General features: G+C 37.7%; 114 protein-coding genes, 22 tRNA genes, 3 rRNA genes and 2 pseudogenes (2 of these 141 cut by a window edge). 32 read left to right on the forward strand and 109 right to left on the reverse strand.

Going from position 1 to position 115,343, the window contains the following annotated elements; genetic code table 11:
• Positions 1-741: the 3' portion of a helix-turn-helix domain-containing protein gene (locus tag MHH73_RS17360; protein ID WP_341068342.1), read on the forward strand. It extends 66 nt beyond the left edge of the window; the window shows 741 of its 807 coding nt (coding positions 67-807); the start codon falls outside the window, past its left edge; it ends in the stop codon at positions 739-741.
• Between the two features lie 222 nt (positions 742-963).
• Complete coding sequence (locus MHH73_RS17365) at positions 964-1,548, forward strand: DUF4352 domain-containing protein (RefSeq protein ID WP_341068344.1); 585 nt, start codon at positions 964-966, stop codon at positions 1,546-1,548.
• Positions 1,549-1,594: 46 nt separating this feature from the next.
• On the opposite strand, the gene MHH73_RS17370 is transcribed toward MHH73_RS17365, so the two are convergent.
• The 39 genes from MHH73_RS17370 to MHH73_RS17560 all read right to left on the reverse strand — a co-directional run bounded on the left by MHH73_RS17370 (position 1,595) and on the right by MHH73_RS17560 (position 30,738).
• The gene (locus tag MHH73_RS17370; protein ID WP_341068346.1) at positions 1,595-2,443 is read right to left on the reverse strand and encodes an N-acetylmuramoyl-L-alanine amidase; all 849 of its coding nucleotides are present in this window, start codon (positions 2,441-2,443) and stop codon (positions 1,595-1,597) included.
• 60 nt (positions 2,444-2,503) lie between these two features.
• The gene (locus MHH73_RS17375) at positions 2,504-2,743 is read right to left on the reverse strand and encodes a PTS mannose transporter subunit IID (RefSeq protein WP_341068348.1); all 240 of its coding nucleotides are present in this window, start codon (positions 2,741-2,743) and stop codon (positions 2,504-2,506) included.
• Positions 2,736-3,008 (reverse strand): hypothetical protein, encoded by a 273-nt coding sequence (locus MHH73_RS17380; protein ID WP_341068351.1) that lies wholly within the window; start codon positions 3,006-3,008, stop codon positions 2,736-2,738. The genes MHH73_RS17375 and MHH73_RS17380 overlap by 8 nt, the downstream gene beginning before the upstream one ends.
• A 42-nt stretch (positions 3,009-3,050) precedes the next feature.
• On the reverse strand, positions 3,051-3,179 hold the full coding sequence (locus MHH73_RS17385; RefSeq protein ID WP_340976038.1) for a hypothetical protein: 129 nt from the start codon (positions 3,177-3,179) through the stop codon (positions 3,051-3,053).
• On the reverse strand, positions 3,180-3,476 hold the full coding sequence (locus tag MHH73_RS17390; protein ID WP_340976039.1) for a hypothetical protein: 297 nt from the start codon (positions 3,474-3,476) through the stop codon (positions 3,180-3,182).
• A gap of 10 nt (positions 3,477-3,486) precedes the next feature.
• Positions 3,487-6,990: a Gp37-like protein gene (locus MHH73_RS17395; protein WP_341068352.1), complete on the reverse strand. Its 3,504-nt coding sequence runs from the start codon at positions 6,988-6,990 to the stop codon at positions 3,487-3,489.
• A 12-nt stretch (positions 6,991-7,002) separates the two neighbouring features.
• On the reverse strand, positions 7,003-7,956 hold the full coding sequence (locus MHH73_RS17400) for a hypothetical protein (RefSeq protein ID WP_341068354.1): 954 nt from the start codon (positions 7,954-7,956) through the stop codon (positions 7,003-7,005).
• Positions 7,957-8,003: 47 nt separating this feature from the next.
• The gene (locus MHH73_RS17405) at positions 8,004-8,855 is read right to left on the reverse strand and encodes a phage distal tail protein (protein ID WP_341068357.1); all 852 of its coding nucleotides are present in this window, start codon (positions 8,853-8,855) and stop codon (positions 8,004-8,006) included.
• Position 8,856: 1 nt separating this feature from the next.
• On the reverse strand, positions 8,857-11,472 hold the full coding sequence (locus MHH73_RS17410) for a phage tail protein (RefSeq protein WP_341068360.1): 2,616 nt from the start codon (positions 11,470-11,472) through the stop codon (positions 8,857-8,859).
• 223 nt (positions 11,473-11,695) lie between these two features.
• Complete coding sequence (locus tag MHH73_RS17415) at positions 11,696-12,091, reverse strand: hypothetical protein (RefSeq protein ID WP_341057008.1); 396 nt, start codon at positions 12,089-12,091, stop codon at positions 11,696-11,698.
• 72 nt (positions 12,092-12,163) lie between these two features.
• Positions 12,164-12,790, reverse strand: a complete 627-nt coding sequence (locus MHH73_RS17420; protein WP_341068362.1) for a phage tail protein — start codon at positions 12,788-12,790, stop codon at positions 12,164-12,166.
• A 12-nt stretch (positions 12,791-12,802) separates the two neighbouring features.
• Positions 12,803-13,168 (reverse strand): HK97-gp10 family putative phage morphogenesis protein, encoded by a 366-nt coding sequence (locus MHH73_RS17425; RefSeq protein WP_341068365.1) that lies wholly within the window; start codon positions 13,166-13,168, stop codon positions 12,803-12,805.
• Entirely contained in the window at positions 13,158-13,493 is a 336-nt protein-coding gene (locus tag MHH73_RS17430; protein WP_341068367.1) for a hypothetical protein, read from the reverse strand. Before MHH73_RS17430 ends, MHH73_RS17425 begins: the two co-directional genes overlap by 11 nt.
• A complete protein-coding gene (locus tag MHH73_RS17435) occupies positions 13,483-13,815 on the reverse strand; it encodes a hypothetical protein (RefSeq protein ID WP_340976050.1) in 333 nt (110 codons plus the stop codon). Before MHH73_RS17435 ends, MHH73_RS17430 begins: the two co-directional genes overlap by 11 nt.
• Positions 13,793-14,056 carry a head-tail connector protein gene (locus MHH73_RS17440; RefSeq protein WP_340976052.1) on the reverse strand — a complete coding sequence of 88 codons (264 nt, stop codon included), beginning with the start codon at positions 14,054-14,056 and terminating at the stop codon, positions 13,793-13,795. The genes MHH73_RS17435 and MHH73_RS17440 overlap by 23 nt, the downstream gene beginning before the upstream one ends.
• A gap of 6 nt (positions 14,057-14,062) precedes the next feature.
• Complete coding sequence (locus MHH73_RS17445) at positions 14,063-14,332, reverse strand: collagen-like protein (RefSeq protein WP_341068370.1); 270 nt, start codon at positions 14,330-14,332, stop codon at positions 14,063-14,065.
• Between the two features lie 77 nt (positions 14,333-14,409).
• Positions 14,410-15,789 (reverse strand): phage major capsid protein, encoded by a 1,380-nt coding sequence (locus MHH73_RS17450; protein WP_341068372.1) that lies wholly within the window; start codon positions 15,787-15,789, stop codon positions 14,410-14,412.
• Positions 15,779-16,357 (reverse strand): HK97 family phage prohead protease, encoded by a 579-nt coding sequence (locus MHH73_RS17455; protein ID WP_341068374.1) that lies wholly within the window; start codon positions 16,355-16,357, stop codon positions 15,779-15,781. Before MHH73_RS17455 ends, MHH73_RS17450 begins: the two co-directional genes overlap by 11 nt.
• On the reverse strand, positions 16,326-17,531 hold the full coding sequence (locus tag MHH73_RS17460) for a phage portal protein (RefSeq protein WP_341068377.1): 1,206 nt from the start codon (positions 17,529-17,531) through the stop codon (positions 16,326-16,328). The genes MHH73_RS17455 and MHH73_RS17460 overlap by 32 nt, the downstream gene beginning before the upstream one ends.
• 53 nt (positions 17,532-17,584) lie before the next feature.
• Positions 17,585-18,076: a hypothetical protein gene (locus MHH73_RS17465; protein ID WP_341068380.1), complete on the reverse strand. Its 492-nt coding sequence runs from the start codon at positions 18,074-18,076 to the stop codon at positions 17,585-17,587.
• A gap of 69 nt (positions 18,077-18,145) precedes the next feature.
• Positions 18,146-19,867, reverse strand: a complete 1,722-nt coding sequence (locus MHH73_RS17470; protein WP_341068382.1) for a terminase large subunit — start codon at positions 19,865-19,867, stop codon at positions 18,146-18,148.
• A gap of 21 nt (positions 19,868-19,888) precedes the next feature.
• Positions 19,889-20,326, reverse strand: a complete 438-nt coding sequence (locus MHH73_RS17475; RefSeq protein WP_289434117.1) for a P27 family phage terminase small subunit — start codon at positions 20,324-20,326, stop codon at positions 19,889-19,891.
• A gap of 106 nt (positions 20,327-20,432) precedes the next feature.
• Positions 20,433-20,819, reverse strand: a complete 387-nt coding sequence (locus MHH73_RS17480) for an HNH endonuclease (protein WP_289434118.1) — start codon at positions 20,817-20,819, stop codon at positions 20,433-20,435.
• Positions 20,806-21,099: a hypothetical protein gene (locus MHH73_RS17485; RefSeq protein ID WP_289434119.1), complete on the reverse strand. Its 294-nt coding sequence runs from the start codon at positions 21,097-21,099 to the stop codon at positions 20,806-20,808. Before MHH73_RS17485 ends, MHH73_RS17480 begins: the two co-directional genes overlap by 14 nt.
• Before the next feature lie 545 nt (positions 21,100-21,644).
• Entirely contained in the window at positions 21,645-22,025 is a 381-nt protein-coding gene (locus MHH73_RS17490; protein ID WP_289434120.1) for an ArpU family phage packaging/lysis transcriptional regulator, read from the reverse strand.
• A 97-nt stretch (positions 22,026-22,122) separates the two neighbouring features.
• A complete protein-coding gene (locus MHH73_RS17495; RefSeq protein ID WP_289434121.1) occupies positions 22,123-22,566 on the reverse strand; it encodes a hypothetical protein in 444 nt (147 codons plus the stop codon).
• Between the two features lie 169 nt (positions 22,567-22,735).
• On the reverse strand, positions 22,736-23,302 hold the full coding sequence (locus tag MHH73_RS17500) for a hypothetical protein (protein WP_289434122.1): 567 nt from the start codon (positions 23,300-23,302) through the stop codon (positions 22,736-22,738).
• Complete coding sequence (locus tag MHH73_RS17505) at positions 23,302-23,460, reverse strand: hypothetical protein (protein WP_289434123.1); 159 nt, start codon at positions 23,458-23,460, stop codon at positions 23,302-23,304. Before MHH73_RS17505 ends, MHH73_RS17500 begins: the two co-directional genes overlap by 1 nt.
• Positions 23,461-23,513: 53 nt before the next feature.
• Positions 23,514-24,293, reverse strand: coding sequence for a DNA-methyltransferase (locus tag MHH73_RS17510; RefSeq protein WP_289434124.1), 780 nt, complete (start codon positions 24,291-24,293; stop codon positions 23,514-23,516).
• Positions 24,294-24,395: 102 nt separating this feature from the next.
• Positions 24,396-25,685, reverse strand: a complete 1,290-nt coding sequence (locus MHH73_RS17515; protein WP_289434125.1) for a replicative DNA helicase — start codon at positions 25,683-25,685, stop codon at positions 24,396-24,398.
• Positions 25,663-26,442, reverse strand: a complete 780-nt coding sequence (locus MHH73_RS17520) for a replication protein (RefSeq protein ID WP_289434126.1) — start codon at positions 26,440-26,442, stop codon at positions 25,663-25,665. Before MHH73_RS17520 ends, MHH73_RS17515 begins: the two co-directional genes overlap by 23 nt.
• Before the next feature lie 15 nt (positions 26,443-26,457).
• Positions 26,458-26,673, reverse strand: a complete 216-nt coding sequence (locus MHH73_RS17525) for a hypothetical protein (protein ID WP_289434127.1) — start codon at positions 26,671-26,673, stop codon at positions 26,458-26,460.
• Positions 26,670-27,416, reverse strand: coding sequence for an MBL fold metallo-hydrolase (locus MHH73_RS17530; protein WP_289434128.1), 747 nt, complete (start codon positions 27,414-27,416; stop codon positions 26,670-26,672). The genes MHH73_RS17525 and MHH73_RS17530 overlap by 4 nt, the downstream gene beginning before the upstream one ends.
• Complete coding sequence (locus MHH73_RS17535; protein ID WP_289434129.1) at positions 27,413-28,297, reverse strand: RecT family recombinase; 885 nt, start codon at positions 28,295-28,297, stop codon at positions 27,413-27,415. The genes MHH73_RS17530 and MHH73_RS17535 overlap by 4 nt, the downstream gene beginning before the upstream one ends.
• Before the next feature lie 24 nt (positions 28,298-28,321).
• Positions 28,322-28,474 (reverse strand): DUF6906 family protein, encoded by a 153-nt coding sequence (locus MHH73_RS17540; protein ID WP_289434130.1) that lies wholly within the window; start codon positions 28,472-28,474, stop codon positions 28,322-28,324.
• A complete protein-coding gene (locus MHH73_RS17545) occupies positions 28,471-29,985 on the reverse strand; it encodes an AAA family ATPase (RefSeq protein WP_289434131.1) in 1,515 nt (504 codons plus the stop codon). Before MHH73_RS17545 ends, MHH73_RS17540 begins: the two co-directional genes overlap by 4 nt.
• Positions 29,986-29,987: 2 nt before the next feature.
• Positions 29,988-30,128 (reverse strand): hypothetical protein, encoded by a 141-nt coding sequence (locus MHH73_RS17550; RefSeq protein ID WP_341068389.1) that lies wholly within the window; start codon positions 30,126-30,128, stop codon positions 29,988-29,990.
• A 184-nt stretch (positions 30,129-30,312) separates the two neighbouring features.
• Entirely contained in the window at positions 30,313-30,495 is a 183-nt protein-coding gene (locus tag MHH73_RS17555) for a hypothetical protein (RefSeq protein WP_341068391.1), read from the reverse strand.
• A gap of 12 nt (positions 30,496-30,507) precedes the next feature.
• Positions 30,508-30,738 carry a helix-turn-helix domain-containing protein gene (locus tag MHH73_RS17560; protein ID WP_340976093.1) on the reverse strand — a complete coding sequence of 77 codons (231 nt, stop codon included), beginning with the start codon at positions 30,736-30,738 and terminating at the stop codon, positions 30,508-30,510.
• Positions 30,739-30,929: 191 nt separating this feature from the next.
• Between MHH73_RS17560 and MHH73_RS17565 the strand changes: the two genes are divergently transcribed.
• The 5 genes and pseudogenes from MHH73_RS17565 to MHH73_RS17585 all read left to right on the forward strand — a co-directional run bounded on the left by MHH73_RS17565 (position 30,930) and on the right by MHH73_RS17585 (position 35,434).
• The gene (locus tag MHH73_RS17565) at positions 30,930-31,628 is read left to right on the forward strand and encodes an XRE family transcriptional regulator (RefSeq protein WP_340976096.1); all 699 of its coding nucleotides are present in this window, start codon (positions 30,930-30,932) and stop codon (positions 31,626-31,628) included.
• Positions 31,629-31,702: 74 nt separating this feature from the next.
• Complete coding sequence (locus MHH73_RS17570; protein WP_341068394.1) at positions 31,703-33,085, forward strand: recombinase family protein; 1,383 nt, start codon at positions 31,703-31,705, stop codon at positions 33,083-33,085.
• A gap of 37 nt (positions 33,086-33,122) precedes the next feature.
• Positions 33,123-33,800: pseudogene (locus tag MHH73_RS17575) on the forward strand (ABC transporter substrate-binding protein); the annotation flags it as partial.
• Positions 33,801-33,870: 70 nt separating this feature from the next.
• Positions 33,871-34,662: an ABC transporter ATP-binding protein gene (locus tag MHH73_RS17580; protein ID WP_341068396.1), complete on the forward strand. Its 792-nt coding sequence runs from the start codon at positions 33,871-33,873 to the stop codon at positions 34,660-34,662.
• A complete protein-coding gene (locus MHH73_RS17585) occupies positions 34,628-35,434 on the forward strand; it encodes an ABC transporter permease (protein ID WP_341068398.1) in 807 nt (268 codons plus the stop codon). The genes MHH73_RS17580 and MHH73_RS17585 overlap by 35 nt, the downstream gene beginning before the upstream one ends.
• A 24-nt stretch (positions 35,435-35,458) precedes the next feature.
• On the opposite strand, the gene ytkD is transcribed toward MHH73_RS17585, so the two are convergent.
• Positions 35,459-35,932, reverse strand: coding sequence for an RNA deprotection pyrophosphohydrolase (gene ytkD, locus MHH73_RS17590; RefSeq protein WP_341068400.1), 474 nt, complete (start codon positions 35,930-35,932; stop codon positions 35,459-35,461).
• Positions 35,933-36,046: 114 nt separating this feature from the next.
• Positions 36,047-36,370, reverse strand: coding sequence for a hydrolase (locus MHH73_RS17595; protein ID WP_318245428.1), 324 nt, complete (start codon positions 36,368-36,370; stop codon positions 36,047-36,049).
• Between the two features lie 129 nt (positions 36,371-36,499).
• On the opposite strand from MHH73_RS17595, the gene MHH73_RS17600 reads away from it, so the two are divergent.
• On the forward strand, positions 36,500-36,736 hold the full coding sequence (locus tag MHH73_RS17600) for a DUF6154 family protein (protein ID WP_191809755.1): 237 nt from the start codon (positions 36,500-36,502) through the stop codon (positions 36,734-36,736).
• A 357-nt stretch (positions 36,737-37,093) separates the two neighbouring features.
• Here MHH73_RS17600 and MHH73_RS17605 read toward each other — a convergent pair whose 3' ends face one another.
• Entirely contained in the window at positions 37,094-37,531 is a 438-nt protein-coding gene (locus MHH73_RS17605) for a Dps family protein (protein ID WP_191809753.1), read from the reverse strand.
• 135 nt (positions 37,532-37,666) lie between these two features.
• Between MHH73_RS17605 and ytzI the strand changes: the two genes are divergently transcribed.
• From ytzI to MHH73_RS17620, 3 genes are all read left to right on the forward strand, one after another.
• Positions 37,667-37,840, forward strand: coding sequence for a YtzI protein (gene ytzI / locus MHH73_RS17610; RefSeq protein WP_191809751.1), 174 nt, complete (start codon positions 37,667-37,669; stop codon positions 37,838-37,840).
• 33 nt (positions 37,841-37,873) lie between these two features.
• On the forward strand, positions 37,874-39,325 hold the full coding sequence (gene cls / locus MHH73_RS17615; protein WP_191809749.1) for a cardiolipin synthase: 1,452 nt from the start codon (positions 37,874-37,876) through the stop codon (positions 39,323-39,325).
• A gap of 77 nt (positions 39,326-39,402) precedes the next feature.
• Positions 39,403-39,744, forward strand: coding sequence for a hypothetical protein (locus MHH73_RS17620; RefSeq protein ID WP_191809747.1), 342 nt, complete (start codon positions 39,403-39,405; stop codon positions 39,742-39,744).
• Between the two features lie 275 nt (positions 39,745-40,019).
• Here the strand turns inward: MHH73_RS17620 and MHH73_RS17625 are convergent, their stop codons facing one another.
• Entirely contained in the window at positions 40,020-40,493 is a 474-nt protein-coding gene (locus tag MHH73_RS17625; protein ID WP_095372153.1) for an S-ribosylhomocysteine lyase, read from the reverse strand.
• Positions 40,494-40,646: 153 nt separating this feature from the next.
• On the opposite strand from MHH73_RS17625, the gene yidD reads away from it, so the two are divergent.
• A complete protein-coding gene (gene yidD / locus MHH73_RS17630; protein WP_191809744.1) occupies positions 40,647-40,889 on the forward strand; it encodes a membrane protein insertion efficiency factor YidD in 243 nt (80 codons plus the stop codon).
• A 1-nt stretch (position 40,890) separates the two neighbouring features.
• Here yidD and MHH73_RS17635 read toward each other — a convergent pair whose 3' ends face one another.
• Positions 40,891-41,454 (reverse strand): beta-class carbonic anhydrase, encoded by a 564-nt coding sequence (locus MHH73_RS17635; protein WP_191809742.1) that lies wholly within the window; start codon positions 41,452-41,454, stop codon positions 40,891-40,893.
• A gap of 211 nt (positions 41,455-41,665) precedes the next feature.
• Between MHH73_RS17635 and MHH73_RS17640 the strand changes: the two genes are divergently transcribed.
• The 5 genes from MHH73_RS17640 to MHH73_RS17660 all read left to right on the forward strand — a co-directional run bounded on the left by MHH73_RS17640 (position 41,666) and on the right by MHH73_RS17660 (position 44,993).
• Positions 41,666-42,643, forward strand: coding sequence for a metal ABC transporter solute-binding protein, Zn/Mn family (locus MHH73_RS17640; RefSeq protein ID WP_341068407.1), 978 nt, complete (start codon positions 41,666-41,668; stop codon positions 42,641-42,643).
• 236 nt (positions 42,644-42,879) lie between these two features.
• Complete coding sequence (locus tag MHH73_RS17645) at positions 42,880-43,029, forward strand: DUF1540 domain-containing protein (protein WP_095372149.1); 150 nt, start codon at positions 42,880-42,882, stop codon at positions 43,027-43,029.
• Between the two features lie 327 nt (positions 43,030-43,356).
• The gene (rsgA, locus tag MHH73_RS17650; RefSeq protein WP_341069819.1) at positions 43,357-44,340 is read left to right on the forward strand and encodes a ribosome small subunit-dependent GTPase A; all 984 of its coding nucleotides are present in this window, start codon (positions 43,357-43,359) and stop codon (positions 44,338-44,340) included.
• A complete protein-coding gene (locus tag MHH73_RS17655; RefSeq protein ID WP_341068408.1) occupies positions 44,333-44,524 on the forward strand; it encodes a hypothetical protein in 192 nt (63 codons plus the stop codon). The genes rsgA and MHH73_RS17655 overlap by 8 nt, the downstream gene beginning before the upstream one ends.
• On the forward strand, positions 44,517-44,993 hold the full coding sequence (locus MHH73_RS17660) for a DinB family protein (RefSeq protein WP_341068409.1): 477 nt from the start codon (positions 44,517-44,519) through the stop codon (positions 44,991-44,993). Before MHH73_RS17655 ends, MHH73_RS17660 begins: the two co-directional genes overlap by 8 nt.
• Before the next feature lie 32 nt (positions 44,994-45,025).
• Here MHH73_RS17660 and MHH73_RS17665 read toward each other — a convergent pair whose 3' ends face one another.
• The 5 genes from MHH73_RS17665 to MHH73_RS17685 all read right to left on the reverse strand — a co-directional run bounded on the left by MHH73_RS17665 (position 45,026) and on the right by MHH73_RS17685 (position 51,506).
• Positions 45,026-46,513, reverse strand: a complete 1,488-nt coding sequence (locus MHH73_RS17665) for an o-succinylbenzoate--CoA ligase (protein WP_341068411.1) — start codon at positions 46,511-46,513, stop codon at positions 45,026-45,028.
• A 98-nt stretch (positions 46,514-46,611) separates the two neighbouring features.
• Positions 46,612-47,433 (reverse strand): 1,4-dihydroxy-2-naphthoyl-CoA synthase, encoded by an 822-nt coding sequence (menB, locus tag MHH73_RS17670; protein WP_095372144.1) that lies wholly within the window; start codon positions 47,431-47,433, stop codon positions 46,612-46,614.
• Positions 47,434-47,542: 109 nt separating this feature from the next.
• Positions 47,543-48,358 (reverse strand): 2-succinyl-6-hydroxy-2,4-cyclohexadiene-1-carboxylate synthase, encoded by an 816-nt coding sequence (gene menH / locus MHH73_RS17675; protein WP_191809726.1) that lies wholly within the window; start codon positions 48,356-48,358, stop codon positions 47,543-47,545.
• On the reverse strand, positions 48,358-50,103 hold the full coding sequence (gene menD / locus MHH73_RS17680) for a 2-succinyl-5-enolpyruvyl-6-hydroxy-3-cyclohexene-1-carboxylic-acid synthase (protein ID WP_191809724.1): 1,746 nt from the start codon (positions 50,101-50,103) through the stop codon (positions 48,358-48,360). The genes menH and menD overlap by 1 nt, the downstream gene beginning before the upstream one ends.
• Positions 50,100-51,506, reverse strand: coding sequence for an isochorismate synthase (locus MHH73_RS17685; RefSeq protein ID WP_341068415.1), 1,407 nt, complete (start codon positions 51,504-51,506; stop codon positions 50,100-50,102). Before MHH73_RS17685 ends, menD begins: the two co-directional genes overlap by 4 nt.
• A 259-nt stretch (positions 51,507-51,765) precedes the next feature.
• Here MHH73_RS17685 and MHH73_RS17690 point away from each other — a divergent pair, with 259 nt between their 5' ends.
• Both MHH73_RS17690 and MHH73_RS17695 read left to right on the forward strand, forming a co-directional pair.
• Positions 51,766-52,695 (forward strand): 1,4-dihydroxy-2-naphthoate polyprenyltransferase, encoded by a 930-nt coding sequence (locus MHH73_RS17690; protein ID WP_341068418.1) that lies wholly within the window; start codon positions 51,766-51,768, stop codon positions 52,693-52,695.
• 334 nt (positions 52,696-53,029) lie between these two features.
• Positions 53,030-53,896, forward strand: a complete 867-nt coding sequence (locus tag MHH73_RS17695) for a dimethylarginine dimethylaminohydrolase family protein (protein ID WP_341068421.1) — start codon at positions 53,030-53,032, stop codon at positions 53,894-53,896.
• A gap of 132 nt (positions 53,897-54,028) precedes the next feature.
• On the opposite strand, the gene MHH73_RS17700 is transcribed toward MHH73_RS17695, so the two are convergent.
• From MHH73_RS17700 to MHH73_RS17845, 30 genes are all read right to left on the reverse strand, one after another.
• Positions 54,029-56,416 (reverse strand): glycogen/starch/alpha-glucan phosphorylase, encoded by a 2,388-nt coding sequence (locus tag MHH73_RS17700; RefSeq protein WP_341068424.1) that lies wholly within the window; start codon positions 56,414-56,416, stop codon positions 54,029-54,031.
• Entirely contained in the window at positions 56,406-57,857 is a 1,452-nt protein-coding gene (gene glgA, locus MHH73_RS17705; RefSeq protein ID WP_341068425.1) for a glycogen synthase GlgA, read from the reverse strand. The genes MHH73_RS17700 and glgA overlap by 11 nt, the downstream gene beginning before the upstream one ends.
• The gene (locus tag MHH73_RS17710) at positions 57,854-58,882 is read right to left on the reverse strand and encodes a sugar phosphate nucleotidyltransferase (protein ID WP_191809711.1); all 1,029 of its coding nucleotides are present in this window, start codon (positions 58,880-58,882) and stop codon (positions 57,854-57,856) included. Before MHH73_RS17710 ends, glgA begins: the two co-directional genes overlap by 4 nt.
• Positions 58,883-58,918: 36 nt before the next feature.
• Positions 58,919-60,061 carry a glucose-1-phosphate adenylyltransferase gene (locus tag MHH73_RS17715; protein WP_341068428.1) on the reverse strand — a complete coding sequence of 381 codons (1,143 nt, stop codon included), beginning with the start codon at positions 60,059-60,061 and terminating at the stop codon, positions 58,919-58,921.
• The gene (gene glgB, locus MHH73_RS17720; protein ID WP_341068430.1) at positions 60,054-61,943 is read right to left on the reverse strand and encodes a 1,4-alpha-glucan branching enzyme; all 1,890 of its coding nucleotides are present in this window, start codon (positions 61,941-61,943) and stop codon (positions 60,054-60,056) included. Before glgB ends, MHH73_RS17715 begins: the two co-directional genes overlap by 8 nt.
• Before the next feature lie 179 nt (positions 61,944-62,122).
• Positions 62,123-62,194, reverse strand: a tRNA-Glu gene (locus MHH73_RS17725).
• Between the two features lie 3 nt (positions 62,195-62,197).
• Positions 62,198-62,288 (reverse strand) — tRNA-Ser (locus MHH73_RS17730).
• A gap of 3 nt (positions 62,289-62,291) precedes the next feature.
• Positions 62,292-62,366, reverse strand: a tRNA-Asn gene (locus MHH73_RS17735).
• A gap of 10 nt (positions 62,367-62,376) precedes the next feature.
• Positions 62,377-62,453, reverse strand: a tRNA-Ile gene (locus MHH73_RS17740).
• 7 nt (positions 62,454-62,460) lie between these two features.
• Positions 62,461-62,531 (reverse strand) — tRNA-Gly (locus tag MHH73_RS17745).
• Between the two features lie 2 nt (positions 62,532-62,533).
• A tRNA-His gene (locus MHH73_RS17750) sits at positions 62,534-62,609 on the reverse strand.
• 9 nt (positions 62,610-62,618) lie between these two features.
• Positions 62,619-62,691 (reverse strand) — tRNA-Phe (locus tag MHH73_RS17755).
• Positions 62,692-62,710: 19 nt separating this feature from the next.
• A tRNA-Asp gene (locus tag MHH73_RS17760) sits at positions 62,711-62,787 on the reverse strand.
• A gap of 3 nt (positions 62,788-62,790) precedes the next feature.
• Positions 62,791-62,864 (reverse strand) — tRNA-Met (locus MHH73_RS17765).
• A gap of 13 nt (positions 62,865-62,877) precedes the next feature.
• Positions 62,878-62,970, reverse strand: a tRNA-Ser gene (locus MHH73_RS17770).
• A 6-nt stretch (positions 62,971-62,976) separates the two neighbouring features.
• Positions 62,977-63,053: transfer RNA gene (locus MHH73_RS17775), tRNA-Ile, on the reverse strand.
• A 13-nt stretch (positions 63,054-63,066) separates the two neighbouring features.
• Positions 63,067-63,143, reverse strand: a tRNA-Met gene (locus tag MHH73_RS17780).
• Between the two features lie 26 nt (positions 63,144-63,169).
• Positions 63,170-63,245 (reverse strand) — tRNA-Ala (locus MHH73_RS17785).
• Positions 63,246-63,264: 19 nt separating this feature from the next.
• Positions 63,265-63,341: transfer RNA gene (locus MHH73_RS17790), tRNA-Pro, on the reverse strand.
• Between the two features lie 8 nt (positions 63,342-63,349).
• Positions 63,350-63,423 (reverse strand) — tRNA-Arg (locus MHH73_RS17795).
• Positions 63,424-63,438: 15 nt separating this feature from the next.
• Positions 63,439-63,527, reverse strand: a tRNA-Leu gene (locus MHH73_RS17800).
• A gap of 6 nt (positions 63,528-63,533) precedes the next feature.
• Positions 63,534-63,608: transfer RNA gene (locus MHH73_RS17805), tRNA-Gly, on the reverse strand.
• Between the two features lie 19 nt (positions 63,609-63,627).
• Positions 63,628-63,712: transfer RNA gene (locus tag MHH73_RS17810), tRNA-Leu, on the reverse strand.
• Between the two features lie 17 nt (positions 63,713-63,729).
• Positions 63,730-63,805 (reverse strand) — tRNA-Lys (locus tag MHH73_RS17815).
• Positions 63,806-63,819: 14 nt separating this feature from the next.
• Positions 63,820-63,895 (reverse strand) — tRNA-Thr (locus tag MHH73_RS17820).
• A 15-nt stretch (positions 63,896-63,910) separates the two neighbouring features.
• Positions 63,911-63,986, reverse strand: a tRNA-Val gene (locus MHH73_RS17825).
• A 9-nt stretch (positions 63,987-63,995) separates the two neighbouring features.
• Positions 63,996-64,112 (reverse strand): 5S ribosomal RNA (gene rrf, locus MHH73_RS17830).
• A gap of 273 nt (positions 64,113-64,385) precedes the next feature.
• A 23S ribosomal RNA gene (locus MHH73_RS17835) occupies positions 64,386-67,319 on the reverse strand.
• A gap of 322 nt (positions 67,320-67,641) precedes the next feature.
• Positions 67,642-69,190, reverse strand: a 16S ribosomal RNA gene (locus tag MHH73_RS17840).
• The 16S, 23S and 5S rRNA genes sit together here with 21 tRNA genes alongside, the layout of an rRNA operon.
• A 786-nt stretch (positions 69,191-69,976) precedes the next feature.
• Complete coding sequence (locus MHH73_RS17845) at positions 69,977-70,852, reverse strand: DMT family transporter (protein ID WP_341068432.1); 876 nt, start codon at positions 70,850-70,852, stop codon at positions 69,977-69,979.
• Between the two features lie 126 nt (positions 70,853-70,978).
• Here MHH73_RS17845 and MHH73_RS17850 point away from each other — a divergent pair, with 126 nt between their 5' ends.
• The 3 genes from MHH73_RS17850 (at position 70,979) to MHH73_RS17860 (ending at position 72,757) form a co-directional block, all read left to right on the forward strand.
• Entirely contained in the window at positions 70,979-71,674 is a 696-nt protein-coding gene (locus MHH73_RS17850; RefSeq protein ID WP_191816765.1) for an MgtC/SapB family protein, read from the forward strand.
• A 62-nt stretch (positions 71,675-71,736) separates the two neighbouring features.
• Positions 71,737-71,809 (forward strand) — tRNA-Ala (locus MHH73_RS17855).
• Between the two features lie 447 nt (positions 71,810-72,256).
• Positions 72,257-72,757 carry an SRPBCC family protein gene (locus MHH73_RS17860; RefSeq protein WP_191816766.1) on the forward strand — a complete coding sequence of 167 codons (501 nt, stop codon included), beginning with the start codon at positions 72,257-72,259 and terminating at the stop codon, positions 72,755-72,757.
• 120 nt (positions 72,758-72,877) lie between these two features.
• Here MHH73_RS17860 and MHH73_RS17865 read toward each other — a convergent pair.
• Positions 72,878-73,378: pseudogene (locus tag MHH73_RS17865) on the reverse strand (FMN-dependent NADH-azoreductase); the annotation flags it as partial.
• Positions 73,379-73,493: 115 nt separating this feature from the next.
• Between MHH73_RS17865 and MHH73_RS17870 the strand changes: the two are divergent.
• The 6 genes from MHH73_RS17870 to yidC all read left to right on the forward strand — a co-directional run bounded on the left by MHH73_RS17870 (position 73,494) and on the right by yidC (position 78,076).
• Positions 73,494-74,018, forward strand: coding sequence for a GNAT family N-acetyltransferase (locus MHH73_RS17870; protein ID WP_341068436.1), 525 nt, complete (start codon positions 73,494-73,496; stop codon positions 74,016-74,018).
• A 178-nt stretch (positions 74,019-74,196) separates the two neighbouring features.
• Positions 74,197-74,421 carry a hypothetical protein gene (locus MHH73_RS17875; RefSeq protein ID WP_191816770.1) on the forward strand — a complete coding sequence of 75 codons (225 nt, stop codon included), beginning with the start codon at positions 74,197-74,199 and terminating at the stop codon, positions 74,419-74,421.
• A 266-nt stretch (positions 74,422-74,687) separates the two neighbouring features.
• Positions 74,688-75,815, forward strand: coding sequence for a Ger(x)C family spore germination protein (locus MHH73_RS17880; protein ID WP_318245522.1), 1,128 nt, complete (start codon positions 74,688-74,690; stop codon positions 75,813-75,815).
• 493 nt (positions 75,816-76,308) lie between these two features.
• Positions 76,309-76,755 carry a YrvL family regulatory protein gene (locus MHH73_RS17885; protein WP_191816772.1) on the forward strand — a complete coding sequence of 149 codons (447 nt, stop codon included), beginning with the start codon at positions 76,309-76,311 and terminating at the stop codon, positions 76,753-76,755.
• Between the two features lie 200 nt (positions 76,756-76,955).
• Positions 76,956-77,288 (forward strand): hypothetical protein, encoded by a 333-nt coding sequence (locus tag MHH73_RS17890; RefSeq protein WP_341068441.1) that lies wholly within the window; start codon positions 76,956-76,958, stop codon positions 77,286-77,288.
• A 26-nt stretch (positions 77,289-77,314) separates the two neighbouring features.
• The gene (gene yidC / locus MHH73_RS17895) at positions 77,315-78,076 is read left to right on the forward strand and encodes a membrane protein insertase YidC (RefSeq protein ID WP_191816774.1); all 762 of its coding nucleotides are present in this window, start codon (positions 77,315-77,317) and stop codon (positions 78,074-78,076) included.
• 52 nt (positions 78,077-78,128) lie between these two features.
• On the opposite strand, the gene MHH73_RS17900 is transcribed toward yidC, so the two are convergent.
• Positions 78,129-78,671, reverse strand: coding sequence for a PepSY domain-containing protein (locus MHH73_RS17900; protein WP_341068443.1), 543 nt, complete (start codon positions 78,669-78,671; stop codon positions 78,129-78,131).
• A 220-nt stretch (positions 78,672-78,891) separates the two neighbouring features.
• Between MHH73_RS17900 and MHH73_RS17905 the strand changes: the two genes are divergently transcribed.
• Positions 78,892-79,467: a DUF6944 family repetitive protein gene (locus tag MHH73_RS17905; RefSeq protein ID WP_191816845.1), complete on the forward strand. Its 576-nt coding sequence runs from the start codon at positions 78,892-78,894 to the stop codon at positions 79,465-79,467.
• 250 nt (positions 79,468-79,717) lie between these two features.
• Here the strand turns inward: MHH73_RS17905 and MHH73_RS17910 are convergent, their stop codons facing one another.
• Positions 79,718-79,861, reverse strand: coding sequence for a hypothetical protein (locus MHH73_RS17910; RefSeq protein WP_191816776.1), 144 nt, complete (start codon positions 79,859-79,861; stop codon positions 79,718-79,720).
• A gap of 142 nt (positions 79,862-80,003) precedes the next feature.
• Between MHH73_RS17910 and MHH73_RS17915 the strand changes: the two genes are divergently transcribed.
• The gene (locus tag MHH73_RS17915; RefSeq protein WP_191816777.1) at positions 80,004-80,294 is read left to right on the forward strand and encodes a transposase; all 291 of its coding nucleotides are present in this window, start codon (positions 80,004-80,006) and stop codon (positions 80,292-80,294) included.
• 65 nt (positions 80,295-80,359) lie between these two features.
• A complete protein-coding gene (locus MHH73_RS17920) occupies positions 80,360-81,445 on the forward strand; it encodes a tetratricopeptide repeat-containing glycosyltransferase family 2 protein (RefSeq protein ID WP_191816778.1) in 1,086 nt (361 codons plus the stop codon).
• A 32-nt stretch (positions 81,446-81,477) separates the two neighbouring features.
• On the opposite strand, the gene MHH73_RS17925 is transcribed toward MHH73_RS17920, so the two are convergent.
• From MHH73_RS17925 to MHH73_RS17945, 5 genes are all read right to left on the reverse strand, one after another.
• A complete protein-coding gene (locus MHH73_RS17925) occupies positions 81,478-85,554 on the reverse strand; it encodes a beta strand repeat-containing protein (RefSeq protein ID WP_341069824.1) in 4,077 nt (1,358 codons plus the stop codon).
• Between the two features lie 630 nt (positions 85,555-86,184).
• The gene (locus tag MHH73_RS17930) at positions 86,185-86,598 is read right to left on the reverse strand and encodes a VanZ family protein (RefSeq protein WP_341068447.1); all 414 of its coding nucleotides are present in this window, start codon (positions 86,596-86,598) and stop codon (positions 86,185-86,187) included.
• 4 nt (positions 86,599-86,602) lie between these two features.
• Positions 86,603-87,223 (reverse strand): hypothetical protein, encoded by a 621-nt coding sequence (locus MHH73_RS17935; protein WP_341068449.1) that lies wholly within the window; start codon positions 87,221-87,223, stop codon positions 86,603-86,605.
• A 103-nt stretch (positions 87,224-87,326) separates the two neighbouring features.
• A complete protein-coding gene (locus MHH73_RS17940) occupies positions 87,327-87,461 on the reverse strand; it encodes a paeninodin family lasso peptide (RefSeq protein ID WP_191816781.1) in 135 nt (44 codons plus the stop codon).
• Between the two features lie 45 nt (positions 87,462-87,506).
• Positions 87,507-89,282 carry an ABC transporter ATP-binding protein gene (locus MHH73_RS17945; protein ID WP_341068451.1) on the reverse strand — a complete coding sequence of 592 codons (1,776 nt, stop codon included), beginning with the start codon at positions 89,280-89,282 and terminating at the stop codon, positions 87,507-87,509.
• A 235-nt stretch (positions 89,283-89,517) separates the two neighbouring features.
• Here MHH73_RS17945 and MHH73_RS17950 point away from each other — a divergent pair, with 235 nt between their 5' ends.
• Entirely contained in the window at positions 89,518-92,910 is a 3,393-nt protein-coding gene (locus tag MHH73_RS17950; protein ID WP_341068452.1) for a chitobiase/beta-hexosaminidase C-terminal domain-containing protein, read from the forward strand.
• Positions 92,911-92,959: 49 nt separating this feature from the next.
• Here the strand turns inward: MHH73_RS17950 and MHH73_RS17955 are convergent, their stop codons facing one another.
• From MHH73_RS17955 to MHH73_RS18060, 22 genes are all read right to left on the reverse strand, one after another.
• Positions 92,960-94,507 carry a lipopolysaccharide biosynthesis protein gene (locus tag MHH73_RS17955; protein ID WP_191816784.1) on the reverse strand — a complete coding sequence of 516 codons (1,548 nt, stop codon included), beginning with the start codon at positions 94,505-94,507 and terminating at the stop codon, positions 92,960-92,962.
• Between the two features lie 35 nt (positions 94,508-94,542).
• The gene (locus MHH73_RS17960; RefSeq protein WP_191816785.1) at positions 94,543-95,730 is read right to left on the reverse strand and encodes a glycoside hydrolase family 88 protein; all 1,188 of its coding nucleotides are present in this window, start codon (positions 95,728-95,730) and stop codon (positions 94,543-94,545) included.
• A gap of 11 nt (positions 95,731-95,741) precedes the next feature.
• Positions 95,742-96,929, reverse strand: coding sequence for a glycosyltransferase (locus MHH73_RS17965; RefSeq protein WP_341068455.1), 1,188 nt, complete (start codon positions 96,927-96,929; stop codon positions 95,742-95,744).
• Positions 96,930-96,941: 12 nt separating this feature from the next.
• Entirely contained in the window at positions 96,942-98,120 is a 1,179-nt protein-coding gene (locus tag MHH73_RS17970; protein ID WP_341068457.1) for a glycosyltransferase, read from the reverse strand.
• A complete protein-coding gene (locus tag MHH73_RS17975; protein ID WP_341068460.1) occupies positions 98,120-99,280 on the reverse strand; it encodes a polysaccharide pyruvyl transferase family protein in 1,161 nt (386 codons plus the stop codon). Before MHH73_RS17975 ends, MHH73_RS17970 begins: the two co-directional genes overlap by 1 nt.
• The gene (locus tag MHH73_RS17980) at positions 99,277-100,326 is read right to left on the reverse strand and encodes a glycosyltransferase family 2 protein (RefSeq protein ID WP_341068462.1); all 1,050 of its coding nucleotides are present in this window, start codon (positions 100,324-100,326) and stop codon (positions 99,277-99,279) included. The genes MHH73_RS17975 and MHH73_RS17980 overlap by 4 nt, the downstream gene beginning before the upstream one ends.
• Positions 100,327-100,344: 18 nt before the next feature.
• Entirely contained in the window at positions 100,345-101,538 is a 1,194-nt protein-coding gene (locus tag MHH73_RS17985; protein WP_341068465.1) for a glycosyltransferase, read from the reverse strand.
• The gene (locus tag MHH73_RS17990; protein ID WP_341068467.1) at positions 101,535-102,275 is read right to left on the reverse strand and encodes a glycosyltransferase family 32 protein; all 741 of its coding nucleotides are present in this window, start codon (positions 102,273-102,275) and stop codon (positions 101,535-101,537) included. The genes MHH73_RS17985 and MHH73_RS17990 overlap by 4 nt, the downstream gene beginning before the upstream one ends.
• Positions 102,272-102,622 (reverse strand): helix-turn-helix domain-containing protein, encoded by a 351-nt coding sequence (locus MHH73_RS17995; RefSeq protein ID WP_191816792.1) that lies wholly within the window; start codon positions 102,620-102,622, stop codon positions 102,272-102,274. Before MHH73_RS17995 ends, MHH73_RS17990 begins: the two co-directional genes overlap by 4 nt.
• 10 nt (positions 102,623-102,632) lie before the next feature.
• Positions 102,633-103,814 carry a DegT/DnrJ/EryC1/StrS family aminotransferase gene (locus tag MHH73_RS18000; RefSeq protein ID WP_341068469.1) on the reverse strand — a complete coding sequence of 394 codons (1,182 nt, stop codon included), beginning with the start codon at positions 103,812-103,814 and terminating at the stop codon, positions 102,633-102,635.
• Positions 103,801-104,448: an acetyltransferase gene (locus MHH73_RS18005; protein ID WP_191816794.1), complete on the reverse strand. Its 648-nt coding sequence runs from the start codon at positions 104,446-104,448 to the stop codon at positions 103,801-103,803. The genes MHH73_RS18000 and MHH73_RS18005 overlap by 14 nt, the downstream gene beginning before the upstream one ends.
• A 5-nt stretch (positions 104,449-104,453) precedes the next feature.
• Entirely contained in the window at positions 104,454-105,056 is a 603-nt protein-coding gene (locus MHH73_RS18010; protein WP_191816795.1) for a sugar transferase, read from the reverse strand.
• Positions 105,057-105,091: 35 nt separating this feature from the next.
• Complete coding sequence (galE, locus tag MHH73_RS18015) at positions 105,092-106,150, reverse strand: UDP-glucose 4-epimerase GalE (RefSeq protein ID WP_191816796.1); 1,059 nt, start codon at positions 106,148-106,150, stop codon at positions 105,092-105,094.
• Between the two features lie 21 nt (positions 106,151-106,171).
• Complete coding sequence (locus tag MHH73_RS18020) at positions 106,172-107,242, reverse strand: EpsG family protein (RefSeq protein WP_341068474.1); 1,071 nt, start codon at positions 107,240-107,242, stop codon at positions 106,172-106,174.
• A gap of 2 nt (positions 107,243-107,244) precedes the next feature.
• Complete coding sequence (locus MHH73_RS18025) at positions 107,245-108,153, reverse strand: glycosyltransferase family 2 protein (RefSeq protein ID WP_191816798.1); 909 nt, start codon at positions 108,151-108,153, stop codon at positions 107,245-107,247.
• Positions 108,150-109,283 (reverse strand): glycosyltransferase family 1 protein, encoded by a 1,134-nt coding sequence (locus tag MHH73_RS18030; protein WP_341068477.1) that lies wholly within the window; start codon positions 109,281-109,283, stop codon positions 108,150-108,152. Before MHH73_RS18030 ends, MHH73_RS18025 begins: the two co-directional genes overlap by 4 nt.
• Positions 109,280-110,359, reverse strand: a complete 1,080-nt coding sequence (locus MHH73_RS18035) for a glycosyltransferase family 2 protein (RefSeq protein WP_341068479.1) — start codon at positions 110,357-110,359, stop codon at positions 109,280-109,282. Before MHH73_RS18035 ends, MHH73_RS18030 begins: the two co-directional genes overlap by 4 nt.
• The gene (locus MHH73_RS18040; protein ID WP_341068481.1) at positions 110,322-111,485 is read right to left on the reverse strand and encodes a glycosyltransferase family 4 protein; all 1,164 of its coding nucleotides are present in this window, start codon (positions 111,483-111,485) and stop codon (positions 110,322-110,324) included. Before MHH73_RS18040 ends, MHH73_RS18035 begins: the two co-directional genes overlap by 38 nt.
• Positions 111,482-112,363, reverse strand: coding sequence for a UTP--glucose-1-phosphate uridylyltransferase GalU (galU, locus tag MHH73_RS18045; protein WP_191816801.1), 882 nt, complete (start codon positions 112,361-112,363; stop codon positions 111,482-111,484). Before galU ends, MHH73_RS18040 begins: the two co-directional genes overlap by 4 nt.
• Positions 112,364-112,383: 20 nt before the next feature.
• Positions 112,384-114,210 (reverse strand): polysaccharide biosynthesis protein, encoded by a 1,827-nt coding sequence (locus MHH73_RS18050; RefSeq protein WP_318245520.1) that lies wholly within the window; start codon positions 114,208-114,210, stop codon positions 112,384-112,386.
• A 226-nt stretch (positions 114,211-114,436) separates the two neighbouring features.
• Positions 114,437-115,102, reverse strand: coding sequence for a CpsD/CapB family tyrosine-protein kinase (locus tag MHH73_RS18055; protein WP_225230758.1), 666 nt, complete (start codon positions 115,100-115,102; stop codon positions 114,437-114,439).
• On the reverse strand, positions 115,062-115,343 hold the final stretch of the coding sequence (locus tag MHH73_RS18060) for a YveK family protein (RefSeq protein WP_191816802.1). 468 nt of this gene lie beyond the right edge of the window; only the last 282 of its 750 coding nucleotides appear in the window; the start codon falls outside the window, past its right edge — the gene reads right to left on this strand; its stop codon occupies positions 115,062-115,064. Before MHH73_RS18060 ends, MHH73_RS18055 begins: the two co-directional genes overlap by 41 nt.

Below are 115,343 nucleotides of genomic sequence, written 5' to 3' on the forward strand. Positions count from 1 at the left end.
ATAGAATTAATGAACAAGACTGTACGTAAATACAGAGACGTCATAACTGCGTCTATTAAGCGTGTTGATGTGAGAAGTAGACTAATTGCATTACTAGAGATTTTAAAGCGTCATAGCTGCAAGCAAATTGGCGTGAGCTATATGTGTAAAAATACTATTGCAGCTAAGTTAGAAGTATCTTATAAAACTGTTCAAAGATTAATGAAGAAGTTAGTTGACTTGGGTATGATCCGTCAAGTAGAAATGAAGCGTAAAAAAGATATGTTGCAAACTGCTAATGCTGTTATTATTTTGCCTATAAAAGAAGAAGTGACCAACAAGCAACCTGCTAAAAAGTCCAAGAAGTGTCCTACCATTAAAACAAATTCTAGTTCTTTAAAACAAAATATTAATAATACTAAACGTAATAAGAGCGTTAAATTGTCATCTGCAAATTTTATTGCTCATTGGGTACCAAAAAGCTTTGCTGAGTTAACAAGCTATTTTTATTCTGAAGCAAAAGCCATTGAAGAATTTTGGAAAGTAGTTAAACAATGTAATAGAGTAGTAGACCATATGAACGGTTTAAGAGCCTTTACTGAAGAGCAAGAGCTTGAAATTGGTGTCCAATCGTTTAAGGAATTTGTGATGAAAATAAAGTCTGGTGCAAAAATGATTAAAGGGGAATTTGCGTATTTTAATGGCATTGTTAACAATCTTATGGACAAGCTTTATTTTGATGACGCATTTATGTCACGTTAAAGATTAATACCTCTACTGGCATCAGTTGAAAACACTTTAACAAATCTCTAATAAAACATATCCACCCATAGAAAAAGCATGGAAATTAGTAGAAATATTAGAGATTGATGAAAGTTAAAAAAATATAAAAATAGTAAAACAATGCAAAAAAAGAAAACAAATGAAAAAAAATGTGATATAATTCCTTGTGTAATTAGTATCACACTTTAGGGGGAAAATGGTTTGAAAAAGTTTTTTAAATTGGGCTGTTTAGGGTTTATTGGGTTAATCGTACTAATTATAGTTATTGCTGCAATTGGTGGAGGCGATGACGAACCAGCTTCAACAAGTACAGATTCCGGCACATCAGAAAACTCGAAATCTGATGACAAACTGAAAGAAGAAAAGAAAGAAGAACCAAAGCTTGCTGCAATTGGTGAGACTTTAAAAGTAGGCGATGTTGAATTTACTGTAAACGAGAAGACAACAAGTGATAATGTCGGTGGTGAATTCGGACAAAACGCTCAAGCTACATACTTAATTCTAGATGTAACCGTTACAAATAAAGGGAATGAAGCAATTACGGTTGATAGTAACTTCTTTAAATTAATGTCAGGTGATAAAACGTTTGAATCAGATGCAACTGCAGGTGTCTTTGCAAATGAACAGGCAGACTTCTTCCTTTCACAAGTAAACCCTGATTTATCATTAACAGGAAAAGTTGTTTTCGATTTAACCGAAGAGGTAATTAATTCAGAAGATTTACACCTGAATGTGCAAACTGGAATTTTTGGTACTGAACAGGGACAAATTAATATTGCTGATTAATAGCTAAGACAAAAAAGCCCTTCTCAAATGAGAGGGGCTTTTATTATTACTTAACTCTTAATTTTTGACCAACATAAATCGTGTAATTTTTATCTAGATCGTTCCAGCTTTTAATTTGCTTAATCGTGCTACCGTATTTTTTAGCTAGTTCAGATACAGTTTCACCTTTTTTCACAGAGTGATAGGTAGCACCAGAAGTAATATTTAACTTGCTTCCTATTTGTAATGCATCCACATTAATACCAGGGTTAAGATTTTTAAGATTATTAACAGTTGTGCCGTATTTTTGGGATAATGACCAAAGAGTATCACCTTTAACTACCGTATGGCGATAACCTTTGCTCGGTTTTGACGTTTCCTTTTTTCTAAGGTTAAATGCTTTAACAAGTCCATTAACATGACCTCTTGCAATATCATCTATAAAAGAATCTTGTTTAAGTTTAGCAGCATCCCCACTATTATCAATAAACCCATTTTCGGTTAAAATTGCAGGCATATGGGATTCTCTAAGAACATGTAGGTTCTTTTGTTTTTGCCCACGGTCATTGAAACCTGTAGCTTTTATCACTTCGTTATGAATAGCATCTTGAATGGCCAATGTGGGTTGTCCTACTCCTGGATAAACAAAATCCTCATAACCTACACCGCCACCAGCATTAATATGTGGTGATACATATACATCGGCACCCCACGCATTTGCATCATCAGTTCGATAAGTTAATGAGCGAGTTTGGTCACCTGTACGGCTCATCTTGATTTGTACGTCTTCATACTCTTCAAGATACTCTTTGATTTTCAACGCAATTTTTAATGTTAATATTTTTTCATACAGGCTATTCCCTACCGCACCTGGATCAGTACCACCATGACCTGGATCAATATAAATTTTAACCATTTAAAATAACACTCCTTTTATTTGTATTGGATTAAAAAAAGACTGTCCGATTGGACAGCCTTATAATTTATCTTCTTTCTCTAGCCAAGCCTTTTGATTTATTGCTTTCCTTGTAAAGCCGTAATGATTTTTATAAATTGTATAAAGATTTACACCAAGGAAAATACCAGCTGATAAAACTACACCAAAGGCATTAATACTCGCATCAGTTAACCACTGAAACTCAATGTTCAATGTACCTAAAAACAGCATAATCGCTGAGAAGAAGCCCACTATTTGCTTAACAACATCATTAATCATGTATATCACCTCCTTTCAATCGAACTTCAAGACCATGCACACGCTTATCTAATCTGTTAATTCTCATGTGGATGGCTTTACGATCATCATCGCTCTCTTTCATTTGCTCGCGAAACTCATCTATAGATTTTTGTAAATTGGCTATTGCATCACTTAATGGCTTGATAATAATTGTCTTAAAAATAAAAGAGATACCCCCAAAGAGAGTACCTACGACAGCTAAAGTTGCCGCCCATTCTTGTATGGTCAATCCGATAAAAGTCAAAATTTCTCCCCCTTATACAAAATAAAAAAGCCTTACTCGTCTTTATTTAATCAAATCTTCTCTTCCTTCTGCTACTAGCAATACTCTTACATCTTCTTTCCAAAGCAAGGGCACTCTTTCATATGTCCAGTTCCCTTGAATAATTTGAGTAGTAAATAAGATAGCCAACATTTACTCACCTCCCTTCATTGAAGTTATAGCCATTTGTGAAATAAGCTCGGCTAACTCTAAAATAGCAACTGCATTTATCTCTTCCTGGTTAGGCACATTACTTTCTTTTTCTGCTTCAGCAATTAATTGATTTTGATATTCTGTATCTTTTATAAACTCATCATTTTCATATTTAAAAATATAAGGGTTACTTAAAACCTCATGATCTTCTGGCACTTCTGCTTCATACATGTTACCTGGACTAGTAGACGACCAACCGTCTAAACGGCCATCTATGAGATTAAAATAAATTTTCATAGTATCACTCCTAAAACTCATAAACTCTCGTTAAAGCTACCATATTACTAGAACCAGTATCATTTTGAGCATGACCACTAATACTTACATCATTAAAATATAGGTATTTAAAAACTGATCCAGTATTGGAATAATCATTTAATGGAACAGAAACAGAATGCGACTTCCCTTCATTCATCTCTGCTGCTTCTTTTGGTATAAATGTATAAGATACCTGTCTTTGATTCACACCAGAACCGACAGTATAGCTTTGCCATTGTAATATCCAACCATTCCTACATTTACTCAAGGGTAATTCTGGTACAATTGTTTGTGACGCCGCATCCGTTGGATATCTCGTACCAGACCAAAGTATTTTACTTGATCGCATAGGTCTGTAATTACCTTGAGTAATCTCCCATATACTATCTTCTGGCTGATAGACTGATGCTATATCTCCCTCTACCATTTGAACCCCATCACATTGAATCCATTTATCATCACCCCCACTGATAATCACTTCTAATGAATCACCAGATTCGAAGGATGAAGGGACAGTGAATGTAGTAGAATGACGAGAAACGGAGTAATCATTACTCACAGGGTCAAAAGTTGAATTGACTATTGTAGAAACTCGGTTTCCTGCTGCATTAACATGCCAAATTTCTATTCTAGGAATTCCCCCACCAACAACTTGCCATTGACGTTTAAAAAATGCACTGACTGTATATATAGACCCCGCACCAACTCCATCATAAACATACTGTCTAACATAGTTAGCATTACGAACGATAATTGCTTTTTCTCCAAACATCGCCAACGCTTCTTTGGAATCTGGCGCAAGTTGAATGGCCACTTTTGGCGAGCCCCTTCTTTCCCATGGCGTATCTTCTAAATAAAATTGGTTTGGTAATATTTCTAACCAATTATATTTTACACTGTCGGAATTCAGCGAATCAGGGTCAGGCCTTATTAATTCAAACGAATGATCTTTAATGAGGTTTCGTTTTGGCGTGGCACTATATTCCATTCCACTTACATCATCCTCTAACTTAAAGTCTCCGCCTTTTACAGATACATCACCGAAAGTTCCTGAAGCACCGACAAGATGACCAGCAAACCTAACATTTCCATCTGCATCAACGACAAACTGCCCTTGACCAACATTTAAACCATTTAGAGATTCAATGTAACTTGCAACTAACCACTTATCACCGAAAGTGGTATCTTTATCAACCCTATTTGGTCCTTGTGGTCCTTCTATTTTGCTCCATTCATAATCTGATGGATTAGTTGATTCATTGGCGGTGGTCTTGTTATAAGCAATACCCAAATATTGTTTCCCAACAGGTGAATCACTCATACCACTGCCAGTTGCACTATTAGCATATTTTATCCATGTATATCTTGGCGTTCCATCTGTACCTTTTGGTCCCTGTGGCCCCTGCTCACCTTCAATTTTTGACCAAGAATAATCACCAGGGCTATTTGATTCAGTAGGCGTTGTTTTGTTGTAAGCTAAACCAATGTATGTCTTACCACTTGGATTATCAGACATCCCATCACCGTTAGCACTCGTGGCGTATTTTATCCAAGTATAGAGAGATTGACCATCTTCTCCTTTTGGCCCCTCCACTCCTTGCGGTCCTCTGTCTCCTCTATCTCCTTTATCACCTTTGATTAATGCCCAGGTATAATCAGATGGATTGTTTGACTCTGTAGGAACGGTCTTGTTATAAGCAAAACCTATATACTTTTTCCCCTCTGGCAAATTGCTAAATCCATTACCGTTTTCATCATCGGCATATCTAATCCATGTGTACCGTGGTGATCCATCTTCACCAGGCGGACCTGGAATACCTTCTGGACCACTCGGACCTTGTGGACCTTCTACTTTTGACCAACTATAGTCTTTGGGGTTAGGTGATTCGTTAGGAGATTGCTTATTATAAGCAATTCCCATATAAGGCTTACCATCTGGACTATCTGACATGCCGTTTCCTTGTGCATCATCAGCATATTTAAGCCATGTGTATAATGGCTCTCCTTTTTCCCCAGGTGGTCCTGGAATACCCTGTGGACCACTTGGACCAGCTACCCACTCAGAACCATTCCACACCTTCCAAATGATATTATTCGGATCAGATGTATCAATCCAAATTACTTCTGTATCAGATGGTGCTGTCTTACTTTCCACACGTTTCTTCTCAGCATATTCATTTGTATAACTAATAGCGATTTCTAAGTTTTCCATCGCCTGTTCAATACGTTTTTTCTCTTCCTCAGAAAGCCTTTCATCACTATATTGAATAGCCTGTTTCATTTGCTCCACGGCAACCTTAACTGGAAACTCTTGCTTTTCTACGCCTTCAATATCATCAAATTTATTCTTGATTTTTGTAATCAGGGTAGGCTGTGCTTCCCCAAAAGTAGCTTCTAATAAAAAACCACTTGCTTCATATATCTCGGTAAACTCAGTAATAGGCGCATCCATTGTAATGTTCCATTTCTTATTAAACACTTCTACTACATCACCAAGACGGAAATCAACTTCATATTCAAAAGGACTTCTTAATGCAAAGCGCCCAGAATGGTCATTGATGGTGGGTGTTAATATCTGCGCTTCAAGATAGAAGTTTGTAAGAAACTCCCTCATCTTCTCTTCCCCACGCTGAATCAATAACTCTTCCATTTCTTCTTCGGTGAGTTCTTCCTCTTCTTCTGGATTCCCTACGTCCCTTGCATCAATAAATGTTTCTTTTCTTTGCAAGCCTACGCCTTGGCCAACTTTTATTACTGTTCTTTCTGCTCCTTCACCTTGACCGCCAACATACCCTACATTTTTTAGATTAAGGTCACTATCAACAAACAATTGATTTTTAATGGTTTGAAAATCAGGGCTAAAAAAAACAGGCGGCAAGCCACCTGGATTATCTTTTGTTAAATTTCTCGGTTCAACCACATCAAAGATCCACTTCTTTAATGTCATGTCTGCATAAATGACAAATCCTAAATTAGCCTGTTTACTTATACTTACGATCTCATCAGCGACATTCTTATATCTCGATTCCCAACTAATTTCAATTCCTCTATTTAAATTAGGGGCAATTTCTATATGATCAATGCGCCTAGTAGAATCAGTTGGATTGACAAAATGATTATAAACATAATGTTTCATGACCGTTTCTGCGTTTCCCTTTTTACGGTCATATCCTGTATCTGAAGGTGGCACAGTTATTCTTTGATCTAATACACCATCTAACGTTACACCTGTTATTTTCCAATTCTCAGATGCCTTACCACTCTCATCTAAGGCAATTTCACGGTGACGAATAAGCATTGCCTTATCCCCACGTTTGTTAGGGATAATCACATTCCCTTTTTGGAAGTATTCTGCTCCCTCGATATACTGACTCACATGTAATTCAAACTCACCAATCTCATAGAATTTTGGTACTATCCTTAGACTGATATATTTGTCAGTTTCATGTAATAGATTCATAAATGAATTATAAATTCTAATAGGTTGTTTCATAAAATCACCTGACTATGCCATTTTTGCAATGCGAATTCTAATAAAGCTTGTTGTAGGTAAATTGGATGCACGAAATGCAAGAGCCTGAATCGTTACTTCATCCCCTGCATTTAATTCATCAAAACCAGATTGAATGACAAAATTATCATTTACATCACTAAGTACATTTGCAGCAAGTGGGAAGGACTCCTGTCCATTTACAAATAAATAAACCTGTATATCTGATCCAGTTAAACCATCCTCTTGTGCCCAAGCAAATTCGACCCAAAATTGATAAATCCCATTCGCTTTTGCTTTAAATGTGGTAGAGTTCTTTATTTCACTTTGCTTATCTCTTTCAATTGTTCCAAATGGAATCACTTGTCGAGTTGAAGTTAATTGTATAGGATTCCGATTTATAGCTTTCATAAATGATTGATTAGGCATGGACACCATACCCACTTCATTAATTTGTAGTCCTCGGTAAATATTGTGCAAAGGTATATATCCGCAAACTGCATCATTCGTTCTTTCATCTGTAATTTGATTCTGATCAATGAATGACTTCCCAGCAGTAATCCTTACCCGTGCCACACTCATTTCAAAAATATATCCATCTCGTATGATAGCTGGTGCAACTGGGTTACTTGCAGGAACACCTTTCTTTACATATGCATATATTCTTCTTTCCGCAGGGTTTCCATCAAAACAAATAACTATCCTATCAATACGATCTTGCGTTGTGTGAGCCACGTCATGAACCAAATCCAACGCAGCAGTATTTTCATACATGTAACCATTCGCAAACATATAACCTGCGCCTAAAGTGACTGTCATGTTCTGTTTTGCTTCTACAGTCAAATCAGGAAGATTAGCTGTATTTGATACACCATTGCCAATAATTTGAGCGTGAAATCTTGCGAAATCTGCCGCCTGGTAAACCCTTTGATCTTCCTGTGTACTATCGAAAAAATAAGAGCGTTCCATATCTTCACCCCTTGTAAAATAGAAAAAAGCACTGTTTTAAAGTGCTTTTAAACGCCTAAATAATAGCTATGCCATGCAATTGCCACAATTCCATTAGCTGTACCAGCATCAGCTATATATTTTATTTCATTTTGACCAGGTTCTAGTTTCCAAAAATCGCTATAGTGATCTAGGTAACCTATTGCCTTTTCTATTGTTGCTCCATTCCTGTATATCTCAACTCTTTTATTTTGATCATCTGTATTAATGTGTAAAACTTCATTATCTGATAAAGAGCGATTCACACGAATATATTGACCAGTTGTGACATTTATAATTTGAGGGTTTGTAATTGGTCCCTGAATATCTATCGTTACAGGTGACTCAACATCACCTTCATTTACAATGATTGTTGAATCACCACTTAAACCTAATTCAAAAGGAAATGTCATTGGTAACTTAAATAACCCTTCATATGCTCTCAATGCCCTTGAAACTTCCTTCGGATCACGCCAATAAGGATTAGGACATTTCCAATTAATCATGAACGTTTGAAAAAGATTTTCCCCTCTTTCGGGGAAAGTAGGCGCACCATCTAATACACCGTATATTTCTTTTGTATCCCCATCAAGGTTTAATGTTAATTTCCCTAATCCTAATTTAGGGTTACAAACACGCAAAATTTGCTTTCTTAATCGTTTCATTCGCAATAAGTCACCCTCAATAATTGTTCCTTCTAATGAGGGGAATCTTGGCTGTAGAATGGTATCTATATAAGTATCTCCATCTTGATACGGTGCTCGCTGACTTTGTATTTCAGCAGATACTTCTCCAATACCTGTTAAAGAATCAATAAAATATGGTTCCGTATCAAATAAAATACTTTCACCTCTACTATTCGTGTAAGTTAATCTTCTCATCTCACCACTCCATTGCCAATTGGCGTGCAGCTTGTTTCATTTTCCTAGCATTTTCTGAAGGTGAAGATGGTTCTGGACTCACTATGGTTATATGTTGAGTCACTCCATTTCCCTTCATTGTGGCAGCTATCCCTCGACCAATTTCCCCTAAGGTTTTCTCATTCAATGGCAACACTGCTTCTGGTCCAGCTTCACCAGCCCCTTGTAAAACGCCATTATTCATACCAAAGATGGTTGGGCGTGTAAAAATACCACCTTTAGCATTCCATTTAATACCGATGCCAGTTGGATAAGTAATTTTCTTATCAAATATTACCTTACTTGATGTTTCCAATGAGAATTCAGGCATTTTTGGCATTTCTGGCTTAGGAATTTTAAGTTTAAGATTTTCAAAGAATCCTTTTATTGTCTCAATAATTTCAGAGACTTTGTCTTTCGCACTCTCGATAGGAGAAATAATTTTTTCCTTTACAGCATCAAATTTTTCTTTGGCATCAGAAACAATATCATCAAAACGAGTTTTGAATTTCCCAGCCATTTCTTTTATGACATCTACTGCTTTACCACCAAAACTTTTAATGACTTTAAAGATTTTACCAAGGAAGCCAAGTTGGAGAATTCCCCATAATAATTCAACTGCCCCCGAAAACATTCGCTCAATCCCACTCCACATTTTGTCAAAATCGCCTGTTAACAAACCAGCAAATGTTTCTACAAGGCCCAAAATAAAATTTAAAGCCCCATCAATGATATTCTGAATAGCATCCCAAACACCTTTTATTAACTCCTTAACGAATGGCATGACAAATTCTATAACTGCTTTAATACCATTAAAAGCATTTTCTACCGCCTGAAGTATTTGATCGCCATTTTCTTGCCAAAACTGCTTGAGGGTTTCTAATTTTTCTTGTAAATACGCAACGACTACCTCCATCACTTGTGTAATCGTTTCTTTTATTGTCGCAAACACTTCATTAACTGTATCTCTGAACGTTTCTGATTTCTGATAAGCAGCAATAAAAGCAGCAACTAATAATCCAATTCCCCCCACTACTAAAGCAACTGGCGCAACAATAGCACCGATTGAAGCTCCCGCCCCTACGAATAGTGGAATTATAGCCCCAATAATAGGAGATAGAACAGCAAAAATTCCCATCAATGCTCCTAATGCGGCTGCGGCAATTCCTATACCTTGTACTAACTTGGGATTTTCATTTGCCCATTCAATAATTTTAGTAGTGAATTCAGTTACTTCGGTAATTAAAGGTGTCAAGGTTACAGATAGATCACTTAATGCGTCTTGCATTTCCTTTTGTTTCTCTGCATTCTCTGTGATTTCTGGATTCATTTCTTTATATTTCTGATACATCCCGTTTAATCCCTGATCGGTGAAAATTTCACTTATATAATTAGCACGCTCTGTTTCACTACCCATTCCAGCTAACTTTTCATTAAATTTCTCAACATTGATTCCCTCTTTTTCAAGAAGATCAGTCAATTGTCCTGTGACTTCGCCAAGTTGCGCAGTAGTATTGATAGACTCAGCTAACCCCTCAGACGTAAATGTCTCGCCATACTTAACAATCGCCCCTGAAATACCTTCAGCAATATCCTCAAGTTCATCCTTCGTTTTATATCCAGCTTGTACAAGGTTACCCATTGCTTCGGTTGTCTGCCCAACATCTTGACCGACTGAAGCAAATGCATCACGAGCACTGTCAAAATCACTCATTGCCAAATTTGCATTTATTGCTTGCATTTCCAACATTGCAAGTTGTTGATTTGTTTCCTCCATTGATGAAACAAAACCACCAATGGCAGCCGCACCCGCTGCGCCTGCAACTCCAGCCAATCCGCTTTTTAATCCATCCAATGATCTACCCGTTTCTTCACTGGTATCTTGAACCCTTTCTAGTGACTGCCTGAATCTTGCCATGGAAGTTCTAGCTTCATTTAAACGTGTTTCCATCTGCATGACTTCGACTGAATTATCTCCATATGCTCGTTTAGCTTCTTCTAATTGCTGTTCAAGATTACGAACTGCCTTTCCTGCAAGCTCCATTTGTTGTGCAACTTGTCTTTGCTTTAGTGCGTTTTTATCTGCTTCACTGGCATTTTCGCCCAATTCCGCTGTTTGGAGGTTAAAGGAAGAGGTTAATTTTTTTTGTTCTGCATCTAATTGCTGCGCTTCCCCTCTGAGTCTATCTAAAGCACCCTCTGCTTCACGTGTAGCTTGTGCCTGTTCAGTAAGATCACTATTCACTCTCTCCATAGCATTTTTCAATGAAAGTTCTGCTCTTTCAGCATCTAACAATTTGCCATACATTTTATTAAGTTGTTCGGAAGTTGTATTTGTATCATTAGCCATTGCTTCATACTCAGCTCTTAACATGCTTGTACGTTTTTTGGCTGCATCCATTTGAATCTCTAACTTTTGTTTTTCAGCTCTTAATTTGTCAGTTGCAGAAGCATCTTTCCCCATTGCAGCAATATGATTTCTATATTCTTTTGCCGCATTATTCATCACCATATTGATTTGTTTAAGTGTTTGGGCATATTGTACTTGCCCATTCATCTTAAAATTAAGAACTACGTCACGCTCTCTATTATTCGCCATGTTCTCACCTCACTTTATAAGAACGGTGTTTGATCTAACGTGTGGATCACTTTTTCTTTTTTGAGCGCATCAGGGTTGGTGTATCGTAAATGCATAATAAATTGTTTGAGGAAATGATTAGGTGTAATATTCCAGAAGTCATCCATACTCAAGCCCAACACCGTATTACCAACATAAAAATAAAAATCCCAATCCAGTTCGGATTGAGACTCATCATTTTTAGTCAGTATGTTTTGGACTTTTTTTCGGATTTGATTTTCTCCGCATCAGCCTTTTGGAAATTTTGGTTATTAAACAAATCAAAAGCGACACCAAAAATGCCAGGTAAATCTGCAATAGGAATAGACCCCTCTAATTCATGCGGTGTGCAATCTGTGCCAGCACTCCTTACCATGCCATATATAAGAGCAATCATTAAGCGTACTTCATTCTTCCCAAGCTTAAATTCCCTTTTCAACATATTGTGTACATCTTTCTCAAAAATGTGATACGGCTTTCCATAAGCTTCTTCGACAAACGGGAAAGATTTAAATGTGAATTTAACAGGTATATCGACACCTTGAATTCTAATGACATCTTTATTGATATTTACGTTTACTAAATCATTTAATCTAGCCAATTAAAATCACGCTCCATTTACTGAACTTTCATAGATTCTCCTAATATAGCTTCCCCAATTCCTTGGGGTTGGTTAGGGAGTAGCAGGGAACAGTTCTTCTAATTGCGATTCATCACATACGACTTGTTTAAGAAAATCATTTGAAGTAATTCCAGCTGCTTCTAATGCCCCTGTATCTAATTCTGCTTTTGTCACATTATTAAAGAGCAATGGATCCGCAGTAATTGTATAGGCACTATCATTTATTGTCATTTCTTCGTTTTGAGTCACCCAAGATTCTTCACTAGGTGTAATAGAACAACGAGGATACCACCTAACAACCTTAGTACCATCATTTAATGGGAAAACAGTTCCTACCGCAAATTTAGGATATTCGATTACATCAGCACGCTCAAAAGAAATGCCCTTTGTCCTTTTTCGCCCAAAAAGCTTGTCTTTCACTTCTCTATTTAATCCAGCCAAATTAAAAGCTAACCCATAGTTTGTGTTCTTAGTAAAATTGATAATCTTTTTATTCGATGCCCACTTAGTTACATTTGTTGCAGTAGTTGAAATGGTTAAATCCGTTATATTAGATTGTTGATAAATGGTTGGTTCATATGTTGGTAATGAATCTTCTGGTTCTGGACCATCCATAAAACAAATAAATAAATCTTCAATTCCGACTGGATACTGAATTTGCTTTCTTTCAATTGTCAATTTAGTTCACTCCTAATCTATTAATTGTCCCATCATAATATCTTTGATTTTCTCAATCTCTTGATCTACTGTATTACGGACAAAGTGCTGTCCTTTTACTCGACCTTTACCATTCGATTTTCGGTGCCCATGCTCGACCATATACCAATAAAACTTATCGCTCTCAAACTGGACAGACACATGATCGTCTTTGATGACCACTTTTAAGCTATCTCTCAAGTGCTTAGTGTTTCTATCAGATTTTTTTATTTTACCTTCAAGCTTACGAACAAAATATTTTGCCGCTTTATCAAGATTCCGTTGGCTAACATTGCTATCCACACGAGCCAAGGTATTTATATCTTCTAAAGCTTGGGCGAAACCATTGTTATTGTTCATTGGCACACCTCACATTTGTAATAAATTGTGTGATGGTAGAATCATTCTCATCATAGGGATAACCTTCAAACTGATCATAAGAAACCCCATATTTATTGAATACCTCTTTTAACGGCTTACAAGCCGTCTCTGTGCCGTTTGTGATAATGGCTATCTGATACAAGGGCAGATCGATTAAAACACGATTTGAGGCACGTATGTGCGTCTCATTGACAAATTCGTAAACTATATACGGATAAGTCGCATTGTTAGGCTCACTATCACGATAGACTGGCAAACCTGACTCTTTCATAATGCTTCGTAATTGTTGAAAATTAATCTGCATAAGATAAACTCAACTCCATAATGCGCTCTTCTTCACGCACATAAAGGCGCTCTATGTCATAAATGCGCTCATTAATTTTGACTCGAAAATCATCCTGGTTGTTTTCTACAGCACGATCAAGACGGGTCTCTATTTTTTTCATAATCTCCTGTGAATCTTTAAAAGTAAATTTATCCGCTGCGGTAATACCAAGATTGTTATACTTTAATTCCCTTACTTTGACATATCCCGTCACTGGTCTATCTGTTTCAGGGTCAATGTATTCCTCTAAACGCATAAGTTCAGCAGTCCACTTTAAATTATTCGTCTGTCTCTTCGGCATCATAAACCTCCTGGACAAAGAAAGGAGTCATGGCATCTAATGCTTCAGATAACTCTTTTTCTGCCACACGGTATTCATACATAATCCCAGCAACCATTATGATTAAATACTCTGTTTGTTTTCCAGTAGCCCTTTTCACATATCGTTTTGCATTATCAATGTAAAAAGAGAGCATGGAATCATCCATCCCCTCTTCCCAATGAATATGCGACTTTAATTTAACGACAAGCTCATCATTCATATTTTATTATCCTCCTTGAGTAGGCCAAGGAATTGTTAAAGTATTATCATCCGATAGTGTAAATACGATATTCGTTCCATCAGATGTTGCACTTACAATACTTACACCATTTGCTCCTGTAGCTCCAGTATCACCTTTTGGTCCTGCTGGACCGATAGCTCCAGTATCACCTTTTGGTCCTGGTGTGCCTGCCAAATCAATTAAATCATGAAAATCTTGTTGCGTTGGCACTGCACCAGTAACAAAAACTTGTTTTAATTCATCTTTTGTCGGCAATTATTTCACTCTCCTATCTTTTTTAACCAACTATGAAACTTTCACCTATGTTTCCTTCCCCTATTGGTAGGGGAGAATCAGGGAGTTTCTGGATTCGCTTGTCCAACTTCGTAACGATATACCGCAGGCTCGAATGGAGAATATACAAGTTGTCCATCTAGTAAGTTATAAATTTGGAAACCTACTTTGTTAGTACCAGAATACTTTTCAACTAATTTTTGAAGCTCCATTGCACCAATAACGTCTTGGATATGAAATGCCTTGAAATCACCAAAATAGAATACTGGTTTAGTTGAATCAGTACCATCAGCTGCATCTGTAAAATCAAGTTTATGACCAAGTAATTTGTAACCTACACCATCTGTTGCATCTTGGTGCAATAGGGGTCGACCTGTTGTGTCAGTCATATCCTCTAAAATTGTTAAAGCTGCACGGTTGACAATCCACATTGATTTTTTAAGAACTTCTGTTACTGGTTGTCCTTTTAATTTTACAAGTTGAGAGTATAGCAATTGAGAATATCCAGCAGCATTTACATCTACAGGTGTAGACTCATAATATTTCACTGCTTTTTTCGCAAGTGCACCAGGGTTTTCATTCCCTGCATCATCACCATTAAACATATAATTTGTTTCTTTACGCACATACGCTTTCTTTAATTCCTCGATTACAATATCTTCAACATTAACACCTGACATTTTAATTAATTTTTTCGTCACTGTGGCTAATGCATCAAATTCAGCTGGATCAAGTAGAATTTCATCAAACTCGATTGCAGTTTCAGCAATTTCATCATTCGCCCCACGCTCTTTTTTACGTACATTTGCATCAGCCTTTTTAACAAGAACAGGATACTTTACATCTCCACCAGTTCTATGACGTGATCCATATTTACGTAATAGGTTTTCTTCTTGTGCATAAGTAATCACTTCTGATGCAATAACTTCTGGAATTGTTACGGATCCATTGCCAGCTTCAATTCCTAAAGAGCGTGCTTCAGCTTCAGTAATGTTACCAACTACAAAATTGGCAAATGCTGAACGAACTTCCTTTTCACGTTGTTTAGTAGATTTTGCATTACGTGTCGATAATGCTGATTGAATTGCATTCATAGCAGCTGAACGTTGCTCGGCAGAAATAGAGGTACGTTCCTCACCTTGACCTTGTCCCTCGCCACCTTCATCAACTTCATCATCTTCCCCTTGATTATCGTCACGGTTTTCACCATCACCCGAATCAGAGCCTTCGCCCTCGCCCTCTTCACCTTCTCCACCGTCACCTAACTCGGCTAATGAGTCGGCAATGTCCTGAGCAGCAGTCGCTAACTCTTGAACCTCTGCTTGTACACTTTCTAAATCCTCAGCACGAACCTCATTTTTCTCTAACTTAGTTCGCAGCTCCGTTAAACGCTGCTTATTTCTTTTTTGCATTTCAAGTAATAGTTTTCTAGTTTTCATTCTCCAAAACTCCCTTAATTTGATTTAATAGTTTTATTCTTTTTTCAACAAATTCATCAATCTCTTTACTTCTAACGAGTGCAGCTTCAGTATTTTCATATGCTGGTATGCTCACTATACTAATTTCAAATAGCTCAGCTTCATTAACTGTCCTAAGTGCTGGTTCTATAGAGTAATCCCAACTTTCTTCAGTGGCATAAAATCCAAAAGAACATTGATTAATGTCACCTCTCTCCATGCTCTCAGCTAAATCTCTTGCATAGGAGGTATTAGGTAAATCAATTTCAAACTTTAAGCCACGTTCATCTTCTGACAAAATCAATGTACCGCTTTTAGTACGACCAATTAACTTGTCCCAATTATGGTTAATTAACGCCCTTATATCTCCATTTTCAGAAAGTGTCCTTGAGAATGCCCCTGGGCTAATCATTTCGTCAAAGTACTCACCAATAGATGTCTTAGAATTAAATACGGCAGCATAGCCACTTACTCTTAGCGATTGGTTTTCACCGTCACGCTTCTGAACGTTGGTGATGTCAAATGTCCTCTCTTCCTTTTTCTTTGTCATTTCCATCACCTCCCTTCAAGCTGTCATCAGTTGCTTTCTTCTCACCAATTTTAGACAGGTCATTTGAAATGTAGATAGCTTGTGCTTCAGGTGTGTTTTGCTTAGGGAAGCCCAGCATATCTGCAACATTATCTGGTGACGTGATACCAGTTCGGACAATGTTATAACCAATATTTGTTTTAGTTGAGTAAGTAACAAAGTCTAAAATATTTATCTTAAATTTTATTTTCTTATTAGAATTTGAGCCAAAAAAAAGAAGAGTCAAATGCTCTTCAAAGATTTTCATTATCGGCTTTGCTGCTTTGTTATGGAGGTACATCATTGCCTTCTCTAAGTCTGTTTTTATTAGAGACGTGTATGTGTCCACATTTATGCCCAAATACTTTCCTAAATCCTTTTTATAGACATTTAGGTATGCCAATGTTTTTTGGTCGTCTATGGGGCTTTCTAGCGTGTCTATCTCGTACCCTTTCCCTAATGGAATCATTTTCACTGATCTAGATTCTTCTATTTGTTCTAATTGGTCCAGGATAGCTTTTATTAATTTTGATTGTGCACCATTCTGCGGGTTAATATGAGCGTCTAGTTTTAAAAGGAATGCTAAGAGTCCACCTTTTTTATATTTGTCTGTAAGGACCTTTTCTGCGCTCATAACACCTTCCAATGTATCCTTGCCTAACTGCATCAAGCCAACACCATGCAAATGGTTAGTGCCGATATTTTTAATATGACGAATCATAAAACCTGGTATCTGCACGCCATTAATGGAAAATTGCTCGATTAACCTATCATCTAGTTCAGTATGAACACTGGACGCCAGGTGTAACTTGTCACCGTCAAGCACGGGGAAAACTTCTCCTTGTAATAAATAAGTATTAGTCATGAGTTTAATAAACTCTGAACCAGTTAAATAATTGTTAGGGTTTTTCAAAACATTAAGAGCAGAATCATTTTTAATCTCATTGCCATTGTCATCCTCAACAACTATCTCAGCCAACATTAATTGATTACTTATGTCTTGCAGCAACTCATATACATCAGACGATTCAAGAATATTATCATCGTTGACGTATCTACCACCATAACGAATGGTATTTGAGAAAATATCCTCTACCCATCCACGCTTCTCAACTTGCTTATAAATAAAATTAGATGCCCAATCTCGTAATCCCAATTGATCACCACCTCCCTAAATACAAAATAAAAAGCCCTCTAAAAAGAGGACAATTATTTATATGAATGTGTTATATTCTGTTTCCTATATTCTTCAGTATGCACCTTTATCAAACGAATAATTTTAAAATAATCATCTGCTAGAAGCTTATGATCCTCCCATGATATTTCCTCATTAAATGCACACTCTTGGTACCTATTATCAATCTTCAATATTAATTCAGCTATATCCCTATTAATTAGATGAAAGTTTTCATAAATTATGGGTCGAATTTCATTTTGATAAGTCTTTATATCAAATTCAACTTGAGAACCCCCAATATACTCAACTAACAACTTTTCACCATCAATATTCATTACATGATTATAAGCTCGCATTCTATCAATAGCATCTCTTCTCTTTTCCTTCATCTCTTCTCTTAAAATTTCTTTATCTAATAAATCCATTTGTCCTTTTCTTGTGAAATATCCACCAATAAAAGCACCACCAAGTCCCGTTACAACAGGTAAAATAATATTTAAAATCGATAATATAAACTCTTTCATGCCAATCTCCAATCATTAATATTTATATATAATCTTGCTGTAGACTGGAAAATTAAGCAAGTGTAAATTTCACCTATAAATCTCACTAATTAAGTCATCCATGCCTTCTTCACTTATGCTGTCCATCACCATCATTGTTTCTTTATGGGCAACTAAAAAAGCCACAAATCCATCAATCTTCTTTTTGGACTGTCGCTTACTAGGTGCCTTCATACCATTTACATTTGTAACAACCACCACATTCAAAGCACAATAAACAAACAATGGGTTATCAGTTATTATTCTATTTTCATAAATCAATAATTCAGCATCATCTACCATAGCATTCATGACATTTGGATACTGATTAACGCTTATGCATTCTATACCTAAGTTTTCAACCTTCTCAATTAATTTTTGAGACATAGCAGGGTCATAATTAATTTGCTGCACATCAAATAAATTAAAACACTCTGTTATATAATCGAAAACTTGATCCTGGTCAATCATCTTACCATCGCAAAATTGAACAAACCCTTTTTCTACTAAGTCAGTATAAGGAACATTGTCCTCTTTTTCTTTATGCTCGATATCCTCATTTGGGATAAAATACATTTGCTTAACTTTTAAAATGGACTTCCCACACTCATCAAAACTAGGAAAATTTAAACTAACGCATGTTAAATCATTTGTTTTAGATAAGTCTAAACCGATATAACAAGTTTCCCCTGTTAAATCTCCGAGATCATCCACAAGCACATGTTCAACTTGTCCTTGCTCAAAAAAGTTAGAAGCACCGTTAACAAATACATTAAGATGCTTTGACAAAAATTCCGCTTTTTTATGAGCCGATCTAGAAGCTGTGATAAATTCTGTTTCCAAGGCGCTCATTGTCACAGATACACCAATGTTTGGATTCACCATTGCCCATACTTTTCTATCTGTCCAATCGTAACCCTTGTTTGGTTCGTATATCATGACAAAGTTTGAATCATTATCATCGTTTTTGAGTACTTCTTTTGCTTCACGGTACACCCTCATACCAACCGAACTGCTACCTTTACCAGCTGTAGAGATATTAAACATGATTGGCTCATCACGAGAGATTTGAGCAGACTTGAAGTTATCATATTGTTCCATGTTTTCTTGTGCATGAAGCTCATCATTAAGGACAAAATGCGGGTTGGAACCCTCAATTGATTTAATGTTTTTACTCATAACAATGAATTGGTTTTGATAAGCCAAATCATCATGAATATATTCATAAGTTACTGATGAAATTGTACCTTTTGCCCCTTTATAAATACGACTGGCATTCATTAATGCATCATGATTTAAAATTGTAGCAGCAAACGGCTTGGCAGCATATTGCGCTTGTTGAAAATCACTAGCACAACAATAACAATCAGCACTCAAAACACCCTCGCCATACATGGCATAACCCAAAGAACCAACAGCAACCAACGTTTTACCGTTTTTCTTTGGAACTTGCACATAACATTCACGGATAACACGAACAGTTTTGCCCTTTTCATTTTTATGAAGCCATCCATAAATATTTGAGTATAGAAATTTCTCCCAATCTTCAAGAATAAAAGGTTGTCCTGCTAAATTCCCTTTTGTGTGTCGGACAAAAGTTTCAACCCAATCCATCATTTCATTGGCACAGTCCACATCGAACCAAATATCCTTACGATTTTTCCACTTAAAGTACCGCTCAACCATCTGCTTAATGGTATCAGGGTACTTTTTGGGAGAGCGTCTTACCTTTTTTGCATAAATATCTGCGTAATTAACCCCACGTTCTATCACATATACCGCCACCTCCAAAATCTATGCCTTACTTCTCCACTTTTTCCTATGAGCTGACAATTCATCTACTTTTGGTGCTTCAGGTTTCTGCATTTCCTCATTACGTACTGAAGAACCGCCAGTAATTTGTTTACCCGCTTTCGCTCGGTTTGTAAGTCCCAATAAATCAAGTGCCTTGGTCTTTTTATCTGCCCACGTTTCTACTTGTTGTGCTAAGGGATGTTTAGAGTTATTAGTCGCACCAGCTTTATTCGTATGTCGTTGTGTTGCTGGATATCCTTTTGCTTTCCATTGGAGAAACATAGTCATGTAAATTTCGTAAATATCCAGATATGATTCAATTAAAGGGTCAAGCGTTAATGTGTAAATTTCAGCGTCACGCATTATTTTTAAAATACGTTGTTTTTCAGCATCCGTTTTTTGAGTGACCTCTTGTTGTATCTGCTTTTTAGTTGCCAAAATTTACACCCCCCTTTATTTTTTAAGAATTTCACCTAACGATACGTTTGCCTCCCCTTCTACCTATCTCCCCGATAGGAGAATATTTTTATTTCGATAGGGGGGCTTACCCAAAGTAACTCGGGAAAACACTTTCTCGTTTTTCTTTGTCTTTGTTCTCTTCCTCTGTATGACACTTAGGACAAAGTAATTGTAAATTATTATCTTCAAGTTTAAGTGTTGGATCGTCTTTAATTGGTATGACATGATGCACATGAGCACGCCTACCAAAGACGAACTTGCCACATCTTTGACAACAACCCTTTTCTCTTTGATATACCTCGGAACGTTTTAGTTTCCACAGTTTAGAATTGTAAAAGGATTTATTCTCATGATGATAGATTTCCTTTTTCTTCTGCTTCTTCCTTACAGATTGCTTAGACCTCTTATGCTCATCACAGTAAGCCCCACGGCTTATCTTATTGCTACAGCAGTTAAAGTCACAGTACTTCATTAAGCACCTTTAATATGTCCTCTTTCTTCTTTGCATCAGGTGGTATTTCGATATTGTTATCAGCAGCATATTTCTTTAACTGAGGTACGTTCATAGAGTCCAAGGAATGCACAGCAGTTAAATCCTTTTCTTTCGCCAGGTCAACGCCTACGATCATACTTTTAGGATTCTCTGTAACTTCAAAGCTTGGTTTAACTCCTACTGGAACAAATACAATCTTCTTCTCCTTAGCGTCCCAATACTCATTACCTTGTGCGGTCTTTCTAATAAATACGTGCATATTAGTCATCTCCTTTAAAATAGAAAAAACAACCTTTGAAGGATGTCTTTTGAATACTATTTAATTCATTTGCAACATATTTTCTTTATATTTTTCTTTAAACTTTTCTTTAGGAATTTTGTATATATGAAGGAAAAATTTCGAATGTATACCAACTGTGGTACATTAATGTATACCACCTGTAGTACATTAATGTATACCAACTGTGGTACATTCCGAATGTATACCAATTGTAGTACACCAGAAAAACTTATGGTGTTTTAATAACAACATTAGAATAACTTATCACCCCATTACGCTAATTGCTTGATAAGATAATTAGAGTGCTTTTACCTCCTTGCCCCTCCCTCAACCTATGCAGACGAGCTGCTAAGGTACATACCATCAGTTGATAGGGTACAATCGTTGATAAGGGATCAGATGCGTCTCCCATCGGTTACCCGATAAGAAAATCTTACCTCCAATGGAAAAATAAAAAGTCCCCTATTTTATCCCTAAAAAACTCCTGATTTTGTCGTGATTTTGTCGGCAAAATAAAACAGCACTCAGATGATCCCAAGTGCTGTTGCTATGAGACGGATTGCTTCTCTCTTGTGTACATAATATTGATCTTTGGTTAAACCCATATCCATATAGATTGATGTATCTTTAACCCTGGTATTAGAAAGGTACTTTCTGGTGATTATCTCCCTTTCAACTTCATCAAGTGCATTTTCTAAAGCACGATCTATCTGCCTTACAATAACAGCTTTCTTGTTTTGCTCTTTATTAAGAATAGGGAAAATATCTTGCATACCTTCTATGATCTGCTCGTTTTTATTTTGGACTGATACTTTAAATGCCTTATATTCTTTTAATTGTCTTGCTACTACTTTCCTTACTTCCTTTTCGTTGATTTCAGGAAAGAAAGACAATTGATTGCTCATCCGTTCTCCCCCTATGGTATAATTTTGTTTGAGTATATTTTGACCATAGTCGGGAAAAGTCCTGGCTTATTTTTTTGTATAGCCAGGACCAATAACTTTAATCTAGTTCATCCTCGTTCGGTTCCTTCACATCGTCCATATTCATTTGATTCGGTGCAACTGATGCTGTGCCATCCTTTTCAATCTTGTACTCTACACCTTCGTGCTCATCTTCATAAAATTCATCCATGCTCATTTGTGATTCGATAATGGATAAAGTCACATCTGAACCAGCACACTTATAAAAGTTGAATGATTGTTCTGCAGATGTATCCCCTTTTACGATAAATTCAAGTGTGGTCTTTTTGCTATCTTTTGTGGTCTTGCTAAACTCACAAGTTAGCTTTTGTTCAACACCTTCAATGCCCAGCTCAACTACTTCACGGGTTAACTGATTAAGCTCTTGCTTCTTTTCTCCCTCGCCCTTCACATGGAATTGAACAAGTTCCTTTTTGCTATCCTTTGTTTGCTTATTAAAATGTGCTTGTATAGTTACTTGCATAATAATCACCTCATAGATTATTTTTTATTACCCCAAACCATTAAAACGCCAAGTCCGTAATGATACTCTTTAATATCGCTAGCTTGTACCCATCCACGCTCTATATGTGCATCAATATTCTGCTGCAGCTTATATTCTGTAAGAGCATATACAACCTTTTTTTAATTGCCTATGCATTTGCTTTGCTCTTCCCTGGATTTAATATTGTTTGAATGACTTCACCTTGATATTTTGTACCATTAAATTGATTTGCTTCTTGAGTAAGAAACAAGGATAAAGCTATCTCCGATAAGATATAGGCATCAACCACGTTATCGCTCTTATGAGTAAATCCAAAATGTGCTTCTACTGCATTCATAACTGCTCGCTTTTTTTGTGCTCCAGTTAATCGCTTTTTACTACCTTTTTCTCCAATCCATCCAGTTACATTTACATATTTCTTAACAGCATTTGGAGCAACCTCATAATATGGTATTTTTCTTTTAAACAGCTCATTGCGTATTCCGTGGTGTATGCCACCAGCAAACATTGCTCTTTGAGTGTTGAACGGAAAGCCCTCTATACATACAAAGTCTCCTGGTTGTATATGGAGCATAATTTCGTGAATTAATGTAACCATCCTTCTTGGATCTACATCACCTATTCCCACAAGCTCCTTGGCACGTAAAATTTCACCATGTTCATTTTTAGCAACAAATCCTGTTATGGTACTTGGGTCTATCCCAATAAATCTCATTAAAACCAACCCTTTTCATTATTTATCAGTGATATATCTTGCTGCTCTTTCTTTCTCCTTTGCAGTTCACTTGCAGCTGCATAACGGTCTTTCATTCGATTTTTTTCACCTTTTGCTATCTCATAGAGTTGTTGATTAGTAGCTTTAGAGAAATCCAATCTGACCAACTCCTACACTTTGCTTAAAGACTTAGGGGAAAATCCCCCTAAGATCAAATTATTTCAGTTCTTATTTCAACAGGTGGGAGAAGTAACTTTTCTCTGTTATCATTAATTCTCTTCATACCTAATTGGCAATAATCGTGTTCCAGTTCAAACCCAATCCAGTTTCTATTACAATTGTCTGCAGCAACAGCAGAAGTAAATCCACCCATACAGTTATCAAGTACCGTTTCACCTTCATTTGTGTACGTTTTAATGATGTATTCAAATAATGCAACTGGCTTCTGCGTTGGATGAAAGGTTTTGCTATCCCTTGGGAAATCTACTACACTCTTAGGAAAGTTTTTATACTTAACATAGTGCGATTTTTCTAACGTATAATTTCTGTCGCCTAAAACTTTCATTCCTGGATTTTTCCTTTTTACTAACCTAGGTTCAATCTTTAATAGTCCTTGTGGATTGTACGTTGGTAATTTTTTATAAAAAACACATACATTTTCATGATTTTTTAAAGGCATCCGATTAGCATTAGGAAAGCCAGTTGTATGATTTCCTTTTTTCCAAATCCACTCATACCTGAACCAATTGATATTTGAATCTATAAGCTTTGTTGTAAAAGGCTGACTTGCTGTAAGTACAATCGCGCCATTATCTTTGATAACTCTCTTATACTGTTCCCATAACTTCTCAAACGAGATAACACTATCCCATTTGCAATGAGTTGTTCCATAAGGTAAATCACACAGAATTAAATCAATTGAGCCTTCAGGAATAGACCTCATCCCTTCTATACAATCCATATTGTAAATCGTGTTTACTTTTGTTGACATTTACATTCCCCTCTCAGTGGTTTATACTAAAACAGGAACAAACGTTCCTTAATCGAAGTAAAAGGGGTCTGCAAAAGTCAGGCTCCTTTTTTGCATAAATCTTTATCTCTCTTTAGGTAACTCGTGAAAATGCTGCTTCCATCCTTGAAATAATAATCTAAACTCGTTTAGCCCTATATCTCTACCTTTTGCAATCGTTTGTTGTATAACCTTCCCACCCATTGCGGTATCATCTGGATCGTGCCATAAAAATTCAACTACATCTGCGTCCTGTTCAATTGATCCTGACTCTTTCAAATGGGATAGCTGCGGCTTCAAAGCTTTTTCAAATTCCCTAGACATTTGAGATAGCATATAAAAGCAGCAATCCATTTCACGAGCAAGCTGTTTCGCCTGCCCAGTTACATTTCCTATAGCCTGTGAGCGCGATTCTCCTTTTTTCTGCGGTATATTCATAATTTGGAGATAATCAACGGCTATTGCTGCTATCTTTCCGTATTTCCGTTTAAATTGCTTTGCGGTCGCTTTTACCTGTTCAATTGTCACACCAGGACTGTCTTGGATAAAAAACGGTAGGTATTCAAACCCTTCATAAGCTAATTGCAAACGGCCTTTCTCTTTTTCATCTAAATTTTTCCCTTTAATTCGACCGTAACTAATGCCAGTGATGCAGGACATCAATCTATCCTTTAATTCGTTCGCTCCCATTTCTTGTGAGAAAATCAGCACTACTCCTTTATGCTCCTTCGCCACACCATACAGCCTTTGTAACATTTTTGCTGTTTTACCTACTGAGGGGCGACCAGCTGATACAAAAAGCCACCCTCTCCATAATCCTTTTGCCCAATTATCAAATTGATCAAATCCAGTTTTAATGTACTCTGCTGGTGTGTCCAAATGCTGAAAATAGCTAGCTTTTGTTTCGGTAAAGCTTTGCATTTTAGACATTGACTGTGGTCTCATTTCCTGGACCAATCTCTCAATAGTAGAGAAATACTCTTCATCGGAATCATAATCATCACGAGAGAGTCCAGCTATTATTTCTCCCATATTCCTCGTTCTTCGTTCAATTGCTTTCGAACGTACAATATGAGCATAATAGGATGCATTTTCAGCAGTAGGGCAAGAACTAGCAACCTCTGTGAGGTATGAGACGCCTCCAATAAGTTCCACTCCACCAAACCTTTGACAAGCGTCCGTCACGGTAATGATATCTACTGGACTACCTTTTTCTTCTAGATATCTCATAACCTTAAAAATTTGTTGATGACGTACGCTTGAAAAATCTCTTTCTTCAAGGAAAGTTAACTCATCTAAAACAGATTGTTCCAGGAATATTGCACCTAATACAGATTGCTCTGCAGAAAGGTCACTTGCTCCAATCAAATGCATCAGGATCATTCCCCTCTGCTACCCAATTACTAAACTCAATCTCTTTATCTCTCGAATCCTTTATAACGGTGCGGAGTGGCTTAACTGGCTTCTTAGTAGCATTCATTTTTATGGCCAACTCTCCAAATTTCTCACGTAACTTTCTAGAAGAAAGGACATTAACTTTCCAGAAGGAATCCTTGGTTACCCAATCCATCACATCTTTTGCTAATCGTTTGTCAACCTTATCTATCTCAATTAATTTGCGAAAATCGTCTGCCCATGTTTGCAAATTTGCTCTTGCAACTAAATGCTCAACTTGCGCCTCTTTTGCAACCTCTTTTACTAAGGAATGAAAGTAAACAGCCATCTTATAATAGGTGTTATCTTCCTCATACTTTTCCTTTTTCTTCGTTGATGGCTTAGCTGTTTTGTTTGAAGGAGACTTCTCTTGTTCAACTTCTTTTTCAAGCCATTCATCATAATTTTTGTTAAAGCTCAATAACCTTCCCCTCCGTTTATCAAATCCAATTGACTTAATAATCTTTCTGTCGATTAGGGATGTTAGTTCTCGATCTACATGCGCTCTTTTACTCTTGATGCCATCAGCAATAAAAGACAAGGAGAAATAATAATCCTTCCTGCTGAATCCATAGGTATAGCGCCAAATGACCATAACAATCCTTAATTGAGTACCATTAAGATTAGTCATTGATATTTGTTCCAATATCTCGTTGGCAATCCTGGTATGGCCTCTTTTTAGTTGTGGGCTTGCCATGAGTAATCATCCGTTCTATTTCTTTAATGAATCTAATGCTTGTGAAGATAAACTGAGTGATAAACTTGCTGCTTCTAGGAAGAACTTTTGGGATTCAATTTCCTTGTTTTTCTTACTAATTTGTAGAGTTAATTCTTTAACTAACTGTTGTGCAAGCTTTCTATCTTCTCGCTCTTTTTTTAACTCTGCTTCATATTGTGCAATGAGCAATTTTAGTAAAATATGATTCACGAAATCACCTCTAACTCGTAATGTTTACCAGGCTTATAACCTTTCTTAGCAAGCATTCTCTTAATCGTCATTTCAGCTAGTGCTGGCATGTTGTTTGATGAGGATAAATGGGTAAGATAAATCTTTTCTCCATTACCGATAATAAGTTTCTGTAAGGTCTCTCCTGTTTGTTCATTACTCAGATGACCTATATGGCTCAATATCCTTGCTTTAACACTGTTCGGATAATCGGATACCTCAAGCATACTGGGTTCGTGATTGGCTTCAATAATGTAACAGTTAGAGTATTCCATGATGTTAATCATGTTCTCGTCAACGTGACCTGTATCAAGGCAAATAGAGGACCTATAACCAAAAGAATCATGTATTGTGTAGCCGACTGGATCATGTGCATCATGATGAGTTTTAAATGATTCAACACAGCAATTAGCTATTTCAAAATGAGTATTGGATTTAAAAGAAAACCGTAAGCTTTCGTCAACACTCTTGATTGATCGCCATTCACCTTCGGCAGCGTATACAGGAATTTTATATTTATTTGCTAACGGTAGCCCTTTGATATGGTCTGCATGTGCATGGGTAATTAGAATAGCTTTGATACTGTCTGGTCTAATACCAACTTCAAGGAGCTTCTTTTCTATTTTCGTTTTGGCAATACCGACATCAACAAGTAAAGTATTGTTTCCAGAACGGAGGGAAATACAATTCCCTCCTGAACCAGATGCCAAAATATCTATTTTCATTCGAGCTCGTCTCCACTGCTATTAAACTCGTTCATTTCAATATGCATTTCTAATAGACGTAACAACCCATTTAAATCAGATAGTGTAGGATTTTCACCATGGAACTGTGGAGCATTATGCTGGATATACTCTGCAGTTGCAGCCTTGCCTGTAATACCTAGTTTTTTAAATGCTTTATTTATAGCTGATCTAAGCTGCTTTTTCTGTTTCTCTTCTTCGCTTTCTACAGGTTTATCAATCACATTTTGTTGCGGTGTAATGTCCTTTCTCTCTGTTGGCTTATATTCTGGAATATCTCCATCACTGTTTGTAATGACTTCATCATCAAATTCAAGGCCATACTGTTTTTTGAGCGCTCTTTGTTGTACATGTTTGCCAAACATATCTGATGTCCATTTATTCCAGTTGTCTTTATTCTGACCAGTAAACATATGGGCAACTTCTTCTATATCCATAATCACAGTGACAGGACGGTATCCCTCACGATAGGCGATAGAATAAGCACCAATTATTTTCCCTCGTGGGAATCCAATTTCATGTGTTGCAACTTCTAACTCTTTCGTTTCCGTATTCTTAGCAATTTTAAAGACGTCATTTTCATGGACCATCTGTGTATCTGGTGGCATAAAACCTTCTTTCTCACGAGCCTTTGAAAGATACGCTTCTGCAGCGAATTGGATTCGTGCAGTGTTCCCGTATTTAATAAAGAAAATCTCATTTTTGAATGGGTCCAGACCATATGAAGCAGCTTTATGAGCAAATAAAAGAAATTCTTGATCTGTTGCAGTCGGAGCAACTGAAGTCCGTATTACTTGAAGTACCTCAGGTTTAAATGCTTCAGTAATTTCTGGTGTATATTGAGTAATTGAATTGTTGGCCATGGTTAGCCCTCCTTAGATTGTTTTTTATTCAGGTATATTTCTGATAGTTCCTGTTTCTCTATGAATAAGATGGAGAAAGCCATCTACCTTTTTAAATACAAGCCAATTTCTTGGATTAAGTCCTACAGATACGAGAGCTTTTACCTGGTTACGTGTGGGCTTTTTACCTTTCTTCATTCCGACTCCACCTCTAACTCCTTACCAGCTACTACTTGAGCCATTATTAATTGGCCAGTTGGTTGAGTAAATTTAGTTATGGACTCAGCATTATCAATACAAACAGGTACAACAACTTCACTCTGTTTTATAAGAACCTCTCTTAGCTCCAAACCAGCCCGTATCCCCTCGGAAAGTGATAAACGCTTATATTCCTTTCCATCAAGCTCAACTTCAAACGTAGGCTTAATTTCACCATTTTTAAGCTCTTCAAATAGTTTGATAGATAACTTGTCAAAAAGAGCTTGTACCTTCTCAACCTGTATTTCAGATTCCTTTGCTCTAAAAGCTTTGATGCTATCTAGAACAAAGATTGAATCATTAAGAGAAGTGAGTATGTCTTGTTCTTCTTGCTCTGCTTGTGCAACTAAGCCTTTTAAGCGTTCATATTGATTAGTAATCCTTAATGCTTCTCTTAGTGGGGCTCCTTTTTTATCGATCTCCAAAATCTCTTCACGAGCTTCACTTAAATCGATAAATTCCATTTCTTCTAATTTGGATTGCAATTCCTTGCGTTCATTGAGTAATCTATTATGATTCTCTTTATAAGACGCCTTTCGACTTTCGTGGTCCGCTCTTACTTCTTCGATTGCTTTCTCATCTAATGACTGCTTGCATGTTTTGCAGTGTTCCTCTATCTCTTCATTTTTTAGAGATGGCCACATTTCCTTAGATAATTCAATTTGATGTGTTACGTTTTGAATTTGACTTTGTATCTTATTAAATGCCTGATTTTTCTCCCATACTTGGTCCATCTGCGACTCTCTTTCTTTGACCTGCTTGTCTATCTGAGCAAGCTCAACTTTGATGGAATCAAGTGGAATAGATACAGCTTGAATTTCGTCTAATTCACTGCGTAAAGTTTTAGTACGGCTTTGTGCGGCTATATGTGTTTTATCTTTGGTATTCTTATTTTCCTTATGGATTTTTTCAATATCATTTAATGAATGCTTCTTTAGTAGCTCACCTAACCTATCAGATTGTAAATCTGACATTCTATTAAGCACTTCTTTGTTTGCTGGTGCCTGAACATATTGCAGCAACAGGGATCGCTGTTTGTCCCATTTAAGAGTGAAAAAGTAGCTTGGATTATACAGAGATAAGAACAACTCTTTTTCAAACAATGAAGCTACATGCTCATTAAACTCAGTGGCGGGAATGGGTACCTCGTTTAAGAAATATTTTGCTTTCCCCTTTTTCAATGAGCGACCTAATAAAATATTTTTCTCATCAATAGAAAGCAATAATGATGCGGTTGTTTCGTCACTTTCGTAAGTAATCGGTGTTGGGTCCAACTTGCTACCTAAAGTGTCTATACCGTACAATAACCATGTAATAGCTTCAGTAATGGAGCTTTTACCTTTGCTATTGTCGCCAGTGATCTTTGTTACCTCGCCAAAGCTAACTTCGAGATCCTGGTGATTTTTAAAGTTTTTTAAAGATAATCCAATCAATCTAATTTTTTTTGCCATTTTTATTCCTCCTCAATACAATTTTCTAGCATGTAACCAACTGTGACGACCTCACGAATGTTTGTTGAATACTCAATTCCATCAACAGTTGTATGGAAATCTCCATCTACAACCGAACCTATTAATGCTTTGTGAATGTTCACTACTTCCAACTCCTTTTAGCTTTTTTCCAAATGGCAATGTAACGATCAACAGGCGTCATTGCTAACCATTGTTTGGGGCAAATTTTCAATATGCTCACCTCCTTTAAGGTAGAATCATTATTTTTCTACAAATTTCGCAAAAAGGGCAAAAGAAAAAGGAAATTTACTGTCGTGATAATTGACCTCATTTATCAACCTTTACTGTGCTCTTTCTCTTTTTGGCAATCTCAAGATAAATTTTGATAAACTTATCAACCGCACCATTTGACGGCTCTTCACAAAGTCCAACATTGATAACTTTATCCATGCCCACCATCTCCTTTAATGAATGTATATGATTGATGGGAGGTAGGACTGCCCTACTCATTTGAAACCTCCTTTACGCAGTTTTTAATTTCCGAAAAAAATCGGATTGCGGACCAAAAAAAATATTTTCAACCGGAACTTTGTAGTACTCTTCAATCTTTACAAAAAAGGAACGGGGGACGTTTGTGGAATCTCTTTCATACTTAGAAAGCGTATCTTTGTTGATTCCAAAAAGTTCAGCTGCTTCAACTAACTTCAATCCCGCATTCACTCTCGCTGCCTTAAGTGTGATTTTGATTTTCATTTTGCATTCACCTCCTGTTATCGCTTGGTTATACAATATCCGATTATTTTCGGAATGTCAACCGATTTTTCTCGGATTAATGATTTTTATTATATATTTTTATGAAATATTATTTCGATTTTTTTCGGAATTATTCTTTACATTCCGTATATTTTCGGATATCATTAAGATATCGAAAGGAGGTGGAACAATTGATAGATAGAGATTTACCTTTAAAAAAAGAAATATCAGAAAGAGTTAAGAAATTGATGAAAGCAAAAAGTTGGACACAATTAAAACTTAGTGAAGAATCTGGGATTTCAAAGAGTACACTTTCGGACTACATAAATTGTAAAACTCTTATTAACCCAGGGAATGTTGAAAAACTTGCTGCAGCATTTAATGTTTCTAAATCTGATATTGACCCTAGCTTTAAAAGAACAGATGTTTTAAAAGAAGAAAAGATAACTTATATTTTTGATGATAGTTTACAACTCCCCCTTTATGGAGACATTGCAGCTGGAGCTCTTGCTACAGTAGAAGGTGTTACTGAGGATAGGGTAGAATATATAAATATTCCTGAAGTTCTTCTTGGTAAACATGCATTTTGCGATGGTCTTTTTGTAATGAAAGTAAATGGAGATAGCATGAATAAGATCATTAAAAATGGTTCTTATGTTGTAGCCAAACCTGTTGATACACACAGCTTTAAAGATGATGATATTGTTATTTTTAGTTACGATCGAGAGTATAGTATGAAAAGAGTTAGAAGAGATGAAGAAGATCAGGTTTTAATTTTCAGTCCCGAATCACATGACAGAAAGTTTCGAGACATAGAAGTACCGTATAATACTAATTCGGAATTAAAAATTTATGCAAAAGTAGTATGGTACTCAACAACATTAGATTAAATTTCTAGCGCTAGCAATTTAAACAGTTAGGGAGGGCGACGGCTCTCCCTATTTTATAAGGTTGGTGAATATTTGTGAGAGTTGCTATTTATGTTCGAGTATCCACCCAAGAACAAGCAAAAGAAGGGTTTTCAATTCCTGCTCAAATAGAAAGTTTACGTGCATTTTGTAAAAGTCAGGGATGGGAAATTGTTGAAGAATACAAAGAAGAAGGAAAATCTGCGAAAGATTTAGACCGTCCTAAAATGCAGGAAATGATGAAGGATCTAAAAAAGCGAAAGTTTGATTTAGTTTTAGTTCATAAATTGGATCGACTAACCAGATCAGTATTAGACTTATACAAACTACTCGAGTACTTTGAAAAATACGATGTTAAATTTAAATCATCTACAGAACAATATGATACATCAACAGCGTTGGGAAAATTATTTATAACTCTTGTAGCCTCCCTTGCACAATGGGAACGAGAGAACCTTGGTGAACGTGTTAAGTTTGGTATTCATCAAATGATTGAGGAAGGTAAACGCCCAGGCGGACATTCTCCTTATGGCTATAAATTTGATTTATCTTTTAATTGCATTGTAATTGAAGATGAATCAAAATGGGTTATAAAAATTTTCGAATGGTACGCTGATGGATACGGATATAGAAAAATATCAGATAGATTAAACGAACTTGGAATTAAACCTCGAATTGCGAAAAAATGGAACCACAATACGATATACGGAATGTTGCGTAATGATATTTACACAGGAGTATACAGATGGGGAAACAAAGTAGTATTCAATAATCACCCTGCAATAATCTCTAACTCATTATTCTTAAAAGTACAACAAAAACTTAAGAATAATCATAAAAATATAGTGAGAAAAGGGAAATTCCCGTTAACTGGCATATTGAAATGCGGTCATTGTGATGAGCCCATGAATGGTTTTTTCGATAAACGTGATAATAAAACATACTATCGTTGTTTTGGCTGTAATCGTTTAACGTACGGCAAAAGAATTACCGACCTACTTTTAGATGAAATTGAAAAACTAATTACTTCAAAGGAATATTTTATAAAGCAAATAGATAAAAACTATCAACTATCAAGTATTAACGTTGATGAAATAAGAAAAAACCTAGATAAAATTGAAAAGCAAAAGGAAAAATGGTACGCCACCTTTTTAGATGCTGACAATCCAATTCCAAAACAAACTCTATACGATAAGATTAATCAATTGAATGAACAAGAAGAAGATTTAAAAACTTTACTTCAGGAAGCAGAAATTGATGAGGAATCTCCAGAAGAAAAATTCAAAAAGCTTTCAAAAGTAAAGGATATCCATCTTATATATAACGAAGCAGACCCTTTCGAACAAAAAGAACTACTCAATAGCATATTTGAAACGTTGTTCATTCTAAGGGATAAAGGCAGAAACAAACCAATAACTTTAAAGTATAAATTAAAGTAATATATCTACATGCAAATTCCCCTGTATTATGTTTTACTTCACGCAACTGACGCAAACAGATGGTACCTTCCTTGTTGCAAGGGAAGATATCCAAGATTTCTCTTGGGATATGGTAAAGAATAGTACTTTCCTCGGACAAAGAAAAGGTGGCATGCCGCAGATGGCTGGTGAGTATACGTTAAAAAAACATGACATTGATCCACATACTGATTTAGAGCTTATTCAAAATATTGATTTTGCCAATATTGCTCCTGCTTTTTCATCCGGTACTGGTGAGTTTGTACAATTATTCGAACCAACTGCGAGTGTCTTTGAAAAAGAAGGCATTGGACATATCGTTGCTTCCTTCGGTGAAGAATCTGGTCAGCTTCCTTATACAGCATATATGACAAAGGATAGCTTCATCAATGAAAACGAAGAAACAGTAGAGAAATTCACACGGGCCATCTATAAAGCGCAACAATGGGTAGATGAACATTCAGCAGAAGAAACAGCGAAAATCATTACAAAATACTTTGATAATACCGATTTAGAAATCTTAACGATGTCAATCGACCGTTATAAAAGTCAAGGCTCCTTTGCAACCGATCCTATTTTAGAAAAAGACGAATGGGAGAACTTGCAAAACATTATGGAAGAAGCAGGTGAACTTCCTGCTCGAGTGGATTATGAAACACTTGTCAACACATCCATTGCTGAAAAAGTAGTTAAATAATCGTGCAAGATGGAGCGGATAGAAGTGAGTCTGTTCGCTCAAACATCCAGAAAAAAAAGGAGACGGCAAGATGACATTCTTAAACGTGCAAGATATTCATCATACTTACTTTACGAAATCAAATGCAGTGACGGCCCTCTCTAATATCTCACTTCAAGTGGAAGAAGGAGAATTCATATCATTTTTAGGACCGAGCGGATGTGGTAAAACGACTTTGTTATCTATCATTGCAGGTCTTTTCCAACCAACAGAGGGCCAAGTAGAATTAGAAGGAAAACAGGTTGCTACATTAAAAAGTGAAATAGGGTATATGTTGCAACAAGATTATCTATTCCCTTGGAAAACCATTGAGGAAAATATTCTATTGGGTTTAAAGATTAATCATCACTTAGATGAAGAAAAAAAAGCTTATGCAAAAGATTTATTACTGCAAATGGGATTATCAGATGTGGAGTCATTGTATCCTAAACAGTTATCAGGCGGCATGCGACAAAGGGTAGCACTTGTTAGGACACTGGCAACAGAACCTAAACTTCTCATGTTAGATGAACCATTTTCTGCTCTCGATTATCAAACAAAATTACATTTAGAAAATCTTGTATCTGACACATTAAAATCATTTGGAAAAACAGCTATTCTTGTGACACATGATATCGGCGAAGCGATTGCGATGAGCGACCGCATCTATTTATTCTCACCAAGCCCTGGTAAGGTTCATAAAGTATTTGAAGTACCTGAGGAATTAAGAGAATGCTCTCCATTTGATACAAGAAACCACCCACTGAATGCGGAAATTTTTCAAACGATTTGGAAGGAGATGGAGTCCCTTGGATCACAAGAGTCACACAAAAGCACTCCATAATGCGTATATCCGCTCCCTTAAGAAAGAAAAGTATTGGGTACGATTTTATCAACTCGTTATTTTTCTCATTTTTTTCGCGGGTTGGGAGATTGCCAGTAGAAACCAGTGGATTGATCCGCTCATTTTCAGTTCGCCTTCGAAAGTATGGGAGCTCTTTTTAATTAAAGTGCAAGATGGTACGCTGTTCTATGACTTAGGTTTCACTTTATCAGAAACCATTCTCGGTTTTATATTAGGGACATTATTGGGAACGATTTTGGCGGCGATTCTATGGTGGTCACCGTTTCTTTCTAAGATTCTAGACCCTTATCTCGTTATTTTAAACAGTATGCCGAAAGTGGCTTTAGGACCGATTTTAATTGTCGCTCTTGGGCCTAGTTTCACCTCGATTGTAGCAATGGGAACGATTATTTCCGTTATTATCACAACCATCGTCGTTTATACTTCTTTTAGAGAGGTAGACCCTAATTATATAAAGGTGCTTCAAACTTTTGGTGGAACCCGTTTCCAAATATTTAAGGAAGCCATTCTTCCATCATCATTTCCCGTAATTATTTCCACATTGAAAGTCAATGTAGGCTTATCTTGGGTCGGGGTAATCGTCGGGGAGTTTCTCGTCGCCTCTAAAGGCTTGGGCTATATGATCATTTACGGTTTCCAAGTATTTAACTTTACTTTAGTTATGCTCTCACTACTGGTCATTGCTGTATTAGCTACTATTATGTATCAAGCAGTAGAATTTTTAGAGAAGAAATTAATAAAAAACAACTAAGGGCTTGCATGAGTGTGCAGCCCTTTATTTTATGCGACTTTGGAGATAAGCTACACTTCTCTTGACTACTTGATCTTTCATGATAAAGCTATAATTAGGTTGATGAATTTCCCTCATGAGCCGATTAATCGCAACCCATTTTGGGCCATCCGTTTCGAAATAATGGTCTACATTTTGCAAATAATCAACCTCTGCAAACATGATAGCCTTCATAAATGAACGATCTTTTTCCATAACTTGATATGTACCAATATGTTCAATAGAAGACAAGACAGCTCCAGTTTCTTCTTTTACTTCTCTCTTTGCAGCAGTATATATATCTTCGCCTTCCTCCGCCTTTCCACCTGGAAACTCCCATCCTCTTTCTTTATGCCTCGTTAATAACCAGTCATCACCTTTTTTACATAACACCAACACATGACGCGGCTCCATTACAAATCCATCTACATTAAATGAGAGTGCTACACGATTCCCGTTCTGATCGATAAAATATTCCATTTAATCCTCTCACTTTACATATACTTATTGGTATATTTTACTTTGAAAGAAACGTAACGTACAGGAAAAGGTGAAAACACCGTCAATATTCATAACGGTGTTTTGAGCACAGCTTTATTGTTGTTCAGGGGGAAGAATCCCCATATTGCCAATATGATTTTTAGCCTCTTCATCTCCTAATCGATAAATGGCACGATATATTTGCGTTAAACCCTCATCATATTTATCATTTTGCCTGTCAAAATGATACTGTAAATAGGGGACATGAGCCCGGTAAAAACCTTCCCATTCTGTTGAGTAATTTTGATCAAACAACTCTCTTAATTCGATAATTTCATCATCTGTCGCCTCTATTTTAAAATTCCATGGTGAAGAAGTAGAACTTTGTGAGATTTCCCCATCATTCACCGTAATATAATAAGTTTTCTTTTGATCCACACTTTCAGCCCCTTTCTTCTTATTATTTGTTTCCCTCAATATGAATGAATTTATACGAAAAAAATGAGCAAAACCACGAACTTAACATATACTAACGTAAAATAAGAAGAAAATGGGCAGGTGCAAACAATGAAAATTATTGATGAACTGTACGACTATTATCGTAATAAGCTTACAGGTGACGAAGAAGATATTGATATGCTCACCTTTGCTTTTTTAGAAGAAATGTCTCGAGAGGATATCCTTACATTAATTGAAGAACTTGATAACCAAGAACTTTATAATCTAATGGGCCTTTATGTGATTGAATCCCTTAAAGGGAAATTTTCAGAAAGTGATTTTACGAAGCCTCAAAATTATCATTGAGTGTACATAGTACCGGTACAAGAAAAATGATGGCGGAGTTGCATGTGCAAAAAAAGACTTGTATTGATGAAAAGGTGACAAGATTAAAAGAGTCAATAAAAGGATAGGCGAATCATGATTTGTGTATAGCTCACGCAACTTCTTGATAGATGACTTAAGATCATTAGACTTATCCTTTTTCTCTTCATGTCTGACGCATTTTCTACTGAGCCTTCTCCCCCTATGTAATACAATTCTAGTTTACTCACTTTTCACTGTATCGTCCTGTACTTCAATCCATCTCTCCTAATATAAAAACACCCCGAAAGTTTTTTAGTCTAACTTTCGGGGTGCACAACAAAAGAGATTTTCTTACATTTATCCAAGAAATGCTTTAAGCATCCAGTTATGTTTTTTTACACTCTGTTTAACGGCAATAAGCATATCACCAGTGGCTTCATCCTTAGCCTCATCAGCTAGTTCAATGCCTTCTTGCAGTTCACCTAACATTTTATCAAAGTCATTCCAAACAGATTGTACCATGTCTCTTGCATCCTCTTTACCTGTTGCTTCTTCAATTGAAGCCGTATCTAAGCATTCCTTCATTGTTGCTACAGGATTTCCACCTAAAGCAAGTATTCTTTCTGCTAATTCATCAATATGGTCATTTGCTTCGTTATATAGTTCTTCAAATTTTTCATGTAATACGAAAAAGTTGCTTCCTTTAACATACCAATGGTAGTTATGTAACTTTACATACATTACTGTCCAGTTTGCTACTTGTTTATTTACTGATTGAATTAATTTTTCGCTCATATTTATCAACCTCCACTTATAAGATACCCGCTTATCCAATTTTCAAACACATAACTATCGGATAAGGAAAGATATTTTAGTTCAGATTAAAAGAGAGAAATGGTAAAATAGCTTTTGTAAAGGGGGAGACTATTTATGACTTATATTATTGTCATTATGATATCAATTCTTATTGTCTTTACAATCCTTATTTTAAGTGTAATGACAACATCCAAAGCTTACACATTTAAACATACCGTTGATCCTCTACCTAAATCTCTTACAGAAGAAGAGAAAGCACCTAACCAAGAGGACAAGGAGACAAAATAATACTAAAACTTTTTGAGAGGAATCTGCACTTCTATGGATATTTACTCCATATTTATTGGACTCATTTACCTTTTAAATATGATCCTTGCCATTGTCGTTATTTTTCTTGAACGGAAAGATGCCGCATCCACTTGGGCATGGTTACTAGTTTTGTTCTTTATCCCATTACTAGGGTTTGCCATTTACTTATTATTCGGACAAAACTTCTCCAAAAAGAAGAAAATGTTTCAATGGGAAGATCGTAAGAAAATAGGCATTGATGAAATGCTTAAAATGCAAATATCTGCTCTTCACAACCGCAGTTTGCCTGCAGAAAATGAGCAAGTTCAAAATCATTATGACCTCATTCATATGCAATTAGTAAATAATGATGCTGTACTCACCCAAGATAATGATATTCAAATGTATACTGATGGCAAAGACAAGTTCGATGCGTTATTTAAAGATATAGAAAGCGCTACCGACCATATCCATCTTCAATACTATATCTTGAGAAGGGACGCATTAAGCAAAAGTTTAATCACACTTCTGAACAAAAAAGCCCGTGAAGGTGTAAAGGTCCGCATTTTATATGATGATCTAGGGTCAAGAAGTTTAACCAAGCGGTTTTTTAAGAGCTTACGTGAAGCTGGGGGAGAGGTTGAGGCGTTCTTTCCGTCTAAATTCCACTTTATTAATTTACGGTTAAATTACCGCAATCATCGTAAGCTAGTGATTATTGATGGCAAAATTGGCTATGTTGGTGGCTTTAATGTTGGAGATGAATACTTAGGTTTAAATAAAAAATTCGGTTATTGGCGAGATACGCATTTAAGAATAGAAGGAAGCGCAGTTTATGCGATACAAACACGCTTTATTCTTGACTGGAATCAAGCTTCTCATCGTCACGACATTCATTATTTACCGGAGTATTATCCCCCTATGACTACAAAGGGACGTATCCCTATGCAAATAGTAGCAAGCGGACCTGATAACGAACTCGAACAAATCAAACTTGGTTATATCAAAATGATTATGTCTGCAAAAGAAACCATTCTTATTCAAACTCCCTATTTTATCCCTGATGCGAGTGTGGTTGATGCACTTAGAATAGCTGTTTTGTCGGGTGTTAATGTGAAAATCATGATTCCTAACAAGCCTGACCATATGTTTGTTTATTGGGCTACCTATTCGTACATTGGTGAATTATTAAAACTCGGGGCAAAAGTGCTGATTTATGATAATGGTTTTATTCATGCGAAAACAATCGTAATTGATGATGAAATTGCATCTGTTGGGACAGCCAATATTGATGTTCGAAGCTTTAAACTCAACTTTGAGGTCAATGCGTTTATTTATGACCGCAAGATAGCTGAGGAAGTGGCAGCTAGTTTCTATAATGATGTAAGAGTATCACGTAACCTTACATTAGATGATTACAATAACCGTTCCTTATATATTAAGTTCAAGGAATCTATATCACGCCTACTATCACCGATTCTGTGAGTCGGTGATTTTTGTATAGATTTATGGTGATCAATAACATAAAATAGGAATATATGGATAAAAAAGGAGTCATGTTGATGAAGAAAAAGTTTTGGACCATTTTCCTCATTACCTTTGCCATCGAAACAGGTATCACATATTTTCTCTCTTCTCAGTTTACTGTGCGCTTTATTGAAGTCATGTTCTTTACGGGCATTGTATTCCTTATTACAAGCATTTATTTTTCTGGAGGGCTTTCTTACATCAAGGAACAACAAGATGCTAGAACTCGGGCTGAAACGGGCTTCACACCCTTTGTAGAACCACCGACTATATTTAGACGAGGACCATTCTTTATCGCTTCCCTCACCTTTTTTCTTATCGGGCTTATTTTTTTCATCTTGCTACTAACTGAAATTATTCCTCCAGTACCTTTATAAATAAAGGTTTGTTTTCAATACATAATTGAGTTTCTTATTAGTTCTGTTATTAATTTTTTTAATAATCAAAAACAAGAGGTAAATGTAAGGAATTGGGTGGACTTTATTTGTAGCGGACAGATTTTACTCAATCTTCGTCCTTTAGATTAAAAATGTTCTTGATTCAGAGAAAGTTTATCTTTCTGTTTGCGTTGTGGTAAAGTAATAATCTTTTCATTTCTTATAACCGTTAAAAATAAAAAACCTTCCATCAAATATGATGGAAGGAGAACCACTTAAGCAAATACTTGCTTTAATTCTTCTTTTGATTGAGAAAGCCAATATTTCATTAACTTCTTTGCACCTTCTAGGTCGTGTAGCTTCGCTTGACCACATTGTTTTTCATTTGCTGCTGGTATTTCTACAATTTCAACAGCATCTTTCATTGTTGCATCTAAAAGGTCGATAATTTCTTCCACTGTTGGCTCACCACTTACGACTAAATAGTAGCCTGTTTGACAACCCATTGGCGAGATATCAATAATATCAAAATGATCATATTTCTCTGCGTGTGTTCGAATGTTAAACGCAAGTAAATGTTCAAGTGTGTGAATAGAATCTGGCTTCATAGCCGCTTTGTTTGGCTGACAGAAACGAATATCATATTTGTTGATCTTTCCGTCTGTTCCTACTTTATGCACGCCACAATGTCTCACATATGGAGCCTTGACAGCGTTATGGTCTAATTCAAAACTTTCAACTGATGGCATAAAATACACTCCTTTATCATCATTGCCTTTATTATACTATAATATCCGACTAATTTCATCAACTTTAAATATATAGTCAATGATTTGGACTTTTCACCCTATTATATGATATCTTGGTGCTAAAAGAGCAACTTTTTTCAAAGGAAGGTCCATATGTTACAAAAAATCATGCTTGGATTTTTTAAATTCTATCAAGTCGCCATTTCACCCATCAAGCCACCTACTTGTCGTTTTTACCCTACTTGCTCTAATTACGGATTAGAGGCCGTTAAACGCTTTGGTGCAATAAAGGGTGGATATTTAACTATTAAAAGAATCTTAAAATGTCACCCATTCCATCCTGGTGGAGTTGATTTCGTGCCGGAAGAATGGCCAAATCGGAAACAAAGCAAATAACTTATTTCTTCTCATATCCATCCACTACTAAGTCCAGTTTGCCCGTACTAGGATCGATGACAAGACCATGTACTGGTACTGCTGGAATCAGCGGGTGGTTCTTAATCATATCGACACTATGCGCGACACTGTCCTCTACTTGATCAAAGCCTTCTAACCAGCTCTCAATATTAATACCAGAATAATTCAAAGTAGAAATCGTTTCTTCTGAAATGCCTCTTTCCTTCATATTTTCAATCATAGCATTGGCATTCATTCCACTCATCCCACAATCATGGTGGCCAATCACTAAGACTTCATCTGCTTTTAATTGATACAGAGCAACAAGAATACTTCTCATAATACTACCGAACGGATGACTCACAAGGGCCCCTGCTGTTTTGACGATTTTTATATCACCATTTTTCACATTCAATGCTTTCGGTAATAGTTCCACTAATCTTGTATCCATACAAGTCAAAATAACCATTCGTTTGTTTGGATATTTCGTTGTGGCATAATCACGATATTGCTCTGTTTCAACAAACTCCTTATTAAATGCTAATACCTCTTGTAAAAGACTCATTATTTTCATCTCCACTACGTATATTGGTAAATATGTGTTAAATCGCTTGCTCTTCTTTTATGATACAAAATAGTATCCATTTTAACAAATTTTATACTTGATTTTTGGATTTAGTTTTTGTATGATTACATATGTGAATCGGAATGATTACGGATTAAAACGAAATATAAATCGTAATAAATACGATTTGATACATTGAGGGGAGAAACATATGAAGAAATTATCTATTTTACTTATTCCTTTTATTTTCATCCTTGCTGCATGTTCAAATTCAACTGCCAGCGACAAAGGAACAGCACAATCATCAGAAGATGTTTTATCTGTTTATACTACAGTCTACCCATTACAATACTTCACAGAAAGAATCGGTGGAGACCTTGTTGATGTAAAAACTGTTTATCCTCCTGGCTCTGATGAACATACTTTCGAACCTTCGCAAAAGGACATGATTAAAATGGCGGATTCTGATTTATTTATCTATATGGGCCTTGGTTTAGAAGGATTTGTTGATCAAGCGAAAGATATCTTAAATAATGAAGGCGTCAAAATGATTGCCGCTGGTGAAAATCTTGCAATAGAAAACACAGAGCAACACAATCACGATGATCATGAACATGAACATGATCACGACCATGATGGTCATAGTCATGATGGACACGACCATGGCGATGTTGACCCACATGTTTGGATTGATCCAGTATACGGACAGCAATTAGCAGAGGAAATTAAAGCACAATTAATTACTGCCCTTCCAGAGCATGAAGAAGAATTCACAGCAAACTTTAATAAACTAAATGAAGAACTAAATGAATTAAATAATACATTTACTTCAATGGTTGAAAATGCAAATAAAAACAAATTCATCGTTTCTCATGCAGCCTATGGTTATTGGGAATCGCGTTATGGGTTAGAACAAATAAGTGTAGCTGGGCTTAGCACATCTAGTGAGCCTTCCCAAAAGCAGTTGCAGAATATTATTCAAACAGCAAATGAAAATGAATTAGATACGATTTATTTCGAGCAAAATGTTAGCTCTAAATTAACTGAGATCGTTCAATCTGAAATCGGGGCCGAGAGCCTACAGCTTCATAACCTTGCTGTCTTAACTGAAGCAGACATTAATGATGGAGAAAACTATTTTACCTTAATGGAAAAAAATATTGAAAACCTGGAAAAAGGTTTAAACTAACTTTTAGTGGGACCAGAGCAAATGAATGCTTTGGTTCTAATTTTTTCAAGAAATCATATATAGGGTAAAAAGCATTTAACTACCCATATCGTAAGAATCAGAGATATTGTTAGTGATAATTAGTTTCCTCTTCCTTTTTTTGAAAAAACTTATGATTATATCATAAGCCAATTATGGTAAGAATAGTGATGATGGCGAAATCCATCTGAAGATTTTTTCTAAAGGAAGTGAAAATGATGGCAAAAGATGTATTGTGTGAAGTCAATAATTGTACTTTCTGGGAAAAAGGCAATCTATGTGGTGCTGATCAAATTTATGTAGTCAGCCATCGAGACCAGGCATCTACGAGCAAGGAAACTGACTGTAAAACGTTTGAACCTCAATAAGAAATAGCCTATAGACGCTTTTATATGTAATTTCCGTACATATAAAGGCGTCTTCCTTTTTCTAAAAAAAATAATTATTGCTATTTTTCAAATAAAATTATATACTGAAGCTACTAAATATTGAAAGTGGGTGAGCATGATGAATCTAATTAACTTTTTCATACCGAAGCAATTAAAGTTTTCATATTTATCATGCTCATTGGAAATAGGTTAATACCCTATTACTCATTTCTTTCATTTATGTGCGGATAAACCTTATGATCCTTTAATTGCGGGTCATAAGGTTTTTTATATATCACAAAAATGGAGGAAATGAATTTGAAAAACATGCATGAAAAACAACTCATCGGGCGAATTGCTATCGCCTATAACCATATGTACAAAATATTGACAAAAGAGCAAAAATTATTACCAGCTACCCTACCTGGCAACTATCACTATCATGTACAACATGAGGCAGACTATCCAACTGTTGGTGATTGGGTGGTCTTTCACCAATTACAAAATGAAGATAAAGCGATTATCCAAGAAATTTTACCACGAACGAGCAAGTTTTCAAGGAAAACTGCCGGTGTTGCAATGAAGGAACAAATCATCGCCACCAACATAGATTATCTATTTATTGTTACAAGCATGAACGAAGATTTTAATATAGCAAGAATCGAGCGCTATTTAGTAGCCGTACAACATTCTGGAGCTTCACCTATTATTGTGTTAACGAAAGCTGATCTTTGTGAAGATAAAGGATGGATTTCAGATCAATTATTACTACTTGGCGTCGATTTCACAATGGTTAGTATGTTTCAACCTGAATCTGTAGAGGTCATCAAAGATTACTTATCCGGAGGCAAAACTGGGGCATTTGTGGGATCATCTGGTGTCGGGAAATCTACACTTATTAACTTACTAACGAATGAGGATCGAATGAAGGTGGGCAATATTCGTGAAGATGATCAAAAAGGTCGCCACACCACAACCCACAGAGAATTAATTCTATTAGGTGATGGTTATATCATCGATACACCAGGTATGCGTGAATTTCAACTTTGGGAAGATGATATAAATATAGGCGAGAGCTTTACAGACATTCAGGCACTAAGTGAGCAATGTAAATTTAGAAACTGCTCTCATCATAAAGAAGTAGGATGTGCCGTACAACAAGCAATCGTTGAAGGTAAAATTACTGAGAAGAGACTTAGTAACTACTTTAAACTAGAACGAGAATTAATCATGCTCGAGAAACGTCGTGTCAAACAAGAAAAGAAACGTATGAAAACAACGAATAAGAAAAAGAGTGCACGTTATGAGTGACATTCATTTAACTGCAATCAAGAAAGAGAATTGGTATAGTGGATATTTTAAAACGGTTGGCTTCATTGATAGCGGAAATTATTTTGGCAGAGAAACCGCTTATCTATTCCCTATAACCGATTACTTGCTTCAATGTGAAATTTGCTTAAAGGGAAAATTCATTAGGAGGAAGGGTAATGGCTGAAGCTAGAGAAGTATTATGCAATCAGTTAGCTGCAAATGCAGATGATCCTAGTTGGTATACACCCTTCTTGCAAACTGTTGATGAAATAAGTGAAGAAGAAGCGTTCATGAAGCTAAACAGTAAAAGTCATAGCATAGCCGAAATAACACAACATCTCATTTACTGGAATGAAGTTTGGCATGTTCGTTTTAAAGATAATGATGTTGGGACAGTTAAGCGAATAGAAAATAATGATTTGAGCTTTGTCGTTCCTAAAGGAAAAACCTTTTCAGATTTAAAAGCTTCACTCTTGGTCAAGTTACAACACTGGCAAAAAACCCTAACAACCAATGAATTATTAGATCAACATGTCAAAGGATTTCCTGTCACAGCCCATTGGTGGGCAATCATTGCCAATGTCACTTCACACAATGCATACCATATAGGACAGATAGCTTATTTGAAGAAAATAATAAAGTCATCATATTAGAAAATCCGAACAAATATTCGGATTTTCTTTCTTTAAAATACTTGTACCATTTTTCTTAGTTCTCTTCGCAGGATTTTTTTAGCTGCGTTTCTTGGAATTTGATCGACAATAAAAAATCTCTTCGGAATTTTGTACTTCGCTAATTTTTCTTGGCAAAATTCCTCAAGCTCTTTATGAGAAACTTCTGCGTTTTTCTTGATTACAACAAATGCTACCGGCACTTCTCCCCATGTGGAATCTTTCATACCAATCACACCTGTATCATCTACAGCTGGATGAGCAGCAACAATTCCTTCTACTTCAGCAGGATACACATTTTCTCCTCCTGAAATAATCAAATCAGAGCGACGGTCGAGCACATAAAGAAAGCCATCCTCATCAAGAAGGCCTATATCCCCCGTTGCTAGCCAACCTTGTTGAATTTTTTCAGCAGTTGCCTCATCTTTACCTAAATAACCACTTGTTACATTTGGCCCTTTAACAAAAATTTCACCAGATTCATTTGCCTCTGCCTCTTCACCCGTCTCTCTACATATCTTTACTTGAGAAGGGAATAAGGCTTTACCAGCAGAACCTAGCTTTTTCATACTATCCTCAGGTGATAATGTCACGATTTGTGAAGAAGTCTCTGTCATCCCGTATGTTTGATAAACCGGAATACCACAAGAAACGGAATCCTCTAATAGTGCACGAGATGCCGGTCCTCCTCCAAGCAACAAACAGCGAAATGAATCGTGCAACGTCTGCTGTTGCAAACGTTCTACCATTTTCTTCAACATCGTACTGACTGCAGACATAATTGTCACTTGTTGCTCACGGATCAGTGTAATCGTTTTATCCGCATCGAAACTATCTAATAGTACAATCTTATGTCCATAAATGAGTCCTCTCATAAGAATGGAGAAACCGCTTATATGAAATAATGGAACAGCACATAACCATACATCATTATCTCTTAGTCCAAGGTTTAAACTTGAGCCAACTGCACTCCATAAGTGGTTACCGTAAGTTTGCATTACACCTTTTGGATGACCTGTCGTTCCTGATGTGTACATAATTGTGCAAATATCATCTAACCGGACTTCCCTTACAATGGAAGGCTCCTCGTAATCATCATCTACGATTTCCTCCTTAACAAGTAAACGAAGGGATGGTACTTCCATTTCCACATCAGTTCGAACTTTTTTAAATGCTTCTTCCGTAATAAAAAAGACAGACTCTGAATCCTGTAATTGCCAAATAATTTCTTTACTCGTTAGCCTACTGTTTAATATTACCGCTTTAACGCCGAGAAGTTGCAAAGCGAATAAAATGAAAACCGAATGAAGATTATTCTTAAGCAGTACGCCAACGAATTGTGTTTGCTTTACTCCTTTTGCTGATAAGATACCCGCCCACCGATATGCCTCATTATAAACGTTTTCAAAAGTATAACTCTTTCCTTCATAATAAAACGCTTCTCTTTTCGGAGTAGATAAAAACCTTTTATAAATAAAATTTTGCATCTCTTGATTAGACAAAACAGACACCTTCTTTAATATAGTCACAACGAATCCTAAAAAACAATGGCAAAACAGCTTGATGGTCATCCCATCAAGCTGCTCATTGTATCATTTCATTAAGGGAAACGTGGGAATTGTCCAAAGTCAGGATCACGTTTTTCTTTAAATGCGTCTCTACCTTCTTTTGCTTCATCAGAAGTATAGTAAAGAAGTGTTGCATCTCCAGCAAACTGCTGAAGGCCTGCTAGACCATCTGTATCTGCATTAAATGCAGCTTTTAAGAAACGAATCGCAGTTGGACTTTTTGATAGAATTTCTTCACACCATTGAATCGTTTCCTCTTCTACTTTTTCAAGTGGTACTACTGTATTAACTAATCCCATGTCTAAAGCTTCTTGTGCGTTATATTGACGGCATAAGAACCAAATCTCACGCGCTTTCTTATGTCCTACAAGACGTGCCAAGTATCCAGAACCATAACCAGCGTCAAAGCTACCGACTTTCGGGCCTGTTTGACCAAATACAGCATTATCTGCAGCAATTGTTAAATCACAAACAACGTGAAGAACATGGCCACCACCAATAGCATAACCTTTTACCATTGCAATGACAGGTTTAGGAATGACACGAATCAATCGTTGTAAGTCTAGTACGTTCAAACGAGGAATTTGGTCATCTCCAACATATCCGCCGTGTCCACGGACTTTTTGGTCCCCACCAGAACAGAAAGCTTTATCTCCTGCTCCTGTAAGAACGATTACACCTACATTAGAATCATCTCGTGCGTATGCAAATGCATCCATTAATTCCATTACAGTTTTAGGTGTGAATGCATTATGTACGTGCGGACGGTTAATTGTAATTTTGGCAATACCGTTATATGTTTCATATAGAATTTCTTCATACTTACGGCCTGCTACCCATTCTACTGCTGACATTTCAAAGTCCTCCTTCTATATTACTAACTCAATTTGTAGTTTTAATAGTGCTTCCTATCATATTTTAGCAATAATTGACGAAAAACACACCTTTTTTCATGATTTTCTTCTAACAGGTTGATGTTTCCAATAAAAACTTCTCTATTTCAGCCACATACTGTAAAGGTTTTTCAAGGTGAACGGTATGGCCCGATTCTTCAATCGTATGATGTGTAGCATGCTGAATACGCTTAGACATTTCTTCACCAATCATGCAAAACTTTTGATCGATTGAACCTGTTAAAATAAGGACTGGCATCTGAAGCTCCGCGATCGCTGTCCACCAACTAGGTTGCGCACCCGTCCCCATCCCAATAAGACTGTTTATTAACCCTTGAGGGTTATTTCTCAGTCGTTGCCTCCGTACCTGCTCTCTCTTACGTGCTGTTAATCTCTTTTGACTTGCAAACAAAGGGATGTTTTCCCAATAATTCACAAATCCCTCTATTTCTTTATCTTTAATCATTTGACAAATTTTCATATCATTTTTTATGCGTAATGCTCTATCTTCACTAGAGTCGATTCCTGGTGTGGTACTCTCAAGGATCAGGCGATGGACTTTTTCTGGAAAAAGCAGAGCAAAGGTAATGGCTAATCGCCCGCCCATTGAATAGCCCACTACATCAACTTTATTTAACTTCATAATGTCTATTAAATGGGCAAGCATAGCCGCTTGTTCTTCTATTTGATAATGAGAAATATCTTCCGGTGAATCTGACTGCCCGTGACCAATAATATCCGGTGCAATGATGGTTCGATCAGATATTTCTTCTGAATAAAATCGCCAACTATTGCCATACCCTGTAAATCCATGAAGCGCCATGATCGGCTCTCCATTACCGAAAGTTTCGACATGATATTTCACATTTTTGAAGAAAAAGTCCATTAGTCTTCGTCCTTTATTCTCTTATCTATTTCCCGGGAAACAGATTCCCACAAATTCCGATGTTCTCTTACATTATTTTCTCTATTGGTCATAACCTCAATTACCTTTAAATGAGATGTCTCCGTTTCAATTGCTTCCGAGAACTGCTGCCAATCTTCCACCTTTATATAATCTCCACCAAACATTGTTACACTGTGTGAGAAATCAATGTTCAAAGGCGTTCCAAACAATAATTCAAAATGCTTCGGGTGTTCTGACTGTGGTAGGAAAGAGAAGATCCCTCCACCGTTATTATTTATAACAATCACTGTAATAGGAATATGGTAGAGTTTACTAGCAATCAATCCATTCAAGTCGTGGAAGAAAGTCAAATCTCCAACGATTAGGTATAGCGGTTGTGCATGCATAGCCACACCAAGAGCTGTGGAAATCGTACCGTCAATACCATTTGCTCCTCTATTACCTAAAATCCTCATCGATTTGTTATTGCCAAAATAAAAGCTATCTAAATCCCGAATGGGCATGCTATTCCCAACGAAAATCGTAGCCTCTTCAGGCAGTAACTGACCTAACTGCGCAAAAATCTTTCCCTCATTGAGTTGTTCTATTTCCAACACTTTTACCATTTCACTTTTTGCCACATCATTAACGTCCTGCCATAAAGTTAGATAGTCATTCTCTTGTCTAGCATTGGCACGGAGAGTCAGTTCTTCACAAAATTGTTTCTCATCACAATAAATCATATCTGTTGATAACAATGAAGGGTCTCTGAAACCGCCGCCACCATCAACAATTAATTGCCGCGTTTCCGGATACTGCTTCATAAACAGTAGCAACGGTTTCGATACGGGCATCGCTCCAAAACGAATGATTAACTCAGGTTGCAACTCAACTTTCGCTGTCTCACTTTTTAAAATGGCATCATATGCATCAATGATTTGGCTCTGTTCATGGCGTCCACTGCGTAATTGTGAAAGTGGATCAGCAATAATTGGAAATTGTAACACCTTTCCAAGTTCAACAATCTTATGCGAAAGGTCAGCATCATCCATCGGCCCGCAGATAATCAAACCTTTTTTATATGTTGAGACCGTTTGCGCCATCGTATCAAACCTGGCATCATCTACTGTTAAAAAAGATGATGACACTGTCATATACTTTTCTTCTCTAGAAGAACTATGGAAAATCTCCGGATCATTTAGATCGGGAATAAGCGGTTCCCTAAACGGAAAATTCAAATGAACAGGGCCTGCTGGGTTCCTTTTCGCCGTAGCAACTGCTCTCACAGCAGTTGTACGGACATAATTAATCATCGAAGCAGCATTCTCAGGTGGTGCCATTTCTGCAAACCATTTGACATTTTTTCCGTACATTTGAATTTGGTCGATCGCTTGTGGCGCACCTATATCTCTTAGTTCATGAGGACGGTCTGCAGTAAAGACAAGTAGAGGTACTCGAGAGTAAAACGCTTCAATTATCGCAGGATAGTAATTTGCCGCAGCTGTACCCGAAGTACATAAAATGGCGACTGGACGTTTTGTACCTTTGGCCATGCCAAGAGCAAAAAAGGCGGCCGAACGTTCATCAACATGGATATGAACTTGAAGATCTGGGTGCTCTGCCATTACCATAGCCATGGGCGTAGAGCGGGATCCAGGACTGACAACCACATCTTCTACGCCATTTTTTACTAGCTCAGTAATGAAAGCTGCAATGTATTTTGTTAAAGCCTGTTGATGGCTCATTTTATTTCCCCTCCAAGCGCTGATAACATTGGTCTAAACTTAATTTTCGTTTCCTGAAATTCACTTTCAACTTCAGAATCTTTCACAATGCCACAGCCAGCAAATATCGAAGCCTCATTATCTTGAATTAATCCCGATCGCAAAGCAACTGCAAAATCGCCATTGCCTTGATAATCCAGCCAGCCAATTGGACTGCCATATAAACCTCTGTCTAATATCTCCAAATTCCTAATGGCTTCCACAGCTTTTTCTGTCGGAACGCCACCAAGAGCTGGTGTTGGGTGCAGTTTTTCTATAATTGCAAAGAGCGAACCTTCCTTACTAGTTTCTGCAATAACTGGAGTATAAAGGTGTTGAATATCTCTTAATTTTAAAAGCTGAGGGCCGTCAGGTATGTCGACTTCTGTACCTACCATTTCCATCGCTTGACGAATCATATCTACAACATATTGATGCTCTTGGAGATTTTTTTCGTCTTGTAATAATTCTTTCCCGAGAACTTCATCCTCTTCCTTCGTCTCTCCTCTTTTTATTGAGCCTGCTAAACAAGTTGTATAAAGCGTATGGCCTTGTTTTTTCACTAACCGTTCTGGTGTCGCTCCAATAAAACAATCGGATCCTGACTCAAAGGCAAAAATAAAGCTGTTTTTTTGCTTGTCTAAAAGGTTTTGTAGGACGCTTTCAATTTGTACAGTATTAGCAAAAGTAAGCCTCGTTTCTCTTGCTAAAACAACTTTTTGTATAACGTCTTTTCTCATCTCATCTACTACTTTTGCGACAGCTTTCTTCCATTCTCTAGGCGCTACCTCTTGTTGGGCAATCACCTTGTTATTTTTAATAGTAGGAAATATTTTCGCATTTTGTAACAATTGCCTACGTTCCTCTAACATATCTTCTATACGATCTTCTCTATCGTTTGGATGAACAAGCATATTCGTTGTTAAAAAAGTACGGCCACCAGTCATAGTGCACATATACTGCGGTAGATGAAAATCTGTATGCTTATATTGGCTCCATAATTCGGTCTTCTCTTTCAAAGGATCGAAAGTGAATCCACCAAATATTGTTGGGCCAATCGCATCGATAGAGTAAGAATTATGGATTATTGCCTCATCAAGCAATGACTGCCACCTTTTTTGCACATAAAAAAAGCGGTCAGTAGTCTGATCCGATTGAAATAAATAGTTAATACCAACACCAGTTATTACAACCTCATTATCAGAACCTGTCCAAAAAAACCGATCACCTAGTTCTGTCTTTTTTCCTGCTCCAAAAAAAGCTAAAGGATCTATGCAATCTATCTCACAAACCTTACTAAATAAAATATCATGGTTCGTTCGTTGTGCTTTCGATAACGCTTCAATAAACCCTTCTTTAAATTCTGTGTGCTGTAAAGTAAACAAAAAAATCCCTCCAATAACAGCTACAATCAGCTGCTATTCTTCATTCCTTAAAGATACACCTCTTGCTTAAAAGCTGTCAATCATTCCAATCAATTCACTTCCTTATTATATATTATTTAGAATAAAATAAGCACTGTTCGTACTTTAGTAGGAAATATCCTCCTTCGCTTCTTGCAAAATTCAATTGACACTCAATAGGACTTTACCTAAACTTAAGGAAGTGATTTGTTTTATTTGATTTAATTGGAGGTACTAAAAAGTGCAAACACAACCTAATATAAACACGCCACATTCCACGAAGAAGAAATGGAAAATCTGGTGGCAATTAACGCGTCCACATACATTAACCGCTGCCTTTGTTCCTGTACTACTAGGTACCGCATTGGCTATTTATGAAACGTCGATAAATGTTGGCCTTTTCATCGCCATGATGGTTGCTAGTCTTTTCCTTCAAATTGCAACGAATATGTTCAATGAATATTATGACTTTAAACGTGGCAATGACACAGCTGAGTCTGTAGGGATTGGTGGAGCCATTGTTAGAGAAGGAATTAAACCACATGTTGTACTTAACTCCGCTCTAGGGTTATACGGCGCATCCATCTTAATTGGTATTTACATTTGCATGAATAGCAGCTGGTGGTTAGCTGCTGTTGGACTTCTAGGTATGGCTATTGGCTATTTATACACAGGAGGGCCATTCCCCATTGCCTATACACCTTTTGGTGAGATTATTTCTGGTTTTGTTATGGGTATGTTACTTATTTTAATCTCATTTTTTATTCAAACAGGCACCGTAACTACGACAAGTGTTCTTGTCGCCATTCCTAGTCTGTTATTAGTTGGTGGTATTATGCTCTCTAATAATATTCGAGACTTAGATGGAGACAAAGAATTTGGTCGAAAAACGTTAGCTATTTTAATCGGACGTCCAAAAGCCGTAAAATTATTAGCGGGCATGTTTATTGTTTCTTATATATGGGTATTTATTTTAATTGTAATGCAAATTGTTTCACCGTGGCTTGCACTCGTTGTGCTAAGTGCCTCGAAACCAATCAATGCTATTAAAGGATTTAAAGGCAAGACGATCGCATATGAGATGGTCCCAGCAATGAAAAATACTGCCCAAACAAACACTGTATTTGGATTACTACTTTCTATAGGATTATTAATGGGATATATTCTATAAAATCAGTAGCACTTTGCTAAGCGCCTTTTATAATATAAGGCGCTTTTTTATTACTTTTTTAGCAATCAACCTCTGTTTAGCGTAACATAAAATGATAAAATAAATGGATAATTATCGCAATTTTTCACTTATTGTAGTCACCAACGGCACATCTAGAAAGCGACTAAAGTATTTGAACTAGGTCATATTATAAGAAAAGCAGCAGTTAAACCTACCTATTAAACATTTTAAGACGACAAGTACTTAATACATCCTGCATTCACCCATAATAAGATGCTAAACAGAATAGATACAAAGGATGTTATTTCACAAAAGGTTGTAAGGAGGATGAAAGATGCTGGATAGTCAATATAAAGCACAATGTAGTACAGAGTACGATCGATTAAAAACGGTCATATTATGCGAACCAACTTACATGAATATTGAAAATCAAATCAATGAAACCCAAAGAAGGTATTCTGATAAAGGCTTTAATGTAGAGCAAGCCATCATTCAGCATCAACAATTTGTAGCAGAATTAGAAGGTTTAGGGATTGAGGTCGTGCTTTTACCACCAGGTCAAAACTATCCTGAACAAGTGTTTACCCGTGACATTGGTTTCACCCTTGGGCACACCGTATTTATTGCTGCGATGGCAACGAAAATCAGGCATGGTGAGGAAGATATTTTACATGAGTGGTTAGAATCCCACCATGTATCTTATAACAATATAAAGCATGGTCATGTCGAAGGTGGAGATGTCATTATCGATCAAGATACCGTATATATTGGACAAAGTGATCGTTCAGATACGGTTGGTATTCACTATTTACAATCTAAATTACCACATATGAAAGTATTACCAGTCCCATTCACTAAATCCTTTTTACATTTAGACTGCATTTTTAACGTACTGTCTCCTACAGAAGCACTCCTCTATCCAGGACAAATGGATGAAAAAGTAGAAGAATATTTATATTCAAGATATGACATTATTGAGGTTTCTAAAGAAGAACAGTTCACGCTAGGAACAAATGTCCTTTCTGTAGGTAATAGACAAGTATTCTCACAACCAATCAATACACAAGTAAATCGAGCCCTCAGTCAAAGAGGCTTTGAAGTAATCGAAGTAAATATTTCTGAAATCATAAAATCCGGTGGTGCATTCCGCTGTTGCACGATGCCCCTACTACGATTAACAGACCCAAACTATTTTGATTGAAGAACAAATGAGGTTAGATGAATAAGAAGGTTAGACATTTTTTCAGCATTTATACTTTTTTTAAAAGTGTAGATGTAGGTCAATATAAATAAAGAGCAGTAGTGTGAATAATGAAGCACACCACTGCTTTTTCTATTTAATCCCCCATATCCCTTGAGCATATTCATTAATTGTTCGGTCGCTAGAAAAGTAACCCGATTTAGCGATATTGTTTAGGCTCATCTTCCGCCATTTCTCCTGTTTTTCATAAGCGTATCCCGCTTTTTCCTGAATATGAACATAGCTAGAGAAATCACGTAAAACAAAATACTGGTCATTTTCCATAATGAGTGAATCATAAATCGGTTCAAATTCATCAAATACATCAGGGAAGAAACCGTTTTTCAGCTGGTCCATGACTTGTCGGATTCGATGATCATGATGATAATATTCAGTCGCTTGATAGCCACCATGTGCATAATAATGATTGACCTCATCAGAGCGCAAGCCGAAAATAAAAATATTCTCGTCACCAACGCGTTCATAAATTTCAACATTAGCACCATCCATCGTTCCAACAGTAATCGCACCATTCATCATGAATTTCATATTTCCCGTTCCCGATGCCTCTTTACTTGCCGTCGAAATTTGCTCACTAATGTCTGCTGCAGGAAAAACATCTTCTGCTAGTGATACCCGATAGTTCTCTAGGAAGATCACCTTAAGAAATTCATTTGTTTTAGGATCATTATTTACCTTTTTCGCAACAGTATTAATGAGCTTTATTACTTTCTTGGCAAAATAATAGCCTGGAGAAGCTTTCGCACCAAAAATGAAGGTACGGGGGTGCATGCTAAAACTCTCATCTTCTTTGAGTCGATTATATAAATACATGACATGAAAAATATTTAATAGTTGTCTCTTATAAGCATGTAGTCTCTTAACTTGAATATCGAATATGGAATGTGTATCTATTTTTATCCCTGTTTGCGTAAAAATACGATCGGCAAGATTTTCTTTATTCGCATGTTTAATATCAGCGAGTCTCCTTAACAAGTCTGGATCATTTTCATATTTTATTAATAGTGCTAATTGCTCTGGATCACGAATCCACTCCGCTCCTAATCTTTCTGTTATCAAATCAGCAAGCGACTGATTAGATTTAAGTAACCAGCTACGATGCGTAATGCCGTTTGTTTTATTATTAAACTTCTTAGGAAAAAATTGATAAAATGAATGCATTTCCCGATATTTTAATATCTCAGTATGAAGCGCAGCCACTCCATTTACACTATGGCTACCTACAATAGCCAGATGAGCCATTTTTACTTGGTCATGGGCAATAATCGCCATGTTTTCGATATGCTGCCATTCGCCAGGATACTTTTCCCAAAGCTTTGCACAGAACCGTTCATTGATTTCATTTACAATCATATAAATTCTTGGTAATAACGGTTGGAAAATGCGAACTGGCCATTTTTCTAGTGCTTCAGATAAGGTCGTATGATTCGTGTAAGAGATCGTTTTTGTAGTTACTTCCCAAGCATCATCCCAACCAAGCTTCTCTTCATCAATGAATATCCTCATTAATTCTGGAATCGCTAATACTGGATGCGTATCATTAATATGAATACTAATATATTGATGGAACGCCTTCATATTCTTATGCTGTCGTTTAAATGAGCGTATGATCGACTGAAGACTGGCACGAACTAAAAAATATTGTTGTTTTAACCTCAGTATCTTGCCTTCATCTTGCGTATCATCAGGATATAAAAACTCAGATATTGCTTCTGTCTCTTTTTTATATTTTAAAACATCTTGATTGGTAGGATAACGGACTGGCTCTGCACTCCATAATCTCAGTGTATTAATCGTTTCAGTATGATACCCGACGACTGGCATATCGTATGGTACTGCAGTTACTCTTTCAGCATCGATGTGTTGAAACACTTGTCTGCCATTTTCTTCACGTATATCTACTTCTCCCCAAAACGGAATTTCAACTGATAGATCTGCCTTTCTCACTTCCCAGACATGACCATTTCTTAACCATTGATCGGGTAGTTCGACTTGATATCCATCAACCACTTTTTGTTCAAATAACCCGTGCTTGTATCTAATCCCACAACCATGGCCAGGCAAATTAAGAGAAGCTAATGAGTCAAGGAAACAGGCTGCTAATCGGCCTAAACCTCCATTACCCAATCCTGCATCTGATTCTACTTCCTCTAAAGAACTTAATTCGATACCTAAATCTTGCAACCCAGCAGATACCACTTGCTCTATCCCTAAATTTAATAAGTTGTTTCGAAGGAGTCGGCCTAATAAAAACTCTATCGACAAATAATAAACTTGCTTTACTTGGTCTATCCTGTAACGCTCATTGGTATTAATCCATTCCGTACTTACATACTCACGAATTAATAACCCTAATGTATAGTAATGATCTTTTTCTGTACTATCGGCAAAGCTCTTTCCGCATGTCATCTCTAGCTTCTTTAAAAACGCCTCTTTAAAATCCTCCGTATTAGAAAACATGGCTCTCACTCCTAGAGATCACATCTGAATATAATTGATTATATTTAAAAGCAGATTGTGCCCAACTATAATCTTTTTCCATAGCAGTTATAACCAATTGGCTCCACAGTGGTTGATTCCGATAGTATGCTAGTGCTCGACGATAAGTATAGAGCATATCATGTGCGTTAAAATTTTTAAAACTGAAGCCCCAGCCCTCACCTGTCTGTTCATTATAAGACTGTACGGTATCATTCAACCCACCTGTTTCCCTAACTATAGGAATGGCACCATACTTCATCGCAATGAGCTGACCTAATCCACAAGGCTCGAACTTAGACGGCATCAAAAATAAATCAGCACCCGCATATACTTGATGGGCAACTTCTTCATTGAAGCCAATATAACATTTACATTTTTCCCCGTAATTTGCTTCCATTCTTCTGAAGAAATCTTCAAACGCTCCATCGCCTGTACCAATAAGAATAAACTGTACATTTTCTTGCATCATTTCATCGAATACTCTCTCTACTAAGTCCATACCTTTTTGTTTTGTTAACCTTGTGATCATAGCCACAATGGGGGTATCCCGCTCTATCTTTAAACCGAATATTTTTTGTAAATATGCCTTATTTTCCTTCTTTAATAGCCATTGCTCTGAATGAAATGCTTGATAAATCGTCGCATCTTTCTCTGGGTGATAGACGTCTTCATCAATTCCATTCAATATCCCAATTAAACGGTCATTTCTTTCCTGTAACAAACCATTTAATCCCTCACCAAAATAATCTGTTAAAATCTCATCTCTATACGTAGGACTTACAGTTGTGATTTGATCAGCTGCTACTATGGCACCTTTCATAAAATTAATACAATCATAATACTTTAATTGGTCTTCACGATAATACTCAAAGTCCAACCCTAACAAATCATGAATGGCATCTTTAGGAAAGACACCTTGAAAGTGTAGATTATGAATCGTAAAAACTGTTTTTATCAATTCATATCCACTTCTTTTTTGATAATGTACTCTTAATAAAAAAGGAATCATGCCTGTATGCCAATCATGGCAATGGATAATATCAGGATAATAGTCGAGCTGTGCCAGTGTTTCTAATACAGCTCTATTAAAATAAGCAAATCGTTCACCATCATCATCGTATCCATATAATTGTTCTCTCTTAAAATAGTATTCATTATCTACAAAATAAAAAGTAATATCATTTAACTCTAGCACTTCAATTCCACAATATTGCTTGCGCCAGCCTACAGCGACTACGAATTCTGCTATCTTTTTTGTCTTATTCTTATATAAATCGGGGAGTTTTCCATACTTCGGTAAAATTACTCTTACTTCCGTCCCTTGTTTAGTTAATTCCTTCGGTAACGAACCTGCGACATCTGCTAATCCACCTGATTTAATAAAAGGGACACATTCTGAGACGGCAAATAATACTTTCACGAATTCATCAACGCTCCTTGAATTGACCCTTTTTTAACAACAAAAGGGACCGATTGTGTGCCTGTTAAGCAGGTTCCGGTTTCTATTTTCACATCTTTATCTAAAATAACAGAATCTAATACACATCCCTCTTGAATCTCACATTTCTGCATAATCACAGAGTTTCTTACTATCGTATTTTTACCAACTTTTACCCCCCTAGCAATAATACTGTTTTCTACTTTACCCTCTATTTGGCAACCGTTTGCCACAATAGCATTCTTTACTTCACAACCATTTAGATATCTTGTTGGTGGTTCATCTTTTACTTTTGTATAGATTGGAAAATCTCTAGAAAATAAATTTTTCCAGACATCAGGGGTTAGCAGTTCCATGCTCGCTTGAAAATAAGAATGGACAGAATCGATCGTTACTGCCTCACCCTTATATTCATAATGACATATTGTGTAAGGTTGATGAATATCAGCCATAATATCGCTAATGCATGTATACCCTGTTTGTCTTCGGGTTTGAATCATCTCTATTAAAAGATCTTTCTTGACCAAATACATTTCTAAAGGTTGATTCAGCTGTTGAATAGAAGTAATATCGCAGCCAGATTGAATATGCCGCTGTAAAACTGGTGAGAAATCAATATTACAAACGGTATAGCAATTGGCAATTAACGCATAATCTTGTGAACTACGATAAAAATAATCAATGTTTGCAGCAAAATGATTAAATGAACCAATCCCACTATTAGAACTATCAATCATCGGTGATGGGAAGAAAAAAAGGCCATCCCTTTTTCTATCTAGATCCCAGTTCTTCCCCGACCCTAGATGATCCATCAAAGATCGGTATTGATATTTCGGAAAAATTGCCACACTCTCTATTCCCGAGTTGACCATATTAGAGAGAATGAAATCTATTAGTCTATATCTTCCAGCAAAAGGAACAGCAGCTAACGAACGATGAAGGGTTAACTCATCCAATCCCTTATGATAAGTTGTCGCATCAATGACTCCTAATAAACGATTATTCAATCATATCCCCCCAGTAAAAATCATACGGTTCTACATTTATGCATAATGACAAATACTATCTGGCGTGATTAACAATGCTTCACTTGTTTCTTTTCTTTCTTTAATTACTGTCCCATCTGGTATAACCATATTTGAAGGGACAATGACTTTTTCTAATATGACATTCTTACCAATCCTTGTATTTGGCATAACTACTGACTCTTTGATAACAGAACCTTTATCAATCGCTACACCTTGAAAGAGAACTGATTTGATTACTTCGCCTTCTATCGTACAGCCTTCATTTACTAAAGATTGTTTTACTTTTGCTTGTGGAGAAATATATTGTGGAGGATGGTTAGGGTTAACTGAGTAAATTCTCCAGTTTTGATCAAAAAGATTTAACTCACAATTTTCATCTAATAAATCCATATTCGCTTCCCATAGGCTTTGAACGGTGCCGACGTCTTTCCAATAACCACTAAAAGGATAGGCATAAAGTTTCTTATTTAACTTCAACATCTCAGGAATAATATCTTTGCCAAAATCATGGCTTGAATCCTTATTTTGATTATCCTTTTGTAAAAACTCATTTAATACCGACCATTTAAAAATATAAATACCCATTGATGCTAAATTATTCTTTGCTTGCTCAGGTTTTTCTTCAAATTCTTCTATTCTCATATCTACAGAAGTATTCATAATACCAAAACGATTGGTTTCATGCCATGGGACCTCAATAACGGAGATTGTCGCATCAGCCTCTTTATTAATATGGTAATCTAGCATTAAATCATAATTCATTTTGTAAATATGATCACCTGATAAAATTAATACATATTCGGGGTTATGTTGCTCTAAATAATTGATGTTTTGATAAATGGCACTTGCCGTACCTGTATACCATTTAACTTCAGAAGATTCACTGTAAGGGGGAAGTACTGTCACACCGCCATTTCTTCTATCCAAATCCCATGCACTTCCAATGCCAATATATGAATTAAGAATAAGCGGTTGGTATTGAGTTAGTACACCAACTGTATCGATACCTGAATTTGTGCAATTACTAAGTGTAAAATCGATGATGCGGTATTTACCTCCAAAAGGGACAGCTGGTTTAGCAAGATCCTTCGTCAAAGAATTGAGGCGGCTTCCTTTGCCTCCAGCAAGCAGCATCGCTACACATTTCTTATTAGTCATTCACAACATCACTCCTTTTTCTTTTTCTAACAGGACGTAAAACAGAAATACCGAATGGTGGTATCGTCATTTCGATACTGTATGGCTTTCCATGGTAGGATAGGTTTTTTGTTTTTAATACTCGCTTATTAATACAATGAGAGCCACCAAATTCATTATTATCACTATTAAACACTTCTCTATAACTCCCATTTTTAGGAACACCGATTCGATAATTCATATATACTTGAGGGGAAAAGTTACATACAACAATTAATATTTCTTGTTCTTCTACTCCTTTACGAATAAATGAAAAAATGGATTGCTGATGGTTATTAGCATCAATCCACTCAAAACCTTCTGATTTGTGGTCCCATTCATATAATGATTTAGACCTCTTATATAACTTTATTAACTTCTTCACATAATGATTCGTTTTTGCATGCATTTCATACTGAAGTAAGTGCCAATCCAACTCTTCTTCATCTTTCCACTCGGCAAATTGTCCTAGCTCAAACCCCATAAATAACAGCTTTTTACCTGGATGGGTCATCATAAAACCTAAGAGCAAACGATATTGGGCAAATTTTTGCCAATAATCTCCTGGCATCTTGTCTAACAGTGATTTCTTCCCATGGACAACTTCATCATGTGATAACGGTAAAATAAAATTTTCTGAGTAGGCATACATTAATGAAAAAGTCATTTTATTATGGTGGTATTGCCTCTCTTGAGGAGGTTTCTCCATATAAGATAATACATCATTCATCCAACCCATATTCCATTTATAACTGAAACCTAATCCGCCATAGTGAACAGGAGCAGTTACTTGGGGCCAATCTGTAGAATCCTCAGCCATCATCAAAATAGAGGGATCATAAGCAAACACAGCTTTATTTAATTTCTGTAAAAATTGAATACCAAATGGATTTTCTCTATGCTCGTTATTAGGCCAAAAAATGATATTGGATACTGCATCAATTCTAAAACCATCGACATGATATTTTTCCATCCAAAAAATAGCATTGGATATGAGGAAACTATGAACCTCTGTTTTACTTAAATTAAAATTAGCTGTACCCCAAACAAAATTTTCCCGATCGCCTTCTGTTTCGTATTCATAAACATATTCACCATCTAAACAATATAGCCCATGTTGATCTTTACAGAAATGCCCTGGTACCCAATCTAAAATAACACCGATATTATTTTGATGACATTGATCGATAAAAAGCATTAAATCTTTTGGCTCACCATATCTACTAGTAGCCGAGTAATAGCCTGTTCCTTGATAGCCCCAAGAACGATCATATGGGTGTTCAATTATAGGCATCAATTCAATATGTGTAAAACCATGCTCCTTGACGTAAGGAATGATTTCTTTTGCTAGTTCATTGTATGTCAATAAAAGGCCATTCCTCTTTTTCCATGTACCTAGATGCATCTCATATATCATCATAGGTTCTGTAAATGCTTTCCTATATTGTTTTTCCTTTTGCCAGCGTTGATCATTCCATTTGTAATCTTCTAAAGTATAAACAATTGAAGCAGTTCTAGGTCGTAATTCAGAATAAAAAGCAAAGGGATCAGCCTTTAAGGAAATTTGTCCATCTTTGTTCTTAATTGCATATTTATAAATTTCTCCTGTTAAATCTCCTTCTAGCTGAATTCTCCATATCCCCTCATTATTTACTTTTTTCAATGAAAAACCTTCGGCGTTCCAATGATTAAAAGAACCCACTAATGATATTGAGGAGGCATGTGGCGCATAGATAGTAAAACAAGTAACCCAATGATCTCCTTCTTTATGACGGTGTGATCCAAACAATTCGTATGCCTTAAATAAATTTCCTTCATGAAACAAGTGCATTTCGAATTCAGTTGGGTATGCAGTTGTATTCATTTTAATTCATTCCACTCCTTGTATTACATTACTCTTTCTTAAATAATTCGTCTTAAGTATAAAAATCCCTTGTTATTTTTCAAATTATTTTGACATCTAATGATAGAAAATGTAACATCTGAAAAGTGTTAGCAACATAAAAAAGAAGCTGTCAACTTATGTTGACAGCTTCTTTTTTATGACCCCTACGGGATTCGAACCCGTGTTACCGCCGTGAAAGGGCGGTGTCTTAACCGCTTGACCAAGGGGCCAAATGGCGGAGAAGGAGGGATTTGAACCCTCGCGCCGGTTGCCCGACCTACACCCTTAGCAGGGGCGCCTCTTCAGCCACTTGAGTACTTCTCCATATGGCTCCGCAGGTAGGATTCGAACCTACGACCGTTCGGTTAACAGCCGAATGCTCTACCACTGAGCTACTGCGGAATAATATAAATGGTGGGCCTAAATGGACTCGAACCATCGACCTCACGCTTATCAGGCGTGCGCTCTAACCAGCTGAGCTATAGGCCCCTATTTAAGCGGGTGAAGGGAATCGAACCCTCATCATCAGCTTGGAAGGCTGAGGTTTTACCACTAAACTACACCCGCAATGGGGCGGCTGATGGGAATCGAACCCACGAATGTCGGAACCACAATCCGATGCGTTAACCACTTCGCCACAACCGCCATAAAAGATGGCTCAGGACGGAATCGAACCGCCGACACAAGGATTTTCAGTCCTTTGCTCTACCGACTGAGCTACTGAGCCAAAATAATGAATATGTAAATGGCGGTCCGGACGGGACTCGAACCCGCGACCTCCTGCGTGACAGGCAGGCATTCTAACCAACTGAACTACCGGACCAGATTGCGGGGGCAGGATTTGAACCTGCGACCTTCGGGTTATGAGCCCGACGAGCTACCGGACTGCTCCACCCCGCGATAATAATATAAATGGCGGAGGAAGAGGGATTCGAACCCCCGCGGGCTTTAACACCCCTGTCGGTTTTCAAGACCGATCCCTTCAGCCAGACTTGGGTATTCCTCCGAATAATGGTGGACCTTGTAGGACTCGAACCTACGACCGGACGGTTATGAGCCGTCTGCTCTAACCAGCTGAGCTAAAGGTCCATCATTCTATCTATGGTAGCGGCGGAGGGGATCGAACCCCCGACCTCACGGGTATGAACCGTACGCTCTAGCCAGCTGAGCTACACCGCCATAGAATATATTGTATAAAATTAAATTGGTGGAGCCTAGCGGGATCGAACCGCTGACCTCCTGCGTGCAAAGCAGGCGCTCTCCCAGCTGAGCTAAGGCCCCTAAGAAATATGTATATTAGTGGTCGGGAAGACAGGATTCGAACCTGCGACCCCTTGGTCCCAAACCAAGTGCTCTACCAAGCTGAGCTACTTCCCGAAACAAAACGCGCCCGAGAGGAGTCGAACCCCTAACCTTTTGATCCGTAGTCAAACGCTCTATCCAATTGAGCTACGGGCGCTTAATTTTAAAAGAATGGTGCCGAGGACCGGAATCGAACCGGTACGGTAGTCACCTACCGCAGGATTTTAAGTCCTGTGCGTCTGCCAGTTCCGCCACCCCGGCAAATATTGGAGCGGAAGACGGGATTCGAACCCGCGACCCTCACCTTGGCAAGGTGATGTTCTACCACTGAACTACTTCCGCAAATATTTAAAATGAAAACTGGTGCGGGTGAAGGGAGTCGAACCCCCACGCCTTGCGGCGCCAGATCCTAAGTCTGGTGCGTCTGCCAATTCCGCCACACCCGCATATCAAAATGATCAAATGGTGAGCCATGAAGGACTCGAACCTTCGACCCTCTGATTAAAAGTCAGATGCTCTACCAACTGAGCTAATGGCTCGTACAAAGCACGAGTGGTGCCGGCCAGAGGACTTGAACCCCCAACCTACTGATTACAAGTCAGTTGCTCTACCAATTGAGCTAGGCCGGCAAACATGCAAAAAAATGGTGGAGGATGACGGGATCGAACCGCCGACCCTCTGCTTGTAAGGCAGATGCTCTCCCAGCTGAGCTAATCCTCCAATATGTATGCCCGGCAACGTCCTACTCTCACAAGGGGACAGCCCCTAACTACCATCGGCGCTGAGAAGCTTAACTTCCGTGTTCGGTATGGGAACGGGTGTGACCTTCTCGCTATCGCCACCGGACTTTTTAAAGACATTTATTATTATAACGTCTTTTATGAATTTTTCAAGAGAAATTTTAAAAATCATTCTCTGAAAACTAGATAATGTTGAAGAAGATTGTTGTTGAGTAATCGCCTATGCGTTGCTGACGGTGCTACTTACGTAGTTGTGTCTAGCTGCGGCGCCTAGGTGCTCGAGGTCATAAGCCAAATTTGTCATGAGGTTAAAGAACAACCTCCTGTCAAATTCGTCTTATGCTTGTCGCACCTGGGCAAGGCGCCTCCGCATTTCGAATTGGTTAAGTCCTCGATCGATTAGTATTAGTCAGCTGCATGTGTCGCCACACTTCCACCTCTAACCTATCAACCTGATCATCTTTCAGGGATCTTACTAGCTTGCGCTATGGGAAATCTCATCTCGAGGGGGGCTTCATGCTTAGATGCTTTCAGCACTTATCCCTTCCGCACATAGCTACCCAGCGATGCCTTTGGCAAGACAACTGGTACACCAGCGGTGCGTCCATCCCGGTCCTCTCGTACTAAGGACAGCTCCTCTCAAATTTCCTGCGCCCACGACGGATAGGGACCGAACTGTCTCACGACGTTCTGAACCCAGCTCGCGTACCGCTTTAATGGGCGAACAGCCCAACCCTTGGGACCGACTACAGCCCCAGGATGCGATGAGCCGACATCGAGGTGCCAAACCTCCCCGTCGATGTGGACTCTTGGGGGAGATAAGCCTGTTATCCCCGGGGTAGCTTTTATCCGTTGAGCGATGGCCCTTCCATGCGGAACCACCGGATCACTAAGCCCGACTTTCGTCCCTGCTCGACTTGTAGGTCTCGCAGTCAAGCTCCCTTGTGCCTTTACACTCTACGAATGATTTCCAACCATTCTGAGGGAACCTTTGGGCGCCTCCGTTACTCTTTAGGAGGCGACCGCCCCAGTCAAACTGCCCACCTGACACTGTCTCCCATCCCGATAAGGGATGTGGGTTAGAATTTCAATACAGCGGGGGTAGTATCCCACCGACGCCTCCACCGAAGCTAGCGCTCCGGCTTCTAAGGCTCCTACCTATCCTGTACAAGCTGTACCAAAATTCAATATCAGGCTACAGTAAAGCTCCACGGGGTCTTTCCGTCCTGTCGCGGGTAACCTGCATCTTCACAGGTACTATAATTTCACCGAGTCTCTCGTTGAGACAGTGCCCAGATCGTTACGCCTTTCGTGCGGGTCGGAACTTACCCGACAAGGAATTTCGCTACCTTAGGACCGTTATAGTTACGGCCGCCGTTTACTGGGGCTTCGATTCAAAGCTTCGCGTGAGCTAACCTCTCCTCTTAACCTTCCAGCACCGGGCAGGCGTCAGCCCCTATACTTCGCCTTGCGGCTTCGCAGAGACCTGTGTTTTTGCTAAACAGTCGCCTGGGCCTATTCACTGCGGCTCATCAAGGCTTTAACACCCTAATGAGCACCCCTTCTCCCGAAGTTACGGGGTCATTTTGCCGAGTTCCTTAACGAGAGTTCTCTCGCTCACCTTAGGATTCTCTCCTCGCCTACCTGTGTCGGTTTGCGGTACGGGCACCTTATTCCTCGCTAGAGGCTTTTCTTGGCAGTGTGGAATCAAGAACTTCGGTACTAAATTTCCCTCGCTATCACAGCTCAAGGTATGTGACCATGGGATTTGCCTCATGGTCCCTCTAACTGCTTAGACGCACATCCAATAGTGCGCTTACCCTATCCTCCTGCGTCCCCCCATCACTCAAACAGAATACGGTGGTACAGGAATATCAACCTGTTGTCCATCGCCTACGCTTTTCAGCCTCGGCTTAGGTCCCGACTAACCCTGAGCGGACGAGCCTTCCTCAGGAAACCTTAGGCATTCGGTGGATGGGATTCTCACCCATCTTTCGCTACTCATACCGGCATTCTCACTTCTAAGCGCTCCACCAGTCCTTACGGTCTAGCTTCAACGCCCTTAGAACGCTCTCCTACCACTGAACATCTACGATGTTCAATCCACAGCTTCGGTGATACGTTTAGCCCCGGTACATTTTCGGCGCGGAGTCACTCGACCAGTGAGCTATTACGCACTCTTTAAATGGTGGCTGCTTCTAAGCCAACATCCTGGTTGTCTAAGCAACTCCACATCCTTTTCCACTTAACGTATACTTTGGGACCTTAGCTGGTGGTCTGGGCTGTTTCCCTCTTGACTACGGATCTTATCACTCGCAGTCTGACTCCCATGGATAAATCTTTGGCATTCGGAGTTTGTCTGAATTCGGTAACCCGATGAGGGCCCCTAGTCCAAACAGTGCTCTACCTCCAAGATTCTTACGCATGAGGCTAGCCCTAAAGCTATTTCGGAGAGAACCAGCTATCTCCAAGTTCGATTGGAATTTCTCCGCTACCCACACCTCATCCCCGCACTTTTCAACGTACGTGGGTTCGGGCCTCCATCCAGTGTTACCTGGACTTCACCCTGGACATGGGTAGATCACCTGGTTTCGGGTCTACGACCACATACTATATTCGCCCTATTCAGACTCGCTTTCGCTACGGCTCCGTCTGTCCAACTTAACCTCGCATGTAATCGTAACTCGCCGGTTCATTCTACAAAAGGCACGCTATCACCCATTAACGGGCTCTAACTACTTGTAGGCACACGGTTTCAGGATCTCTTTCACTCCCCTTCCGGGGTGCTTTTCACCTTTCCCTCACGGTACTGGTTCACTATCGGTCACTAGGGAGTATTTAGCCTTGGGAGATGGTCCTCCCTGCTTCCGACGGGATTTCTCGTGTCCCGCCGTACTCAGGATCCACTCTGGAGGGAACGAAGTTTCGACTACAGGGCTTTTACCTCCTATGGCGGGCCTTTCCAGACCTCTTCGTCTATCTCGTTCCTTTGTAACTCCGTATAGAATGTCCTACAACCCCAAGAGGCAAGCCTCTTGGTTTGGGCTAATCCCGTTTCGCTCGCCGCTACTCAGGGAATCGCGTTTGCTTTCTCTTCCTCCGGGTACTTAGATGTTTCAGTTCCCCGGGTCTGCCTTCCATACCCTATGTATTCAGGTATGGATCCTATCCCATAACGGATAGGGGGTTTCCCCATTCGGAAATCTCCGGATCAAAGCTTACTTACAGCTCCCCGAAGCATATCGGTGTTAGTCCCGTCCTTCATCGGCTCCTAGTGCCAAGGCATTCACCGTGCGCCCTTATTAACTTAACCTATGTTCGGCTTGCGATAAGCTACGCATTTCGGTGTCAGCTCACTCGTCAACATCCTCATGTGCACAAGACGCACACTCCGGTGTTTCCTCACTCGCTTCCTTGAACTGCTTGCTTCTCACAACCCTCACGGTTGTGTACATTAAAAAAAGTTTAGTATTTCATGCTCTATATAATATAGAGAGAAAATAACTAAGGTGGCGATTACTCGGTAATCTTCTTCATTACATTATCTAGTTTTCAAAGAACGATTGAATTGAGAGATTATACTCTCAAAACTGAACGAACAGTCTAACATCAAGTTAATTCCGTATATTCCTTAGAAAGGAGGTGATCCAGCCGCACCTTCCGATACGGCTACCTTGTTACGACTTCACCCCAATCATCTGTCCCACCTTAGGCGGCTGGCTCCAAAAGGTTACCCCACCGACTTCGGGTGTTACAAACTCTCGTGGTGTGACGGGCGGTGTGTACAAGGCCCGGGAACGTATTCACCGCGGCATGCTGATCCGCGATTACTAGCGATTCCGGCTTCATGTAGGCGAGTTGCAGCCTACAATCCGAACTGAGAATGGTTTTATGGGATTGGCTAAACCTCGCGGTCTTGCAGCCCTTTGTACCATCCATTGTAGCACGTGTGTAGCCCAGGTCATAAGGGGCATGATGATTTGACGTCATCCCCACCTTCCTCCGGTTTGTCACCGGCAGTCACCTTAGAGTGCCCAACTGAATGCTGGCAACTAAGATCAAGGGTTGCGCTCGTTGCGGGACTTAACCCAACATCTCACGACACGAGCTGACGACAACCATGCACCACCTGTCACTCTGTCCCCCGAAGGGGAAAGTCCTATCTCTAGGATTGTCAGAGGATGTCAAGACCTGGTAAGGTTCTTCGCGTTGCTTCGAATTAAACCACATGCTCCACCGCTTGTGCGGGCCCCCGTCAATTCCTTTGAGTTTCAACCTTGCGGTCGTACTCCCCAGGCGGAGTGCTTAATGCGTTTGCTGCAGCACTAAAGGGCGGAAACCCTCTAACACTTAGCACTCATCGTTTACGGCGTGGACTACCAGGGTATCTAATCCTGTTTGCTCCCCACGCTTTCGCGCCTCAGCGTCAGTTACAGACCAGAAAGTCGCCTTCGCCACTGGTGTTCCTCCAAATCTCTACGCATTTCACCGCTACACTTGGAATTCCACTTTCCTCTTCTGCACTCAAGTTCCCCAGTTTCCAATGACCCTCCACGGTTGAGCCGTGGGCTTTCACATCAGACTTAAGGAACCGCCTGCGCGCGCTTTACGCCCAATAATTCCGGACAACGCTTGCCACCTACGTATTACCGCGGCTGCTGGCACGTAGTTAGCCGTGGCTTTCTGGTTAGGTACCGTCAAGGTACCGGCAGTTACTCCGATACTTGTTCTTCCCTAACAACAGAGTTTTACGATCCGAAAACCTTCATCACTCACGCGGCGTTGCTCCGTCAGACTTTCGTCCATTGCGGAAGATTCCCTACTGCTGCCTCCCGTAGGAGTCTGGGCCGTGTCTCAGTCCCAGTGTGGCCGATCACCCTCTCAGGTCGGCTACGCATCGTCGCCTTGGTGAGCCGTTACCTCACCAACTAGCTAATGCGCCGCGGGCCCATCTGTAAGTGATAGCAGAACCATCTTTCAATCTAATTATATGTATAAATAGATATTATCCGGTATTAGCCCCGGTTTCCCGGAGTTATCCCAGTCTTACAGGCAGGTTGCCCACGTGTTACTCACCCGTCCGCCGCTAATCATCGGGAGCAAGCTCCCTCCGATTCGCTCGACTTGCATGTATTAGGCACGCCGCCAGCGTTCGTCCTGAGCCAGGATCAAACTCTCCAATAAAGTGTTTGATTAGCTAGTTTGCACCTATGGTGCTTTGTTGCTGATAAATCAGCTTTTTTAGAATTACGCTTGACGTTTTATGTTCGTTCAGTTTTCAAAGAACAATCTCGTTCGCTTCAAAAGCGACTTTATTATCATAACATCCCATCTCAATCACGTCAACCATTTTTTCAAAATAAATTTAAGTGATTAGATTAGTAAATTTTTCTTTTATCGGGAACAAAAATAACTATATCACGATTGAAAAGTGTTTGCAATATAATTTTTAAAGTTTTAATCAAGTTTATTATATTTTTATTAATTGTGGTAACTATATATAGTTAAGCGTTTCCAATTATTGATAACCACAATAAACTATTGATCATCTTTGCTTTACTTATATATAAAGATACTTTTCCTTATTCTTATCTTCTTAAGCTCCCATCTTATTTATATAAAGTAATCTTTCAGTCTCTTCATACTTAACATAGATATTAGTCATAAAGTTGAGAATGGGTCATATAATCTACTAAACTCATTCTATTATATAGGAAAGGTGTGAATAGAGCTGGAAGATGTAGCACTATACGTATCAGTAATTATGGCCCTTTTTTTATTTTCATTTGCTTATGTGGAAGGTATTCGCATCGCTAATTCACCAGGTAAAGTATATGGAGGAACTTTCATCTTCACCGTTACAGCAGCATTTATTTTTAGTAGATTATCCTATTTATTTATATAAAAAATATAATGAAGTAAAAGGTGAGCTAATTGTTGGCTCACCTTTTACTTCATTATCTAATACGCCTATAATCGTTTCTTTCTTATTATTCTTTCATCTATTAAAAAGAAAGATAACCCTACTATAACAAATAACCCACCAAAGATTTGTGTCCAAACTATTCTTTCTTGTAGTACGAAATAAGCTAAAATGGCTGCACCCACAGGTTCAAACAAAGTCGCCATTGAAATAACAGAAGTACTTACATACTTTACAGACCAATTAAATAATGTATGGCCTAATAATGTTGGAATAAGTGCTAAGAGAATTAAAAATATCCAGTCATTTACTTGATAAGGATACAAAGATTGTTCATTAAGCATGACATAAATAAAAAGTGTCAATGTACTAATACTGTACACAATAAATGTATAAGTAATAAGGGATACTCTTTGGCGGACGGTCTGCCCAAACATTAAATACCCTGTTACTAGCCCGCAGGCGATAAGTGCTAACAAATCACCATAAAGCGCCCTTTCACTTAGTAGAAAATCACCCCAGCTAATAATGATACAACCGCCTATCGCAGTGATAGCTGACAAAATCGCTTTCCAAGAAGTTTTTTCTTTAAAAAAGAGATAAGTTCCTATAAATGCAAAAATCGGTTGTAAGGCAACTAACACAGTTGAGCTAGCCACGGATGTGTATTGAAGAGACTCAAACCATAAAATAAAATGGAAAGCTAAAAAAATACCCGCAATCATCGAAAACAGCCAATCCTTTGTTGTAATATGACGAACCTCATGAACATATTTTAAAAGAAAGATTGGCATCATAAGCACGACAGAAAAAAGGAGACGATAAAAAGCAATAATACCAGGGGGAGCTGAAATCAACTTTACAAAAATGGCCGAAGTTGAAACTGAAACAACGCCTATAGCCAATACCAAAAACGGATTCATCTTCACATCCCCATGCAATCACCTTGTTTCTATATATTGTTATTTAGGTATAGACTATTTTACACCTTAAACCTATAGTAAAGGTAATCTATTTAAAATTTATTAAATGATAAAGCAGGCGATAACATGAACGGATTAGAAATGGATGTTCTAATAAAATTAGGGATTTCAGCTGTGCTTGGTCTTGTTATAGGACTAGAAAGAGAACTAAAACGTAAACCAGTAGGTTTAAAAACAAGCCTAGTCATTTCAATCGTTAGCTGCCTTCTCACTATTGTGTCAATTGAATCAGCATACATATTTCCAGGCAATGACGATATTAATATTACAATGGACCCCTTACGTTTAGCAGCTCAAATTGTATCAGGTATTGGCTTTCTTGGCGCAGGGGTCATATTGAGGAGAGGGAATGATAGTATCTCTGGTCTCACAACGGCTGCTTTAATTTGGGGAGCTGCCGGGATTGGCATCGCTGTTGGAGCTGGATATTATATGGAGGCTGTTGCAGGTGTCGTATTACTTATTATTTCAGTTGAAGTTGTTCCCTACTTATTAGGACTTATTGGCCCAAGACAACTCCGAGAAAAAGAGATTACGATGAAAATGGCAGTTGAAACGAAGGAACAGATTACGACCATTATTCATTCCATTAAAGAACAACAAGCGGCTATTCGCAGGATGAGAATTAAAGATACGGAAGAGGGTTATCCTCAAGTATATTTAACCATTGCCGTTGATTATCGTAAAAAAACAACCGATTTTTATCATACCATTTCTCAAGTACCTGGCGTAAAGTCGATGGAAATAGAAAGCTTGCACTAATTTTTTTATTTTTGACTATTGAAAAATATTCATTCTCTCGCTATAATTTTTATATACTTAGCGGGGGATTAGCTCAGCTGGGAGAGCGCATCGCTGGCAGCGATGAGGTCAGGGGTTCGAGCCCCCTATTCTCCATACCAAGAAGCCGTGATTTATCAGGGCTTCTTTTATTTTTTTCTTAGCAACCACACTCACTAAAAATATAGATGTAGCCGAATTGTTGCCGAAAGTCATTTTTTCTAAGTTTTTTTATCTCTAAATTGCACTACCAATCTCCTTCAAAACCTTCAACAGCATCGGCATTATTTGTATAAGTACATACCCAAGCACTCCATTCTGAATTCCAATCCATGCTCTGACCAGCTAGATTTTTTTAATATAACAGCTAATACTAATTCGATTAATAACTACTAATAACTGCAAGTAGCTTCAATAGTTAAGGATTGAAATTTGTAATATTATCCAATATTGGTTATACTGTTTTTTTGAAAGACCACTTTCGTTATATAAGAACTACGTTTCAAGTACTAAAGACGTAAGAATGAATCAACAGAATAATCAATCGTTGAGAGGATGGTTCAGATGGCGAAAACATCAATAACAACCCTTAATATGAAACGCAAATTTAATGTTCCAGCAGAAAAAGTATTTGACGCGTGGACTAAAGCAGACACGATTAAAAAATGGTTGTTCACTATGGAACATACAAATAAAGTGGCAAAGAGTAATCCTCGTGTAGGTGGAACATGGGAAGTTGTGGATCATCGGAATGGGAAAGATTATCGAGCTATTGGAGAATATAAATTGGTGGAACCACCAGCGAAACTTGTTTTCACATTCAAAATGCCACAATTTAGTGATTTAGAAGACGACATTACAGTGGAAATCGAATCGCTTGAATCAGGCTGTGAAATGACTTTTACACAAGAAATTAACGTAATCCATGAAAAAGATTGGACTACTGAAGATATTCAAAAAGCACATGAAGATTGGAAGAAAGAGACCGAACAAGGTTGGCATTATATGTTCTTAGGTTTGAAGGAATTAGTAGAAACAGGAAAGATTACATATCCATCATTTTAATAAAAATAAGGCTAACTTTAACAAGAAACATGCTTGAAGCACAGTATAAAATAGTCAGATTCAATATCACAATTAGCAAAAAAGAGAAATTTAAAAGTTTCTCTTCTTTGCTTTTTTTATTTATTTCTTTGCAAGTTCAGAAGCAATTTTTTCGACTTCAATATAAGCATTTTCTAAAATTGTCTCTCTGTCTAGTAAAGCTGTCCCTTGCGCTCTAACCATATGATAATCTTCAATTCCAATAAAATTGAACATAGATTTCAAATATTTGTGTGAGTACTCGACTTCAGTATACCAGTCATTATTAGTATAAATACCACCACTTCCTTGTATCACCAGCATACTTCTTCCATCTTTAAGTAAGCCAATAGAACCATTCTCTGTATATTTAAAAGTCTCTCTCGCAATTAAAATATTATCCATATAGTCTTTTAATTTTGTTGGTACATTAAAATTATGCAATGGGAGAACGATTACATACTTATTCTCACTCTTAAATTGTTGTAACACTGCGCTCATACGGTTTGTTACTTCTTTTTCTTCAATCGTAAGTTCTTGATTCTTAGCAAGCATTAAAACTATCTTATTTACCATAGGTACTTCGTCGCTATATAAGTCAATTGGTGAAGAGCATATTCATTTACTATGGTGAAATATGTATTTAAGGTAACATATAAAAGGAGGTCAAATACTATAAGAAATGTTTGTAGAATAAAAGCAAGGGGGAAGAACTAACTTGAAAATCACAACAGAAAGACTACTAATCAGACCTTTTAAACGTAATGATTTACAGGATGTATTTGCTATTTATAATAATGATGATACCTGTAAGTTCTTATTACATAATAAGTGGACTCAAGAAGATATGAACAAAAGGTTTGATAAAAAGCTAGGAAACTGTGCACTCACTAAAGAATCCATGTTAAGTTTAGCTGTTCTATACAAGAATAAAGTAGTTGGTGATTTATCCGTATGGTATACAGATATGAAAGACACTGTTGAGATTGGTTATAGTTTTTCAAATGAAGTTGCTGATAGAGGTTTAGCAACAGAAGCAGTAAGTAGTTTGGTCTATAAATTATTTGATGAATTTAAAGTGCATCGTATACAAGCTAATCTAGATGCACGAAATATAGCTTCACAAAAATTATGTGAAAGAATTGGTATGAGAAAGGAAGCACATTTCATACAAGATTTTTGGAATAAAAATGAATGGACAGATAGTATTGTGTACGGCATGTTAATTTCCGATTTGAAGTAATTGCCTTATTTATTCGTGCAAATGGTGACTTATGTTAAAAAGCCCTTCCAAAAAAAAGCTTTTAAAACTTTACCCTCGCCGGCAATCTCAATTAAATAACTAATAATTCTTTAATAAAGCTCATACATGCACCCAATCCCTTCAAAATCATAAGATGCTTTGAAGGAGTGATCTCACCATGCCATGGCAACATAAAATTAATTATTTAATTGGTCAACCAATTGGTATCTCATTCACCAATGGTCAAGGGGCATCAGGGAAACTTTGTGGTACATCTCAAAGAAAATTATTAGTGATTGAATATTTATATCAATCCCAATTCGCATTAAAGCAATATGATTTTCATATGATTCAAGATATTACGGGGTTTCCATCCTGCCATAACCAACAACCATTATATTGAAGTTCACAGCCCTCATTAGTGGGCTGTTTTTTCAAAAAACATTATACATAATCAGTCATTTACCCCGTTGTTCACAGATTAATTGATTAATTAAAATATACATCTACTTCGAAACACTTCATTCAAATATGTTGAAATACGAAAGCATAGCAGGTAAAGAGCCTGAAATATGTAAATGACTTTATCATTTATGCATACTTAGGTCCATTTAACATCACTCTAAGTTAAGATAGTTTACCTTAAAGGGGAGAGTTAAAATTAAGAGGATCTTCATTACTATGATTATGTTTCTTTTGTTAAGTGGATGTCAAAAGCCTGTAGAAATTCAATATCAAGCATACGCCGTTGGTTTTGGTATTGACTTTATTGACGAGGAGTATGTGGTATATGTTCAATTTTTAGATTTTTCAAATGTAGCTAAGACTGAGAACAGTTCTATTAATCAAGATAAACCAGTATGGTTGGGGATAGGAAGAGGCAATACAATAAATAAAGCATTAACTAATATTTATAAAACTATGCAATTAAACATTAATTATGATCATATAAATAGCTTTATTTTCTCAGAAAATATAATCAAGCATAGACTAAAGGAAACGACTGATTCTCTATCTTCGAATTACAACATACGTGTCCACGGGTGGATTTATGGCACTAATGAGGATTTGGAAAAAATATTGACACTGAAAATGCCTTTTTATTATCCATATACAAGCAGTATTATTAACCAACCTCTTGATACACAAAGGCAAGTCTCTGAAGTCCCTGCTATAGATGCAACAAAATATCTTATTGGATTAGGAGAAGCAACAAAGACGATCTTACTACCTCGAGTTGAAGTAACTGACAATAACGTTAAAAAAAATGAAAAGAAATTTCAAGTCCCCTATTTAAATGGAGGATACTTTATCAAAGGCGGGAACTACATAGGTGTTTTAAACTCATCTCAGTTAAGTGGGTATATCAAAGCTAATAAGCAGGCAAAGGTAGAACGAAGTTTAATACAAGTTAATATGGAAAATGAAAGCGACCCTGTTGAAGTCGAACTTAGAGATCCTAAAACTAAAATAACTTTGGAGAAAAACGACTTTCATTCTAAATTAAAGTTAAACATAAAATCCACAATTATTTTAAGGGAGGGAGCGTCAGAAGTAAATCAAGATGCTCTTAAACATAAAGTTGAAGAGCAAATCAGAGAAGAAGCCTTCTTATCATTAGAATCTGGGAGAGAAAAAGGGATAGATGTATACCTTTTTGAAGATTACCTTTTTAGGCATCATAATAAAATTTGGAAACAACACAAATTTCAAGGCATGTTTGAGAATATTACTGCCGAAGATATAAACGTGGAGATTAAATATTCTCATAGTCCAAATAAAGTATTAAAAAACTAAAGAAAAGACACGAAGCATAAATACGTTAATCATTGGAAGTAAAAGTGAGTAGTTGTTACACTTATTTCGTGCTCAAAATGACTTTTAACCTCCATAGAATGTCAATTAAAAGGCGTGCTAGTGCATAAAGTAAAATAAAGAGTAGGTAGTGTTGAATAAAGAAGCAAAGGCCCACTGGATAACAACTTTGTATTATTTGTTCCATTTGTTTCCTTTGCTTCTTAGTAACAACAGAACCCCTACTATTGTTTAACCTTTGGTATATGAGACTTATCAGCAATTGGAGCCCTCTATTCTTTCATATAGTCCCTTAAAGTTATAATTGAGTTATTCATGAATGGCAATAAGCGAATCACCCCTAGAGAAATACCACGATACGCTCTCTCCAATGTATTCTACAAGATTACTACAGAAGTACTTAATCTAAGTTGGCAAACACTTCAATATAATGTAGTATTTTACATATCTTAAGGAAGTTTGGGAGGGATAAGAGATGAAAGACAAACCATCATCAAAGAAAAGGAACATCATTGGGGCAACTATTGCTATAAGCATCCTTGTTCTGTTGGTCTTATCATTCGTTCTTGCTCTTTATTTTTTTAGTACCCTAGGAATCTTTCATTTACTTAACGTCAAATTTGAATCCTTCTCATCCCTCATTTCATTTATTTTGCTTTATTTTCTCATTGGAATCGTATCTGATATTTTCATAGGAGCACTCATTTTATTGATGAAGCATTCGGAGAAATACACCCAGAAGCAACAACAGGTTACGTCTTTAGTGTTTTCTTTTTTGACAAACTGGGCGATTATTTCATTTTTAGATTATGTCATGCATTCCATCCAAATCGGATTGTTCGCTACGATTATTTTAGCCCTTATTTTTTCATTAATAGAGTATGTATGCGAAGACTTTGAGAAGGATGAGGAAAAAAAATAGACGAAAACAATTACCCATTAATCCCCCCATACCGTAACACTATTTTTTAAGATGGATGTTCCAGAAAAAAGATGCTTGTACTATTTACACAAAAAGGATGTCCATAGCATGTAAGTCTTGCTTCATTTACTTTTCATTCAGATTCCGCTATGATTAAAATGAAAATATGTAAAAGAATTTGACAGGAGGGGAGCAGACTAATGAGACATTTATCATTCAATCATACCATTCTCTTTGGGATGATATTTGCTAGTCTTTTTGAACTTGATTATCAAACGATACATGACTTAACTTTAGCTGGTATTGTCTTAACAATTCTACTCCCCGCCTTAACGATTTATTTCTTACAACGAAATACAGGTATGCTTTTTTATCGACTGCAAGAAGCAGACGCTGACCTAATAAACCAATACGCCTCTGTTCTTTCTAATGTGCTTAATTGGGCATGTAAGCAAAACCGTTTACTTACTGTTCGTCGTAAAGAAAGTCCAGACGAAAGCGACGAAGCTTTTCTTTCTCTAATGATTAATTAAAACAATCATTAGAGGAGGAACTAATTTTGAAGAAAATTTTATGGTTAGTAATTACAAGTTCATTGTTATTAGCAGGCTGTCAAGCAAACGGTGGTACAGACACAGGATTTTTTCAACATTATTTTGTGCAGCCATTGATTTCTATTATCGATTATTTTGCAGGAATATTCCACGGAAATTATGGTTGGAGTATTGTGCTTGTGACTATATTATTAAGGTTAATCTTACTACCTTTAACCGTTAAACAAGTAAAAAGTTCTCAATCGATGAAGGTCAAAATGGACGCGTTACAACCTGAAATGAAGGCTATTCAAGAGAAAATTAACAAAACAAAAGATGAGGCTAAGAAGCAAAAATTACAACAAGAGCTTATTGGCTTATATGCGAAACATGGGGTCAACCCAATGAATATGGGATGTTTGCCCTTGCTGATACAAATGCCGATCTTGATGGCTATTTATTATGCTATTAAAACATCTCCTGAAATCGCTACCCATGGCTTTTTATGGTTTAGCCTAGGACATGCCAATATTCCAATGGCTATTATCGCCGGGGTCATTTATTATTTACAATTCAGAGTTTCCCTTATGCAATTACCAAAGGATCAACAACAAGGACCAATGAAAATTATGGGATACCTTTCACCGGCAATGATCTTGTTCATTTCCCTATCTGCACCAGCTGCATTGCCTTTATATTGGTCAGTGAGTGGAGTATTCCTTATTATCCAGACATATGTCATCCAGAAAAAATATAAGAAAACACCCGTCGTGCAACCTAGTCTTTAATAATGGGTAAAAAAAGTCCAATGATTAAGTTAATCATTGGACTTTACTATATTTAATCTCTGCCTTCTAACTCACCACTTATCGCATGAATAATATAATCGATCTCTTCACTTCCATCTCTGACTTCTATTTCATACTGCTCTGTTCCATTTTCTACTTCTAATGTCCAACCACCGATTTCATTACTCGTTTCTGCTTGAACAATTTTAATCGCTTCTGATGGTGAAATCACCTCATTTAATGAAATACCTTGATCTTTTTCTCCTTTTTCAATCCCCTCTTCACTTTTATTTAAAATATCACCTGTATGGGCATCAATCACCAGTTCATATTCTTTATCATTAGTAATTCCAGCCACATCATATTTCCATTGATCCATATCACTATCTAATTCAACTTTTGTGATATCATCCACTTCGAATTCTCGCAGAAAAATATCTACAGCATTTTGAAGACTCACTTCAATTTCTGCTTCAGCTAGATTAGGCTTATCTATGTTTTTGCTGTTAGAATCGCCATCACCGTCACCGTCGCCACATGCAGTCAAACAAAAAATCGTCATTATCGATAATAAAAGTGAAAATTTCTTCATCATTTATCGTTCTCCTTTAACTATTATGTACTTATATTTTATATTCCCTCTTCTTTCAAAAAAAAACAAGTTTTAGAAGGGATTTACTTAAAGTTAACTTTATGATGGCTTTATTCGGAGGATGTACCAGGAAATAATGCACCTTCCATTTTTATCTCTTTAAGTACAAACCCACTTCCTTACCCACTTACATATAATGAAGCGAGTATGGGAGGGGATTAGTCTGAATAGTCATCTAAAGGAGATTTTTGGATCCGTACTGTCAACTATCGGCACGATTGAAGCAGCTTTAGGAAGTACTCCTCAACTCCCTATCAATCAACAACTTAAAATTGATTTGCGTTTGCAAGGGAATATTCTTCAAGCTACAGGCGAAGCACTCTCCGCTGATGGACAAGGGACCTATTCGCTTGAACTTATTGGTGATGAAGTCCAAGCTGTTGGCAATTCTCTTGTTATCACTGGCATCCTTTTTGATCCGAATAAAGATTTGAATCAAAGAATAATCATCGCCGGTAATTGGTTCCAAGCTTTAGGAAGTTTCGTTGCATTATGTGATGAGTTTTTTGATTTAACTCCCTCCGGCAGATCTTTAAATATCGTTGGTGGCTTCCTTCAAGGAATTGGCAATAGTATGCAAGCAAAAGGAGGAATAGATGCATTAAGAGACAAAGAAAATGATACCGGTGAAGAATTTGGATTTTACGGTAGTTGGATACAGGCAATTGGGGCTGTTTTATCACTTATTGGCCAAATTAAAGAAGAACTTCAAGAGATTGCACTTCATTTAAATGAGTAAGTCTATTTGTTTCGTACAAGTAATCATGATTACCTCTCCTCTTACATATACCTTTAAAGAAAGGATGTGTAGATTTCATGAGTGAATTTGTACTTTGCAATAAATGTCAGGAACTTGTTTATTATCATGAAATACAAATCATAAAAAGCAAGACCATTTGTATGACTTGTTTAACTAAAAAAGTCGGGCACAAATCAAAATAAGCGATGTCCCATATTTGATTATTACAAATATGGGATTCACTATTTTTTTAAACCTTAAAACCACGCCTTATCTTCAGTTTACGAGAATAACATGGGTCACAAACGCCTTTATTATCGATATATTCATTCTTATCTTCTATTACTTTCTCACACTTAGAGCAAATCCACTGTTGTTGTTTCACTTGTTTCATTACTCTCAACTCCTTTTCACCTATCATTCGACAAATCTAGTTAAGTTCCTTTAATCGTTTTTATATTTTTCGGAAAATATATGTATCTTTCCCTGAAAAATAACAAAAACTAACCCTATCACTCTTCTTGGGAGGATTTTTTATGGTATTTTTCATTGTTTTGATGATTATAATTATTCCCCTTTTAATGGTTTTCGCGAATAAATATTGGGTACACACACATATTGTACTAGTTTCTATTGCTACCATTTGCCTCATCGTTTTTGAAAGTATAACAGCAACAACAGTTTATGAAATCATTAGAGAAAATGTAGTATTTATGACAACCGTCCATGTCGTCTTTCTTAATCCTTTATTTTTAATAACAGGAGGATATCTAGGGGTTTTCTTTCTATATTTATTATTTTTAAGACTTTCAATGAATAACCAATGAAGTCTGAACCCATTTCTTTCGCCATTCATATAGTATAAGGATTCTTTATTTGGTGGTGAAACGGAATGATCACAATTAGTCTTTGTATGATTGTAAGAAATGAAGAGGAAGTACTTGCTCAATGCTTAGAAAGTGTGTCAGATTTATGTGATGAAATTATTATTGTAGACACGGGGTCAACAGATAAAACAGAGAAGATCGCTAAAGAATTTACTGAACATATTTTTCACTTTGAATGGATAGATGATTTTGCCGCTGCAAGGAATTATGCTTTTGAGCAAGCCACAAAAGATTATATTCTCTGGTTAGATGCGGACGATATACTTTTACCAGATGACCGACAAAAAATGAAAGACTTAAAAGGATCGTTATCTTCTGACGTAGATGCTGTCGCTATGCTCTACCATTTAGCCTTTGATGAAGAAAATAAACCAACTTTTAGTTCTCGTAGACATCGTTTAGTTAAAAAGGACCGACATTTCAAGTGGCATGGACCTGTCCATGAATACTTGGAAGTCGGAGGCCATATTATTGAGTCAGATATAGCCATTAAGCATAATAAAACTAGTAAACAAACTCATCATGAACAAAATGATCGCAATATTAAAATATACGAGAAAAGGTTAGAAAAGGGTGAGGAGTTTTCACCAAGGGATTTGTTTTATTTTGCAAATGAATTAAAAGACCATGCTAGATTCGAAAACGCAATTGCCTATTATGCACAATTTTTACAGAGTAAAAAGGGATGGGTCGAGGATGAAATTAGGGCATGCTTATCTATAGCTGAATGTTATAAACATTTAAATATAGAAGAAAGTGAGCTTGAGGCACTCATTTTAACGATGAAGTTTGATACACCTAGACCTGAAGTCGCTTGTAAAATTGGTGATATCTATAAAGAAAAAAACGACTTTAATAAGGCTATTTTTTGGTATCAATTAGCAACTACTCTCGAAGAGCCGACTCATTTTAATTTTAAAGATGAATCTTATACTACCTGGTACCCACATATTCAATTATGTTATTGTTATTGGCAAAATGGTGATGAAAAGCAATCCTATTTCCATCACTGTAAAGCAAAAGAGTTCCGACCCAATGATTCAAGAGTTAATCATAACGAGCTTTTTTTCAAAGAATATTACATCAAATAAGCAATGTGAGGATAATCCCCACATTGCTCTTTTTATCCAATTTGATGGATTGACCAAACAATCGGTAAAGCCCCCGATCCCAAATTCAAGCTAATTGTCAGCCCATTTGCATTATAGAATAAGCCCAATGTATCACCTGTATTTAAACTCATATCACCTGATAGAGTAATTGTTCCAGCTCCCAATATAGTTCTTAGACTCAATAATAAAGCAATATTTACATTTAGAATAGGAAATACACCAGTAATTAAATCTGATGAAGTAGATATTCTTCTAATACTAAAATTGGGACTAACTCCTGCACCGATAGCTATAGTAATAGCTGCAGTTGTTTGATAATTAATTGTTGCCTTAATCGAATATCTCCCTGTATTTGGTACTGTAAAAGTACCTGTAGTAGCATTAAAACCTGCACTACTATAGCCTGGTGAAGCAACACTCCAATTAGTAATTTGTTGCGAAGTAGAAACCCCACTTAAGTTTGTGCTAGCCGAAAAACCGACAATAGGTACTGAAATGCCTGATGGGCCAGTTACACCTGTGGTTCCCGTGATTCCAGTTAAACCTGTGACCCCTGTTAGTCCTATTGCGCCTGTTGGACCTGTTACTCCTGTGGCCCCAGTACTACCAGTAAGTCCAGTTCCTCCGGTGATTCCTGCTAGACCGGTTACTCCCGTCGAACCAGTAATCCCTGTGACCCCAGTTGAACCCGTTGCTCCTGTTGTTCCTGTTATGCCCGTTGCTCCTGTTGGACCCGTGATTCCAGTCGCCCCCGCTAGACCGGTTACTCCCGTTAAACCGGTTGTTCCGGTTGTTCCCGTGGATCCAGTTAAACCTGTTACTCCTGTCAAGCCGGTTGGACCTGTGATTCCAGTCGATCCTGTCAGACCGGTTACTCCCGTTAAACCGGTTGGGCCTGTAACTCCTGTGGCTCCAGTTAAACCCGTGATCCCGGTTGCCCCTGTTAGACCTGTTACTCCCGTTGAACCTATTGTTCCGGTACTTCCTGTGATACCGGTTGCTCCTGTGAATCCAGTTAAACCCGTCAAGCCAGTTGTTCCTGTAACCCCAGTTGAACCAGTAATTCCTGTGATTCCTATTGGTCCAGTACTACCAGTAACTCCGGTACTTCCTGTGATACCGGTCACTCCTGTTGCTCCGGTTATACCAGTTGAGCCCGTTGGACCTGTAATTCCCATGATACCCGTAGCTCCGGTTATTCCGGTGACTCCTGTTAGACCTGTTACTCCCGTCAAACCGGTTATCCCTGTAATTCCAGTTGGTCCAGTACTACCAGTAATTCCTGTACTTCCTATTATACCGGTCACTCCGGTTGAACCCGTTAGTCCTGTGGTTCCAGTAATGCCTGTTGCTCCAATGATTCCTGTTGGACCTGTAGTTCCCGTTAGTCCTGTGGCTCCCGTAATCCCAGTTGAACCTGTAGTTCCCGTGACTCCTGTCAGTCCAGTACTACCAGTAACTCCGGTACTTCCTGTGATTCCTGTTACCCCTGCTAAACCTGTGACTCCCGTTAAACCGGTTGCTCCTGTGGATCCAGTTAAACCCGTCAAGCCTGTTGTTCCTGTGACCCCAGTAGCCCCAGTCAAACCTATTGCTCCCGTGATTCCTGTTACTCCAGTTATCCCGGTTGTTCCTGTAATCCCAGTTGAACCTGTGACCCCCGTAGTTCCAGTTAAACCCGTTACTCCTGTTGTTCCCGTAACCCCAGTTAAACCTGTTGTTCCTGTAACCCCAGTTGAACCTGTGACTCCCGTAGTTCCAGTTAAACCCGTGGCCCCAGTCAAGCCTGTTGAACCAGTAATCCCTGTTGCTCCTGTCAAACCTATTGTTCCGGTGATTCCTGTTAGACCCGTTGAACCGGTCGAGCCCGTTAGTCCTGTTGTCCCCGTAACCCCAGTTGCTCCTGTGGATCCGGTGACTCCTGTCAGTCCAGTACTACCAGTAACTCCGGTACTGCCTGTGATTCCTGTTACCCCTGCTAAACCTGTTACTCCCGTTAAACCGGTTGCTCCTGTGGATCCAGTTAAACCCGTTGCCCCAGTCAAGCCTGTTGAACCAGTAATCCCAGTTGCTCCTGTCAAACCTATTGCTCCGGTTATTCCTGTTAGACCCGTTGAACCGGTCGTGCCCGTGATTCCCGTTGTACCAGTTAAACCAGTTATTCCTGTTGTTCCTGTTATGCCCGTTGCCCCAGTTGGACCCGTGATTCCAGTCGCTCCCGCTAGACCGGTTACTCCCGTTAAACCGGTTGCTCCAGTGGATCCAGTAATCCCAGTTGCTCCTGTCAAACCTATTGCTCCGGTTATTCCTGTTAGACCCGTTGAACCGGTCGTGCCCGTGATTCCCGTTGTACCAGTTAAACCAGTTATTCCTGTTGTTCCTGTTATGCCCGTTGCCCCAGTTGGACCCGTGATTCCAGTCGCTCCCGCTAGACCGGTTACTCCCGTTAAACCGGTTGCTCCAGTGGATCCAGTAATCCCGGTAGCTCCTGTCAAACCTATTGCTCCGGTTATTCCGGTTAGGCCCGTTGAACCGGTCGTGCCCGTGATTCCCGTTGTTCCGGTTAGTCCAGTAGTACCTGTTGCTCCGGTTATACCAGTTGAGCCCGTTGGGCCTGTTACCCCCGTCGATCCTGTTTGACCTGTGACTCCCGTCAAACCTATTGTTCCTGTTGCTCCTGTTAGACCTGTAGATCCAGTTAAACCCGTTACTCCCGTTAGTCCTGTTGTTCCCGTAACCCCAGTTGAACCTGTAGTTCCAGTGATTCCTGTCAGTCCAGTACTACCAGTAACTCCGGTACTTCCTGTGATTCCTGTGGCTCCCGCTAAACCGGTTGCTCCTATGACTCCTGTGGATCCAGTTAAACCCGTAGCCCCAGTCAAGCCGGTTGATCCTGTAATCCCAGTAGGTCCGGTCAAACCTATTGCTCCGGTGATTCCTGTTGGTCCAGTAATGCCTGTTGCTCCGATGATTCCTGTTGGACCTGTAATACCCGTAATACCCGTTAGTCCCGTTACCCCAGTCGAACCAGTAGTTCCCGTGATTCCTATTGGTCCAGTACTACCAGTAATTCCTGTACTTCCTATTATACCGGTCACTCCGGTTGAACCCGTGATCCCCGTTGGTCCAGTCGTGCCTGTTGCTCCGGTTAGACCCGTTGAGCCGGTTGGACCTGTGATTCCTGCCAAGCCAGTTGTTCCTGTTGAACCTGTAATACCTGTGATTCCTGTGGCTCCAGTTAAACCCGTTACTCCCGTCAAGCCGATTGTTCCTGTTATGCCCGTTGCACCTGTAGGACCCGTGATGCCAGTTACTCCTGTTCCCCCTGTTTGACCCGCCGAGCCAGTTGAACCAGTAGTTCCCGTGATTCCTGTTGGTCCAGTAATACCGGTTGCCCCAGTTAGCCCGGTTGAACCCACGAACCCTGTTACTCCCGTTAAACCGGTTGCTCCAGTACTACCAGTAACTCCGGTACTGCCTGTGATACCGGTCACTCCTGTTGTTCCTGTGATCCCCGTTGTTCCTGTTGCGCCGGTTAAACCTGGTGAACCGGTCGAGCCAGTTACTCCTGTTGTACCTGTTAAACCTGTAGCCCCAGTAGGACCGGTGATGCCAGTGACTCCGGTACTGCCTGTAAGACCCATTAAACCAATTGGGCCTGTGATTCCTGTAGCTCCTGTCAAACCTGTATTTCCGGTCGAGCCTGTTATTCCAGTCTCTCCAATTGGTCCAGTGTTGCCTGTCGCACCAGTACTTCCCGTCACCCCTGTGCTACCTGTTAAGCCAGTAGCACCAGTCAATCCCGTTACTCCTGTCAAACCATTAGCGCCGGTGGTTCCTATTGGACCAGTTACGCCAGTGGCACCGGTTAATCCCATTGATCCGGCAGGACCAGTGATACCTGTCGCTCCAGTTAAACCATCTGCCCCTGTTATACCTGTTACTCCAGTAGCTCCAGTACTTCCAGTTGGTCCACAATTCCCTGTTAGCCCGGTTGCACCTGTATTCCCAGTGCCTCCAGTTAAACCAGTGGCCCCCGTTAGACCAGTGATTCCCGTACTTCCAGTTAAACCTATCGCACCAGTCATACCCGTTGGTCCAGTTACTCCTGTTGCTCCTGTTGTTCCTGTCTCACTGCCCGAGGAGCCTGTTGGACCAGTAATACCTGTTACTCCGGTAACTCCTGTTGCACCCGTTACCCCTCTTCTACACCATCTGCACATCCGACAATTACATCTTTGATTACAAGCATGAGGGGTATTTATTTCACCAACTGCACCGTCACTTATTTCTATCAAGATTGGAACTAATATAGGATCTTGTAAGATTTCGGCCAAGAGTCTAAGGGAATCATCAGGAATCTCTTGAATTTCCGTTAAACATTCAACTATTGTTTCCGGAAACAACAATTGAAAAAGATATGTGAGCCTCTCTTCTACTTCTTCAACATCGTATAGGCCTTGGTCATACATACGACTTAACAATTGCCTCAATTGATTGATTTCCTCGATGATTCTCACATATCTCAAATTTCCTCTCTCCCTTAGATTTAAATAAACTTTTTATCTATTTATTTTATGTTCGTTTCATATTCAATTACCTATATGCTATTCCCAACAAAGTATTCTGTTTGTGTATTCGCCTGTAAAATAGACAATTGTAACAAAATAAACTGAATAAAAACGACTTAATCTAAGAGAAGAATTGGACACTACCAGTCACCACTTATACCTTTTCTTAACAATATAGTAAACAATGAAAATACCGATAAAGTTCTTAAAAATATCAATAAAGGAGAAAGACCGATAAGGAACGTACAATTGATGAATTTCATCAATCAGACTGTAAAGTAAGGACAAAATAAAACAAACAATCATTTTCTCTTTTGTAAACTCGCCATTAGGGTTCGTCTTAAACGTCTGGATAAGAAAAATAAATAAAATGCCAAACTCGATAAGATGCAATAATTCAAAAACAGAACCAAGCATTAATAGAATCGGAAAATCTAGGTTATAAGCATATACTTCAATTAATTGAGGGTTAAAATATTCAGATTGGAGCCAAATGAAAACCATATAACCAATCGTAATTAGCATCCAACTCAACTGTTTTCCGTATCTCCAAAATATCAATGATTTACCCCCTCTGAATACGCACAGCTTTATTTTTCAATCGGTTTAAGCCTGTTCTAAAGAAATATTTCCACAACAATAATTTTTTTCTACGCAAAACAAGAGATTGTAAGATTGTATCATCCTTCATTATTTGTTCTATCTGTATTACAACCGGAATAAGTGTTGCTTCTGATCTAACAGTTTGTTTATCGACCCGTATCACTCGTCGACCAACAGACATTTTTAAAAGTCGATATAACTTTTTTTCTAATATAGCTATATAATATTTCGGCTGATAAAGAAGGGCATGATCATATATGATTTCAAAAAAATGCAAGAAATACCCTTGTCTATGATAATCTTTATGTAAACAAAGTTTATCTATCTCCCATACCCTCTCCTGATGTTGAAAAACAGATGGGATTTTAGAAAAGCGAAAGTACCGTTCTACTTGTGCTTCTTTATGATAAGGAATAAATTCAATCGTACCGATCACTGTCGGGTCTTTTTTAGATAGCAAAAGTTGATACCTCTGGCCATCTTGTGCATAAGGGTCTTTATGCCAACCATTTTTATCACAAAAATATTCCCATGTTGCAGCAAAAGCCTCTTGTTCCTTCTGACTAGTTACTTTTTTAAACATATACTCACCACCTTAATAAAAAGCTCAGCACACTTGAAATAAACGCGTGCATCTCTTTTCTAGTAAAAAATCCTTATGTACAAAAGTACATAAGGACATTTCTTCAACTGTAGATATCTGTTTCCGGCTCTGGATCAGCAGGATCATGTGGGTGCTTTCCTCCCCCATGTCCTCCACCTTTCATTGTCATTTTTACATCTAATACTTCAAGCTTTACTTCTCCCCACGGCTTTTTCATACAATCACGAATCCTTTCTATTTTTTCTTTAGGAAAAGGAAATATTCACATTGCCTCCACCTGCCTCTGTAACAGTTGACTAAATAACTGGTTCTTATCTTTAGATAATTGAACAAATTCTCCGACTTGAACAACTTTACCTTCATCTAACACGATGACCTGATCAGCATCTCTAATAGTAGAGAGGCGATGAGCAATTACGATGATTGTCATTTTTCCTTTTAATTGTTCAATACTCTCCTGAATGTTCTTTTCATTTTCCGTATCTAAACTACTCGTTGCTTCATCAAGTATAAGAATTAATGGATCTTTCAAAATAACTCTTGCTAAAACAAGCCGCTGCTTCTCACCACCAGATAACTTTATTCCTCGATCGCCAATATAAGTTTCTAAAGATTCAGGTAATTTTTTTACAAAATCAGCTGCTGAAGCAAAGGTCAAGGCCTGCCATAGTTCTTGATCTGTAGCATTCGGGCAAAGGAGTAGCAAGTTTTCTCTAATCGTACCGTTAAATAAGAATGGCTCTTGAGAGACATACCCAATGCTTTGTCTTAATAGGGCAAGCGAATGATTGCTAATCTTTTGTCCATCAATATACAATCTGCCTTCCTGTGGTTGGTTTAAGCCCATGAGTAAATCCACGAATGTACTTTTACCCGCCCCTGATTTGCCGACAATCGCTGTCATCTTTTTTGATGGGATCGTTACATTAATATCCTTTAAGGCATACTTCTCTTTGACGTAGCGAAAAGAAACCTGTTGATAGGTAATACTGTCCTCTAAGGTGAGTTTTTCCTCTGATAAGAGAAGTTCCTCCCGAGCTTGTTTACATTCGCTCTGTAATAATTTTACCGCTTTAAAAGATGGGATAGCTGTTGCTATTTGTTCTAAAGAGGATTGAATACCTGCAACTCTCGGCCAAAGGCGAGAAAATATAACAATAATGAGTAATAGTGTGGCTGATTGTGCTTGAAATAATTGAATAGATAGATAGACAAAGGCCGCGATGAATACAGCTAATGAAATTTTATAATTTAACTGCGAACGTAATCTCGTATTCATATAATTCACTTGTTCTTCTTGCATTTGATGCGTCATTTCACCAGCCCAACGTAATTGTGCTGCTTCTAAATGGTTAGATTTAATTTCTTTGATTCCCCCTAATTGGTCTGTTATTCCTGCTAAGAATTTTTTACCTAATGTATAGTTTTGTTTACCGAAGGCTTGTGTCATCTTCAGATATTTCCTGTTCATATAAATGGCCACCAGGCCGAGCAAAAGAACAAAGCATGTAATATACGGGGAAAGAATAAACGCCATGCCAATTTGCACGAAAGCGAAAATCAGATTTGTACATAATTGTAAAATAGATCTCGTGCCACCACTTGTTTTAGCAATCTCGGTTAGCACTGTATGGATTAAATCAGAACTGCTTTTTTTCAGAAAAAAAGACCAATTACTCAACAATATGTCCTGATAGATACTCATGCGTAAATGTGTCAAAAATCCCATTTGGATGCGCGTATGCTTGATCATCACAGCTTTTTCAATGAGATGATGAACAGCTACAATAACGACAAAAATCAGTAAAATCAATGGCAGTACGACACTAGATGGTACATATTCGAATAAGGAATAAGCGGATAAAAAAGAGTTTTCTAAGCCGAAATCGACCATGCCCGTAAAATGGATTAATGGAATCAGTAAAAGGATAGCTAATCCATCTAAGAGACTGACAATTGTAACTGCTATTAAGCTAGCGAATAGTCTCCAGCCAGCATATTGGTAAACTTGTTTTAAAAAATAGACAATATCCTTCAAGAAACCACTCCTCAATCCAAAAAGAACATTTTCATTCTATATAACGAACTACTATCAATTTACCATGATTCACCACTAAACGTCAATAAAATTTAGGTGAAACGAACTATGTTTAATTACCTTCACAATGGTTGATGCTGACTTTCTAATCTACAGGATGATTAAACAGAAATATATAGTAAAAAAGCGACAGTACGCGCATAAGATAACCTATCTAGAGAAGGAGGCGAGAAAAATGATATTTATTATCAAAGATTATTTCGAAAATAATGCATCAACGAGTAAGCATTACGATACTGCGATGATACGTATAAAGTTAACCAATTTACATCCAACCACATCGTTGTCATTTATCATTCACAACATCACGGTTACTGTTAAGGCAAATGAAACATTCGAGGGTAACTTTGCTCCATTTAATACACTCTCTGTGCAATCATCTGTCCCTTTTAGATGTTTTGTAAGTTCATGGTTAAATAAAGACGAACTCATACATGAGCCTGAATCACCACCAGGAAATGTAGAAAACTTAACCATTCATCATGTAACTGCTACTAGCGTTACGTTGCAATGGGACCCACCACTTTATCATGATGGAATTACCTCCTATAACATTTCTCAAAATGACCAATTTAGAGAGAATGTCGTCAATCCCTCTGTTACTTTAACTAATTTGTCGCCATCCACCTTTTACACTTTTACCGTACAAGCAAAAAATGAAGCAGGTCAAACCTCTACAGGTGTTAGTATTACCGTTACTACCTTAGAATTAGACGAAACACCACCTACTTTAACGGTGACACCTAGTGGGATTTTTTCACAAACACAAGAAATTACTATAACTGCAAGTGAACCAGCAACGATTTATTATACTTTAAATGGAGAGGAACCCACTTCGACAAGCACGGTTTATAGAGATCCATTTATTATTACTGAGACCACAACCGTACAGGCTTACGCAATGGATAATGATGGAAACAAGAGTGCGATTCAATCTGCGTTATATCAAAAAATTGGCATTCAAACGGAAGGTATTATTCTTCATTATGACTTTACCAATCGTTCTGGTGAAACGAATAATTCTATTCGTGATACGATTCATGGGGTCGTTGCCTCCTTAATAGGTCTATCTCACGATGGTGTGAGCGATGGTTATGTGACAGATCAAGGCTTATTAGTTAATCGCGAAGATTATGTAGAAATACCGACAAATGCCGACCCACTGAATCAACTCCTTACTTTTGAAAATGGATTAACCATTCAAATGGCCAGCTTCAACACAAATGGATCGCACTGGAAAACAGTAGATGGGACATTCACAGCTGCCCGCTCAGATGTATTTATTCCGTATTTGACTACAACAGGTCAGCAAAACACCAGAGCCATTAATTCATATTGGTTTAAAGATGAACAAGGACAAAAGAAAAGTTATCCAGATTGGCTAAATCCTTTTGATTCACATGCGATTAATCTCTTTACGCTCAGATTGAACACCGATCAAACTGCCAGTCTTTTTATCAATGATGCGATCAATGATAATGGTCCAAGACCTGTACCTAATGATTTTGCTAGCACCGTAAATGCACTCATTCAATCACCACTACAATTAAGAAAGGATTTTGTCGCGCATAATCAAGCATCTGAAACCATTGTTGCCTTCGCTATTTATAATCGGGCATTAACGGATGAAGAAGTAAGAAACAATTATGACTATTATCAGCAAACAGAACAATTAATTGGTATTTCTGCTTTGCCACAAACAATCACGTTAACAATTGGTGAAAGCCAAAAGTTGTTTATTGAAGCCATACCAAGTCAATTCACTTCAGACCTCACTCTTGATTTTCAAAGTAGCAATGAACAAATAGTAGAAGTAGATAACAGAGGCCGTATAAAGGCATTAGCTGCTGGGCAAACATCCGTGAATGTAATGGCAACCTACCAAGAACATAGCTTTACGGCAACTATTCCGATAGACGTGCAATTATCCCCCTCTCTCCCGCCATCTAATCGGACGATCACCGAGATTGTTATTAATAAGAAGAAGGAATCGATGGTTGTTGGTGAAGCGACTGTATTGATGGCGACTACTTTGTCAGAAGGATTACCTTTTGATGTGCTAAACGAGAATATTGTTTTCTGGGAAAGTGAGAATATCCAAATCGCCACAGTGCAATACGGAGTGGTCGAAGCACTTACGAGCGGTACAACGACCATAACTGCCTATGATAGCAGTAAAACAATCTCTGCAAGTTTCACTTTGACTGTGTCTGAAAAAGCAGAAGAGCCGATTGAAGAAGACGACATTTTGTACGTGAATGCAGAACAATATGACATTCATTTAGATGGAACAAACGCTCTCGCAACAACTAACGGGATTCAAACAGCATTTGATGATGCCTTACTAGGTCCATATAAAAAAGTCATTTTTCCATACGGCGATTATTTAGTTAATCCAACTGTGAGAACATTGTTTCCTCCGTCCAATATCATCATTGATTTCAGTAATAGTAAGATTCAAATTGAAGCAAGTGAAAAAACAACAACAGGTTACAGAATGTTCTACTTTACTAGTATTGAAAATACCAAACTCTTAAATACCCATATTTATGGTGAAAGAAATGATACAACTGTTGAAGACTCTACTGAAGGTTGCCTGAGTGTGCTCATTGATGATTGTAAAAATATTTCATTTGAATCTTGTACGTTTAATCAATCGCCAGGATTCAATTTCATCACTGGTACCATTCATAATCGTGAGCTTGGAGAAGTGAAAAGTGATACGGTTGTTAGCTGGTCACATTTTGAACCAGGAGATATAGATGATCAAGGTAACCCACGCACAGAAATAAAAAGCCATCGTTTTCGTTCATCTACTTATTTAAATGTTTCAGGACTCGGTAGTTATTATTTGTTCGGTTACACTCAAGGTTATCACGGGTTTCGTTATTTACGCTCGAGATTGTATTCTATATACTTTTACGATGAAAATTATCAATTCATTTCTTCCCAAACTTATAATCTTCAATTTTATAATTATGATAAGCCACAAGCGGCAAAATGGGTGAAAATTGTCATTTATCAAGAAGAGCCCCCTGCAGATGGCGATACTGACTTTAACGGCGCAGTCGCTTTCCTTCGTACCATTGGTATGCCTAGACAATGCAAAATTAAGAACTGCCATTTTGAAGAAAATACCAGCACCGGGCTTGCGATGTGTGGTGGTCAAGAGTGGTTAATTGAAGGAAATACATTTGTTAATAATAAAGGGCGGACACCAGGCTGTGACATTGATTGGGAAGATGGCTGGGATGCGATGGCTTTGGATGTTGTTAGATATAACCACTTTACTTCACCACTAGGTATTATCTTAAGTGCTGGCAGCAGTTTAGCTCTTTACGAAAACGAATTTACTATGTCCACAATGAAAGCATGGGGAAGAACACAAAACTTTAGAATTTATAATAATATTTTTATGGGTAAAGGGGCAATCACCAATGACTTTAGTACGCAGGCAGACTCCATTCTCGCCAGAAATATATTTACCGATGGTGCCGGGTTTACGATTGGCAAACAACATGAGAATGGAGACTACCAAGTTCACACTTACCAGAATACTACTATTTAAAATCACGTACAGGACTAGTCAAGAATATTCACCTAAATTAATTGCTGTCTTAAGAAGAAAGCATTCTTTCTCTTCGCTTCGCTTGCAAGCGTCTTAGTAAAGTCAAAACCATTTTTAAAATATATTGGAATTCTTCCGTACGGTAAAATACGAGTATATATATTATATTAGGCAGCACTAAACTGACAAATAAGTAAATAAGAAAAGTAGCAAAACTGACAGGAGCAAACTGTATAAGAATGATTTTCGTTAATAAATAAGCTACCAATCCTATCAACATAAGAGATAAATAAGATGTAAAATATTGTCTTACTGGTAGCTTAAATAATTTTTTATATACCACATAAGGGGTAAACCAAAACGGAACGAAAAGCGCACTAAGGAAATGCCCTAAAAATATGCCTGAAATCCCTAAAAATTGTACAAGGACAAGTGCAAATAGTAAGCTGATTCCTGCTTGTACTAGCGGTGCATATTGATCTTCTCGAAATAAACCTGCTGTTGTTTTTATTGCCGATATGGAATTTCGCATGCCACGTTCATAGAACGTCAATAATAGAATGATGAGTAACGCTTCTTGATTAAACAAGAAATCGCTTCCGAGCCAGATGTTTATAAACGGCTCCAATGTAAATGCCAAAACAATTGTTAACGAAGAATACAGCCAAAAATTAACTAAACGATAACATTTATAAATCGCTATGATCTTCCCCATAGATTCATTAGCTACGAGATTGCCAACACTATGATACACATTGCTAAACACCTGGTTAATAAACGTACGAGCAATATCAATAATCATTTTATAATTCGAATAAATCCCAACAGCCACTAAGCTAACAAAAGAGGCAATCAGAAGATGCTCTGTTCCGAATAATAAATAGTTTCCTATGTTTTGGATGACAATTGCCTTCACATTAGTAGTGATTTGTCCCTTTGTTATTTCATCTAATTTACCCTCTACCTTCTCGCGCAAATACGGGTACATTCGATTGACCATCACCGCAAGGATAATGGAATTGGCAATTGTAATAACACTATCAATTATTAAATAAAGTAAATAATTTTGCGTATAAGATAAAATCGCTATTTTCATTACAGCCGTTACTATCGATGAAACCGTGTAAACAGCTGTAACAATATAACCACGCTGGGCGACATTCAGAAATGAATTTTTATGAATATAAAAATAGGGAGCAACTGTATTAAGCAAAAAGATAAAGTAAATGAGTTCTACATCTTCAACATTCGCCCCTTTGACAAAAAAATCAAGAAACGGAAAAAGCAATAAACCGAGTACGAAGACAATGGCTGCAATAACCATATACGCTTGGCGATAAAATTTCATAAGAATGCGGATTTTCATATAATCATTGTCCGCAACAGGTTTATATAAACTGTACATAATGCTAGCACCTAGACCTGCTTCAGCGAGTGTAAGCATCGCTAAAAGATTCGTAAACAAACCATTAATGCCTAAATATTCTACACCTAATGTTTGGATAAAAATCGTTCTTGATAAGAAGCTTAACATGGTGATAATCAATTGATTGGTTAAACCTGCTGTTATATTAATTAGAGAGTAGCGTGATCTCATTTTGTCCCCTTCTCACTTTTCTTTGTTCACACCCATTAGCTCACAGCCTGTCTATCTTTCTTTGCTTCCTGATACCTTCTTTTTTCTGCCAATAACCTTAGCGTCATCCCTTGCGTAAACGGAAGGATATCAAACAATTGGGAATAAACGCCAATATCCTTTGTGTCTCCTTGTGAGAAGTCAATCGCTCCCGTTCTCCTTGTTACCTTCATCAAATAGTGAATGGCTCTATCTCTACCTTGGCAACATTGTTCAGCAATCTCATCAATATAAGCAGCATGAGCTAAGAAATATCCTAATGTCGCCGTGGTCGAAGAATCCGCTCTCGCTTCCTTTCTAGTCATTAACCAATTCCAGGCACCAGAGTCTTGTTGGAAACGCAAGATGACCCTTGCCAATTGTGTTATCCTATTCTCTAATTCTTGTTTATAAGGATGATGATTCGGTAACTCCTGCCACGAATCAATCACACCCAGCGCTAACCATGCCATCCCTCGTCCCCATCCGTATAGTCCAGTGCCTACCTTTGAATTTATCTGATAAGCATGGGCCGGTAACGCTATCTGACTACTCATCCCATGAGTAAAGAAAGATTCTATTTGATGAATCGCAAGGTCGATGCATTCCGGCTTATTATTTTTCACACCGTAAGTAATCAAAAAAGGACAAATAAAACCAATCGTATCGACGTAACGATAGGCTGCCATCGACTTTCTATATATGACAGTTCCATCCTCCCCAATATGCGCTTGAATCACTTGCCACATTCTATCCATTGCTTGCTTATAACACTCATCATTTTGCCTATTATGTTTTAGCATTGCATAGGCAAAGATGGCACCGTCAATATGTTGTGGATATGTTTCCCAATCGCCAGAGGGAGTGATTTTTTTGTTGATAGAACGGTGGACCTCTACTGTAAACTGAGGTGATGGTAGTGCCAATAACAGAGCTGCCTCTTGCCAATATTGAATCTCGCCTCTTGTATATTGACCTTTGATGATATCTAAAGCTACCCATCGCTTTTGGTCGGTTAAAGGTACTTTCGGTGTTCGTTTTAACCAACGCGTGGCTTTAGTGAGGATATGTTTTTCCCAATCGTATTCATCTTCATATTTGCCAAAATGAATCCGCGAAAACCAAGTTTTAAATATAAGAAATAAATCCAAACCGATTGCTCCAACCAAAATCAGTGTGAAAAAGGCCAATACCCATATAATCATTAAAGATTCGCCTACCCTACTTTTATATATTGGTAAAAACGCATGATTTCGTCTTCTGTTCCAAGTTTCTCTTTCCTTAGTCCCTCAATTAATTGATGCTGTAGAGATTCATCTGCAAATAATTGGACAATCGAATCTGCAAGCGACTCGGCTGTCATATTTGCAATTAAACCGGTCTGTCCATGAATAATTTGATCGCCTGATGTGCTATAATTTGTGACGATCACTGGTTTGTACAATATTTTTGCTTCCTCAACAGCTATTGCCTTTCCTTCAAATCGCGAAGGCTGTATATATGCATCTGCCCAGCGAATATATGGATAAGGATTCTCCTTTACACCAATAAATTTCACTTGTTCTTCTAATTGATACTTTCTTGAAAGCTGGATTAAACTCTCTCTTTCGCTTCCTTCTCCCAAGATGAGCCAAAGAAAGGGCACCCCTTTTTTCTTCAGTAAGGCAGCTGTTTCTAAAGCTAAGTCAAAACCTTTTTGTCGATGTAATCGGCCGATAGATAAAAGCTTCAATCCTTGAAATGGTAAAGGCATCTCATTCATAGCTAGCGTGTGAATAGTCGATTTAGATAAAATATTTTGGATGACTTTTATTTTCTGTTGATGTTCCGGAAATTCTTGACGTAATACTTCTGCACAGGACTCTGACACTGTCATAATACTGTCCAACTGCTGAAAGTATGGAAGGTCCAACATTTTATCCATACCCATTTGTTTGTAATCATTATGGACAAACCCTATTTTCCGCTTCGCTCTTACCTTTTCTAGACAAAAATAAATAGGATTCTTTTCTAAGAATCCTATGGCAACATCGTATTCTTTTTTTACATTAGATAAGCATGTAGATATATATTTCCACACTTTTTGTTCACAAACAGCTCCATTTTTTTCTGTTCTAAAAATACGTGCTGCTTTTATACGCGAAATGGCGAGATCGAATCTTCGGGATGAAATAGCTTTTAACACATTATCGAGGAATCTGCCATCAAAGTAACGAAATTCCTCTAGTTCATTTAATATGGCTACTTCATTTGGCACGATATTCAAAAATTCGCCTTCCTTTTTAAATAATAGCAAGTCCACCGCATATTTTTTATAGTCAATGGCGTGTAATAATGAGATAAGCGCTTTTTCTGCACCGCCACATTGGAGGTTATTCATTACAAAGAGTAGTTTTGTTTTCATTCTTATACTCCCTTAAACGATTTGATAAAACTTATCTATTTCAGATTCTGTTCCATAGGAATGTTGACTTAAATTGACGGTTAACTGTTCTCGTAATGCATCATCTTTCATTAATAAGCTAATCCCCTTCTCGATTCCATCCACGTTTAAATCTACGATAAGTCCCGTTTCCCTATCATTAATTTGATCTTTTGCTGTCGTGTAGTTTGTTACGACAATCGGTTTGTGCAGTATTTTTGCTTCGTCTATAGCAATTGCCTTCCCTTCAAACCTAGACGGCTGGACATAAATATCAGCTGCATCGAGCCAAGGATAGGGATTCGCTTGTTGTCCAAGCAAGATGAAGTGTTCCTCAAGTTGATGATTTTTAATCAATCTTTCCAATTTCATTCTTTCTTGTCCCTCGCCAATAATGTACCATTTCAGTTTCATTCCTTTACGTACTAAACGACTACAAGCTTCAATAGCCATATCTAAACCTTTTTGCGGATGCAAACGGCCAATGGTTAGTAATGTAAACATTTGTGTTTGTAACGGTAAGGACTGACGTGACATTTCATAAATAATCGTTGGCGACACAATATTATGAATCACCTTTACTTTATTTTCCAATGAAGGGAAGCGATCGATAAACACCCGCGCACATTCATGAGAGACTGTGACGATAGTAGACATTTCCTTAAAATAAGCATGATCGTATGTTGCATCCATGCCCATTTCATTGTAATCAATATGTACCCAACCAATTTTCTGTTTTGCATTTACATTCTCCACACAAAAATATGTTGAAGATTTCTCTAAAAATCCAATCGCTGCATCGTACGTTTTGGCTAGTTGTGGACATGCTTGTTTTAAATATTTCCAGGCATACTGTTCTTTTTGAGCTGTATTTCCCATTCTTCTATTCGCTAAAAAATATAATAGACGGTTGTAAACGAGCTTCCACCTTCGCCTCTTGGCTAGAGCCCATATTGCTGAATGCACTGGTAAAGAGAAATGTTGAAAATCTAAGGAGTGATGGAGCACAGACACTTGAGGTGGTAGAAACGGTAGAAACACACCCTTTTGGGCAAAAAGAAAGACATCCACCTCATACTGATCATAATCGATTTGCGTGAGAAGATTGATCAGGCTTTTTTCGCCGCCACCTGCTGCTAAACTAGGGATAATAAATAATAGACGCTTTTTCATTATATTAACAATTCCTTTAATGAATGTACGGCTTCATAAGACCGTTTTTGAACAATTGGGATAACCTTTTGCAATTGCTCTTTAAGCTGTGCCTCTTGATCTACCATTTCAACAAAAGTTTGAATGAGTTTACTACTATTTGACACTTCTTCAATAGAAACAACAAACTTTTCACTATTGAATAAATCATAGGCAATACCTTTTGACTTCACACTATAACCTAATACGATGGTAGGGACAAAACTGGAATAGGCCGCAATCGTCGCATGTGTTCTTGCACCGATGAAGAACCGCATTTTTGCGATATACCCTTTATACTGTAGTGCGTTTAAATGAGGTGGTAGCAATATAACTCTTCCTGAACTTTTATATTTTTGATCGTATTCTTGTAATAAATCATAATCATTATTCCCCTTTTGTATCACATGTGGTGTGAGCGCGATGACCGATTCGGTATTTGCTAAAATATAATCAATTAAATCGGATACAGCTTGTTTACTACCTTGATTCTTGCCAACTAAAAGTGGACTAATATTTAATCCAATCGTATCATCATCTTTCCAACCCAAAGGCAGGGATACCTCTTCTTTCTCTAGGGTAAATGCAGGATCACCACAAAGTGCCACCTGTTTAATGCCTTTCTTTTTTAGCATTTGGTAAGTATATGTCTCTCTAGCCAAAATTAAGTCAAATGTATTGAGATCTGCCAGCTTTCTTGCAGACATATCTTCCTCTCCGATTGAACATCCCCATAATACTAATTTTTTCCCTTTCTTTTTGACCATTTTATTCACTTCATACCAACCGGGCTGTTCACCATAACAGTAATTATCTCCACCAATTGAAAGACAAATGTCAGCCACATCAATTTGAGCAATCGTTTTTTGTTGTGTTTTTTGCCAGGCGTATGTTTCGTCTTGAAAAAGCTTATTGCGAATGGCTGACTTCCACCAATCTGTTGAATATTTTCTTATAACTGTTTCTGAACCATCAAAGATTCCATCTAGTTCTTGTATTTGTTGATCTGTTTCAGGATGATAAGATGAAAGGAACACAGTCACATCTTCCATTTTTTCTTTGAGCATAGTTGAAGTTGATCGTACAATCGCCTCACAGCCGCGGTTCTCACTTCCTCCATGAGCAAACATTAGTATTTTCATGAATGAACCTCCCCTTTTTTTCTATTTCGCCATCTACTATATGCTGTTGCACTATATAAACCGATAAGCGATTGATGCTTGATACACTTCATTATGTAGCGGTCGTATCTGCCAAGCATTCTTACCTTATCTAACGGATAGAGTCGTAAAGCCTCTTGAACAACTGGATGATGAATCATTGTTTGCACATATTGCCTTCTTTCTTTTTTACTTAATCCATTTGTAGGCAAAATATAAATGTGAATATAAGCTAACACTTGATGAAGTAGCTTCATCGCTTTTAATGTCCTGATTTGATGGCTGCTCATTTGAATTTGATCTGGTATATTACGCTGATAAGAGCGTAACGCATGAAGAAAGTAATTTTTCTCTTGGAGATTTCTTGTCGCACTACCTGTTACTTCACGATAAAAATAACCAGGAAAATCGCTATAAATCGCTGACTTCGCGCATAAAAAAAAGGACCAATTAAATTGTCCATCTTCGCCAAGCACTTCGTTTATCGGAAATTTCAGCCGATGCTTATTCAATGTTTCTCTTCTATATATTTTGTTACATACACTATTAAAATCTTCCTTTTGTAACATGTATGGAATGATAAACTCTTGAATGTCCTTTGTATGTAGTTTCGCCTGCATTGGAAAGGGATAGCGAATCACTCTTTGAATACCATTGATTTCTTCTACTAAGTGAAAAATAACGACCTCACTATCGAATTGATTAGCAAGCTGATAAACGTGCTGATACGTATTATCTTTTATCGTATCATCAGCATCCATAAATCCAATATATTCTCCTTTAGCCATTTCAATCCCGTTATTCCTTGCATAGCTGACCCCGTGGTTTTCTTGGTTCAAAAGTTTAATGCGATGATCTTTTTCTTGATAAGCTTCAATGAGTTGTTGGCTGTGGTCAATCGAACCATCATTGACAAAGATAAATTCACATTGTTGTAAACTTTGCCTAAGTAACGACTGAATACATTCTTCCAAATAATCTGCTGCGTTATAAACGGGGATGACGACACTTACTTTAGGTTGTTCCAATGGCCCTATCCCCCTTATTTATTCACAGATAGCCTGTAACTTCTCAAGCTCTGCTTCATTACTATAATTCGTTCGGTGACAATTCTTGCTTAACCTTTCTCTTTCTTCCGGATGTTCATATAGCTGAATAATGCTTGAAGCTAATTCCTCTGGGGTGTTGCCAGCGATATAACCGTCCACTCCAACACGAATTTGACTTTTCGCTGTAGGGTAATTCATAAGCAGTACTGGCTTTGCTAATATTTGCGCTTCGCTAACTGTAACGGCCTTCCCTTCATAACGAGAGGGTTGAACATAAAGATCACACGCCTTCATAAATGGATAAGGATTGACCTTTTTACCAAGTAATATAAACTGACTTTCTAATTCACAAGCTGAAATGAGTTGTGTCAGTTCGTTTTCATCTCCACCGAAACCAATTACATACCAAACAATGTTGTGATAACCTTTTTCCTTTACTATTTTCATTGCTTGTATGGCAATATCTATCCCTTTTGCTTTTGATAATCTAGCCACTGTAACAATGGTAAAACGCTGATCTAATAGAATAGGATTTTCGACTACTTCCTCAGACAATTCTTTTATAAAGTTCGGTGATATCAGATTTTCCATCACCATCACCTTTTTGGCTAACTGTGGATAAACGGTAAGAAAAGCGTCTCTACAAGCATCAGAAACAGCGATAATATGATCAAATAACCGCCAAACTTTCTCATCCTCATTTGTATCAATATGGAGAGAGGAAAAGTCAGTATGAATCCATGCAATCTTCTTCTTAGCCTTTACTTTATTGGCTACAAAATGGTGAGGCCATAAATAACTAATAGCCACATCGTAAGTTTTATCCATTGTAGGAAGGAAGGGAGATGAATACTTCCCGATTTGTTGCATCTGATAGTAACCCCACTCTTCATCACGCGCGTGCAGACTTTTCCATTGTGTTTGCCATTTGGCTAGTAGTCTTACAGCTGCCAATAGGAGATGTTTCTTTTGAATTGTTTCAATAATGGACTGACGAAAAGTAGCCATACTTGAAAACTCTGGCAATAAATGCACTTGTTTAGGAAGCAAATGAAAAAAATCGCCTTGATGACGATATAATAATAGATCCACCTCATACTTTTCGTAGTTAAGTTGTTTCAGTAATTGTAATAAACTTCTCTCTACTCCCCCAATTTCCATATCGTATGTAGCAATGAATATCCCGCTCATTTCCTCACTCCCGAAAACTTCTTACGTAAATCAGCTAATTTTTCTCCGCCAATCCATTTGACTATATTTCTTTTCACAAATCGTTTAACCAACACATGAGAAGGCAACCAACTTTGATAAAAATGATGCCTCGTTACCGTGTCGTCTGATTGCAGGTCCCGGCAATTAATATAATCATAAGGAGAGAAAATAGCTTGCTCAAATATTACCCCTAAACCGTCTATCACTTGTTTTTGCCCGTTACATATCACGCCTATCTTCTTCATTTCTTCTGTTATGGCGGCAACATTTGTCCATTCGTTAAAAGTCCCGTCATCATTAATAAAATGATTAGATTGGTAGGAGTCTAGAAAGTACTGGATAAGCGGATGCCCTTTGCTTGCACCAATCGTACTTGTCGCAATGTAATTGCCTTCTTCAAACCCCCAAAAGGATGGATAATGAAGGAAAGGATCAAAAGATTGATAAACCTCGACATCTGTATCAAGATAAATTCCACCTTCTGTATACAAGGCATACATTCTGAAATAATCACTCACAAAAGCATATTTTTTCGCTCGATACGCTTCATGTACATAAGCATTACATGTTAAATCGACATTGCTTTCATCCCATTGCTTTAGCTCATAATGAGGGAGATGTTCTTCCCAGGACCTTATACACCGTTTCATTAACTCTGGCTTTTCCCCGCCACCAAACCAACAATAATGAATAATTCTTGGTATCTTCTCCGTCATTCCAGCACTCTCTTCCTTTTCTTAAAACTGAGTTGTTTATTCTTTACATCATAGATTCTTTGTCTCACCATCTCCATCTGATCTTTTTCAATGCCTAACTCACGCATTTCCTTAATAAGTATTTGCCATTGTCTATTTTGCTCTGTGATATAGACGTCTCTGATGATTTCTTCTATTTCTACACCGAGTACAAAAATAATTTTTTCAATGACTTGAATAGAAGGGTTTTGATGGACCTCCCTTTCAATATTACTAAGATATGACTTCGCTACGCCCGCTCGTTCGGCTAGTTCTGTTAATGTTAATCCTTTTTGTTTACGTAGTTTTGCAATATTTTTTCCTATCATTATCTGCCTCCTATCCTAATAAATAAGGATGCAGATGAAGATTTGAGATAATGGTGTTTCGAATACAATGAATCACTCTGTTTTGTTGCTCAATTGTTAAGTTAGATCCTGAAGGTAAACAAATTCCTTTTTCATATATCATTTCAGAAATAGATCCGCACTCCACATCATGGGGATAGAAACTATAATCCTGAAATAACGGCTGTAGATGCAATGGTTTCCATACTGGACGTGCCTCTATATTCTCATTCCTAAGTGCGAAAATTAGCTCCTCGACTGTTACGCCGATTGTCTCACTATCAATCAATATAGTAGTTAGCCATCTATTAGAATAGGTTCCCGGGAGCTCAGGGATAAATGAAATGCCTGCCAATCCTTGAAGCCCTTTTTCATAACGCTCGTAAATTTTTCTACGTGCATCTATTCTGTTATCCAGATATGTCAATTGGGCTCTCCCAATACCGGCAGCGATATTACTCATACGATAATTAAAACCGATTTGACTATGCTGGTAATGTAGAGCTTGATCCTTTGCCTGTGTGGCTAAAAAAGAGGCATATTCCACACCTTCTTTATGGTTGGAAACGAGCATCCCCCCTCCAGAAGTAGTAATGATTTTATTACCATTAAAGGAGTAAATACCATAACTGCCGATTGTGCCGGTTGGCTTCTCTTTGTATGTAGAGCCGAGCGATTCGGCGGCATCTTCAATTAAAGGCACACCATAACGTTGACAAATTTTTATCAATTCATCCATTTTGGCAGGTTGCCCATATAAATGAACGACAATCACCGCTTTTGGTAAATGTCCATTTGCATCCGCTTCCTTTAGCGCCCTTTCTAACGCATCAGGAGACATATTCCAAGTTTCGGGTTCTGAATCAATGAATACCGGTTTTGCTCCAATATAAAGAATAGGATTAGCCGTAGCTACAAATGTAAACGTAGAACAAAAGACAGTGTCTAGAGAGCCTATACCAAGTGCTAATAATGATAGGTGGATGGCAGCAGTACCCGAGTTAACCGCTAAGCAAGAACGGACATTGACAAGTGTTGACATTTCTTGTTCGAACAAATCGATATGAGGACCAACGGGTGCCACCCAATTATCCGTAAACGCCGATTGTACATAATGAATTTCTTCACCAGTCAAATGGGGCGGCGATAAATAAATACGCTCAGCCAAGGTCATCACTCCATTTCAATATTTTCTTTGTTTGTGCTGGTAATCCAACTGCCATCACTCGCTCTGGTATTGAATGAATCACTGTCGAGCCTGCCCCTATGACTGACCACTTTCCTAATGTTACTTTTGGAATGACAACAGAAGCAGATCCGAGATGCACCCCCTCTTCAACTTTTACCGATCCAGTTAGAGTAGAGCGCGGGGAGATATGCACATAATCACCGATTTCATTATCATGTTCAATCACTGCTCCCGTATTAATAATTGTATGATGACCAATTACCGCATCCGCGTTGATCACCGTCTGTGGCATGATGACGGTTCCTTTACCGATCATAGCGCTCGGACTAATACAAGCAGAAGGATGGATACAAGTGGTATAGTATTCTATTGGTAAAGCTAGCCTTTCGAACATTTGCTTACGTATTTTATTATTGCCTATCGAAATAACCAACTTAATATGAGGATTAATTTTTAGGACATCATGCACATAATCAATCGGTGCTAAAAACACATCCCCTTTCATTTTTAATGAGGAATGCTTATCATCAAAAATACCTACCACTTTATTTTTTTGCATTGTAATAATGTCAAAAATCACTTTGCTATGCCCGCCATAACCAATTAATGCAATATCCATTTATGTCACTCTTTCATTTTTATTTGGTTTCCCTTAAACACTTCAGTTGTGGCAGTACCTGGCTGATTAATTCCTTCTGAACGAATTACCTTACTCACCGTAAGAAAAATAATTTTTAAGTCGAGTAAGAAATGTTGATGATCGACATACCATACATCCATTCTCAATTTTTCTTCCCAACTAATCGCATTCCTGCCATTTACTTGTGCCCAACCTGTAATTCCAGGTTTGACACAATGCCTTCTTGCTTGTTCTGGTGAATATAATGGTAAATACGCTATTAGTAACGGACGAGGTCCAACTAAACTCATTTCACCTTTTAAGACATTTAGTAGTTGTGGTAATTCATCCAAACTATATTTCCTTAACTTGCTGCCGAATTTGGTCAACCTTTCTTCATCTGGAAGCAGATGGCCCTGCTCATTCTTTTCCGCAGTCATTGTACAAAATTTATATAAGCGAAAGGGGGATCCATTAAGCCCAGGTCTCTCTTGTATGAAAAAAACGGGTGATCCGTTGATAGCTAAAACGGTACTTATGATTGCCATTACAGGTGCAAATAAAATAAGCAGTATACATGCACTGATAAAATCAAATATTCTTTTCATTTCCTTCCTCTTCTTATACGTCATCAGATATCTTCTTAAGAAAAAGAAAAACCCCCACTTTGCATGAAGTGCGGATTTTTCTTCTCACTATAACCAGTCGGGTTTTTTTTCTGCCAACGCCAGGCGTCTATACACATTTCCTCTAATCCCCTTTGAGCCTTCCAACCTAATTCCTTTTCTGCAGCTGTTGGATCAGCATAACTAATAGGGATATCACCCAAACGGGCATCCGTAATGATATACGGGATATTCACATGATTGACTCTCTCAAAAGTTTGGACAATTTCTAATACACTATAACCTTTCCCTGTACCTAAATTATAAGAATTAAAACCAGTCGCCTTTTTTAAATGTTCTAGTGCACAAATATGCCCCTCAGCTAAATCCATTACATGAATATAATCTCTTACCCCTGTACCATCTTTAGTAGAAAAGCCATCGCCGAATATTTGTAATACCGCCCGTTTTCCAATAGCTACTTGGGTAATATAAGGCATGAGATTATTCGGTATACCTCGTGGATCTTCACCTAAATTACCACTTGGGTGGGCACCGATTGGATTAAAATAACGTAAACATGTAATTGCCCAGTCATTTTCAGATGCATAAATATCTCTCAACATTTCTTCGATGATCAGCTTAGTTCTGCCATAAGGATTAGTTGCCGATAGATGAGCATTCTCCGCAATCGGTACCTGTTTCGGTTTGCCATAAACAGTCGCTGAAGAGCTAAACACCAGTTTTTTTACGTTAAATTGTTTCATTACTTGTAATAAGTAAATCGTGGAAATGAGATTATTATCATAATAGGAAAGTGGATTAACAACTGAATCACCCACTGCTTTAAACCCGGCAAAATGAATCACTGCCTCGATTTCATTATCGGCAAAGACAGAATGAACTGCGTCTTTTTCCTTTAAATCAATCGAATAGTACTTCACCTTTTTATTCGTCATTTGCTCTATTCGCTGCACCACTTCTTGATTACTGTTGGAAAAGTCATCAATAACAATGACATCCATCCCACGGTTCAATAAAGAGATACATGTGTGACTGCCAATATACCCTGCGCCACCGGTGACGAGAACACTCATTTTTTTCTCCCCTCTTTCTCGTTAACCTAACCAATCACTTTGGTACTGAATATTTAAACTAATGACTGTTTCATAAAAATAATAGAAAAAATATAGCACAAGGATACAATAATAAATAAAGCGTTGATCCTTTGGTTGAAATAATTTGACAATCCAAGCGACAAGAATCAATTGATAAAGACTAAAATAGATGGAAAATCGCGCAAAGATCCAATTTTGTGTAGAAATAATCATAAATACTAAACCAACTAGTGCCATATTCACAATAAAATCACTTTGCGGGAAAATCTGTCTTAACTTCTCTCGCCCAAGATAAGCAATGAATAAAGGGGTTGCTTCCACGGCCACGCGTAAAATATTTGCTCCGCCTTCTTGGAATTCTGCGTATTGCCCATATTGTGTATTTTCTATTGCTGAAAAAAGTAGTGTCGAAAACTCATTAAAGCCGACAACAATAAGGACAGCAATCAGCAGTAATATCAACGTCGCTTTTGACCAAGCCTTATAACGTACAAAAAAGTAAATAGGTAGTAAAATAAGGGCACTTTGATGAAATGAAGAAGCAAGGATAACAAATAAAAAATAAACTGGCCAATTGCCATTTATAAGGAACTTTGTGGCAGTAAATACTAGCGCCGCTGCTAAGCATTGGCGTATCCCATTCATCGTTACTAAAAATAAACCACCAGTGATGTAAATATAAATACTCAACTCAAATAATCTTGCATAGTGAGCAAGAACAAAGACAATTAAACTGTTGGTTAATAACGCGACAACAAAAATTAATAATTGCGGGTCATCTGAATAATACTTCAGTACCATTTGTAATAACCCAAAGCCAATATCCTTTCCCTCTACTATTGTTGTCCAACTAAAATCATTGACTTCATATGCATGCATATAAAAAAAAGTATCACCAATATTTGTTCGTGCCCCTGAGACAACAATAAGTATTAAGGCAACTAAAGTAATCAATAACCTATTAGGATAAACGGATTCACTTCCATTCCCTACAAGTACAGGTCTAGCAAAGTATCTAGCAAATAAAGCGACACTAAAACTAGCGAATAAACACAGCCAAAAAACAGTCATGATTACTGCTCACTTCCCATGACATACCTTTTTCGTTGCTTATGACGTATATAAATTGATAGTAGATAACCAAATGGTAGTGCAATGAGTGTCATACCCTTTAAAGGTGACGCTTGAATGAAGTGGTCCTTCCGACTTAATAAACAACTAGAAACATAATGTATACATTCTCTTAACTTTTCTTTCGATGAAGGAGCATAGATCATAGCTGTTTCACGAAAGAACGCAAAACCTTTTGGGTTTTTATAATATTGATTTAGCATATTTAAACTAGAGCCGTCTGGTAAATACTCGACATGACATAATACCTCATTGAGAAGTAATAACGGCTTTAACTGATCAATGAAAATATACTTATAGCTTAACGGGCAATATTTTTCTCCTGAGAAAATAGGATAGGCAGGTGTTGCTTTCGTCAAGGCTGTTCGATAGACAAGCTTCTTATCTCCCTTCACCTTATGAACACCATATAATTCTCCTAATGTGCTAGTAGACAAATCGGCCGGTAACTCTGTCCCGATGATATCCCCATTTTGATAGGCATCAAGTCCGACAATACCGGCTACGTCCTCACTTCCATTTTGCTTCCAACAAGTAATAATTTTCTCCACCGCATCGACAGGCATATAATCATCAGAATCGATGCATACATTCAATTCTGTTTCGATTAACTCATAAGCTGTATTATGTGCGCCGTGCATACCTAAATTTTCTTGGTAATGGTAGCGAATAGAAATAATTCCCTCTTCTATCCACTCTTGAACCATTGACCTTGTTCCATCATTCGAACCATCATCAATGATTAGCCACACAAAGGATTGGCATGTTTGTTTCTTTAAACTTTCATAGCCTAAATGTAGCGTGTAAGCACGATTATAGGTCGGGGTAAAAATGGTTAATAATGGTTTCATCTTATATTCGCCCCGCTCACATGACTTTCAATATCATTATATTCGTTATAAAAAGTAGCTAACCACTGACTCGTTGTTTCAATATCATAACCGGCTACTTTTAATTCCTTAGAGGTATCCTTATGTTGGTTATCTAACTGCAATAGTTTATTTGCCCACTCATAAGCCTTACTAGATAAGCTCATAAATGTTACCCTGTTAGTCAGGTCCACTTCTGCCGTTATCGTATCAGAGACAAGACAACTAAGACCGGCAGCCTGGGCTTCAATTAAAACTACAGGCAAACCTTCAAAATGAGAAGGGAATAAAAAAACATCAAAAGATTGCAAAAGCGAAGGAACATCTTCTCTCACACCTAAAAATTTCACTTGTTGTTCTAACCCTAGCTTTTGAACTTTTTTCTTTATTTGCGGCATTAAGTCACCATCTCCAGCTAAAATTAAAACAGCGTTTTTCTTTTTATCACATATGGATTGGAAAATATCTATGATGAGATCATGATTTTTCTGATAATTAAAGCGTCCAATATGACCAATTACAAAAGAATCATCCACGCCCAATTCTCTTCTTATCCGCTTTCGTTCTGGTAAATGATAAAGGTATTGACTCACATCTACTGCGTTAGGTAAAACGGTTACCTCGCTCTTAGATGATGATTTAAATAACCAATCCCCCGCACGTTCTGAACATGCAAAGTAATAATTAGGATACTCCTTCATGCATAATCTCGCATACTTGCGAAACAGCCATTTAAAATCCATATGTAAGTCGCTCAAATGGCTATGTGCAATCCGACACGGCACACCAGCATCATAGGCTGCACGCATAATAAAACTACTATTTTCGTTTAAATGAGCATGTACAATGCGGTAATATGGATGTTCGGCAAAAAAGGCATCCAACTGTTTAAAGTATTTTTGGTAATTGCCTGGGCGAATGGATGGCATATGAAAAATACGGCCACCTAGCCTCTTAATTTCCTTGTCATAATGACCTTCTTCCTGCCGATGGACAATGAAGTCAAATTGAATGCCAACATGAATAAGGCGACGATAATAATTCATTAACATCGTCTCTAACCCACCACGATTCATAATCGTTACCACTTGCAACACTCTTAATTCCCTCATGACCTACCTCCCCAGCGTTTTTTTCTTAATCTATCTATCATCGTAAGCATATAGTAGACACTGCTAGCTGAACGTGAACGGGCACAAACAAAAAATACTTTCCAAACGAATGGAAAGTAACTGATATCCAACCCTTTAAAAGCCTCTCTAACAATAGGTGCACTTAAAATGATATCTATTTCATTGATTTTTTCTCGCATTGTCAGTTGATTTTTAGAAGCAAGGATATTTAAGCCTAACCCAATCATATTTAAGCAAATACGATTATTTAAAGCTGTTTGGGCATGACGACTGAATGAATACGCCTTTAGGCAATGATTCATTTCTTCATAAAGTTGTTGCCAAAGCTGAAATAAATCCGATCGATATTCACTCGTTTGAGAATGTTCATTTTCTTTCCAGTAATGATATAAAGGACGATCGACATAGACAAAAGAGTCAGCTAAGCTCATCACTTTCATATTGAAAAGGGTGTCCTCATTTGATCCAATATGATGCAAATCTGTAAAAAGGATCGGCTGTTCTGTTAATAAATTTCTACGATATAACTTTGACCAAACGGTTCCCATGGCATCAAGCATACTAGGGTCAGAAACTTCTTCTTTAATTGGTCCTACTAACCGCCTGACAATCTGTTCTTTATAGGCTTCTCCTCTATAGGGTTTTTCTTTCAAGTGATGAAAATATTTTTCCTTAAAAAAGTGTTGATACGCTCGTGTATATCGACACATAGCAATATCTACCTGCTCTCGTTGAAGCGCTTCGTATAATACCTCATACATCTCTTGGTGAACCCAGTCATCAGGATCGACAAAACCAATGTACTCCCCTATCGCATGCTTTAGTCCAAGGTTACGGGCCTCGGATACACCTTTATTCTCCTGGTAGAAGACCTTTACCCTTTTATCCTTCTCTTGATATTTTGAAAGAATGTCCCCCGTTCGGTCGGTTGAACCATCATTAACGGCGATAATTTCAATTCCTTTAAATGTTTGTGTGAGCAAACTATGTAAACATCTTTCTACATACTTTTCCATATTATATATAGGCACGATAATGCTGATGATTGCTTTCATCTTTCTTCTCCTGCGTGTATTTAGCATATAGTATCATTAATTCTTCCATGACGACCTCAGTTGAATACTTGCTAGCGAGTTGCCTATTTGCTTTTGCGAAGCGCTCTCTCTCTTGTTCAGATAGAATAAGACTCTCCATTTTTTCTGCGAAATGATGAACATCAGTCGCTGCTATAAGATATCCATTCTGTTGGTCCCTAATCAATTCATGATGTCCTCGATTGATAGTCGCTACAATGGGTAGACCGCAGGCCATTGCTTCCAAAATATTTACTGGGAGACCTTCTCTTAAACTAGATGCAACAGCTACATCACTCATTTGCAACCATTCCCTCACTTCATTTGTAAACCCGAGAAATACTACTTGACGATCAATTCCAAGCTCCTTAGCAAGTCTTTGACAATCTGATAACAGCGGTCCTTCCCCTGCTAATATTAATTGGCAAGACGGTTGATGTTTCGCTATTTTCTTAAACGCCTGGAGTAAAAGCCTTTGATTTTTGTTTCGATTAAACTCTGCTGCATAAAAAAATAAAAAAGCCTCTTTTTCAATCAGATGCTTCTCTCTTAGTATTTCCTTTATTTCCCTATCAATGGGCTGATATTGTGCTAAGTTCACGCCTACTCCATGGATAAAAGCTATTTCCCTCGCTTTCAATGCCCGATTGGCTAAGGCATAATCTTCTTGATTGATCGTAATCAAACAATCCGTTTTCCGCGCCAAAATTTTTTCAATAGGATAATAGATTAACCAATTAAGCAGTGGTGCACCTTTGCAAAAGTGAAATCCATGAGCAGTATAAAATAGTAATGGCTTCTTCTTCATAGTAAAAGTGGCCAATCTACCAAGTAACCCACCAGTAGGTGTATGACAATGAACAATATCATATTGATGCCTCTCTATTAATCTTTTTAACTGCTTGTACGCATATAGATTGGCTGTTTTCAACGGATGTCTTTCAATCGGGAGGCGATGCTGTTCGGATACAAAAGGTAATGTTAAGTCTCCTTTAGCGGCTATATGAATTTCCCAACCTTGTTCGTAAAGTTGGCGCATAAAAGGGAGATGAAATGCCTTGAAATGATAGTCGACTGTAGCAACTAATAGCAGTTTTTTCACCATCATTTGATTGAATATCTTTCTGTTATCGTTTGTAGAAACCCTAACAGCTCCTCTTGTAAATCCTCACGTTTTAAAGCAAATTCAATGGATGTTTGTATATAGCCAAGTCTCTCACCAACATCATAGCGCTCTCCTTGAAATTCGAATGCGAAGATCGGCTCACTTTGATTTAAAGTGGCTAACGCATCTGTTAGTTGAATTTCGTTCCCCCTCCCTGGCTCTTGATATGAAAGTATATCAAAAATACTCGGTGGCAAGATGTATCGCCCCATGATCGCTAAGTTAGATGGTGCTTGATCAAGATCTGGCTTTTCAATTAAAGAGCGCACCGTATATAGTCTTTCCGTCACTGTTTCAAAATCAATGATGCCATACCTTGATACTTCTTCGTCTTTTACTTTTTTCACGCCGAGAATTGTCCCTTTATGCTCTTCGTATTGATCTATCATTTGAGCTATGCAAGGCGTGAATCCTTCAATAATATCGTCGCCTAACAGAACCGCAAACGGCTCATCACCAATAAACTTCCGTGCACACCATATAGCATGCCCTAACCCAAGCGGTTCTTTTTGTCTGATATAATGGAGATTGGCCAGTTGAGAAGACTTCTTCACTTCTGATAGTAATTCAAATTTACCTTTGCTCATTAAATTTTGTTCTAGTTCAAAAGAATAATCAAAGTGATCCTCTATTGCCCTTTTTCCTTTGCCTGTAACAATAATAATATCTTCAATACCAGCAGCAACTGCTTCTTCCACAATGTATTGAATTGCCGGCTTATCGACTAGTGGTAGCATCTCTTTTGGCATGGCTTTTGTTGCTGGGAGAAATCTAGTTCCTAAGCCAGCCGCTGGGATAATTGCTTTTCTTACTTGCTTCATACTTACTCACTCCTTCTTCATTAAGATAGTGATAACATATTAGCAACTTCCTGTTTTTTCTCTGGGGTTTCACTTCGATTTGCAAGGGATAACAACCGTTCTCTTAATTCCTCTTTACTCATCAAAGGGTATAAATCAATTAAATTTTCAATCTCTTTAATATAAAGAGTGGCGCTTTTCCCAATATAAATATGTGGATGAATTTGCTGAATTCCCATTTCCTCTTTATTCAATAGTTCTTCAAACAACTTCTCCCCTTTTCGAATACCAGTGAATTTGATATTAATTTCCTGAGTTGTATAGCCAGAAAGTTTAATTAAATTTTTTGCTAAATCATATATTCTTACCGGCTTACCCATATCTAAAATAAATATCTCGCCGCCTAAGGCTAAGGCACCTGCCTGTAGTACAAGCCTTGAAGCCTCGGGAATTGTCATAAAATATCTCACCATATCAGGGTGTGTGACAGTAATTGGCCCCCCTTTTTCGATTTGCTTTTTAAAAAGAGGAATGACACTACCCCTGCTACCTAATACATTGCCAAACCTTACCGCAACAAAACGAGTTGTACTTACTTTATTCATTTGTTGAACAAGCATTTCCGCAAGGCGCTTCGATGACCCCATTACACTTGTTGGATTAACCGCTTTATCTGTTGACACCATTACGAACACATTGACTTGTGACTGATGAGCTGCCTCAGCCATATTCCTTGTACCAATCATATTATTTTTTACTGCTTCTTCTGGATGTTCTTCCATTAATGGTACATGCTTATGGGCAGCTGCATGATAAACGACTGCCGGTTGATATATTTTCATGATTTGAATCATGCGGGCTTTATCTTGAATATCAGCAATAACAGGAATCAGTTCGCAATCACTTTGCATATCTTCCAGTTCTAATCGTATGGAATAAATGCTGTTTTCTCCATGACCGAGAAGAATTAAACGCTTCGGTGAAAATTTTAAAATCTGTCGGCAAATTTCTGAACCAATTGAACCCCCAGCACCAGAGACAAGTACCGTTTGGTTGGCAATATACTCGGAAATACTGTTGTCCTCTAAGAGAATCGGCTCTCTCCCCAGTAAATCTTCCACCTTTACATCTCGTATATGATTCACTTTTACTTCTCCCATGACAATATCTTCAATAAAGGGTAATGTTTGTGTCTTAACATTCGTTTTGGCACATTGATGAAAAATGATTTCGAGCTCTTCTTTTTTTAGTGAAGGAATAGCAATGATTAAATGCTCTATAGCCATTTCCTGTACAATCTCATTTAATTGTTCAACCTTTCCTAAAACCTTTAAGCCTGCTAAATACAACCCTTGTTTTCTATAATCATCATCAATAAAACCGACTGGAATTAATTGATCATGTCCTTGCATCAATTGTTTGGCAAGCATACCGCCTGCTGAACCAGCACCTATAATTAATGTTTTTTTCTTATTAATAGCTAGCTCCTGAATTCGTTCACGATAGACTCTTACACCATATCTTGAACTTGTTAATACAATGAGCAGCACTAAACCATAAATGATTGTAAATTGTGGAAGAAAAGCTTTAAATAACATGAAGTATGTAATCATTGTTAAACAGACTGTCGTTGCCACAATCCTGAGAATAATAAAAAATTCCCGGAGACTAGCATAGGACCATAATTGCTCATAGAACTTCTGTTTATAGGCAAACGTATAATAAAATAGAAGTGATAAACTATAAATTATAATAGCTTGTAAATTTGAAAAAGAAGTTGGAAGTAATAAATAGGTACATATAAAAGAACCAAAGAGTAATCCCGCATCCATCAATAGCGAAAAAATAAACTTTAGTCTGCAAGACACAACATTATCCCTCCCTTGCTATGAAGATTTAATATGGCTAATATCACAAGTATCAACCTTTTTTATATGTAAAACAGGGCATCTAACCCCCCCTCTCACCACACTCTTGACGACAAGGCGTCTAAGGTTTCTTTCAACCCACAGCATGACCGAGTATCTCCTTTGGATAAAGGCAAGGAGACATCACCTAAAAATATTCTTAATAACGAACAATCATATAAAAAAATTAATGGCTTCCATTCAATATGGTGCCAATAATGTTCGACTTTGCATATTGTAGTGTTTTTTTAGCATTGTAAACATGTTCTGCTTTTGTTTGCCCTTGTTTTACGACGAGTATCACACCATCACTAACATTCGCTAACACCTTTGTATCAGTCACATCTAATAAACAAGGAGAATCAATTAAAATCACATCATATAATGGGCTAACTTTAGCAATAAGATTCTTCATGACATCAGAACCAAGTAGCTCTGAGGGATTGGATGGAATCTTCCCACTCGGCAATAGTTTTAGACCAGGAATTTGCGTAGAAACGATCACTTCTTCTTGTATTGCATCTCCTTTCAATACATCTGTTAAACCAGGCTCTTGAGCTGACATAAACATTTGATGTAAGGCGGGATTTCTTAAATTAGCATCAATTAGGAGCACTTTCTCTTTTTGGTTCGCGATGGATACAGCAATATTTCCTATCATTGTCGTCTTACCTTCATAACGATCTGGTGAAGTAATAAGCAAGACCATATGCTTTTTCTCACGATTAATGAATTGGATATTTGTTCTTATCGTGCGGAATTGTTCAGAAATGATGGAATGGGGGTACAAATAAGTGACTAAGTTTCGTCCCTTATTGCTCGTACCGATTCTCCATTTCCCCATATTGACCATTCGTTTCCCTCCTTTCTTTCATTGTTTGTTTTTGTTTCTTTTGTCTCAAATTTTTCGTATGTATGATAGAAACTGTACCAATTGTTGGCACATCGATTAATCTCTCAAGCTGGCTTTCTGACTTTACAGAGTCATTTAATGAGTCCAATAGGAAAATAAAACCTATTCCCGCAACTAAACCTAACACCCCTGCAATCAAAATCATATTCAGCCCATTACTTTCATTAATAGGAATCGGGTT

Origin of the sequence: Cytobacillus sp. FSL K6-0265, assembly GCF_038003465.1 — a bacterium.
Taxonomy (GTDB): domain Bacteria; phylum Bacillota; class Bacilli; order Bacillales; family Cytobacillaceae; genus Cytobacillus; species Cytobacillus stercorigallinarum.

What these genes read in the sequence shown, in the direction of transcription:
- MHH73_RS17370 (WP_341068346.1), bottom strand. Translation starts at nt 2,443, where the DNA reads ATGGTTAAAATTTATATTGATCCAGGTCATGGTGGTACTGATCCAGGT.
- MHH73_RS17375 (WP_341068348.1), bottom strand. Translation starts at nt 2,743, where the DNA reads ATGATTAATGATGTTGTTAAGCAAATAGTGGGCTTCTTCTCAGCGATT.
- MHH73_RS17385 (WP_340976038.1), bottom strand. Translation starts at nt 3,179, where the DNA reads ATGTTGGCTATCTTATTTACTACTCAAATTATTCAAGGGAACTGGACA.
- MHH73_RS17390 (WP_340976039.1), bottom strand. Translation starts at nt 3,476, where the DNA reads ATGAAAATTTATTTTAATCTCATAGATGGCCGTTTAGACGGTTGGTCG.
- MHH73_RS17395 (WP_341068352.1), bottom strand. Translation starts at nt 6,990, where the DNA reads ATGAAACAACCTATTAGAATTTATAATTCATTTATGAATCTATTACAT.
- MHH73_RS17400 (WP_341068354.1), bottom strand. Translation starts at nt 7,956, where the DNA reads ATGGAACGCTCTTATTTTTTCGATAGTACACAGGAAGATCAAAGGGTT.
- MHH73_RS17405 (WP_341068357.1), bottom strand. Translation starts at nt 8,855, where the DNA reads ATGAGAAGATTAACTTACACGAATAGTAGAGGTGAAAGTATTTTATTT.
- MHH73_RS17410 (WP_341068360.1), bottom strand. Translation starts at nt 11,472, where the DNA reads ATGGCGAATAATAGAGAGCGTGACGTAGTTCTTAATTTTAAGATGAAT.
- MHH73_RS17425 (WP_341068365.1), bottom strand. Translation starts at nt 13,168, where the DNA reads ATGAACAATAACAATGGTTTCGCCCAAGCTTTAGAAGATATAAATACC.
- MHH73_RS17430 (WP_341068367.1), bottom strand. Translation starts at nt 13,493, where the DNA reads ATGCAGATTAATTTTCAACAATTACGAAGCATTATGAAAGAGTCAGGT.
- MHH73_RS17435 (WP_340976050.1), bottom strand. Translation starts at nt 13,815, where the DNA reads ATGCCGAAGAGACAGACGAATAATTTAAAGTGGACTGCTGAACTTATG.
- MHH73_RS17440 (WP_340976052.1), bottom strand. Translation starts at nt 14,056, where the DNA reads ATGAATGATGAGCTTGTCGTTAAATTAAAGTCGCATATTCATTGGGAA.
- MHH73_RS17450 (WP_341068372.1), bottom strand. Translation starts at nt 15,789, where the DNA reads ATGAAAACTAGAAAACTATTACTTGAAATGCAAAAAAGAAATAAGCAG.
- MHH73_RS17455 (WP_341068374.1), bottom strand. Translation starts at nt 16,357, where the DNA reads ATGACAAAGAAAAAGGAAGAGAGGACATTTGACATCACCAACGTTCAG.
- MHH73_RS17465 (WP_341068380.1), bottom strand. Translation starts at nt 18,076, where the DNA reads ATGAAAGAGTTTATATTATCGATTTTAAATATTATTTTACCTGTTGTA.
- MHH73_RS17480 (WP_289434118.1), bottom strand. Translation starts at nt 20,819, where the DNA reads ATGAAGTACTGTGACTTTAACTGCTGTAGCAATAAGATAAGCCGTGGG.
- MHH73_RS17485 (WP_289434119.1), bottom strand. Translation starts at nt 21,099, where the DNA reads ATGCACGTATTTATTAGAAAGACCGCACAAGGTAATGAGTATTGGGAC.
- MHH73_RS17490 (WP_289434120.1), bottom strand. Translation starts at nt 22,025, where the DNA reads ATGAGCAATCAATTGTCTTTCTTTCCTGAAATCAACGAAAAGGAAGTA.
- MHH73_RS17495 (WP_289434121.1), bottom strand. Translation starts at nt 22,566, where the DNA reads ATGCAAGTAACTATACAAGCACATTTTAATAAGCAAACAAAGGATAGC.
- MHH73_RS17500 (WP_289434122.1), bottom strand. Translation starts at nt 23,302, where the DNA reads ATGAGATTTATTGGGATAGACCCAAGTACCATAACAGGATTTGTTGCT.
- MHH73_RS17510 (WP_289434124.1), bottom strand. Translation starts at nt 24,293, where the DNA reads ATGTCAACAAAAGTAAACACGATTTACAATATGGATTGTATAGAAGGG.
- MHH73_RS17515 (WP_289434125.1), bottom strand. Translation starts at nt 25,685, where the DNA reads ATGCATTTGATTGGAGCAAGTGACCTTTCTGCAGAGCAATCTGTATTA.
- MHH73_RS17520 (WP_289434126.1), bottom strand. Translation starts at nt 26,442, where the DNA reads ATGGCAAGCCCACAACTAAAAAGAGGCCATACCAGGATTGCCAACGAG.
- MHH73_RS17530 (WP_289434128.1), bottom strand. Translation starts at nt 27,416, where the DNA reads ATGAAAATAGATATTTTGGCATCTGGTTCAGGAGGGAATTGTATTTCC.
- MHH73_RS17535 (WP_289434129.1), bottom strand. Translation starts at nt 28,297, where the DNA reads ATGGCCAACAATTCAATTACTCAATATACACCAGAAATTACTGAAGCA.
- MHH73_RS17540 (WP_289434130.1), bottom strand. Translation starts at nt 28,474, where the DNA reads ATGAAGAAAGGTAAAAAGCCCACACGTAACCAGGTAAAAGCTCTCGTA.
- MHH73_RS17545 (WP_289434131.1), bottom strand. Translation starts at nt 29,985, where the DNA reads ATGGCAAAAAAAATTAGATTGATTGGATTATCTTTAAAAAACTTTAAA.
- MHH73_RS17555 (WP_341068391.1), bottom strand. Translation starts at nt 30,495, where the DNA reads ATGAGTAGGGCAGTCCTACCTCCCATCAATCATATACATTCATTAAAG.
- MHH73_RS17560 (WP_340976093.1), bottom strand. Translation starts at nt 30,738, where the DNA reads ATGAAAATCAAAATCACACTTAAGGCAGCGAGAGTGAATGCGGGATTG.
- MHH73_RS17580 (WP_341068396.1), top strand. Translation starts at nt 33,871, where the DNA reads ATGACATTCTTAAACGTGCAAGATATTCATCATACTTACTTTACGAAA.
- ytkD (WP_341068400.1), bottom strand. Translation starts at nt 35,932, where the DNA reads ATGGAATATTTTATCGATCAGAACGGGAATCGTGTAGCACTCTCATTT.
- MHH73_RS17600 (WP_191809755.1), top strand. Translation starts at nt 36,500, where the DNA reads ATGAAAATTATTGATGAACTGTACGACTATTATCGTAATAAGCTTACA.
- MHH73_RS17605 (WP_191809753.1), bottom strand. Translation starts at nt 37,531, where the DNA reads ATGAGCGAAAAATTAATTCAATCAGTAAATAAACAAGTAGCAAACTGG.
- ytzI (WP_191809751.1), top strand. Translation starts at nt 37,667, where the DNA reads ATGACTTATATTATTGTCATTATGATATCAATTCTTATTGTCTTTACA.
- cls (WP_191809749.1), top strand. Translation starts at nt 37,874, where the DNA reads ATGGATATTTACTCCATATTTATTGGACTCATTTACCTTTTAAATATG.
- MHH73_RS17620 (WP_191809747.1), top strand. Translation starts at nt 39,403, where the DNA reads ATGAAGAAAAAGTTTTGGACCATTTTCCTCATTACCTTTGCCATCGAA.
- MHH73_RS17625 (WP_095372153.1), bottom strand. Translation starts at nt 40,493, where the DNA reads ATGCCATCAGTTGAAAGTTTTGAATTAGACCATAACGCTGTCAAGGCT.
- yidD (WP_191809744.1), top strand. Translation starts at nt 40,647, where the DNA reads ATGTTACAAAAAATCATGCTTGGATTTTTTAAATTCTATCAAGTCGCC.
- MHH73_RS17635 (WP_191809742.1), bottom strand. Translation starts at nt 41,454, where the DNA reads ATGAGTCTTTTACAAGAGGTATTAGCATTTAATAAGGAGTTTGTTGAA.
- MHH73_RS17640 (WP_341068407.1), top strand. Translation starts at nt 41,666, where the DNA reads ATGAAGAAATTATCTATTTTACTTATTCCTTTTATTTTCATCCTTGCT.
- MHH73_RS17645 (WP_095372149.1), top strand. Translation starts at nt 42,880, where the DNA reads ATGGCAAAAGATGTATTGTGTGAAGTCAATAATTGTACTTTCTGGGAA.
- rsgA (WP_341069819.1), top strand. Translation starts at nt 43,357, where the DNA reads ATGCATGAAAAACAACTCATCGGGCGAATTGCTATCGCCTATAACCAT.
- MHH73_RS17655 (WP_341068408.1), top strand. Translation starts at nt 44,333, where the DNA reads ATGAGTGACATTCATTTAACTGCAATCAAGAAAGAGAATTGGTATAGT.
- MHH73_RS17660 (WP_341068409.1), top strand. Translation starts at nt 44,517, where the DNA reads ATGGCTGAAGCTAGAGAAGTATTATGCAATCAGTTAGCTGCAAATGCA.
- menB (WP_095372144.1), bottom strand. Translation starts at nt 47,433, where the DNA reads ATGTCAGCAGTAGAATGGGTAGCAGGCCGTAAGTATGAAGAAATTCTA.
- menH (WP_191809726.1), bottom strand. Translation starts at nt 48,358, where the DNA reads ATGGACTTTTTCTTCAAAAATGTGAAATATCATGTCGAAACTTTCGGT.
- menD (WP_191809724.1), bottom strand. Translation starts at nt 50,103, where the DNA reads ATGAGCCATCAACAGGCTTTAACAAAATACATTGCAGCTTTCATTACT.
- MHH73_RS17695 (WP_341068421.1), top strand. Translation starts at nt 53,030, where the DNA reads ATGCTGGATAGTCAATATAAAGCACAATGTAGTACAGAGTACGATCGA.
- MHH73_RS17700 (WP_341068424.1), bottom strand. Translation starts at nt 56,416, where the DNA reads ATGTTTTCTAATACGGAGGATTTTAAAGAGGCGTTTTTAAAGAAGCTA.
- MHH73_RS17715 (WP_341068428.1), bottom strand. Translation starts at nt 60,061, where the DNA reads ATGACTAATAAGAAATGTGTAGCGATGCTGCTTGCTGGAGGCAAAGGA.
- glgB (WP_341068430.1), bottom strand. Translation starts at nt 61,943, where the DNA reads ATGAATACAACTGCATACCCAACTGAATTCGAAATGCACTTGTTTCAT.
- MHH73_RS17845 (WP_341068432.1), bottom strand. Translation starts at nt 70,852, where the DNA reads ATGAATCCGTTTTTGGTATTGGCTATAGGCGTTGTTTCAGTTTCAACT.
- MHH73_RS17850 (WP_191816765.1), top strand. Translation starts at nt 70,979, where the DNA reads ATGAACGGATTAGAAATGGATGTTCTAATAAAATTAGGGATTTCAGCT.
- MHH73_RS17860 (WP_191816766.1), top strand. Translation starts at nt 72,257, where the DNA reads ATGGCGAAAACATCAATAACAACCCTTAATATGAAACGCAAATTTAAT.
- MHH73_RS17875 (WP_191816770.1), top strand. Translation starts at nt 74,197, where the DNA reads ATGCCATGGCAACATAAAATTAATTATTTAATTGGTCAACCAATTGGT.
- MHH73_RS17885 (WP_191816772.1), top strand. Translation starts at nt 76,309, where the DNA reads ATGAAAGACAAACCATCATCAAAGAAAAGGAACATCATTGGGGCAACT.
- MHH73_RS17890 (WP_341068441.1), top strand. Translation starts at nt 76,956, where the DNA reads ATGAGACATTTATCATTCAATCATACCATTCTCTTTGGGATGATATTT.
- MHH73_RS17900 (WP_341068443.1), bottom strand. Translation starts at nt 78,671, where the DNA reads ATGATGAAGAAATTTTCACTTTTATTATCGATAATGACGATTTTTTGT.
- MHH73_RS17910 (WP_191816776.1), bottom strand. Translation starts at nt 79,861, where the DNA reads ATGAAACAAGTGAAACAACAACAGTGGATTTGCTCTAAGTGTGAGAAA.
- MHH73_RS17915 (WP_191816777.1), top strand. Translation starts at nt 80,004, where the DNA reads ATGGTATTTTTCATTGTTTTGATGATTATAATTATTCCCCTTTTAATG.
- MHH73_RS17920 (WP_191816778.1), top strand. Translation starts at nt 80,360, where the DNA reads ATGATCACAATTAGTCTTTGTATGATTGTAAGAAATGAAGAGGAAGTA.
- MHH73_RS17925 (WP_341069824.1), bottom strand. Translation starts at nt 85,554, where the DNA reads ATGACTGGTGCGATAGGTTTAACTGGAAGTACGGGAATCACTGGTCTA.
- MHH73_RS17935 (WP_341068449.1), bottom strand. Translation starts at nt 87,223, where the DNA reads ATGTTTAAAAAAGTAACTAGTCAGAAGGAACAAGAGGCTTTTGCTGCA.
- MHH73_RS17940 (WP_191816781.1), bottom strand. Translation starts at nt 87,461, where the DNA reads ATGAAAAAGCCGTGGGGAGAAGTAAAGCTTGAAGTATTAGATGTAAAA.
- MHH73_RS17950 (WP_341068452.1), top strand. Translation starts at nt 89,518, where the DNA reads ATGATATTTATTATCAAAGATTATTTCGAAAATAATGCATCAACGAGT.
- MHH73_RS17955 (WP_191816784.1), bottom strand. Translation starts at nt 94,507, where the DNA reads ATGAGATCACGCTACTCTCTAATTAATATAACAGCAGGTTTAACCAAT.
- MHH73_RS17960 (WP_191816785.1), bottom strand. Translation starts at nt 95,730, where the DNA reads ATGATTATATGGGTATTGGCCTTTTTCACACTGATTTTGGTTGGAGCA.
- MHH73_RS17965 (WP_341068455.1), bottom strand. Translation starts at nt 96,929, where the DNA reads ATGAAAACAAAACTACTCTTTGTAATGAATAACCTCCAATGTGGCGGT.
- MHH73_RS17970 (WP_341068457.1), bottom strand. Translation starts at nt 98,120, where the DNA reads ATGAAAAAGCGTCTATTATTTATTATCCCTAGTTTAGCAGCAGGTGGC.
- MHH73_RS17975 (WP_341068460.1), bottom strand. Translation starts at nt 99,280, where the DNA reads ATGAAAATACTAATGTTTGCTCATGGAGGAAGTGAGAACCGCGGCTGT.
- MHH73_RS17985 (WP_341068465.1), bottom strand. Translation starts at nt 101,538, where the DNA reads ATGAGCGGGATATTCATTGCTACATACGATATGGAAATTGGGGGAGTA.
- MHH73_RS17990 (WP_341068467.1), bottom strand. Translation starts at nt 102,275, where the DNA reads ATGACGGAGAAGATACCAAGAATTATTCATTATTGTTGGTTTGGTGGC.
- MHH73_RS17995 (WP_191816792.1), bottom strand. Translation starts at nt 102,622, where the DNA reads ATGATAGGAAAAAATATTGCAAAACTACGTAAACAAAAAGGATTAACA.
- MHH73_RS18000 (WP_341068469.1), bottom strand. Translation starts at nt 103,814, where the DNA reads ATGACCTTGGCTGAGCGTATTTATTTATCGCCGCCCCATTTGACTGGT.
- MHH73_RS18005 (WP_191816794.1), bottom strand. Translation starts at nt 104,448, where the DNA reads ATGGATATTGCATTAATTGGTTATGGCGGGCATAGCAAAGTGATTTTT.
- MHH73_RS18010 (WP_191816795.1), bottom strand. Translation starts at nt 105,056, where the DNA reads ATGAAAAGAATATTTGATTTTATCAGTGCATGTATACTGCTTATTTTA.
- galE (WP_191816796.1), bottom strand. Translation starts at nt 106,150, where the DNA reads ATGAGTGTTCTCGTCACCGGTGGCGCAGGGTATATTGGCAGTCACACA.
- MHH73_RS18020 (WP_341068474.1), bottom strand. Translation starts at nt 107,242, where the DNA reads ATGACTGTTTTTTGGCTGTGTTTATTCGCTAGTTTTAGTGTCGCTTTA.
- MHH73_RS18025 (WP_191816798.1), bottom strand. Translation starts at nt 108,153, where the DNA reads ATGAAACCATTATTAACCATTTTTACCCCGACCTATAATCGTGCTTAC.
- MHH73_RS18030 (WP_341068477.1), bottom strand. Translation starts at nt 109,283, where the DNA reads ATGAGGGAATTAAGAGTGTTGCAAGTGGTAACGATTATGAATCGTGGT.
- MHH73_RS18035 (WP_341068479.1), bottom strand. Translation starts at nt 110,359, where the DNA reads ATGAAAGCAATCATCAGCATTATCGTGCCTATATATAATATGGAAAAG.
- MHH73_RS18040 (WP_341068481.1), bottom strand. Translation starts at nt 111,485, where the DNA reads ATGATGGTGAAAAAACTGCTATTAGTTGCTACAGTCGACTATCATTTC.
- galU (WP_191816801.1), bottom strand. Translation starts at nt 112,363, where the DNA reads ATGAAGCAAGTAAGAAAAGCAATTATCCCAGCGGCTGGCTTAGGAACT.
- MHH73_RS18055 (WP_225230758.1), bottom strand. Translation starts at nt 115,102, where the DNA reads ATGGTCAATATGGGGAAATGGAGAATCGGTACGAGCAATAAGGGACGA.